This window comes from Nocardia pseudobrasiliensis NBRC 108224, from assembly GCF_001613105.1.
GTDB lineage: Bacteria > Actinomycetota > Actinomycetes > Mycobacteriales > Mycobacteriaceae > Nocardia > Nocardia pseudobrasiliensis.
On the sequence record NZ_BDBS01000003.1, the window covers coordinates 1 to 111,674 of the forward strand.

The window sequence follows — 111,674 nt, forward strand, 5'->3', positions numbered from 1 at the left end:
GGCGGGTCTGCCCGCGCTGCGCCGGGGTTGGCGGCCGTGGGTCGCGGGCCTGGATCCGGCGGCCGTCCTGGCCGCGGCCGGTGTGGCGGCGATCCTGGCGGCGGATCTGAGCGGACTCAGCAAGGCCGAAACCGAACGGATCTGGTTACCGTTCGATGTATGGGTGCTCGCGGGCACGGCCCTGCTGCCCGGCCGAGGGGCCAGGTTCTGGCTCACGGTTCAGGCCGCGACCGCCCTACTGCTCAACCATATTGTCCTGACGAACTGGTGACACGATGCGCATTCTGGTAGCCGACGACGATCCCGTGGTCCGGGAGGTGGTCCGGCGCTATCTCGAACGCGACGGGCTCACGGTGATCGAGACCGCCGACGGTCCCGCCACGGCGGCGGTGTTGGCGCGCAACGATATCGACCTCGCGATACTGGATGTGATGATGCCCGCCCCCGACGGTGTCGAGCTGTGCCGCCGGGTCCGCTCGGGCCCGCGCCCCGACACCCCGATCATCCTGCTCACCGCGCTCGGCGAGGAGGACGACCGGATCATCGGCCTGCAGGCGGGCGCGGACGACTACGTCACCAAACCGTTCAGCCCCCGCGAACTGACGCTGCGCGTCGCCTCGGTGCTGCGCCGCGCCCATCCCGCCGCCACCGGCGACGAGGTATTGCGCAGCGGCGCAATCGAATTGCGCCGCTCGGCGCGCACAGTCCAGATCGACGGCGCGCCCGTCGATCTCACCGCCCGCGAATTCGACCTGCTGGCCTTCCTGCTCGGCCATCAGCAGCGCGTCTACAGCCGCGAGGAACTGCTCGCCCAGGTGTGGGGCTGGACCTTCGGCGATCTGTCCACGGTGACCGTGCACATCAAACGCCTGCGCGCCAAACTCGGCGACGCCCACCGCATAGATACCGTCTGGGGACGCGGATATGCCTGGGGCAGAATCGATTCCGACGATGCCCGCTGACACCCTCGGCCTGATCGGCTACGCACTCGCCGGATCGCTGCCCGTGGTCGGCCTCGGCGCACTGCTGCTGCGCTGGCTGCGCAATCGCTCGGTCACCACGAGTATGGCCGCGCTGGTGCTGATTCCGGCGCTGGCCACCCTCACCGGCGTGATCGCCGTCAGCGGACTGATGTTCACCGACGAACTCGAGCGCACCGCCGTGGTACTCGGCGTGGTCACCGCGGTGACGGTTCCGGCCGCCGTACTGCTCGGCCGCGCCCAGGCCCGCACCATGGTGTGGGAGAAGCAGATGCTCGAACGGGAGCGCGCGGCCGAACGCTCCCGCCGCGAGTTGATCGCCTGGGTCAGCCACGATCTGCGCACCCCGCTCGCGGGTATCCGGGCCATGGGCGAGGCGCTGGCCGACGGCGTGGTCGATCAGCCCGGCGATGTGGCCCGCTACGGCCACACCATCGTTCGCGAGACCCATCGGCTCACCGCCATGGTCGACGATCTGTTCGAGATGTCGAAGATCAATGCCGGGGCGCTGAACCTGTCACTGGAGACCCTGGATCTGCGCGAACTCGTCGACGAGGTGGTCACCGCCAATACCCCCACCGCCGCACGCGCCGAAATCGCCCTCACCGCAAGCCAACCCGGCCGCAAGATCCCGGTGGCCGCCAGCGATCGGGCGCTGAGCCGGGTGTTCACCAATCTGATCGCCAATGCCATCGCCCACACCCCGGCGGGCGGGCGCATCGACGTATCGGTCGGCAGCGAGGGCCGTCACGCCTGGGTTCGGGTCGAGGACACCGGGCCCGGCATCGCCGCGGTCGATCTGCCCCGCATTTTCGAGGCCGGATATCGCGGCAGCACCGCGCGCACCCCGACCGCCGACGATCTGGGCAGCAGCAGCGGGATGGGCCTGGCGATCGCGGCCGGACTGGTACAGGCCCACGGCGGCACGATCAGCGCCGAATCCCCGGGCACGGGTGCGCGTTTCGAGGTGCGCCTGCCGCTGCTGGCCTAGCGCCATCGCGGCGCACCGGCCCCGGATACCGAACGCAGTGGGGCCCGGGCGAATTCGACCAGGCCGTACTCGGGCCGGACGGCCGCGCGAAATCCCAGTTCCCGACGCGCTCGCTCGGGCGAGGCGACGATATGGCGCACATCGCCCGCCCGGAACTCCCCCGTCACCACCGGCTGCTTCCCCTCGCTCGCCGCCGCCAGCACGGCCGCGACCTCGGCGATCGTAATGGGTTGTCCCGAGGCGATATTGAGCGCGGTGAACGACGACAGCGGGCCCTCGAGCGCCGCCACATTCGCCGCCGCGATATCGCGCACGTGCACGAAGTCGCGCGCCTGACAACCGTCCTCGAACACCCGCGGCGCCTCGCCGCGTTCGAGCGCCGAGCGGAAGATGGCCGCCACCCCGGAATACGGTGTATCCCTGGGCATTCCGTCACCGTAGACATTGTGGTAGCGCAGCGCCGTCACCGTCGATCCGGTGATCGTGGCCCACGCGGCGGCGAAATGCTCCTGCGCGAGTTTGCTCGCCGCGTACAGGCTGCGCGGGCGCAGCGGAGCCGATTCGTCCACCGGCGCCCAGTCCAGGAGTCCGCCGTCATCGCCGCGATGGTCGAAGACCCCGCGCTCCAGGTCTTCTCGCCGTCGCGGCGCGGGCTCGACCTCAGCGCCCAGCGCGTCGACGTACCGTCCCTCGCCGTACACCACCATCGAAGAGGCCAGCACCAGATGTTTACACCGCGCCCGATCCATGGCCGCCAGCAATACCGCGGTGCCCAGATCGTTGTGGCTGGCGTAGGCGGGCGCGTCCTGCGCGTTGACCCCCGCACCCACCACCGCGGCCTGATGGCACACCGCGTCCACCCCGCGCAGACAGTCGTCGAGGGCGTCGGGATCGCGCACGTCGACCCGCTCGATATCCGGCGGCGGCGCGGCCTTCGCACCGTGGGCCGCCGCGAGCATGAGGTCGATCGCGACCACCTCGTGCCCGGCCGCGCGCAACGCGGTACGGATATGGGATCCGATGAATCCGGCCGCGCCGGTGAGCAGTACCCGCATCATCGGACCATTCTCACCGCCGCGCGGCCGTGCGCGAGCCCCGGACACGGTGTGTCCCGGCAAATGTCAGCGTTCGGTCACATCGTTTGTCCGCAATGCACTCGGGTAGCCGCCCACTGTGCCGCAATTCCGACGACACCCGGCCACCGCCGGAGAAAGTGAGCACCACCCATGAGCACCGTAACCGCCTCGACCGAGGTGAACGTCCCGATTCACACCGCCTACAACCAGTGGACCCAATTCGAATCGTTCCCGAAGTTCATGGAGGGTGTGGAGCGTATCGATCAGATCGACGACACCCACACCCACTGGAAGGTCAAATTCGGCCCGGTGGAACGCGAATTCGACGCCACCATCACCGAACAGCATCCCGACGAGCGCGTGGCCTGGCGCTCCGATGCCGGTCCCGAGCACGCGGGCGTGGTCACCTTCCACCGCATCGATGACACCACCACCCGCGTGATCACCCAGATGGACGTCGACCCCGAGGGTTTCGTCGAGAATGTCGGCGACAAACTGGGCCTGCTGGATCGCCGAGTCAAGGGCGATCTGAAGCGCTTCAAGGAATTCGTCGAGGAGCACGGCCGGGAAACCGGCGCGTGGCGCGGGGAGGTCCCGCGTCCCGGCGTCTGATCCCCCGGCCGATCCCCTACTTGGGAACCAGAATTCCGGTCAGATCCGCATTGCGGATCTGGGTATCGGGATTGGCCTGGGCCTTGCACATGAGCTGAATCGCGGTGACCGACCGGTCGACGGTCTGGTCATCGGGATTCTTGCTCTTGTTGTCCTGTTCCAGATATTTGCGCACGGTCACATGCTGTTTGTCGTTGTCCTGCGCAACGAATTCACTGCACGGCGTATCGCCGCCCTTGTTCACCGCCTCCTTGGCCTGTTCGCAGCCGGCGGTGGACAGGGCGACCAGCGCGGCAGCGGCCGCGCAGCACCACAGGGGTAGTCGAGTGATCATGACGCCGACATACCCGCCGGATCGGCGGCCAATCGCGGACGATTACGGCGTCTGCCTCGGGGTAGAGCCAGGGTACCGGCGGCTACCGGCCGCGTTGTCGACCATCGACGAAGTAGGAGAGAGCCGAGATGGCGGATCGGAAGAATCCTGGGCAATTCGGCAACCGTGCGGACACCAAGGAACAGGCCCGCAAGGGCGGCTTGGCCAGCAGTGGAAGTTTCGGCGGCGCCAATTCCGCCGACCCGCGGGCGGCGGGCCGCAAGGGCGCCAAGGCCCAGCCGACCGAGGCGAAGGCCAAGGGCGGCAGGCACAGTCACCGCGTGAGCCGTCACGCGACGTCCGGCGAGGAGGTGGCCGCGGAACAGCCCGCTCCGCGGGAGTGAGAGCGGCAGGGCCGGTCGAAGGGACTTAGGTCCATATCCAGGCACATCCGGGTCACCTATCGTGATCTCGAACCCCTGCTACGGATTGGACGTCAGCCATGATCACCGTGTTCCTGGTCGACGACCACGAGATCGTCCGGCGTGGTCTGATCGATCTGCTGGAGGCCGATCCGGAGTTGTCCGTGATCGGCGAGGCCGGCGATGTCGCCCAGGCGCTGGCCCGAATCCCGGCCCTGCACCCGAATGTGGCGGTGCTGGATGTGCGGCTACCCGACGGCAACGGCATCGAGCTGTGCCGCGAATTGCTCTCGCGCCTGGACGATCTGCGCTCTCTGATCCTCACCTCGTTCACCGACGAGCAGGCCATGCTCGACGCGATCCTGGCCGGGGCCAGCGGCTATGTGGTCAAGGACATCAAGGGGATGGAGCTGGCCGAGGCGATCAAGGCCGTCGGCTCGGGCCGTTCGCTGCTGGACAATCGGGCCGCGGCGGCGCTGATGGACCGGCTGCGTCGCAGCACCCGGCCCGACGGTCCGCTGGCCGCCCTCACCGATCAGGAACGCACCCTGCTCGATCTGCTCGGTGAGGGGCTCACCAATCGGCAGATCGCCGAGCGCATGTTCCTCGCGGAGAAGACAGTCAAGAACTACGTCTCCCGGCTGCTGGCCAAACTCGGTATGGAGCGGCGCACCCAGGCCGCGGTCTACGCCTCGAAACTGCGCGGCGGGCAACACTATTCGGACTGATTCAGTCGGTGTAGATCCCGTCGACCAGCCGCGGCACGGCGGTGCTGACATCGACCTCGGACGCGAGCGCGACATCGGCGGCCATACCCATGCCGATGAGCTCGCGCCCGGACACCGCCTCGGTCAGCAGCGCCGGGATGTGGTCGGCGGCGGCTCGAAATGCCATGGCCGCCAACCGCGTTTCCGATGACGCGTCATCGCGGCGATCCAGTAGCGCGGCGGCGATCGCCCCCGCGCCGAGATAGTCCTCGATACCGGGGCGCATCGGTCCCTCGACCACGCCCCACCGCTCCCCCGCCGCGATCACTCCGATCGGACGGTCTCCCGCGGCCTCCGCCGCCGCCCGCGCCACCGCATCGGCATTGCGCAGCGATCCGGCGAACACCGCCGGACCCAGATCGGCGGCCAGGGCCGACAGGGTCGCGCCATTGGGCGAGGGCAGCGCGAGCAGCGTCCCCGCGGGCAGGTCCAGCAGCGAGGCCGGACTCAGCGACCACCCCGGCTCGCCCTTGGCCGCGGCCGCGACCGCACCCGCCCGCTCGGCCGCCTCCTCGACGCGCGAATCGGCGCGCCGCCAGGGCAGCGGAAGCACCCGGGCACCGCGTCCGATCGCGATGTCCACCGACGTCGAGAACGACAACACATCGATGATGATCACGGCCCCGCAGTGCGGTGCCAGCGCGGCCAGCCCTTCGCGGCCCCATTCCAGACGGATCGAAAACCCGTGCTGATCCGTTGGCGGAATTGTCACAGCGCTCAACGCTATCAATCGATCTACTGTTGAGGTAACTGGCGAGTAATGAGGTGGTAATCGCAGCATTCGAGGAGCCGCGCAATGGACATCCCCACTGCTTTCACCGTGCAGGATCTGACCACCACCGGGCATGCCTCGGAGTTGCTGGCCAGATATCTGACCATGCTCACCGACGATGCCGTGATCGAACTGCACGGCCTGCCCGCCGACCTGCCGACCCGACTGACCGGACGCGCGGAGATCGAGACCGCCGTCGCGCGCCTGGCCGATCTGGATCTGCGCGTCACCGAACTCGCCGCCGCCGAACCACTGCTGGATCCGGCCACCTGGCTGGTATTCGCCCGCGGCGAGCTGATCTCCCGGTCCACGGGTGCGCATCACCGCCAGGGCTATGTCTTCGCACTGCGCCTGCGCGGCAATCTCATCAGCCACTGCGCCTGCTATCGCGATCCGCTCGCCGACGCCCCGGCCGATGCCACCCGCCGCCGCGGCCTGCTCGCGCCGCTGGGCGGTATCGGCCTGCGCCGACGTCGCCGCGGCCAGGCGCCCACCGATCGGCTGTGACGACTGTCTCGCCGCGCCGACTCCACTACCACGACCGCCGCGCCGATGCCGATAGATTCGTAGGGATCGTTATATCGATGAGTCGAAGAAAGCGGGTGCGATGCACTGGGACCAGATGACCGCCACGCCCGATGACCTACGCAAACGCGCCACCCGGCTGCGTCGCGGGGTCGGGCAGCTCGGAGTGCTGGAGGCGATCATCGATGGGGCCTACGGGCCGTGGCTGGGCGCGATGGACGCCGACGGGCGCGGCACCGCCGAGCTGCGGATGCATCTGGCCGGGCAGTATCGGATCACCGCGGTGGTCACCAGCGCGGGCAAGCTCAACCTGGTCCAACTCGCCGATCCGAACATCGAGAAGGTGCTGTCGAACAAACCCGCGCTGCGCCGCGGCTGGTCCGACGACGAGCCGATGCCCAAACAGCCCGACTGGATCGAATACGTCGTCAGCTGGGTCGAGAACGCCAGCAGCCATGTCGACCGCCGCGCGGTCATCGCCTGGCGTCTCGACGGCGCCGACCGCCGCCTGGCCGCGATGGACGACACCATCGAGAGCTTGCGCGCGAGCCTGCACGAACGCGAGCAGCTGCGCGCGGTCCTGGCCGCCGAAATCACCGAACTGCGCGGCGAACTCGACGCCCTCCCCGCCAACGAACCACCCGCCGAGGATCCGGTGACCTTGATCACCGTCCCCACCGACAGCGCCCCCACGACGCCCGAACCCGTCGTCGAGCTCCCACCGGATCCGCAACCGGCGAATCCGTTGCCCGACAACGCCTCCACCGATGCGGTGAATCAGACCGCATTCCTGGAAACGACGCAGGTCATCCTCTAGGCCCACGCCGCTGGTCGCGTGACCGCTCGGCGGATTCCCGACGCCTCTCACCCAAGATTGGCATCGAATCCCGCTCCGGCACTAGCATTTTCATGTCCGGTACCGAGCAGCTTCACGACAGCGAAAGAGCCCCATCATGATTCTCGCGGCCCTGCACGACACCGTTCTCGCCCAGCTCGGCAACCCGACTCCGGAGACGCCGCCCGTCGCCGACAAGCTCATGAAGCTGGTCCGCTACTTCACCTGGTTCGTCCTGCTGTCGGGCGTACTCGGGATCGTCTATGCCGGTGGCCGATTCGCCTGGGACAAGTGGACCGGCGGCGGCTCCCAGGCGCCGCGCATGGTCGCGGGCGCCATGATCGGCGGTATCGTCGCCACCAGTGCGGGCACAATCATGAACGCCGTGATCGGCTGAACATCCGATGATCCGCTCCCACGGTTGCCCGCCCCGGGCCACAATCGAGATGTGCCGATAGACGGATCCGCCGCCGACTATTCCTGGGAGTTGCGCCACGACGACCGCGTCGTGGAATCCGGCGCCCTGTCCTGGGAAGACGCCCATCCCTGGACGGGCAAGGCCGCCACCGATGTCTACGAGATGAGCAGCGAGCTGTTCGACCTGGCCTGCTCGACCGCGCTGGAGGATTGCCGCGACGCGGTGGTGGACGCGCGAATGGAGGGTCGCCCCGATCCGGTCCCCATCGATCGGCTCGCGGTGATCCTGCGCGACGCCGACGGCGGGGAGCTGATCGCCATGACCGCCAAGCTGATCCACCTGCCGATCACCGACGCATATGTCGAGGAGCAGATCGCCCTGCTGCGCGCGACCGAGGAGGAGGACCGCCGACTGGCCCTGGCGCGTCAGCAGAACCTCGAACAGCCGCATCTGTCGGCGCTGCTGAATTACCCACTGGAGCCGCCCCTTCCGCCGCTCGAGCCGCCCGAACCGCCGCCCGCGCCCGATCCGCAGAGCCAGCGCGTCGACGATCTCGAACGCGCCGCCGAGGATCTGCGCGAAAGTGCCGTCGATCCGGATCACTGCCGCCGCAAGCTGTTCGAGGCCGAACATCGCCTCGCAGACGCCGAACAGCAGCAGCGCCAACTCATCCACCTGGGCGACGAGATCGCCCTCGAGGCCGCCGCGGGCCATGTCACCCGCTGCGCCGAACAGGTGAGCTTCTGGCACGACCGCTCATCCGAGGTCACCGAAATCTATTTGCGCGCCGCCGCACTCGACGCCGAGGCCAATCGGCTGCGCCGATCGAACTGACCGGTCAGTGCACGGTCATCAGGATGTGGTCGAAGGCCGCGATGGTCGCCGGCGAGGGCGGCGGCACCAGCGGTAGTTCGGCGATCAGCCGCTCCGACAGGTCGCGCAGCGACAGATTCGTTGCCTGCGAACGCCAGACGAGTACCTTGCACGCCTGTTCGGCGCTGATGCCGTACATGCGCATGAGTATGCCCTTGGCCTGCTCGACCACCGCTCGCGCCGCGAACGGCCGCGGCAGCTCCGCGTCCAGGGCCGCCCGCTCGTCGTCTCCGAGCACACCGCCCAGATCGATATAGAAGCCGGAAGTGCCCACCGCCGCGCCGTTCTCGTCGCGGATCCGATCGGCGACGACCATGACATCGTGTTCGACGCCCGCGGTGTCGAGGAACCGATGCCTGCTGGAAAACGGCTCGCCCAGATCGACCGAGCGATCGATGGCCTCGGCCACACCCCGGCGATCGTCGGGATGTTTGTGCGCCAGAATCAGTTCGGTGCTCGGCTCCACCTCACCCGGCCGATAGCCGTGCATGCGATAGACCTCCGCCGACCACTCCCACCGGCGGGTGGCGAACCAGAACCGGAAACTACCGACCGCAACGGATTCCGACACGACTCCAGTATCCCCGCAAACGCGCGCCTAGGAGGTCCGGTCGATTCCCCGTGCCCGATCGCGGGCCAGCGACCGGTCGCGCTGTTCCTCGAAACGCGGAATGTCCACGGTGCGCAACCGATCCAGAAAGGCGGCCAGCCGCTCCCGCGCCCGATCGCCACGCGGACCGAAGTCGGTGCGGGAGAAGATGTTCCACTGCCGCAGCACCGGATCGAGCACCTCCTCGCAGTGCTGGCGCAGATCGTAGACGCCGTATTTGGCCATCAGCACGCCATTGCGGCGAAAGTCGGGCATCCCCGCGCCGGGCATGCGGAAGTTCTCGACGATGGTGTCGATCGCGGCCATCGCCTGATCGGGCACCAGCTCCAGCGCGGCCTCGCACATGGATCGATAGAAGATCATGTGCAGGTTCTCGTCGAGCGCGACGCGCTGCAGCATCCGATCGGCCACCGGATCCCCGCACACCCGCGCGGTATTGCGATGGCTGATACGAGTGGCCAGTTCCTGAAAGCTCACGTACGCAACCGAATACAGGAAACCCGCCTCCTCCCCCGGCAGCTGGTCCAGCGGCGCGGCGAAGCCGTTGGTCATATGGGTCATGCGAGCCCGCTCGAGGGCGACCGGATCCACCCCGCGGGTCACCACCAGATAGTCGCGCAGCACCGTGCTGTGGCGCATCTCCTCGGCCGTCCACCGGCCCACCCAGCTGCCCCACGCGCCGTCGCGGGAGAAGTTCTCGGCGATCTCGCGGTGATACGAGGGCAGATTGTCCTCGGTGAGCAGGTTGGTGACCAGCGCCGCCTTGGCGACCTCGCTGAGCGAGGACTGCCCCGGCTCGAAGTCCACGCCGCCCAGCATCGCGAAATCACGCCCCCGGTCCCACGGTACGTAATCGTGGGGATGCCAGTCCCTGGCCATCGATAGATGGCGGTTGAGGGCGTCCTCGGCCACAGATTCGAGCTCGGTCAGGATTTCGCGCTGGGTCAGTTCGCGTACCAACGTCGTTGTCCGCCTTTCGGTCCGGGAGTTCATACCGCGCTGTCTCGACCATCCGACCACCGCGTCGATCCCCCTCGACAGAGGCGAAAGTCCTCTCCGCCGAGACCGGTGGACCCGGCGGTTTGTTATAAAGGACTTCAGCGGGCTCGCGACTCGGTGACGAGGAGGCAATCCGGTGGGTGACGGCGGTTCGGCCAGATTGTCCAGCCGGATCGTCTTCGGCTCGTCGAACAGCACGCCCAGCACGCCGCGACCCTGCGGCAGATCGCCGATCCGCGCGCGCAGGTGTCGTCGAGTTCCGATCACCCCGCCTCGGTCGGCTTCCCGCCGAATCATCCGCCCATGCGCACCTTTCTCGGCGCGCCGATCCGCATTCGCGACGAGGTGTTCGGGAATCTGTATCCGACCGAGAAATTCGGTAGCCGGGGCTTCACCCAGGACGACGAGGCGATCGTGCAGGCGCTCGCCGCCGCGGCCGGGGTCGCGATCGATAACGCGCTGGACCGTCCCGCTGCCCTGACCGATTCGCCCCACCCGGAGGTTGCCGTCATGTCCGACGAGATTGCCGTGAATCCGATCTTCACTCGGGAACCGATGTCGATTCCGCGCAATCGGCTGCCCGACGGGGATCTGGATCCCGATACCGCCTATCAGATCGTCCACGACGAATTACTGCTCGACGGCAATGCCCGGCTCAATCTCGCGACGTTCGTGACCACCTGGATGGAACCGCGGGCGCGGGTGCTCATGGCCGAATGCTCCGACAAGAACATGATCGACAAGGACGAATATCCGCGCACCGCCGAACTCGAACAGCGCTGCGTGCGCATCCTCGCCGATCTGTGGCATGCCGCCGATCCCGATCACACCATCGGCTGTTCGACCACCGGCTCGAGCGAGGCGTGCATGCTGGCGGGCCTGGCGTTGAAACGACGCTGGCAGCATCGACGCCGCGCCGCCGGAGAGCCGACCGATCGGCCGAATCTGGTGATGGGCATCAATGTTCAGGTGTGCTGGGAGAAATTCGCCAACTACTGGGACGTCGAGGCGCGGCTGGTGCCCATGTCCGGCGACCGCTTCCACCTCACCGCCGAGGAGGCGGTGAAATACTGCGACGAGAACACCATCGGCGTGGTCGCGATCCTCGGCTCCACCTTCGACGGCAGCTACGAACCGGTCGCCGAGATCTGCGCCGCGCTCGACGAGCTGCGGGAGCGGCGGGGCTGGGATATCCCGGTCCATGTCGACGGCGCGTCCGGGGCGATGATCGCGCCGTTCTGCGATCCGGAACTGGTGTGGGATTTCCGATTACCGCGCGTGGCCTCGATCAACACCTCGGGGCACAAGTACGGGCTGGTGTATCCCGGTGTGGGCTGGGTGGTCTGGCGCGATGCCGAGGCGTTGCCGGAGGATCTGGTGTTCCGGGTGAACTATCTCGGCGGCCAGATGCCGACCTTCGCGCTCAACTTCTCCCGCCCGGGAGCCCAAGTCATCGCCCAGTACTTCACCTTTCTCCGCCTGGGCCGCAGGGGATTCGAACGGACCCAGCGCTACTGCCGCGAGGTCGCCTCCGATCTGGCCGACCGCATCGCGAAACTGGGCCCGTTCCGGCTGCTCACCGACGGACGGCAACTGCCGGTGTTCGCGTTCACCCTCGCCGAGACCGAAACGGGCTATTCGGTATTCGACGTCTCGGCCGCGCTGCGCGAACAGGGTTGGCTGGTGCCCGCCTACACCTTCCCCGCCGACCGCGAGGATCTGGCGGTGCTGCGCGTCGTGGTCCGCAACGGCTTCACCCACGATCTGGCCGATCTGCTGATCGAGGCGTTCGAGCGCGCGATCCCGCGACTGCGCGCCCAGGACCGGCCGCTGCGCGGACCGGAATCCGGCGGGTTCGCCCACGGCACCGAATCGCACTGAGCCCGAGGCGGTTTCAGCCGCGGCCGTGGCGCAGTTCGTAGGCCTCGCGTTCGGCCGCGGCGCGGCGACGCTCGGTGACATCGGCCAGCGCGGGATCCAGCTCGTGCTTGACCAGGCGGTGGCGGCGGTAGACGTACATCAGCGCGATCGTGAAGTAGATCAGCGGAATGTAGAGCAGCGCCGCCATCGACAGCCCGATCCACAGCGGACCGGGCACCAGCAGGAACAGGCACAGCACCGGAATCATCGGCAGCAGGAACCGCAGCAGATAGCGTCGGCCCGCGCCCGGTCCGGTCAGATCCTCGAGCACCCACTCGCGCAGTTCCGGCGGCAGGGTGGCCCCGCAGATGTAGCGCAGGCGCTGAACGGGATTGGGCGTCTGTCGCGTCATCGGTTCTCCCTACTTACCGGCGCCCGCCGGGCCGCCTCGTTCACGCGGGTGAGCACCTCGCGCAACTCCTCGAGATCCGCCAGACCCACCCCGAGCGCCCGCACCACCGCCGGCGGAATCTTCTCCGCCTCCCGGCGCAACGCCCAACCGGCCGCGGTGAGGTCGATCAGCAGGGTGCGCTCATCGTGCTCGTCGCGCCGGCGGGTGATGAGCCCCGCGGCCTCGAGCCGTTTGAGCAGCGGCGACAGCGTCGGCGAATCCAGCTGAATCGCCTCGGCGATCGCCTTCACCGACATCGGCGCCTCACCCCACAGCGCGAGCATCACCAGATACTGCGGATGGGTCAACCCGAGCGGTTCCAACAGCGGCCGATAGACCGCGAGCACCGATCGGTTGGCGACCGCGAGCGCGAAACACACCTGTCGGTCCAGCCGCAACGGATCTTCGATCTCCACGCCCCAGAGCTTAACGCGCCAACAGTTAACGCACAAACTATTCGTGCGTGGGATGCGTCAACCGATGATCGGCAGGTCGGCCTCGTCGGCCAGCCGCGACAGCGTGCGCTGCATGAGGCCGGTGATGTACTCGTAGGCCCGTGACAGATCCAGTTCGGGGCCGAGTTCGGCGCGCAGATCGATCGGTTCGAGGAATTCGATGGTCACCTTGGTCGGCAGCGGCAGATGTCCGGCGAGATCGCTGATATTGAGCCCCCACGGCGCGGCCAGCGAGATCGGGAACACCTTCAGCCGCAGCATTCGATCCAGCCGCAGCAGGCGGGCCAGCCGATCCCCGCGGGTGAGGATCAGATGATTCTGGTGCGCACCGTAATTGACCATCGGCACGATCGGTACCCGCTCCTGCCACGCGAGCCGCAGGAATCCGGTGCGGCCCGCGAAGTCGATCCGATCGCCCTCCCACGCGGGCCGATGCACCTCCCAGTCGCCGCCGGGATAGACGAGAACCACCGCGCCGCTGCGCAATGCGGCCCGGGCCGAATCCGGGGTGGCCGCGATCGTGCCCCATTTGCCCAGCACCGGCCCGAGGACCGGCACGAGCATCACCAGATTGTGGGCCAATTGGTAGAACGGCCGCCGCGGCCCGAAATGCCGCGCGAATGCCAGCGCGGTCACCAGCACCTCGGGTGAGGTGTTGCCGCCGGAATGGTTACCCACCAGCAGAACCGGGCCCGAGGCCGGGATCCGGTCCAGCCCGCGCACCTCCGGGCGGAAGTACAGCCGCGCCAGCTGCCACGACGGGCCGAGCACGCGGGCGATGAACTCCGGATCGCGGTTGTCCATATCCGCCTCGGGCACCAGCTGTTTCACCTGTCCGGCGATCCAATCGACAACGGATTCGACCGGCGCGGAGGCGAACAGGGGAAGTTTCATCGGACGGCCCTCGGATTCGGCGAACTGTGCCGGAGGTCATACCCGATGCGGCACGGGCTACACGTCCGCGCGGCCCCGATACCCCGGCGTCGTGACGCCACGGCAGGTGCGCACGGTGATCACCGTGTGCTGCAACGGATTCGATACCCTCAGCCCCGCCGGAAGCGAGGCGGGCGATCGGCGCCGACGGCGCCGCCCGAACAATCCGATGAAAACTTTCTTCATCGCCTACATCCTGATGTGACTCGATAACAACGGCGAAGACGGTTGACGCGTGAACATTCCGCTACCACGCATTTCGGCTTTGCCGGTCGATAACGTTACATACGGAAGCTTTTCCGATCTACTCGAGCGCAAACGGTCGCGAGTTCCGGCTCGCGGTCCAGGATTGCGCTATGAAGATCGCCCTCGTCGGAATTCTCGCGGGACTGGGTCTGCTCACCGCGGCCCCCGCCCACGCCGCGGCCCTCACACCCGATTACGCCCAGCCGCCCAACGGCGCCGGAGTCGACCCGGGCCACAATCTCACCCCGGTCTGGTCACCGATCCAGGTCCCGGCCCTCGACGATGTCGACACCGCCTCGACCACGACGATCACCGCACATCCCTACCTCGCGCCCTGGGCGCACGAGCGGGTGCCGATCCCCGCGGGCACCGCGGTCGAACTGCGCGGCGCGGCGCGGGTGCGCATTCCCGAGGCGAACGGAAAGACCCTGGTGGTCAATCCGAACGGGCACTGCTATTTCGACGGCCCGAATGCGGTGTCGGGTGATCTCACTCCGACCGCGCTGACCCCTGTGCGAATCGACACATCGGCATTCCAGTTGACCATCGAGCCGACGCTGTATCGGCACTGACAACTAACGCAGATGAGTTCGCAGGAACGCCAGGGCGTTCGGGAGCGAGGCGACGAACGCGCCGCTGTGATCCTTACCGGGATACTGATCGACCGTGACGCGGATCCCCGGATTCATATCCTGTAGGGCGCTGGCATAGGCGTCGGTCTCGTCCGGTGGCACGTCGATATCGGCGGTGCCGTAGCCGAGGGCGATATCGGTGGTGAAACCGTTCTCGCGATATCCGGTGAGGGCGGCGATATCGGATTCGAAGGTCGGCGTCGGATCGGCCGGATCGGCGACCAGGGCCTCCGGGCGGCGGCCGCCCGCGCGGGCCACCAGATCCGAAAGGCATTGGGTGGCAGCGCTTTCCACATAGTCGCGACCGAAATCGGACAGATAGGGTGTGACCCGCTCGGGATGCAGTTCGGCCAGGGCCGCCAGGTAGTACCCGGCGTAGCCGACCTGATTGGCGGATCCGGTGGAATCGACGCGGAACATCTCCCGCAGACTGCGCGGCGGATCGGTGCGCAGCCCGGTCGCGATCACACCGCGCAGCCCCTCGGCCGCCCCGTGCCCGGCGGACAGCGCCGCCGCGCTCATCGCCGCGTGCGCGCCCTCGGACTGACCGATGACCACCCAGTCGTGCGACAGCGGAACCGGCGTCGCGCGAACCGCGGCGACCGCGTCGAGAATCGAGGCCCCCTCGACCGCGGTGTTGTAATAACTGAACTGCCCCGGCGTACCCAAACCCTGATAGTCCGGCGCGAGCACGGCATAGCCGCTGTCGAGGATGCGATTGAAATACACACTGTTGCGCTCGGACTGCGGCCGCCGCGACGGCGCACACGAATCCCCGATCCCCACGGTCCCGTGCGCCCACACCACCAGCGGCCACCCGCCCACCGGCGGCAACCCCTTCGGCAGATACAGTCCCCCCGACGCCGACGCGGGCGCACCACGCTGATCCGTTGTGGTGTAACCGATTTCGATCGCCATAGCGGCGGAAGCGAATGAATTGGCAGGATCGATCAACTCCACGCCGTTCAACGCACCCCCGGCATTCGCCGAGGGCGCCACGACCCCCACAGACAAACCGGCAGCGACCAGCACCGCCACCATACGACGACGCGACAAAACGGGCATGCCGCTCAAGGTACCGCCAACCGCCGACATCAGCGGGGAGGCAGACCGTCGAGCGTCCGCCGCACCGGGATGATCAGCTCGTCGGCCACCCAGTGGGCGACGTCGCGCGGGTAGGGGCTCGGCAGGCTCAGGACCAGGTGGGTGAAGCCTGCGGTTGCCAACTGTCGGAGGGTGTTTCGGGTGCTGTCCGGGTTGTCGTAGGTGATGACGATCTGGGCCGAGCGGGTGATCTCGCGGGGATCGCGGCCGCGGGCGATACATAGTTCGTCCAGGGTCGTGCTGTGGCGGCGCAGGGCCTCGATCGGATTGACCGGCGGGCCGATGACATTCCAGATGTCGGCGTGGTCGGCGACCAGTCCGAGGGTCGCCTGCCCGGCTCCCGCCACGAGGAACGGGGGATGCGGGCGCTGGACCGGTTTGGGGTTGCAGCGGGCGGCGCGGAGGCGGTGGTGGCGGCCGGTGTAGTCGAATACCTCCTCGGTCCAGAGGCGGCGGATGATCTCGCAGGATTCGGCGAAGTCCGCGACGGCCTCGGTCCAGGGGCGCGGTTCGATCCCATAGGCCTTGTACTCGGGTGCGACCATCGTTTCGAATCGCGGGTCACGGCGCGGGAAGCCGCCGATACCGAGGCCGAATTCCAAGCGTCCGCCGGAGATGACGTCCACGGTGGCGGCCATCTTGGCCAGCACCGCGGGGCGTCGAATCCTGTTGTTGGTCACCATCAATCCGAGTCGCAGTCGCCGCGTCTGCGCCGCGAGCGCGGCCAGCAGCGTCCAGCCCTCGTAGACCGGCCCGGCCAGCTCCGATTCCTGAATCGGCCCCGGTCCGACACGCGGCAACAGATGGTCGTAGAGCCAGGCGTGCTCGATCTCCTCGATCTCGTCGGCCTCCTGCCACACTCGGACGATATCCGCGTAATCGACATGGGCGGGAGTGGTTTTGATGCCGAAGCTCAGCCGCATGACGTCGAGATTAGAACCTGGAGCGCACTCCAGGGCAAGCATTCCTGTCGGTCCTCGCCGCTACAGTCGGCGCTCATGGGACCCGCCACCCTCGCAGTCTCCGATATCGTGCGCGGCATCGTGCCGCTGGACGGGCTGGAGCGTCATCACATCGATCAGGCGCTGGCCTGGCTCGCCGATACCGATGACATCTTCCGCCGCGTCGAACCCGCAACGCCTTCACCGCATCTGGCCGTCTACGCGGTCCTCGTCGATCCGGATCGGCGCGGGGTGTATCTGGGCAGACATCTCGAGTCCGGACTGCATCTGCCGACCGGCGGTCATGTCGAACCGGATGAGCGTCCCGGCGCGGCCGCCCGCCGCGAAACCGTCGAGGAGCTCGGCATATCCGCCGAGTTCACCGTGGTCGGCGAGCGGCCGCTGTTTCTCACCATGATCGACGTGACCGACAGCGTCGCGCATATCGACATCTCGCTGTGGTACGTCATCCGCGGCGACCGGACCCGCGACTATCCACTGGCTCCGAACGAATTCGACGGCGGCGCGTGGTGGGATATCGATCCCTACGGCCTGCCCGACACCGATCCGCATCTGGGCCGGTTTCTACTCAAACTGAGCTCTGCCCTGGAGCGGAACACATCCGCACACAACATCGAATGAATTCGCGCACCACCGCATTCGGCTCCGAGGAGCCCGGCCAGGCGATCGCGACCCGGCTGGGTCCGATCCCGCGCACCGGGCGATAGGCGATGCCCGGGCGCGGGTAGTAGCGGGCCGAGGATTCGGGGGTGAAACTCATGCCGAATCCATTGGCGATCGCGGTCAGCCATTCGTCGGTGTTGTGGGCGATGGCCCCGATCACGGCCGTCTGCGCGGGCCGTTCGTCCGCGCCGATCCAGAAATCGCGCCACGGCCCGTTCTCCGGCGGCGACGCGACGAACGGTTCGTCCCACAGCTCCTCGAATTCGAGGACCTCCCGCCCCGCGAGGCGATGCGCGGCGGGCAGTGCGAGCCAGCGCGATTCGGTGAACAGTTCGCGCACCCGATAGTCGTCCTGTCCCGGAAACGGCAGTCGCACCAGGGCCAGATCGACCTCCCCGGCCGCGAGGCCCGCGCTCGGATCGGTCCAGCCGAACTGGCGCATATCCACCCGCCACATCGGCTCCCGCTCGCGAAACGCCGCAACGATCTCGGGTGTGAATTCATTGGCGGCACTGGCCAGAAAGCCGATCCGCAACACCCGCGCGGCCCGGCTCGCACTGCCCTTGGCAGCGCGCAGCATCCGATCCCAGTCCGCCAGCAGCTCGGGCGCCTGCTCGGCCAGCACCGCACCGGGTTCGGTCAACGTCATCCCGGCCCGCGACCGCACGAACAACTCGACCTCGAGCAGCCGCTCCAACTGCCGGATCTGCTTGGTCAGCGCGGGCTGCGACAGATACAGCCGCGCCGCCGCGCGCGTCAGATGCCCCTCCTCGGCGACGGCGACGAACGCGCGCAGCAACCGCGTGTCGATATCCATTCCACAAGGTTATGAACGCAGGTATTGGACGCGACGCCCACCCCGCGGCGAGGCTCGAAGGGTGACCGACGAATACCCCGCTCCCCCACGAATCGCCATCGCCCACCACTCCGGATACGGCCACACGGCCGTCCTCGCCGAGGCCGTCGCCGCGGGCGCTCGCGACATCGACGCGGCCGCCGACGTCATCGCGGTGGACCGGATCACCGACGACGATTGGGACACACTCGATTCCGCCGACGCCATCATCTTCGGCAGCCCGACCTATATGGGCGACGTCTCGGCGGCGTTCAAGATCTTCGCCGAGGCCACCTCGTCGCGCTGTGTGCTGGGCACGTGGCGGGACAAGGTGGCCGCCGGATTCAGCAACTCCGGTGGTATGGCCGGGGACAAACTGCACACGCTGATGTCACTGGCCGTACTGGCCTCCCAGCATCACATGCACTGGGTGAACCTGGGCCTGGTCGCGGGCTGGAACAGCACCACCTCGAGTAAGGACGATCTCAACCGGCTGGCGTTCTTCCTCGGCGCGGGCGCGCAGACCGATACCGATCTACCGCCCGAGGGTGTGCACGGCTCCGATATCGCGACCTGCCGTCACCTGGGACGGCGGGTCGCGACCGTCACCACCCAGCTGGCCGCCGGGCGGCTCAGTTGTACACCGCTCCGAACGACGGAACGCTGATCGTGCCCAACTGATATTGGTAACCATCGGGATTGGCGTCGCTGACCGGCACCGGCCAGCGATGCCACAGGCTGCCGTACACCGCGGCCACGATCATGCCCGGCCCGGTATCGAGCACCCGGGTGCGGATCGTCGTATCCACCGGCACGTCATTGTGTTCCACCAGATCATCGGTGGCGCTGCGCCCATTGGACAGATTGATCCACACCACCTGCAACCGCGCCCCACCCTGATTCGGCGCGATGGTGCCCGGCCCGCCGAAGAATCCGAACCGGAATCCGTCCAGCCCGAGCGCGATTCCGGACCCGTACACCCCCGGCCCGTCGCCGCGGCCGATATCGGACTGCGCCGGAATCTGGAACGGCTGCGCGGGCAGGGCGATCGGAGCGGTCAGCGCGGTGCGACCCGCGGCGATCAACCGATCGACGGCCTGCACGGCGGCCGGATTCCCCGCCGCCGCGACGCGTAGCCGCTGCATCGCCTGCTGCCAATCCATTTGCACCGCGCCCGTTCCCGGCACATCGGCACTCGCGAAACCGGCCGGGCCGACGGTCAGAGCGGCCGCGGTCATCAGGCCCGCGGCGACACGGGCCGAACGAACACCCCACTGGTACATGACAGATCTCCTCCCGTAGAAACAACTGCTCAGCGTGCGGGACCTCGTCACGGGAGACCATAACCCACACTCCCGCCCCGGCCTTGCACCTCACGCGGCGTGAGGCTCTACGGTCACAGGTGTGACGAACTCCGACGATCCCGCGCAATCGGTGAACCGGCGGCCGCGACCGGGCTGACCGTGCGCACCCCGCATCGCTACGAGCAGCCCGGGGCCGGGGCGTCCTCGGCCAGCGGGCTGCCGGTGGGCAGGACGTAGAGCACATCCAGGATCAGTGGATCGGCGGCCTCGTTGCGGCCGATGTGAATGTAGTTGGGGCGCTCGGTGAACAGATCGCCGGTGGGGTGTTCGCCGTCGGAGCCGCAGGTCGAATCGTAGTGCGACAGATGTCCGGAGCGGACGGCCGCGTAGAGGGTGCCGTCGTGGTAGTGCCAGCCGGTGGATCCGCCCGGGGCGATGGTGATCTCGCGCAGGATGTAGTCGATGCCGCCGAAGGTGTACTGCGCGAGGATGACCCCGCTCACACCGGTCGCCGGGGTCGCCGACGCGGCCGTCGCCGATCCGGCCACCGCGATCGCCGCCAAAACGCCCACTGCCCCGAATCGCCACGTCATGAGCGTCAGCGTAATGCGCGACGATGCCCCCAATAAGCCGTGTTGACGGATTCGTCGGCCCCCGGACGATTGTCGAGCCGATCGGTCGGGTAATCCCCGAGCAAGCTGGTTCGGTATAAGCGGAAAGGGGTGGTCATTGTGGCCCGGGCCGCAGACAACGCCGCGGACTTACTCGAGCGACAGCATCGGCGAATCGAGGGTCTGCTCGCGGAGGTACGCGCGAGCGGTGATCCGGAGACGTCGTTCGCCGAATTGGTCCGGCTGATCGCCGCGCACGAGAGTGTCGAGGAATCGCTGGTGCATTCGGCCGCCGACCGCTCCGGCGTCGAATGCACCGACGCGCGCCTGTGTGAGGAGAAGCAGGTGCTCGACACCCTCGCCGAACTCTACGAGCTCGGTGTGAGGCATCCGGAATTCGGCCGCCGATTCGAGGCGTTCGCGGATATGGTGTCGATGCATCTGGCCTCCGAGGAGGTGCAGGAACTGCCGACGCTGCGCGAAGACGCTACCGCCGACGACGCCAAACGCATCGCGGCGGCGATCGAACTGGTCGAAACCTTCATCCCCCCACGCGGATCCGCCGAGGGCGCGCGCCCGACCGTCGCCCCACCGCTGCCGCTGTTCTCCCGATTGTGCGACGCGGTCGACGCCGGGCTGGGCACCGCCTGAGGCCCGCTCGAATCCGCGTGCGCCCCAACACGACACGAACGCGCCCCGCCGGAAATCGACTCCGGGCGGGGCGCGGGGCGGCGTGCGGACTAGGCGCTGGCCTTCTCGTAGGCGGCGACCACATCGGCCTGGATGCGGCCGCGATCGGAGACGTCGTAACCGTTCTTGCGCGCCCAGGCGCGAATGGCGGCGGTCTGCTCGCGGGCGGCGGCCGGGCGGGCCGGGGCGGCCACGCGGCTGCGGCCGACCTTACGACCCTGCTGGGCCCACGGTTCGAAGATCTCGCGCAGCCGCCCCGCGTTCAGCATCGACAGATCGATCTCGTATTCGACGCCGTCGAGCGCGAACGACACCGTCTCCTCGGCGGGTGATTTGCCGTCGAAATCATCGACGAGTTCGACAACGACCTTGCGGGCCATGATGATTCCCTTCGTAGTCGATAGTGCCGAGGCCGAAACGCGTGGTACCCAGGGCTATCGTCCGCTATTTCCGGCCTGAACCGTAGCATCCCGACATCGGGGACTACCAAGGCATACGCCCCACCCTATGCGGCGGTGAATATCTCGGCGGTTTCGTGGTGTTCGGTCCGCTGGTTCACGCGGCTTTCATCGGCCCTTCACAGCCGAGGTGCGATACTGATCTCGTTCGTTATCGGGCTATTCCGAGGTGGAGTGCCATGCGTGATCGGGTCACTCCCGCCGCGACCGTTCTGTCGGCCGATACCTGGGGTATCGCCGGACCGGATTTCCTGCTGATCTATGTGCTGCTCGCGGTGTTCGCCCTGTGTACGGGTTTCGTACTGCGGGCGCGGGCGACCAGGACGTCGAGCGAGCGGGTCGAGATCTGGCTCAATCCGGTGGAGACGGCGATGCTGTTCGACGATCGCCGCGCGGTCCTGGCCGGGCTGGCGGAACTACGCAGCGGACAAATGATCGACTCGGCCGGAAATCCGTGCCGCCCACCGGGTCCGGCCGCGGATCCGCTGGTCAAGGCGCTCTACGATCGGTTGAACACGCCCGGCCGCCGCGATGTCGCGAGCCTGGGCGTCGCCGTCGCCCCGGCGCTGGCGCGGCTGCGGCAGCGGCTGGTGGAACGCGGCCTGCTGTCCGGGCCCGAGCAGCAGTTGACGCTGCTGCTGGCCGCGCTTCCGGCGGTGGTGGTTTTCGCGATCGGCCTCGCGCGGATCGTCGCGGGACTGGCCAACGGCCGATCGGTGGGATTTCTGATCTTTCTGGTGATCGCGCTGCTGGTCCTCACCATTCCGGTGATCCGACCGGCCCGGCTCACCCCGGCGGGTAAGGCCGCGCTGCGGGAGGCGAACCTGCGCAACAGCCATCTACGGCCGTCGAACGCCCCGGCCTTCGCGACCTACGGCCCCGCGAGCGCGGCCATGGCGGCCGCGCTGTTCGGAGCCGCGGCGATCTGGTCGCTGGATCCCGCCCTGGCCTCCGCGACGGGCGCCATGGCCCCGGTCTCCGGCGGTTCGGACATCTCCTCGGGCGACAGCTGTTCCAGCGGCGACAGCGGAAGCAGTTGCAGCGGGAGCAGTTGCGGTGGTGGCGGTTGCGGCGGCGGCTGTGGCGGGGGTTGCGGTGGTTGAGTCACCGCTGCCGCGAGCGGCGCTCGGCATCGGCTGGCGGCGCGAGATCTGCGGATTCGTCGCCGATCTGGACGGGCTCGGATTCTGCGAGGTGATCGCCGAGACACTGCCCTCGCGTCGACGCCGGGGCACGACCGAGGTGACGCCGCCGCCTGAGCTGACGGCGCTGCGCGAGCGCGGCATACCCGTGGTGCCGCACGGTGTTTCACTGTCGCTCGGCGGCGCGGAGCCGGTGCAGCCGCAGCGCGTCGCCCATCTCGCCGCGGCCGCGCGCGCCGTGCGGGCCCCGCTGGTGAGCGAGCACATCGCGTTCGTGCGCGCGGGCGGAGTCGAGGCCGGACATCTGTTGCCGGTGCCCCGCACCCACGAGGCGCTCGAGGCCCTGGCGCACAACATCTCCCGCACCCGGGCCGAACTGGACGTGCCGCTGGCGGTGGAGAATATCGCGGCGCTGTTCGACTGGCCCACCGCCGAATTCACCGAGGCGGAGTTCCTGAGCGAACTGGTGGACCGCACGGGGGTGTATCTGCTGATCGATATCGCCAATGTCTACGCCAACGCGCGCAATCGCGACCGCGATCCGCTCGCCGAGCTCAGCCGCCTGCCCGCCGAACGCATCGCCTACTGCCATGTGGCGGGCGGCCGCGAATCCGGCGGCCGCTATCACGACACCCACGCCGATCCGGTGCCCGCCGAGGTGCTCGCGCTGGTCTCCGATTTCGTTGCGCGCCATCCCGTTCCGCTCATGCTCGAACGCGACGACAACTATCCGTCCGCGGCCGAACTGCTCGCCGAACTCGACGCGCTGGCCGCCGCCGCGGGCCGCCCCGCGCCCACTTCCCTGGCGACGCGATGAGCGAACCCACCCTCGCCGAACAGCAGCGGGCCCTGGTACGCGCACTCGTGGCGGGCGGTCCGCCGCCGCCGGGTTTCGATCCCGGCGACCTCACCGCCACCGCCCATGCCCTGCTGCACAAGCGCGCCGGAGAGGTCGCGCGCCGTTATCCGCTGCTGGCGCACGCCCGCGGCGCGACGTTCACCGCCGATTTCATCGCCTGGGCCCGCGACCACCCGAAGACGACAACGGCCGCCGATGCCGCCGCCTTCGCCGCGCACACCGGAGCGCCTCCGCCGAAACCCCGGCGGCGCAACCCGTTTCGCCGCTGATCAGGGCAGCACGAGACAGGCCGAACCGGCATTGATCCCGGTCCCGACCTGCAATGTGATCTCCGGCCCACCGGCGGAGGTCTGATACGCCACGATCCGATGCGCCCCCGGCCGCGTCGGCGTCCAACGCACGGTCGCGACTCCGTTGACCGAATCGACGTAATTGCTCGGCGCGAAGGTCGCCGCCTCGGTGAAGTCGTAGAACGACACCTTCGCGCCGGTATTGGTGGCCGCGGTCAGCTGATAGGAGCACGACGTCCCATACCTGCTCGACGGCCCCCAACTGAGCCCGGGATCGGCCGTCAGACTCGTAACATCCGCGGCGGCCGCGGGAGCCAATGCGATGAGCAGCCCCGCGGCGGCGGCGAGAAGGATGGGTGCGGACACGCGAATCATGATCGAATCCCTTGTGCGAACGAACAACAGATCCCCGGCCCGGTTCTACGATACGGGTTCGTTTGCCACCGGCGGAAGTTCGATCTCATTTCGACCGGAATTCAGACCCGCCCGACCCGAATCCGCGCGCGCAGCAGTGCGACCAGGGTGTAGAGCCACGCGGCCACGGCCACGAACAACAGAATCCGGCCCAGCGCCGACAGGCCGGGTACATCGATGACTCCCGCGGTGGTGTAGACCGCCACCGCGGTCATTCCGAGCGGGAAGACCGTCGCCCAGCGCCGGATGTCGTAATCGGGCCGGGGCCGGGCGAATTCGGCCAGCAGCAGGATCACATAGCCGATCAGGTTGAGCGCCAACAGGATCAGCGTGAGAACGCGCAGTACGTGATGTGCGGTCCCGGTCCAGTGCGCCCCGAGCAGTTCCGCACCCGCCAGCGCCGAAATCGCCAGCGCGCCCGCCGCGACCCACTGATCACCGCGACCGGTCCACACCTGCCGCAGATCGAAATGGCCGAACGCCAACCCGCACAGCACCAGCCCGCCGCACCAGAACACCAGCCCCACCCAGTCCAGCCAGGACGCGTGATCGCGCGCGGCCAGCGTCGCCGACAGCACCGCGATGCCCTGAGTCGAGACGCACACAAGAAACGCCGCGCCGGGCATGCGCGCACCCCAGCGCCGAATCACGAAGGCCAGCAGCAGCGGCCACACCGCAACCGCGATCACCAGCGCGAATACCGCGAGCACCGACCAGCCGAGTAGCGCGAGGCGAGTGCCCAGCACGGTGGTCGCGGCGACGGCCGTCAGCGCGGGCGGGGTGTCCGCCTCGCTGCGCCAGCGATCCTGATCACTCAGCAAACGCACGGTGAAGTCCGCGGCGAGCACCAGCCAGGCCCCGGCCGCGAGCACCAGCCACAGCACCGACAACACCTCGAAATCGGTGAGATGCAATCCGATCGAAATGATTCCGGTGGCCATGACGAACGATCCGGCCGCCGGGGCCAGGTCCCGCCACCATCGCTGTGCCACCGGCCCAGTGTAGGAGCAACCGCCCCGCGATCCCGGGCGTGTTCTCCAGCGGGTCGCGCGGGCCCCGTGCCTACATGGGTGGCCGACGGCACGCTCATGCTCGACGTGCCGACCTCGTATCAGATCCACGCCGTGATCGGCATGCCGCTCATCGCGCTGGTGCCGTCCACGCGGCTGGTGCACATCTTCTCCCGCCGCATCGCCGAACGCGCGCCGCGCCGGGGCTGGGAGCCGATCGATCACCGAGGTTGTCACCCCTCGGTGCGAGACTCTGCCCATGAGATGGGCGGTGGCGCGGACGAGCGACGGTGGCGCATGCCTGTGTCCCCTCGACCCCGACGGCCGCCCCGCGGGCCCGGTGCTGCACGAGCCCTCGCTCACCGCGGCCGTCGCGGCGCGGCCCGAGGTCGAGCGCTGGGTCTGGCGATCCACCGCAGAGATCTACCGGCATCTGCTGGCGGCCGGAGTGCGGGTCGAACGCTGCTACGACGTGGAGGCCGCCGAGGCGCTGCTCATCGGGCACGAGGAAGGGCAAGCGGGCCAAGCCCGTTCGCTGGCGGCCGCGTGGGCGCGGCTGCGCGGGCTGCCCGTTCCACCCGACGCGCCGATTCGTTCCGCAGAGACCCAGCCGTCGCTGTTCGAATCCGGTCCGGTGCCGCTGCCGTCGGGTATCGATGAGTTCACCGCCCTGCTCGAGGTCTACGCCGGACAGTTGACCCGCACCGCGAGGGCCGAGCATCCCGATCGGATGCGGTTGCTGCTGGCCGCCGAATCGGCGGGCATGCTGGTGGCCGCGGAGCTGTCGCGCACGGGCATCCCCTGGCACGCCGACGTGCACCGCGCGGTGCTGGACGAGCTGCTGGGCGAGCGCTTCCCCGGCGGCGGGGAACCGCGCCGGATGGCCGAACTGGCCGACGAGGTGTCGCGGGCCTTCGGCGCACGGGTGCGTCCCGATCTGCCCAACGAGATCATCCGGGCTTTCAATCGCGCCGGAATCCAGTTGTCCTCCACCCGCAAATGGGAATTGCAGCGCATCGATCACCCCGCGGTCGCGCCGCTGCTGGCCTACAAGTCGCTGTATCGGCTCTACACCGCCAATGGTTGGTCCTGGCTCGAGCAGTGGGTGCACGAGGGGCGGTTTCGGCCCGAATATCTGCCCGGCGGAACGGTTTCCGGCCGCTGGACAACCAATGGCGGTGGGGCGCTGCAGATTCCCAAGGTGATCCGGCGCGCGGTGCGCGCGGACCCCGGCTGGCGGCTGGTGGTCGCCGATGCCGCGCAGATGGAACCGCGCGTGCTGGCGGCGATTTCGCGCGATCCGGGCCTGATGCAGGTCGCCGGGCGCAGCGACGATTTATACGCGGATCTGGCGGCCCAGGTGTTCGGCGGCGATCGCGCCCAGGCCAAACTCGGCATGCTGGGCGCGATCTACGGGCAGACCTCCGGCGACGCGCTCACCCATATGGCCGAACTGCGCCGCCGATTCCCCGCCGCGATCGCCTACGTCGACGAGGCGGCGCGCGCGGGCGAGGAGGGCCGGTTGGTGCGCACCTGGCTGGGCCGGACCTGTCCGCCGGTGTCGGCGGGTGCGCCCGAGGAGGATTCCGAAGCGCCCACCGGTTATGGCAGCACCTCCGCGGCCCGGGCCCGGGGGCGCTTCACCCGCAATTTCGTGGTGCAGGGCAGCGCCGCGGACTGGGCGCTGCTGGTCCTGGCCGCACTGCGCAGCACCATGGCGCAGCGGGGACTTCGCGCCGAGATGGTGTTCTTCCAGCACGACGAGGTGATCGTGCACTGCCCCGAGGAGGAGGCGGACACGATCGCCGCGGCGATCGTGTCCGCCTCCGAAACCGCGGCCCGGCTGGCCTTCGGGCCCACCCCCGTGCGCTTCCCGTTCACCACGGCGATCGTGGAATGCTATTGGGACGCAAAATAATCAGGCGTACGGATCGGTGATCTCCCGCAGCCGGTTCAAGATCGTGCGCAGCTGACCCATCTGCCGCGCGCCCAGATGTTCGCCCCATTCGGCCTGCACCCGCGCGGCCTCGGCATTGGCGATCTCGACCCCGCGCCGACCGCGCTCGGACAGCCGGATCAGCCGGGCGCGACCGTCGGTCGGATCGGGCGCCCGCTCGACGTATCGCGTGCGTTCGAGCTGATCGACGAGAAAACCCGCGGTCTGCTTGGTCACCTGCGACTGTTCGGCCAGATCGGTGAGCCGGGTGCCCCGCGGCCCGATCCGGGCCAGCAGCCTGGCCTGCGCGAGCGTGATATCACCGAACCCGCCCGCGGCCAGCGCGGCGAAGACCCGGTTCTCCATCGCGCGATACGGAATGAACATCAGCACTCCGACATTCAGCTCGTTCTCGGTCACGGGCACTCCTTGTGGCTAGTCAGAGAAGCTGATTAAATTAGTCAGAGAGGCTGACTTAAATCGTAGCGGAGGCGACCGATGGACTTCGACGAGGAACGCGCGTGGCGAGTCATCGAGGCACAGCGCCGCGCGCTCGCGGATGTGCTGTCCGGCCTGAGCGTCGAGGAGTGGGAGACCCCGTCACTGTGCGTGGGCTGGCGCGTGCGCGAGGTGGTCGCGCATATCGTTCTCGCGACCCACCCGCTGGCGCTGTGGCCGACGGTGCGCGCCCTCGCGCGTGCAGGCGGCCGCTACAACGCGATGATCGACGCCCTCACCCGCGACTACGCCCGCCGCCCCGAGGCGGATCTGCTGACCGAACTGCGCGAGAGCGCACCGACCCGCACCCTGCCCGCGGCGACGAATGTGCGAAACATCCTCTTCGACACCATCGTTCACGCTCAGGACATCGCCCTCCCCCTCACCCGTCCGATACCGGTACCCCCACCGGACGCCGCCGTCGCCGCGACCCGCGTATGGGCCATGGGCTGGCCGTTCCGCGCCCGCCGACGCCTGGGCGAATTCCGTTTGTCCGCAACCGACACCGAGTGGACCGTGGGCTCCGGCCCCGAAATCCGCGGACCGATCGTGGCCCTGCTCCTGCTGCTCACCGGCCGCCCGATCGCCCTGGAACAGCTGTCGGGCGAGGGCCGCGACGATCTCGATCGCCGCCTCCGGGCGCGGTGAGCGGATCAGGCCGACGCCGGAATCGTCAGGCAGAACGGATGTCCCGAGGGGTCCAGCAGCACTCGCCATCGGTCGGGCGCGGGCTGCGTCTCGGGCTTTCGCGCTCCGATCGCGAGCGCTTCCGCCTCCGCTCGATCCAGATCCTCGACGAACAGATCCAGATGCAGTTGCTTGGGAATCTCGTTGTCCGGCCAGTCCGGCGGGCGGAACTCCTCGACGCGCTCGATGGTGAGGAAGACCCCGCGCGCTTTCAGCGCCACCAATTCCTCGGATTCGTAGGTCACGGTCAGGTCGAGCAGTTCGCGATAGAACCGCCCGAGCCCGATCGGATCGTCGCTGTCGAGTGAGATCGCGCCCAGTCGCGCAATTGCCATGAAAGCGTTGTATCAGTTGCCGATCGGGTACTGGAAGATGCCCTGGACGACGGTGACGACCTTGCGGAGCCATTCGGGCCAGGTGGATTGGTCCAGGGCCATGGAGCCCTCGTCGTGGAAGACGCAGCCGTCGGGGACCGGGACGCCGTCGAAGCGGTCCTTCAGCCAGGTGATCTCCTTGGCCCAGGCGATGAGCAGCAGGGAGAAGTGTTCGCTGAAGTTGTCGCGGACGTATTCGACGTGAGCCCGTGGGTCCTTGCAGTAGGTGGCGTAGAGGTCGTTGACGGGGCCGACCGGGACGATCCAGTCCGGATTGGACTGGAACATGAATACCGGCATGTCCGGGGTCGAATGCCCCAGCCGCAGTTGTTCGAAGACCGCGGCGGGCACGGGATCGCTGAATGCGTCGGGCCGATCGAACAGCCCGCGCAGGTTTACGAACGGCAGTACGGCCGCACCCCACAGGCAGAACGGTTGTTTGACCACGGCCATGGCCTTGCCGAAGCCGTTCATGTGCTGGTCGTAATAGGTCTGCAAATCCGGATATTCGCGCGCGGCGGCCAGCATGCCCGAGAGCAGCAGCCCAGATGCCACATTGTTGCTAGCCATATCGATCATGCGCACCAGATCCACCGGGATACCGCCCTCGACCACACCGACGACATTCAACTCCGGTGCGTAGGAAGCCTTCAGCTCGGCGCTGTGCCCGGTGGCGATGGCGCCGCCGGAATAGCCGACCAGACCGACCTTGGTCCGCACGCCGTCGAGTCCGAGCAGGTCGAAATTCTCCGCGGCGCGAATGCTGTCGAGGGTGATGCGGGCATTGAGCGGGCCCGCGCCGAAGGCCATGTAGGTGGCGTCGTAGTCGGGCATGTTCAGCGCCCAGCCCAGTCCGAGCCCGGTGATGGCATTGATGAACTCGACCGGAATGTTCAGTGCGCCCGTGATATTCGGCGGCACCGACGCCAATTGCAGTTCATAGGACGGTGAGCAGTATCGGGCGCTCGAGTCGATCGCGAACTGATAGGACAGCAGATTCCGCGGCAGCCCGTTGTTCCCGCCGCGCGGTTTGGCCACGGTCGTGACCGCGGCGATCGGTTCGCCGCGAGTATTGGTGGAGCGGAACGACAGCTGCCAGGCGTCGATGTTGTAGGGCAGCACCGAGTACAGCGACAGATGCACCTCGCGGGCGGCGATGATCTCACCGGGCTGTTTCGCCGCCACGACGGCCGGATCGGGTTGGTAGAACCCGGGATCCAGTTCCGGCGGCAGCGGGGGTATCGGGAACGGCAGCACCGGCTGCACGGGAACCTGCGAATTCGGTTCGGCCCACACCGTTCCCGCCGAGGCCGCGAGAGTCGCCGCGACGACTGCCACCACCGCCACACGCCCGAGCGACTTCGATATTCCGATCACACGCATGTTGTGCTCCTCGATGAGACATCACACGAATTGACGCAATCTATCACTCAGGAATAGCTATGAATTCGCTCGAAGGCGCGACGCGCGTCGGTCGGACATACGCGCGGCCGAATTTTTCAACGGGCAGCCGACCAGAGTGTCGCCGATTCGATTGATCCGCCGCACAAGTTCGAGCTTCACGTCCCCGCAGCCGCCGGCCGGATCCGACCGGATCTCGCGGCATGCGACACGCAAGGATCGGCGGTGAGCTCGCCTCGCTCTGTGACGGGTATCACTCCCAATCCGGCGTCGCCCGCAGTACGAGACAGACGAAGCCGAACGATTCCCGATACCCGCGCACCCACTGGTGCCGATGCGTCGCCGCGGCCGCGAAGGCCTCGCGACCGTCGGAATCCCCGAAATGATCGAGCGCCCATTCGGCCAGCGACCCCGTCCAGGACCATTCGTATTCATCGAGCTCGGCCCGCGTGCTGATATACCCGTACACGGGCGTCCATCCGTCGGCCACCACCCGGTCCACCGTGGCGGCCAGATCATCGAGCTCGCCGAGCAACTCGACCGCCTCGGCCGACGGTTCGCGCTCCCAGAAACCATGACCGACCAGAACCCGCCCGCCCGGGGCGAGATGCGCTCGCGCGGCCGCGAGGGTCTGGGTCAGACCGCCGAAAACGTGGACCGCCCCGACACTGAGCACGAGATCGAAGGTCCGCTCGGCCGCGAATCCCGCGGCGTCGCAACGATATAGCGTCAGCCGATCCTCGACCCCGAGCCGCCGCGCATTCGCGCGCGCCGTCGCCAACGCCGAGTCGGCGATATCGACGCCCTCGGCCCGCAGCGCCGGATACGCCGCCAGCGCCCGCAGCAACCATTCCCCGCCGCCGCAGCCGAGGTCCAGCACCTGTTCGTCGCCGCGCACGATCGCGCGCCGCAGCAGCCGCCGCACCGATTCGTCCCCGATCGGGCCCGCGATCGGATGGTCCGTATGCGCCAGCGCGGAGATCTGTTCACGATTCATCGCGCGGATCCTGGCATCCCCGGCCAGCTCATGCATCCGAATATTCATTAGCGGCCGGTTAACCAGTGTGACGAATATTGTAGTACCACTCGGTTGACTAACCGATCGGTCCAGCCAATAGTGGAACTATCGGAATGACGAGAGAGGTGGTACCGGTGGATCAGGCACGGTTCGACGACTACATCGCCCTCTACAACTCCGGCGACTATCGCCGGGTGGCCGAGGAGTACTGGACCGACGATATCGGCATCGTCCAGTTCGGCTGGACCCTCGCCCGCAATGCCGAGGAATTGCTGGATTGGTGTCACCGGACCCGGGAAGGCATCTCGCACACCGTGATCGTCGAGGAAGCCGAATTCGACGAGTTCGGCCTGCGGATGTGGTCACGCCAGCTGAGCATATTCGTCTGCCACAACGACAACGACCTGGTCGGCCTGCACCCCTTGACCGCCGGTCAGGTCTACGTGGCCCCGGTCACCGTCCAACACCTGTTCCGCGACAATCGCATCGCACGCATTCTCCTCGAGGAGAATCACGGTCAGCTCCGGATCCTGCGCCCGGACAACCGCATCGCGCCGACCGGGTACCGGCGCGGCCAGAGCGTATCGCTGTCCCGCGCCGAATACCTCGACCTCGGCCGATCGCTGGAATCCGATCCGGTGCGCTGACCGGATTATCCGCGAAATACGCTGTGGGTCAGGAGAATTAAAAACGATACGCCCATCGGAGCGGTCGGCACCGTGGCGGGTAGTCTCGGAGAGAACGGACACGGTAGCGCTTCTCCGAGGACGTGGGATATGACTTCGAACGGGCCGACCGAGTTCACCACGACGTCGGATCTGGCCGCACGACTGGGTGATCTGGCACGTCATCTGCAGGAACAGGTGAACGTCGAGGATACGCTGCAGAGCATTGTCGAGTCCGCGGTGCATACGGTGCCGGGGGCCGCATACGCGGGTTTGTCGGTCGTCCAGGCCCGCCGGGCCATGAGCACGCCGTTCGCCTCGGCCGAACTGGTCCGCGAGGTGGACCGGGCGCAGATCGAATTCGGTCAGGGCCCCTGCGTGGACGCGCTCTACGAGAAACACACCGTCTCGATGCCGAATACCGCCTGCGAGCAGCGCTGGCCGCGGTTCGCCGCCCGCGCCGCCCAATTGGGCATCGGCAGCATGCTGTCGTTCCAGCTATGGGTCGCGGACAACGATCTCGGCGCACTGAATCTCTATTCCCACGCCGCAGAGGCATTCACCCCTGATTCCGAGCGTGTGGGACTGCTGTTCGCCACCCACGCCGCCGTCGCCATGGCCGACGCTCAGCAACTGGCACAGCTGTCCCAGGCGATCGACACGCGCGACATGATCGGTCAGGCCAAGGGCATTCTCATGGAACGCCACCGGCTCACCTCCGATCAGGCATTCACTCTGCTCGTCCGTGCCAGTCAGCACACCAATATCAAATTGGCCGATATCGCCGAATATCTCACCAAGACCGGCGAATTCCCCGCCTCGCTCTAGCGGGCCCCGGCCAGAAACGCGTCCAGCGCGGCCCACATCGCCGGATTGAACTGCACATGTCGCCCCGCGCCGGGAACCACCCGGAAATCGACGCCGTTGGCCGCGAACTGGGTCACCAGCGCACCGTGCAGCGGCGCGGGCACGTCGGTGTCGGTGGCATTGAGGAACAGTAGGATCGGCGCATTGTATCCACTGGTCGGCACGGTCATATACGACCGCAGCGCGTCCCGGATGACGCTGTCGGACAATGGTTTCGACAACACCTCCCCGACCCCGACCCCGCGCACGGCGGCATCGATCGCGGGCTGGCACAGCGTGGACGCCTGATCCAGCAGCGCACGCCCGCGCGGACTCAGATATCCGTTCACGTCGACATCGGGACGCGCGGCGCGCAGTCCGCCCAGAATATCGGCGAAATATCCGGTGAGCCCTTCCATACCGGGCACCGCGGGAAAGCCGGGTCCCGCCAAAGGCAGCGCCTTCTCGATATCGGATTCCGGATCCACCGCGACGGTCCCGCGGAAATCGAGTTCGGGAGCCACGCGCGACTGCGTCCACCCGGTGCCCAGTGCGGCCTGCCCGCCCTGCGACAGCCCCAGCACCGACCAGGTCCGCGACAACTCCGGCCGCGCCGAGCGCACGGCCCGGACCATATCGATGGTCGCCGCCGCCTCGGTCTTCAGCTCGAGATACGGATGCGGCCCGGTATCGAACAGACCCAGCCCGAGATAGTCGGGCGCGACCACCGCGAATCCGAGCGACACCAGATGCCGCATCAGGATGTCCTCCTCGGCGATATAGACCGTGCGCGGATAGGTCGACGGATCGGATTTACCGCCGCAGCCCTGCCCGAGCCCGGTCGTGCCGTGATCGAAGGCCACGATCGGCCAGCCGCCCACCGGCGCGTCGCCCGCGGGGACGAACAGCGCACCGCTGGCCGGGCGCGGCGCCCCGCTCGAGTCGGTGGTCCAGTAGCTGACCGCCGAACCGCCGGGTATGTCGTGGAAGCTGTCCGGCTGCGCCGATTCCGAGATCAGCATCCCCGGAGTTTCCGCACCGGCGGTTCCGGCCTCCACGACCGGAAACATGGCCGCCAGCGCGGCGACCATTGCCAAAGAGCCGATACCACCACGTAGATTCCGCATCCGAGGCGTCTCCTCTGCCGGGCGAGTCGGTCAATTCGACCTAGATTAGCGAATAGACAGCTATCAACAGATTCGGGTGGTCGATCGCGAGTCGCCCGCCACGGCCGCGAGCGACCCGAATATCCGGCTGTCCCACCCGCCGCGCGCCCGATAGCATCCCGGTGTGCAGACCGCGGTCACCATCGTCACCGAACTCCCGCGCGGCGGCGCGCCGATCATCGCGGTCATCGGAACCCTGGACTCCACCAACGCATTTCGGCTGCACGACGCGCTCACCATGGCCGTCACCCTGCGCCCGGCCGATACCGTGCTGCTGGATCTGACCGCGCTGCGCGGTATCGACGACGCCGCCCTGCGCGTACTGCTGGCCCACGGCGATCGCCTGCGGCAGTTGGCATCTCGCGCGCTGTAGCGGCCGAGGGACGAACCCCGCGCCCGTGCCGATACGATTCGCGGTCGGAATCGGTTGGCACAAGGAAAGGTTGTGGAGTGATCGGCTGGTGGCATGCCCTGGTACTGGGGCTGGTGCAGGGATTGACGGAATTCCTGCCGATCTCGTCGAGCGCGCACCTGCGGTTGACCTCCGCGGCCCTGGGCTGGCCCGATCCCGGCGCGGCCTTCACCGCGGTCACCCAGCTGGGCACCGAGACCGCGGTGCTGATCTACTTCCGCAACGACATCGCGGCCATCATCAAAACCTGGACGCTCTCGCTGTTCCGGCCCGAACTGCGCAAGGATCCGCAGGCCCGCCTGGGCTGGTTCGTCATCGCGGGCACCCTGCCGATCGCCCTGCTCGGCGTGGCGTTGCAGGACACCATCGAGACCGCGTTCCGGGATCTGCGCATCATCGGCGTCACCCTGATCGTCTTCGGCCTGATCCTGGGACTCGCCGATCGCACCGCGCGCAACAGCAAACCCCTCAACGAGCTGAACCTGCGCGATGCGCTCTGCTACGGCTTCGCCCAGGCGCTCGCGCTCATCCCGGGTGTGTCCCGGTCCGGCGGAACCATCAGCGCGGGCCTCGCCCTGGGCTACACCCGCGAGGCCGCGGCCCGCTACTCGTTCCTGCTCGCCATCCCGGCCGTCCTCGCGTCCGGACTGCTGGAACTCACCAAGATCGGCGAGGAGGGTCACTCCCCCGACTGGGGTCCGACGATTCTGGCGACCGTGGTCGCCTTCGCCGTCGGCTACGGGGTCATCGCCTGGTTCCTGCGCTATGTGTCCACGCGCGGCTTCGCACCCTTCGTCTACTACCGAATCATCGTCGGCATCATCCTGATCGGCTTGGTCGCCACGGGTGTGGTCGCCGCCAACTCCGGCGCGATCGGCTGATGTGACCTAGCTCATACCCTTGGCGAGCGCTTTACTCCTCCTTTACTCTCGAAGTCGTAGGTTCGCTTCGATCGGAGGATGCTCCATGAACGACGTGATCAAGATTCTCGCCCAGGATTCGAATTGGGACAGGTGGGTGGCGGCGAATTCCTCGTCATCGTCCAAGGACGGCTGCATCTCCAAGTCGGGATGCATCTCCAAGGCCGGTTGCATCTCCTAGTGCGTTCGGGCCGGATCGCCGCGGCGGTCCGGCCCGCTTCGCCGGCGCCATGATGAATACGCCTCCCACCACCCGCCCGCTTCCGGACGCCTTCGTCGACGCGACCCGCGACATCCCCTTCTACCGCGATCGGGCGGCGATCAACGCCTTCCCGGTCATCACCAAAGCCGATCTGGCGCAGTCGTTTCCCGACTCGTTCCTCACCGACCGCGTCCGTGCCGCCCTGGACTCCGGTGCGGCGCAATACGTCTGGTCCACCGGCACCAATCACGCCCGGATGCAGCTGATCCGGCCGCCGCTGTTCCTGCTGAAGACCTACTACGACGTCTGGCGCGACCATCCCGAAATCGGCGCGACCTTCGCCGCGGGTGTACCGCGCGTATCGGTCACCACCCGACTGGCCACCGATCATGTGGCCCGGATCAGCGAATCCCGCGGCGGCGCACCGGAGGACGCCGTGCGGCGCTGGCTCGACGAGCGCACCTTCTACGTCAACCGGGATCTCGATCCGGCGCTGTGGCCCGCCGCGTCGGTGCGGCGCATGCTCGCCGAGATCGATGACGTGCGCCACGAAAAGGGCGCTGGCCGATACCATCTGGACTGTTCGTCCTATCACGCGGTGTATCTGCTGCGCGCGGCCGGTCAGCGTTTCGTCCACCCGGTCAGCGCGATTCACGGCTACGAGTTCACCCCGCGCAATGTCCGACGCTATCTGGTCGAACGGCTCGGCTGCCCGGTGATCGAATTGTTCGGCAGCACGGAACTGGGTTATCTGTACTACGGCGACAGCCGGGGCGACTACCACCCGCATCTGCACGGCATGGAGGTGGAGTTGCAGCCGATTCCCGGCAGCCGCGGCATTCACAGCCTGGTCGTGTCGAGTATCCGCAATCCGTATATGCCGCTGCTGCGCTACAACACCGGCGATTGCGTGCACACCCACGACGGATCCTCCGAACCCGCCCGCATCGCGCGCTTCTGCGGGCGCGAGAAGGAACTGCTCGTCACCGACGGTGCGATCACCTCGCAGGCCGAACTCGACGATGTGGTGGCCGAGACCGATCCGCGCGTCTTCGTCTATCAGCTGCGCGTGCACGGTTCCGAGGCCGTCCTCGGCTACACCACCTTCGACGGGCAGCCGCTGGACCGCGCCGCGACCAAGGCGCTGGCCACGGCCGCATCGGATCTCACGAGGCTGCACGTCACCGCCGCCCATCGGGTCCACATCCCGATCGGGCCGTCCGGAAAGTACGCCTGGCTGGTTCGCTGAAGGAGCACACCCATGTTCGAACACGACGTCCTCGGCGAGCTCTACGCGGAGACGGTTCGATACACCCAGCGCCACAACGATATCGACGAGCCGACCGCCCGGACGCAGGTCCGCGAGGCGGTCCGCTACCTGACCCTGGTCTCGGCGCATCCGCAGGCCCTGGGCGGGCTGTTCCTGCCGGTCGAACAGCAGATCGACGAGGTGTGGCACTACTTGATCCTGCAGACCCGCGAATACACCGATCTCTGCGAAAACCGTTTACCCGGCGGGCATTTCATCCACCACCGGTCGATCTCCTACGGCGACTACGGCGACCGGCAGTCGCGCGAGACCATGCTCGAACAGTCGCTGCGCTGGATTCCGCTGTACTGCGGCCGATTCGGCGATTTCGACGCCGAGGGCGCACGATGGTGGACGATGGTCCGCTTCCTGCACGAGGAGATGGGCTACGGGCTCGCCGAGATCTCGGCGCTAGCGCCCGCTGACGCGACCGAGAGCCGCTGAGCGCAGGCTTGCGGCGATCACGATCGCCGCGAGCCCGATCTGCACGCACACCACCGTTGCCATGGCGGCCCGATGTCCCGCCGACTGCACGACGATTCCGAACACCCCGCCGAGCACGGCCGCGCCGGTGGCGATCGAAACCTGTTGCGCGGTCAGCAGTACCCCGCCGCCCATACCGGCGAGTTCGGCGGGGACCAGCGACAACATATGCGCGTTCATCGCGCCCAACGTGATGCCCTGACCCGTGCCGATCAGCAACAGTCCCAGACACAGCAGCGGAGTCGTGGTGGTGAGCACCGCGACGGCCGTCCCCGCCAGACCGCTGCCCTGGATCGCCGCGCCCAGCGCGATGGTCCGCACGCCCAGCCGTTGCCGCAGTCGCGGCACGGTGAACGAGGAGATCAAAAATCCCAACGCCATCGGCGCGGTGAGCACACCGGCGATCAGCGGCGTGCGTCCGAGCCCCTCCTGCAGCGTCTGCGGCAGCGCGTACAGGAACCCGCCCGCCCCGGCGAAGAACGGCAGCATGAGCGCCAAAGACCAACGCAGGGAAGGATTGTCGAATATGCCGTCCGGCACCACCGCCGTGATCGCCGCCCGCGCGCAGCGGCGCTGATGCGCCAGCCACGCCCGGCCCACCACCACGGTGAGCACCGCGAGCCCGAGAGTGGCCGGGCCCAGGATCGTGGGCATCGACGCGGTCAGCAGGAAGGCCAGCACGGTCAGCGACAGCAGCGCCCCGCCGCGCCCGTCGATGTACCGGTCCGCGTTCGGCCGGGTGTCGGGAACCCAGCGCGGCAGCAGCGCCAACGCCACGAGGCACAGGGGCACATTCACCAGAAACAGCCAGCGCCACGCGTCCGGGCCGCCGACCAGATCCAGTAGCGCGCTGCCACCGATCAATCCGACCAGTGCGGACACCCCGCTCAGCGAGGAGTACCAGCTGATCGCGCGGTCGCGCCGCGGTCCCGCCTGGGTGGTGAGCAGTCCCAGGATCTGCGGCATCACGAAGCCCGCGGTCGCGCCCTGCGCCACTCGCGCGAGGACCAGGGCCCATAGTCCGGGGGCCAGCCCGCAGGCCGCCGAGGCGAGCAGGAATCCGGAGGCGGCCAGCCACAGCGTCTTTCGCCGCCCGAGCCGATCCCCCACCCGGCCACCGACGATCAGCAGCGAGCCGAATCCGGCCAGATATCCGACCAGCACCAGGCTCAGCAGCGCCGAACCCTCCGCGATCGCGAAGTCGCGCCGGATTCCGGGCAGAGCCACCCCCGCGAGGAATGTGTCCATCATCGGCACGAACGCACAGCCGAGAATCAGCAGAATTCCGCGCAGAGACATCAGCGCGCGACGATACCGTAATCCTCGCCGAACCACACCCAATCCGAATTCTGGGTGTAGGAGCCGATGGTCTGGGTGACGCTGCGCCGCGAACTCGGCCAGGGATCGCCGTAGGTGATGGTCCCGGCGTCGACGTCGAATCCATAGACCACCTGGGCGTGTCCGCCGCCCGCGGTCCACGCGATTCCCGTGAGCACGGGCCGGTTCGCCGAAATCTCGTCGACCACTTTGGTCATCGACAGGGGCGCGCCGACCGCGGCGTCGAATCCGAGGGTGTGGAAGGCCGCGGCGATCTGTTCCAGCGAGGCCGAATCATTGGGGCAGCTGCCGTCCGCGCCCGCGCCGTGCACGATTTTGCAATAGTCGTTCTGCGTGATCGGGCGGTGCAGATAGGTGGCGATCGACGAGCCGTCCGCGGCCCAGCACCACTGATCGGCGGTCTGCACCTGCTGCAGATACGGCAGCGTCTGCGCGCCGAATACCGCGGACCGCGGTTCGGGCACCCACGGCAGATTCGGGGTGACGACCAATCCGTTCGAGCGTCCCGGCGCCGCGGAATCGGGATCGGCCGCAGCGACCCCGCTCGGCGCACCGGCCACGCACAGCACCGCGAGGCAGCAGACGAGTTTCCGTTTCAACCCCACGTGGCGATCCTTCCGACCGAAATGTTCTCGGACGCTATACACGTGTTCGATACCCCCGCAACTCGAACGGCGAATATCACAGATACGCGCGGCGAATTGCACAAGATCACCCGGCCGACATTGTGGCCGAGGATGATTCGAAAAATCCCGCTCGAGTTTTTCATTGACCCGACATCGGTGATGTGTCACACTCTCGAATCATTCCATTCGGAAGCTCCCACCGGGCGGCGCTGCCCTGCAATGCTTTTCGGCCCGCCCAATTCCCATTGCCAGGAGGAACCGTGCACTATCCGCGTTTGTCCGCCGCCGTCGCCTTGGCCGTCGGACTCGGTCTCGTCACATCCGCCACCGCGCAGGCCGATCCGGCGCCGGAGACGCCGCACCACGCGTTCGGTCTCGACCGCGGCGCCGCCCGCGACAGCCTCGGCCGCGACACCAGCGTCGGCACGACGCTGCCGGTGCAGGTCGGCGCGGTCGGCGCACCCCCCGCGTCCTATTCGCTGCAGCAGTACGCGCTGCCCGCGGGCGATCAGGGCCCGGTCGGCTCGTGTGTCACCTGGGCCACCGGGTACACCGGCTACGGCGTGCTGATGAACGAGCAGCAGATCGGCGGCGGCCCGCAGGCGCCGATGTTCATCTACTCCCAGATCGCCCAGGGCAACGACGAGGGCACCTACGCCGGTGTCGCCCTGCCGCTGGAACAGCAACAGGGCATCGACACCAAATCCGATTACTGGCAGGGCGATTTCGACTACACCACCCAGCCCGACGCCGCCGAACGCGCCAATGCCGCGCATTTCAAACTCTCCGGGGCGAAGGATCTCACCAAGGGCGGCGATCTGGTCACCAATATAAAGAAGGCGATCGCCTCGGGCCTGCCGGTGCCGATCGGATTCGACGTCCGGGAGAGCTTCCAGCGACTCGACGCGAACAATTCCAATTACGACCCGTCCCCGAACGAGAGGATCATCGGCGGCCACGAGGTCACCATCATCGCCTACGACGCCAAGGGCGTCACCATCGAGAACTCCTGGGGTCCGAACTGGGGCAAGAACGGATTCTTCACCGCCCCTTGGTCGTTCATCACCAGCCAGGATGTCAACGAGGTCCACTCGATGGGCCGACTACTACCCGCGTGAGCGCTACGGTAGCGCGAAGCGCCGACCGTAGCGTTGGGTGAGCTCGGCGGCCCGGGCGGCGAAAGCCGCTGGGCCGCCGGGGTATCCGCTGACGTACTGGCGGACGCCGCCGGTCCAGGCGGGAAAGCCGATGCCGAAGATCGAGCCGATATTGGCGTCGGCGTCCGAGCAGATGACGCCCTCGTCGAAGCATTTGCGGGTCTCGATCGCCTGAATGAAGGTGAAGCGGTCGCGCAGATCCTCGAAGGGCATCCGCAATTCGGTGCGGGTCTCGAAGCGGGCGCGCAGACCCGGCCACAGGCCGGTCCGCTTACCGTCGGCGTAGTCGTAGAAGCCCGCGCCCCCGGCCTTTCCGGTACGACCGCAGGCATCGATGAGCGTGGCGACCACCTCGGCGGAGGTGCTCACCGAATCGGCCAGCGGCAACCGCTCCACCCGGGCGGCCTCGCGGGTCTCGTCCATGATCTTGCGGATGGTGCCGAAACTGAGCTCATCGGCCAATTGCAGTGGCGCGGCGGGATATCCGGCCTGCAGACCCGCCTGTTCGATGATCGCGGGATCGATGCCCTCCGACAGCATGTGCATGGCCTCGAGCAGATACATGCTGAACACCCGGGTGGTGAAGAAGCCGCGACCGTCGTTGACCACGATCGGATACTTCTTTATCGCCAGCGTGTAATCGATGACCCGGGCGAGGGTTTCGTCGGAGGTCTTCGCACCGCGAATGATCTCGATCGGCTGCATGGACTCCACCGGCGAGAAGAAGTGGATGCCGATGAAATCCTCCGGCCGTCCCACCGCCGTGGCCAATCCGGTGATGGGCAGCGAGGAGGTGTTGGAACCCAGTACCGCGTCCGCGTCGACCACCGCTTCGATCTCCTGGAAGACCCTGTGTTCGAGTTCGGTGTTCTCGAAGACCGCCTCGATCACGAAGTCCACGCCCGCAAGGTCTTTCGCGTCCGCGGTTGGTTGAATGCGAGCAAGCAGCGCCGCGGACTTCTCCTCGGTGGTGCGGCCCTTGCGCAACGCCTTGGCCTCGAGATTCTCCGCGTGGGCCTTACCCTTCTCGGCGGCCCCGAGCGAAACATCCTTCAGCACAACGTCCATACCGGCCTTGGCGGTCACATACGCGATGCCCGCGCCCATCATGCCCGCGCCGAGGATCCCCACCTTCTTCGGCGTGCGCACCGGAATGTCCCGCGGCCGTGAGCCGCCGCCCTGCACCTGCTGCAGATCGAAGAAGAACGCCTGGATCATGTTCTTGGCGACCGGCCCGGTGACCAGGCTGACGAAGTAGCGGGCCTCGATCCGCTGCGCGGTCTCGAAATCCACCTGCGCGCCCTCGAGCGCGGCGGCCAGAATGGCCCGTGGCGCGGGCATATCGTGCTGGCCCTTCAGCTGCTTGTGCAGATTCGCCGGGAAGGCGGGCAGATTCGCGGCCAGCGCCGGGGTGCTCGGCGACCCGCCCGGAATCCGGTACCCCTCGGCGTCCCACGGCTGTACGTGCCGGTCCGGATTGGCCTTGATCCACGCCTTGGCGGCGGGCGTCAATTCCTCGACCGTGCCGACCAATTCGTCGATCAGCCCGACTTCCTCGGCCTTACCCGGCTTCATCCGCGCGCCGGTGAGCAGCACCTGCATGAGCGCGCTCTGAATACCCAGCAGCCGCACGGTGCGCACCACGCCACCCGCGCCCGGCAGCACGCCGAGCATCACCTCGGGCAGTCCGATAACGCTGCCGGGCACATCGGCGGCGATGCGATGATGGGTGGCCAGCGCCAGCTCCAGACCGCCGCCGAGGGCCGCGCCGTTGATCGCGGCGACCACCGGCTTGCCGATCCGCTCGAGCCGCCGCAGATCCCGCTTGATCCGCATGGACCCGTCGAACAACTCCTGCGCGTGTTCCGGTCCGGCCGCGATGATCTGCGTGAGGTCCGCACCGGCGAAGAAGGTGCTCTTACCGGAGGTGAGGACCACGCCCGTGATGGAGTCGATCTCCGCCTCGAGCCGATCAATGGTCCGGCCCATCTCCTCGACGTAGGCGTCGGTCAGGGTATTGGCCCCGCCCGCCGGATCGTCGATGGTGAGCACGACGATGCCGTCGGCATCCCGCTCCCAGCGAATAATGCTGTCGGTCATGGTCTTTCACACCCTCTCGATCACGGCCGCGACACCCATGCCACCGGCGACGCACAGTGTGATCAGCCCGTAGCGCCCGCCGGTGCGTTCCAGTTCGTCGAGCACCGTGCCGAGTAGGATCGCCCCGGTCGCGCCCAGCGGATGCCCCATGGCGATGGCTCCACCGTTGACGTTGTACTTCTCGTCGGGAATCTTGAAGTGCCGCTGCACCTTCAGCGCGACCGCGGCGAAGGCCTCGTTCATCTCGAACACGTCGATCTCGTCGGCGAACAGGCCCGCCAGCGACAGCGCCTTGTCCACCGCCGGAATCGGCCCCTCGAACATGAGCACCGGATCCGCGCCGCTGGTGGCATAGGACACCAGCCGGGCGCGCGGGGTCAGCCCGGAGGCCTCACCGGCCTCCCGATTGCCGATCAGCACCAGCGCCGCCCCGTCCACGATGCCGGAGCTGTTGCCGCCGGTGTGTACGTGATCCACCTTCTCCACGAAGGGATAGCGCTGCGTGGCGACGGCGTCGAAACCACCGAACTCACCGATTCCGGCGAAGGCCGGGGCGAGTTTGCCCAGATCGGCCACGCTCGTACCGCGACGAACGTGCTCGTCGTGGTCGAGAATGGTCAATCCGTTGATATCGCGAACGGGCACAACGGATTTGTCGAATCGCCCGGCATCCCACGCCGTGGCGGCGCGCTCCTGGGAGCGCACCGCGTAGGCGTCCACCTCCTCGCGGGTGTACCCCTCGATCGTGGCGAGCAGGTCGCACGCGACACCCTGCGGGATGAAGTAGTTGTCGTAGGCGGTGGCCGCGTCGTAGGCCATCGCGCCGCGATCGCTGCCCATCTCGACCCGCGACATGGATTCCACGCCGCCCGCGATGACCAGATCCTCGAAACCGGATCGCACGCTCGAGGCGGCCATACCGACCGCCGACAGGCCCGAACCGCAGAACCGGTTGATCTGCACACCGCCCACGGTGTCGGGCAGACCCGCCAGATTCACCGCGGTGCGCGCGATATCCATGCCCTGATCCCCGACCGGGGTCACACAGCCCAGCACGACATCGGCGATGCGGTCCTCGTCCAGTTCCGGGAAGCGGGCGCGCAATTCCTGAATGAGCCCGACCACCAACGAGATCGGCTTCACCTCGTGCAGCGCCCCGGTGTTCCTACCCTTACCGCGCGGCGTGCGGATCGCCTCGAAGATATATGCCTCGGTACCCATGTCGACGTTCCTTCGCACCGCTACAGCGAGCGGGAGATGATTTCCTTCATGATTTCGCTGGTGCCGCCGTAGATCCGGTTCACGCGCGAGCCGGTGTACATATGGGCGATCGGATACTCCATCATGTAGCCGTATCCGCCGAACAGCTGCAGGCTGCGGTCGACCACCTTGTCGGCGGTCTCGGCGGCGAACAGTTTGGCCATCGACGCGGTCGCCGGATCGTTCTTACCGTCGATGTACTGCGAAATGGCGTAGTCGACAAGGGTTTTGATGGCCAGCGCCTCGGTCTTGAGCTCGGCCAGGGTGAAGGCGTTGTGCTGGAATTTGCCGATCGGCCGCCCGAACGCCTCGCGCTCGCGCGAGTAGTTCAGCGCCTCGAGCACCGCGGCCTCGGCCAGCGCCGAGCACAGGCTCGCGATGATCAGCCGCTCCCGGGCCAGCTGTTCCATCAGCTGATAGAAGCCCAGCCCCTCCTGCTCGCCGAGCAGATTCGCCACTGGAACCCGCATATCGGAGAAGAACAGCTCCCGGGTGTCCTGCGCGTGCTGGCCCATCTTCGCCAGCACCCGGCCGCGCTCGAAGCCCGGCAGATCCTTGGTCTCGGCCACGATCAGCGAGACACCGGCCGCGCCCTGGCTCGGATCGGTCTTGGCGACGATCACCAGCAGATCACAGTGGGTTCCATTGGAGATGAACGTCTTCGAGCCGTTGACGACGTAGTGGTCGCCTTCGCGGATCGCTGTGGTGCGCACCGCCTGCAGATCCGATCCGGTACCCGGTTCGGTCATGGCGATGGCCAGCACCAGATCGCCGCTGATGATGCCCGGCAGCCATTTGGCGCGCTGTTCGTCGTTGCCGTACTTGTAGATGTAGTGCGACACGATCGGCGAGTGCACCGAGAAGCCGAACCCGTTGTCGTGGGCGTAGACCAGCTCCTCCTGCACGACCGCCTGCAGGCCGAAATCGCCTCCGGCGCCGCCGAATTCCTCGGGCAGGTCCAGACCGAGCAGGCCCGCGTCACCGGCCTTGTTCCAGAATTCGCGGTCGACCATGTGCTGTTCGGTCCAGCGCTCGCGGTTCGGCACGATCTCCTTGCGGAAGAATTCGGCGGCGTGCTTGCGCAATTCGCGATGCTGTTCGGTCTCCCAGGCGGGACGGTAATCGGGGAACAGTGCGGACATCGGCGTCTCTACTTTCCGGAGGTGGTGCGGATACCGTTGAGGGGCAGATCATTGCGGGCCGCGATGGCCTCGAGTTCGGCGATGGTCTTGTCCGCGAAGGCTTTCGCGAAGCCCTCGTGGCTGCCGTCGGCCCCGAACGCGGCCAGCGCGCCGGTGAAGAAATGCGGTTCGATCGCGCCCAGGGCCACATGGCCGTCGGCGCATTCGTAGATGCCGTAGCCGGGGAATACGCCGCCGAGCACCCTGCCCTCCCCGGTCAGGCCGTAGCGCACGGCCCCGCCCGCCCACGCGGCGGCTTCTTCGAGCGCCACCCGATACGACTGTCCCGCACCGGATTTCCCGCGCGCGACCAGTGCGGCCAGGGCCGCCGACACCGCGCGTTCCGCGCCGAGGACATCGGCGATCGGGACAGTCGGCAGCTTCGGCGGGGTGAGCGTGCCGTGTACGGCCTGATAGTTCAGATCGTGGCCGGGCACCTCGGGATCCTCGGCGTGTCCGATGATCTCGATCAGCGACAGCCTCGGGAACCGCTGCTGCGGCTGGGCCAATCCGAGCCGGGCCAGGGCCGTGGGGCGCATGGAGGTCAGCAGCACATCCGCGGTCTCGAGCAGCTCGTCCAGTTTCGCCCGGTCACCGCCCTGTTTCACATCCAGGGTGATCACGCGCTGGGGCGCGACCAGCCGCGCGTACCAGTCCGGCGCCGCCGCGGCGAGCGGATCACCGGCGGGCGGCTCGACCTTGGTGACCTCGGCCCCGAGTTCGGCCAGCCGGGCCGCGGCCAGCGGGCCGGGCAGATTCACGGCCAGGGAGACAACCTCGATACCCGCGAGCGGGCGCGGCGTCACTACGTCCATGCCGCGAACGATACGTTTGTATAGTCATTAGGTCAACAGTAGCGATTGCTGAGCGTGCGACCAGCTATTACTACACCGCGTAAACTGACCCGACCACATACGACGAGTCGAGGGGCGATGCTGAATCCACGGGCGACCAATGACGACCTGACCGCCAAGGCGCGCATCCGCAACGCGGCTATGGACCTGTTCGCCCAGTTCGGCGAGTCCCGGGTATCGCTGCGCGCGGTCGCGGCCGAGGCCGGGGTCACCCTCGGCCTGGTACAGCACCACTTCAAGACCAAGGCGGGCCTGATCGAGGCCGTCGATCAATTGGTCGTCGACTACTTCGACGCCGCGGTCTCCTCGGTGCCCCCGACCGGAACCCCCGGCGAGGTCGCCGCGGCCCGCGACGAGACCGTGCGCCGCATGCTGGCCGACAATCCGGCCGTGGTGAACTACGTCCGGCGCTCGGTGCTCGAACCCGCCGAAACCCGCATGCGCCTGCTCGAATCGCTGGTCGACCTGACCCGCCGCGAGGTCAGCACCCTGCGTGAGACCGGCCTGGCCTCGACCGCGCGACACGAATCCACCCAGATCGTGGAGGTGCTGATCCGCCAATTCGGCGAACTGCTACTCGCTCCGATGATCGACGCGGTGTGGGATCGCGTCGCCGGCCCCGGCGAGCGGACCAAACCACGTTTGTCGATCACCGTGAAAGAGATCCAGTGACACACTGATTCGATGAATCTCGCGGGCGGGCCGATCACCCAGATCGCCTGGGTGGTCTCGGATGTGGCGGCGGCCGAGGGCTTTCTCGGCGCCTGCCTGGGCGTGCGGAGCTGGAATCGCATGCCCGATATCCGATTCGGCCCGGACAGGTGCACCTATCGCGGCACGCCCGCGGATTTCACCGCGCACATCTCGCTGTCCTACAGCGGCGCCACCCAGCTGGAGCTGATCGAACCCGTTCGCGGCGAGTCCATCTACTCCGAATTCCTGCGCGAGCGCGGACCCGGCCTGCACCACATCTGCGTCGAACCGGAGGATTTCGACGCCGCCCTGCGCGCGGCGGCCGCGGCGGGGATTTCGGTGGTCCAGCAGGGCGATATGGCCGGGCAGATGCGCTTCGCCTATCTCGACGGCAGCGCGGCCGGGGTTCCGTATGTGGAGCTGGCCGAGATCGGGCCGCATATGCGCGCCCTGTTCGACCGCATCAGACAGTCGGCGTGAATTCGATCGGAATCATCGCGATCGCCGCGACCCCGGCCACGATACCGAGCAGGCTCGCCGCGATCGAGGCTCGGCGGATCCGCGGTTCCGGTCTGCTCACGCGCACCGCGTGGGCGACCACGCAGGCCGCGGTTCCGAAGAAGATGCCCCCGAACACGGTCCAGCACAGCAGCATCGCCACCACCCCCAGCCCGACGGCCACGCACGCCCGGCGTCGCGCATCATCACCCGCACGCCGACCGTCCATGGCCGTCAGCGCGGGAGCGCGCACTCATACGGCCTCACCGCGGCTCCCGATCGGCGTCCGAACACCTCGAACGCGCGACGAGTACCGATAATCCGGCCGACCGTGAGCGAATCCGCGGCATTCGCCGCCGCGGCCGCCGATTCGGCGTCAGAACACCGATCAGCAGGAATCCGCAGAACCCGAGACTGAGCAATGCGTGCATTAGCTAATAGTCAGCAATCAAAGCGCGGCGGTCAACCGCGGATTATCCGCAGCGCGGATCGATGTGACCCGCGTCTCCCGAGGCGGCTCGTCACGAAGCGTGGAGCCGAACTTCTTGTAGGCGCCGGCTTTGATCTTCTGCGGCCGGCCGCGCGTGGCGGACATGGGACCAACGCTATGGCCGCCACCGAACCGCCCGGTATCCCTAAACTTGGGGATCGGCGGTGTGAGGAGGCGGTGTGACGGAATTCGATCGGGACCGGATCCAGGTGATCGCCTGTGACATCTTCGGAACCACGGTGGACTGGTACAGCGGCGTGGCCGCCCAGGCCGCGGAGATCTTCGATGCCGCCGGGGTGGATCTGGACGCCGGGGAGTTCGCCGACGATTGGCGGGAGATGTACGCGCCCTCGATGCAGCGGGTCCGCGACGGGGAACGGGCGTGGGCGTATCTGGATACGCTGCACCGGGAATCGCTGGACACGCTGCTCGACGGGCACGGTGTGGCGGGGGCGTTCGACGAGGCGGCGCGGCGACGGTTGGTGCGGGCGTGGCATGTGCTGCCCGCGTGGCCGGATTCGGTGGCGGGCCTCGAACGATTGCGGCGGCGATACACCGTTGCGGCACTGTCCAATGGCGGCTTCGCCCTGCTCACGCGATTGATCAAGGCCGCGGCGCTGCCGATGGACTGCGTCGTCTCCGCGGAACTGGCCCACTCCTACAAACCCGCGCCCGAGGTCTACCGCACCGCCGCGGGTCTGCTGGACGTCGAACCCGATCGGGTGCTCATGGTCGCCTGTCACACCTGGGATCTCGATGGCGCCCGCGCGGCCGGACTGCGCACGGCCTTCGTCGAGCGGCCGCTCGAGAAGGGTCCGCACCGCGGCGCCGATCGCGCCGCGGATACCGTCAGCGACCTCGTCGCCGCGGATTTCGGCGCACTGGCCGACCTGCTCGGCTGCTGAGCGCACCGGTCGATTCAAGTCCCCGGTTCTCGGGGCTGCCTACCCCCGGGACCGGGCAATACGCTGTAGGAACAACTACACAGGCCCGAAACATTATGGGGCCCATAGGATTACGACGTGATTGCTGCAACGTTTCGATCCAGGTCAAAAGGATGGCCGCCACGGTGACCGGGTGTCCATAATCGTCAGGTACAGAAATATTCTCGACAACCCCGTTTCGAGAACCGACGAGAAATGAGATGCGACCGCCATGCGTTACCGGCGCTCCCGCACATTGGTGTTCTACTGGCACGACAACGAATTGACCGCCGAGAATTATCTGTCCCGGAAATCACCACGGCTGGAACCGGACCGGGCGGTCACCCTGGCCCCGCTCGACGTCGAGGTGCTCGATCGCTTCGACGATTGGTCCGAGGCGAAACAGGTCGCGACCTCGTTTCCCGACCACACCCCGGAATCGGTGTTCTCGGCCATCGAGGAACTGGCCGCCGCGGGCCTGCTGCGTGGCGAGCACGAGGGCGACCAGCGGCGACAGGTCCACGGCAGCGTGGGCGCACCGCCGCTGTTCAAGGTCTATCCCCGCGCCCCGCGCGTCTATCTGCCGCGTAATCTCGCGCCGATCACCGCCTCCTACGATCGAGTGCTGTTCTCCCGCCGCACCATTCGGCGTTTCGAATCACGTCCGGTCGACGATCGCGTGCTGTCGTCACTGCTGCATCGGACCTTCGCGCCGATGATGGTCCGCGACGGCGGCCCGCTGGGCACCCGGCTGATGAAGACCAGTCCCTCCGACGGAGCCCATCACCGATTGGAGGCCTATATCGCGGTATTCGACGTCCTCGGCATCGATCCGGGCCTCTACCACTACAACAGCGAGGCGCACGCCCTGGAATTGCTGTCCGATTCCTTCGATCGCGACACGATGGACAGTGTGACGCTGGGCGATTCGGATTGGTCGGCCTCGGCGTTCGCCTGCTTCGTGACCGCGATCGTCCCGCGCACCGTCGAGGAGGATCACCACTCCCGTTCCTATCGCGCGGTACTCTTGAATACCGGACATATTGGACAAACCTTCGCATTGACCGCGACCGCGCTGGGGCTGGGCCCCTGGCAGAGCGCGCGCTTCCACGACGAGCGCCTGGAGGCCCTGCTCGAAATCGACGGATTCACCGAGAGCGTGGTCTATCTGCTCGGCGCGGGCCATCCGGTGCCGACACCGGACGGCCTGCCCAGCGACTACTGCCCCTCGGGCCCGGTCGATCCGGCCACCACGCTCGAGGAGCATTGGTACGACTGATCACCGTCGAGCCACGGAACTCCCGCGCGCAGCAGCACATTCGCGAACGGGCTGGCCTCCCCGGTGCGCACCACGAAGCGGCAGTCGCCGACGCGCCGCTTGAATTCCTCGTGCTCGAGCGGTTCGGCGTCGAGGGCGCGTAGCAGCGCCGCCACCTCGGGATTGCGCTGTTCGACATCGCGGCTGGCCCAAGCCTTTTCGATGGTCACCTCGCGCAGCACGAGCTCCAGTACGGGTTGAAACCGGGGGAGGCCGTAGGCGACCCCGAGATCGATGACGGCCACACCGCGCGGCACCGGCAGCCCGGAGTCGCTCACCGCGAACAGGTCGGTATGCCGCAGGGCGGTCAGCGCCGAGAGCAATTCGGCGTGGATCAGTCCGCCGGTACGCATCAGCGCTCATCCGTTGCCGCGGGGACGGTCTCGAGGTTGCCCGGCGCCGCGCCGGTGACGAGGGCCACCAGCCGATCGCCGTCGACCTCCGAGACCCGATGCGCGGCAACCGATCTGCCCCGGCGCAGCACCACCACGTTGTCGCACATGCGCATGACCTGCGCCAGATCGTGGCTGATGACGAGCACGGTGATCCCACGCTCGCGCAGCCCACGCACCAGCTGCTCCACCGCGGCGGTCTCGCGCACGCCCAGCGCCGCGGTCGGCTCGTCCATGATGACCATCGACTTCCCCCACGCCACCGCGCGGGCGATCGCGATGCTCTGGCGCTGGCCACCGCTCATGCGTCGCACCGTGGTGCGCACCGACGGCACGTCCACGTCCAGATCGCGCAGGATCTCCCCCGCGCGGTCGATCATGGCGCGGCGGTTCACGATGCCGAACGGATACACCAGTTCCCGATTGAGAAACAGGTTCTGCCAGACGGCCAGATCGTCGATCAGCGCGAGGTCCTGGTAGACGGTCTCGATGCCCAATTTGCGGGCGTCCTCGGGCGATCGCAGCCGAACCTCCTCGCCGCGGAACAGGATTCGGCCCGCATCCGGCGGCTGCACCCCGGTCAGGCAGCGCACCAGCGTGGATTTGCCCGCGCCGTTGTCGCCGACCAGGGCCGTGACCTCACCCTCGGGGATCGTCATGCTCACCCCGCCCAGCGCCCGCACCGAATCGAAGGATTTGGTCAGCTCGCGAGCCTCGAGCAGTGGAATCGTCATATCGTGGGCCTACTTTCGGAAGCGGGCGATCCCGGCGGCCAGCAACAGCACCGCACCGACGGCGACCGGCTGGTAGTACTGCGAGATGCCGAGGATGGTGAATCCGTTGATCAGTGAGGTGAACAGCACGGCCCCGCAGACGGTTCCGAGCACCGAGGCCTTCCCGCCCGACAGCGACGAACCGCCCAGCACCACCGCCGCGATGGAGGACAGCAGATAGGTGGTCTGCAACGACGGATCCGCACCGCCGTTGCGTGCGACCAGCATGACTCCGGCGATACCGCACAGCAGTCCGGACATGGCGTAGGCGAACAGCCGGATCCGGTTCACCGCGATACCGGTGTCGCGCGCGGCCTCGAGCCGACCGCCGGTGGCCAGCAGATGCGTGCCGACCCGGGTGCGAAACACGATGCCCGCCACCACGAGCGCCGCGATCAGCGCCAGCAGCCAGAACCAGCGCACCGGCCCGATGCCGTCGAGCGCGAGGGTGCGCAGGAATGTCGAATTCACTGCCTGGGTATTGCCGTGGGTGAGCAGCAGCGTCGCACCGTTGAGCACGCTGAGCATGCCGAGGGTGACCACGAAATCGGTCATGTGCAGCCGCCCGACCAGCAGGCCGTTGATCATGCCGACCGCGAGCCCGCCCAGGATCGCCCCGGCGATCGCGACCGCGGTGGGATAGCCGTGCGTGGCCAGATATCCCAGAATCGCCGCGGCCCAGGGCAGATTCGCGCCGACCGACAGATCGATGCCGCCGACGGTGATGGCGAACTGCTGCCCGAGCGCCAGCACCGTGAGGATGGTCGAGGCGACCAGCAGATCGCCGATATTGTCCAGGGTCAGAAAGTGCGGGGTGGCGATGAAGAACGCCACCCACAGCACGATCAGGGCGAGGGGCGCGGCGAATTCGGCCGCCCTGGCGGCGATTTCCGGACGCGCGGCGACGACGGTCACTTGGTCAGCAGTCCTTCCAGCGGATTGTCGAAGCCGACGATCGGGCGCGGAAAGGCCGCGATCTGCTGGTCGACATTGTCGTGACCGATGAACGCGATCGGCGAGACCACCCGCTCGGGCAGCTTCTTACCCTGATGCAGCGCAAGGCAGCCCTGTACCGCGAGTCCGCCCTCGGCATAGGGATATTGGGTGACCGTGCCGTAGAGCGTCCCGGCCTTCACCGCGTCGAGCGCGGCCTGGATCCCGTCGACGGAGATGACCTTGATCTGCCCGGTGCGCCCGGCGTTACGGATCGCCTGCGCCGCGCCCAGGCCCATGGTGTCGTTGGCGGCGAAGACGCCGGTGATATCCGGATGCGCCTTGAGGATCGCCTCGGTGACCTGCAGGCCCTTGTCCTGCTCGTAGTCGGCGGGCGCCCTCTGCACGATATCGAGTTTGCCCGCGACGGTTTCGCTGAAGCCCTGATCGCGATTGATGCCGTTCTGCTCACCGGCGATGCCCTGCAGCACCACGACCTTGCCGGTGCCGCCCAGCGCCTCGAGCAGTGTGCGACCGGCCGTGCGACCGGCCTCGAGATTGTCCGAGCCGATGAAACTCGCGTAGGAGACCCCGGCCTGCCGGGAGGCCGCGGCGTCGATCTGAGTGTCCAGATTCAGGATCGGAATGTTCTTGCGCGCCACCGCCGCCAGCGGGGTGATGACATTCGTACCGTTGACCGGGACCACGCCGAAACAGTCATAGCCCTGGGCGGCCATCGTGGAGATCTGCGCGTTCTCCCCGTCGGCATCGGTCTCGGACTGACCGGCCTGCACCACCACCTTCACCCCGCGCGCCGCGCCCTCGGCCAGCGCGCCGTCGCGCAGCGCGGCCCAGTACGGATTGGTGAAGTTGCGGGTGACGATCGCGATGCGGAACTCCCCCGAGCCGCTGTCGCCGCCGCGACCGCACGCGGCCGCAGCGAGCGCGCCGACCAGGACCAGCGGCAGTAGGGCGCGCCTGATTCGAACATCCATGGTGTAACAGACCTTTCGGAATCAACTCGTGTTGATCAACACGAGTTGATTGGTAGTGTGTGACCCGGGTCACCGGCTGTCAAGGGGCTCATCCGATACGGACGGGAGATTTCGATGGTGGTGACACGCGCCGACGTGGCCCGATTGGCGGGCACCTCACCGGCTCTGGTGAGCTATGTCCTCAACGGCGGACCGCGCTCGGTCGCACCGGCCACCCGCGCCCGAATCGAGGCCGCCATCGCCGAATTGGGCTATCGGCCCAATATGTCGGCCCGCAGCCTGCGGATGAATCGCGGGCACGCGCTGGGCATGGTGATTCCCGACGGGGCCAATCCGTTCTTCGCCGAACTGTCCGCCGCGATCGAGACCGCGGCCTTCGCGCGGGGGTATCCGCTGTTCGTGGGCAATGCCGCCGGGGACGAATCGCGCGAGCAGGCCTATGTGCGATCGTTCATCGATCGCAGAGTCGAGGGCCTGCTCGCGATCTCGTCGTCCTGGGGCGCGGGTATCGCCGAGGCCTGCGAACAGGCGAATATGGTCCTTGTCGCGCTCGATCGCGTCATCGATCCGGCGCGCTGCGCGCATGTGCTGTGCGATTCGGTGGCCGGTGCGCGCACCGCGGTCGAACACCTCATCGGCCACGGCCACCACCGCATCGCCTGTCTCAGCGGCCCGCACGTCTCCACCGCCGAGGACCGGGTGCGCGGCTATCGCGAGGCGCTGACCACGGCCGGACTGCCCGAGGGACCGGTCGTGCGAACCGATTTCGGCGGCGCCGCCGGATATCGGGCGCTGTCGGAACTTCTGCGCGATCCGGTGCCGCCGACGGCGGTCTTCGTCACCAGCGATCTGCAGGCCATGGGCATGTTGCGCGCCGCATACGACGCCGGACTACACGTACCGGACGATTTGGCAGTTGTGGCCTTCGACGGTATCGAATACGGGCGCTACACCCGTCCGGGTCTGACCACGATGGCGCAACCCACCCAGCGCATGGGCCAGACCGCCGTGGAGCTGCTGCTCGAGCAAATCGACGGCGGCACAACACAACCCGGCGTCGTCCGCCTCGACGCCCGGCTGGCCGCCCGCGGCTCCTGCGGATGTCCCGACGAGTTCTGATGGACAATCGTCCGACCCCGCTCGGGCGCGTCTGGCATGCTGGTCGAGAGGTAACCGAACCGAAACCGGCAGAGGGGCAATATTCGTCGGGACGGATGATTTCGTTGGAGGTGGGCGGTGACGGCGTATCGGAAGGCACCCGAGGGAGTCGATCCGTCCAAACCGAACGCGGCCCGCATCTACGACTACCTACTGGGTGGTAAAGACAACTACGAAGCCGACCGCTTCGTCGCCCAGCGCATGCTCGAAATCGCCCCGGACACCCGCATGCTGGCGTGGTTCAGCCGCCAATTCCTCATCCACGCCGTCACCGCGGCGGCCGAGGCGGGCGTCACGCAGTTCATCGATCTCGGCTCCGGCATTCCCACCTCCCCCGCCGCGCACGAGGTCGCCCACAAGATCAATGCCTCGGCGCGGGTTGTCTCGGTGGATTACGACCCCGTGGTCTACGCCCACGCCAACGCGATGCTGGGCGATATGCCGCTGGTCACCCCGATCGTCGCCGATGTCCGCGATCCCGACGATCTCATCGCCCGGCTGCGCATGGACGAATTGATCGACTTCGACCGCCCGATCGCGGTGCTGTGCGTCGGCGTCCTGCACTACATCATGGATTACGAACATCCCGACCGGATCATGTCCCGATTCCGCGAGGTGATGGCGCCGGGCAGCACGCTGGCCTTCACGCACGGATCCACCGACAGCAACGACCAATTCATCAACCAGTCCTCCAACGACACCATCGGCAGCACCGCCCAGGTGCAGTACCGAACCCGCGCCGAGGTGGCCGAACTGTTCGACGGCTTCGAATTCGACGAGCCCGGCATCGTGCCGATTCAGCGGTGGCTCGGCGACAAATTACCGAATACCGGACTGATCCTGCTCGGCGGGATCTGCCGCGTTCGGTGAGGGTCGGGCCCGCGCCCCGTCCAGCAGCAACCGCGTACACATTTCGGCGTACTGCTGTTTGCGCTCGGCGCTGAGCGGTCCGCGCTGCGTGGCCACCAGAGCGGGCAGGCCGAGCGCGACCGTCGCCTCCGCGAGGATGACCGGATCCAGATCCGCGCGCAGAAACCCCTGCGCCACACCGTGTTCGACATAGGCCGAGACGAACGAGACCATTACCGCCGATACGCTCAGCGCGCGTTCGCGGGTCTCGTTGTCGATCGCCGCGATCTCGAACAGGATCAGCCGCGCCAGCGCGGGTTCGGCCTCCAGAATCTCGAACAGCCGCACATGGATTCGCCGCAGTTGGTCGGCCAACTCCTCGCCGCTGCGCGCGGCGCTCGGCGGCGACTCACCGGTCAGGAACGACACCGCGCGCTGCACGCCGTAATCGAGGACGTCATCGACAATGGCGCGCTTGTTCTCGAAATACCGGTAGAAGGTTCCGGAGGCGACACTGGCGCGCCGGGTGATATCGGCGACAGTCGTTGCGCGATAACCCCGTTCGGCGAATTCCGCGTAGGCGGCCTCGATCAGCTCCCGCCGCCGCCGTTGCACGCTGTCGGCGCTGGCCGCGGGGCGGCCCGGCGACCGACGCGGCTTGATCTTGCTCGATGCGCTCGGTCGGGCCACGGGCCCACTGTACTTCAGACGACTGTGACCCTGGACACTCAATCCCGCCCTTTGCTATGGTTCTGTCCATTTAGTGAATGACGTCTCATTCAGTAAATCGCCCTCGACCGGAGCATCGCCATGGTTGTTCACCGATGGGCCCGAAAACCGGTGCCGTACACCCGTTTTGCCACCGACCTGACGCTGTCCGCGCTGTGCACCTTCGGCCGCACCCTGCAGCTCGGCACCGCCGCATTCGCCCATCTGCTGCGCGATCTGATCGCCCTGCGCCATCCCTGGCGCGACACCGTGGCGCAGGGGTGGTTCATCGTCAGCGTGACCGCGATACCCGCGGTGCTGGTGGCGATTCCGTTCGGCGTCATCGTCTCGGTCCAGGTCGGCAGCCTCACCCAGCAGGTGGGGGCGACCTCGGTCTCCGGCGCGGCGGGCGGACTCGGGGTCATCCGCCAGGGCGCGCCGATGGTCACCGCGCTGCTGCTGGGCGGCGCGGCGGGTTCGGCCATCGCCGCGGATCTGGGCGCGCGCACCATCCGCGACGAGGTGGATGCCCTGCGCACCATGGGAATCGATCCGGTGCAGCGGCTGGTCACCCCGCGCCTGGCCGCCATGCTCGCGCTGACTCCGCTGCTGTGCCTGCTGATCGTGTTCATGGGTGTATTCACCGGATATGTTGTGGCCGTTGCGTTTCAGGGCGTCACGCCCGGCAGCTACCTGACCTCGTTCGCCTCCTTCGCCTCGATGGGCGATCTGGTTGTCGCCCTGGTGAAGTCGGTGATCTTCGGCGTGATCGTCCTCGTGATCGCCTGTCAGCGCGGGCTGGAGGCGACCGCCGGACCCAAGGGCGTGGCCAATGCGGTGAATGCCGCGGTGGTGCTGGGCGTGATCGTCACCTTCGGGGTCAATCTGGTGATCACCCAGCTGGTCAGCATGTTCCTTCCGACCAAGGTGGGCTGATGACGCAGGTTCCGGCTCGCTATCACCCTTTCGGCGCGCTCGGGCGCACCGCGACCGCGAGCGCGCGCGTTCCGCTGACCGTCTTCGAATCCCTCGGCCACCAGGCCACATTCGTCGCACACACCCTCGGTGCGATCCCGCACACCCTGCGGGCCTATCGACGCCAGACCATGGTGATCCTGACCGATATCACCTGGGGCAGTGGGCGACTCATCGTCGGCGGCGGCACGGTCGCGGTGCTGATCTTCCTCGGCGCGGCGGTCGGCGGATCGATCGGCGTCGAGGGTTTCACCGCGCTGAACATGGTCGGAATGGGCCCGCTCACCGGATTCGTCTCCGCCTACGCCAACACCCGCGAGATGGCGCCCATGGTCGCGGCGATCGGCTTCGCCGCCCAGGCCGGCTGCCGAATGACCGCCGAGATCGGCGCGATGCGCATCTCGGAGGAGATCGATGCGCTGGAGGCCATCGGTATTCGATCGATCCCGTTCGTGGTGACCACGCGGGTGATCGCCGGATTGATCACCATCGTGCCGCTGTATCTGCTGACGCTGATCCTGAGCTATCTGTCCTGCGCGGTGGTGGTGAACGTGCTGCACGGGCAGTCCTCGGGAACCTACTACCACTACTTCGGGGCCTTCCTGCAACCCGGCGATGTACTCGCCTCGCTGTTCAAGGCAACGGTTTTCGTGGTGATGATCATCGTGATCCACGGCTATCAGGGCTTCTACGCCGTCGGCGGCCCCGAGGGCGTGGGGCGCGCGTCGGGCCGCGCGATCCGGGCCAGCCTGGTGCTGGTCGTGGTCGCGGATATGGTCATAACCATCGTCTTCTGGGGTCTGGACGTCGGCATCAGGATCTCGGGGTAGGCCATGGGCGTGTTCATCGATCTCTCCGGCCGCACGGCGGGGCGCTGGTCACTTCGATTGCGCGGGTTGATCATCGCGATCGTGCTGGTGGTGACCGCGCTCGTGGTGAGCGAATACGCGCGCGGCGCATTCGCCGACCGATTCACCCTGACCATCGATGCCGCCACCCTGGGCGAGGGCCTGTCACCCGGCGCGGAGGTGAAGTTCCGCGGCTACGCCATCGGCACGGTCCGCCACGTCGACACCGTCGGCTACGGCCATCAGCGCATCGTCCTCGAACTCGACCGCGGCCAGGCCGGTCGGCTCACCGACGCGCTGGCGGCCCGGTTCGCCTCCTCCAATGTCTTCGGCTCCGCGGCCATCGAACTGGTGCCGACCGGTCAGGGCGCGCCGCTGCGCGAGAACACCGTGCTGCGGATCGGCGAGAACGCCCAGAACGCCACCGTCGCTGGCGTTTTCCGACGCGCGGCCCGGCTGACGACCGTCCTGGACTCCGAGACCGTGCGACGGCTGTTCGATCTGCTCATCGAGCACAGCGCCGATCTCGGGCCGACCGCGCGATCGTTGTTCGAGACCGCCCGTATGCTCGCCGTCGAACAGCGCGCCCCGGTGGCGCACTACCTCGACATCGGCGCCGACCTCACCGACGGCGTCGCAGCCTTCACTCCCCCGGCCGTCGACGCGGTTCTCGGAATCCTCGATCAGAGCGCGTATTTCGGCGATGCCACGAACCGGGCCCGGACCAAGAAGGCGCTCGAGGGGGTCGACACGACCGTCCTGCAGGACATCGCGGCGCTGTTGCGGCGCAACAACCCCGACCTCGCCCGGATTCTCGACACGCTGCTCGATGTGGTGGTGCCGATCGCGGCCTCGGTGGGCACCGTCGCACCGGCCTACGACCGGATCCCGGCACTGCTCGAACATATGGGCCAGGCGTTCCCGGTGATCGACGGCCGCGTTCGACTACAGCTCGAGGTGATCGTGAAAACCATGCCCTACCTGGCGGATTCGATCATCATCGGGAGGCCGCGGTGAACGCGGTCGCCGCGCCCGCGGCCAAACTCGTGGTCTTCGTCGCCGTGGTCGCCGCCTGCGCCGCGTTCGTGGTCTCGGCGCTGCACACCCCGGTCCCGCCGCACCGGGTCGGATATCAGGCCCTGTTCACCGATGTGTCGGGTCTGTCGACGGGCGATACCGTACGCATGTCGGGAGTCGCCGTGGGAACGGTGGATTCGGTCCGCCTCGACGGAACCCTGGCCCGGGTGGGGTTCACCGTCGACCGCACCCGCCCGCTGTACGACAACACCCGGGCCGCGGTGCGCTATCAGGATCTGGTCGGACAGCGCTACATCGAACTGGTTCCGGCCCCGACACCGGGCCGCCCGCTCGCCTCGGACGCCACCATACCCGTCGAGCGCACCATCGCGAGTTTCGATGTGTCGAGACTGTTCAACGGCTTCAAACCGCTGTTCGACACCCTCGATACGGCACAGCTGAATCGCTTGGGCCAGAACCTGTTACGGGTACTGCGCGGCGACGGCAGCGGTATCGGGCCGGTGCTGGCCGATGTCGATCGGCTCACCCGGCACGCCCGCGACAGCGAGGCGGTGATCGTGGTGCTCATCAGCAATCTCGGCGAGGTCGCGCAGTCGATCGGCGGCAAGTCCGCGGCGGTGGGTGATCTGGTGAATCAGCTCGGCGCGATCCTGCGCCAGTTCAGCACCCGCACCACCGAGATCCTGACCTCGGTCGAGAAAGCCAATCGCACCATGGGACCGCTGATTCCACTGCTCGAACAGCTGCGCTCGACCTACGACGACAGCTACGCGCCACTGGACGCGCTGCTGCGTCGCATGCTGCCGCAGACCGATCAAATCGTAGAGATCCTGTCGCTCATGCCGTCGCTGCTGACCGGGCTCGACCGCGCGATACCCGATGTGGGCCAGGCCCCGGCGCTGACCTGCACGGCCGGTCCGGTCGCGATCCCCGATATCGGGCAGGCCGTACTCGCCAATCAACACCTGGTGGTGTGCCGATGATCGGGCGACTGCGCACGGAGGTGGCCGAGTTCCTGGCCGATCGCGGCGTCGCGATCCGCGAATTGCGCTGGGGCATAGCGGGTGTGGTGATCACGGTGCTCGGTCTGGCGGCCGCCGCGGTGATCTACGCGGTGCCCTTCGGCGAGCACACCTACACGGCCGACTTCCGCATCTCCGGCGACGCCCGCCCCGGCGACGAGGTGCGCGTCGCGGGAATCGAGGTGGGACAGGTGCGTTCGGTGCGGCTGGCCCGCGACCACGTCGAGATCCGATTCGGCGTCGACCGCTCGGTCCGGGTCGGCGACCAGACCACCGCGGAGGTCAAACTGCTCACCCCGATCGGTGGACACTACCTGTCACTGCAACCCAGGGGCGGTAAACCCCTGGGCGGCAAGCATATTCCGCCCGAGCACACGACCACGCCGTTCGAACTGAACGATATCGTCGACGCCACCACCCCGAAGCTCGCCGATATCGACGGGGCCACCCTGCGCGCCACCGTCGCCGAGGTGCGCAGCGCGCTCGACGGACAACCGGCCGCGATCCGGAATCTGCTCGACAATGTCGGCGAGCTGTCCGGCGTCCTCGCCGACCGCTCCCGGCAGCTGAACCAGGCGCTGCGGGTCTCGGACGAATACGTCGGGGCGATCGCCGCCGACCGGGCGGTACTGGCCGACTTCGTACGCCAATTGGGCGTCGTGGCGGTCACTCTCGGACAGCGTAAGGCCGATATGGTGCGCACCTTCAACCTGCTGCGCCGACTGTTCGACGTCCTGCACCGGCCGCTGCTGGCCTACGGCGACAGCATCGAACCCGCGGTCACCGAGTTCGAGCAGATCGTGCGGAAGGTATTCGCCGATCCCGCCCGGATCGACACCGTTGTGACCGGTATCCGCGAATTCGTCGACAAGATCTCGCAGATGCTCGGACCGGGCGGCGCGACCGTGGCGGCCCCGACCGCGCCGGGCGGCGGACCGGTGATCTGTATTCCCTACCAGGGCAAGGTGTGCTGATGGGCCGGGCCGCACTGACTTTCACCGCGCTCGCGGTCGTCGCGACCGTCGCGGCGGGCGCGACCGCGGCCTACACCGAGATCGCGCGACCGTGGCTGGACCGGGTCCATCCCGCCCAGCGCACGATTTGCGCCGAATTCACCGATACCGTCGGCCTGTACGAGGGCAACAGCGTCACCATGCTCGGCGTCGAGATCGGCCGCGTCACCCATATCGAGGCGCGGGGCGACCGGATGCGGCTCACGCTGAGCGTGGATCGGTCGGTCGAGATACCCGCCGACGCCGAGGCGGTGACCATGTCCAGCTCGATCGTCACCGATCGGCGCGTGGAATTGACCAAACCCTATACCGGCGGGCCGACACTGCCCGGCGCGCAGTGCATTCCACTCGAACGCACCCGCACGCCGATCGGGATCAGCGACGCGCTCGACGCGCTGGGCAAACTCGCCGGTGATCTGCTCGGGCAGGACAGCGGCGGGCCCTCCGACAACGCGATCGGCGGCACCCTGGCCGCGGCCGACCGCGCGATCGACGGCACCGGCGAACAGTTCAACGCCCTGCTGCGGCAGCTGTCCCAACTCGTCGGCGATCCGGCCGACCGCGCCGACACCTTCCGCCGGCTCGTCGACAATCTCGACACCCTCACCACCATGTTCGTCACCAACTGGCCGGATATGCGGGCGCTACTGGACAATCTGCACAACGGCCTGACCATGATCGACGGCGTCGCCGTGGAACTGGGCCGCGCGGTCGAGCTCGCGGTGCAGTTCCTGCCCGTAATCGCCCGCAATGTCGGCAAATACGACGCGCAGGTCTACGGCTTCCTCGATCAGGCCATCCCCCGGATTCGCGCCTACACGCCCCTGGCCGGTGATATCGCCGACCTCCTCGCGCATCTGCCGCCGGTGACCGCTCAACTGCCCCGGGCCGGTGCGCGATGAGCCGACGCCTGCTGCCCCTGCTCGCCCTCGCCGCGGCGCTGCTGCTGTCGGCGTGCGGCATTCGCGCCACCGACATCCCGATTCCCGGCACCTATCCGTCGGGCCCGCACTACCGCTTGCGCATCGAATTCGGCTCGGTGCTCAATCTCCCCGACCGGGCCAAGGTGATCGCCGACGGCGTCGATGTGGGCATGCTCGACCACATCGATCTGCTCGGCGAAATCGCCGTCGCCACCGTGGATCTGCGCCCGGATGTGCAACTGCCCGTCGGCACCACCGCGGAACTGCGGCAGAGCACCATCCTCGGCGATATCCACATCGCGCTCGACGCGCCGCGCGACGCCGGGGCGGTGTTCCTGCGCGACGGGGACACGATTCCCCTGGCCCACACCCTGCCCGCCGCCAATGTCGAGGACATCCTGCGCGCGCTGTCGAATATCGTCACCGGCGGCCAGGTCGGCAAGCTGCAGGACGTGATCCGCAGCCTGGACTCGGCCTTCCCCACCGATCCGGCCGATCTGGATCGCATCGTGGCCACCGGGCGCGCGGCGCTGCGCGATATGGCTTCGCGCACAGGCGATCTCGATCGGATCCTGGCGGGGGCCGCGGCGGTGGCCACAACGCTGGACCAGCATCGCGACGGTGTGGACCGCACCCTGGCGCTGGGGCCCGATCGCGCCGCGGGACTGGCCGATGTGTTGTTCGGCGTCGTGCAGTTGATCGTCGACTCGCGCGATCTCGCCGACCTGGTCGGAGAGCTGGCCCTGCCGCTGGTGGGTGATCTGCACACGATCCTCGATGTGCTCGCGCCCGCGCTGCGCACCATCGCCACCGCCGACATCACTGTCGCGCGCAATACCGCGGCGCTGGATCAGCTGTTGCGCGACAGGCTGATTCCGTTCTTCGCCACCGGCGCGGGAGTCGACGCGACCACCCGCTCCGATGAGCTGATCCAGGTCCTGCACGCGATGGGTATGGTGCGATGAAGCTGTCCGGACCCGTATCCCTGGCCCTGCTGCTGGTCATGACGCTCGTCTGCGCCGCCTATCTGACCGTCGGTGTGCTGCATGTGGATCCGCGCCGGGAACTGACCAGGGTGACGGTTCTGGTCGGCTCCTCCGGCGGTCTGATGCGGACTTCCCAGGTGGATCTGCGGGGCCTGCGCATCGGGGAGGTCGAGTCCATCGCGACCACCGCCGACGGATTGGCGATCCGGCTCGGTTGGGATGCGCGCTACCGGATTCCGGCCGACAGCGAGGTGCGCATCGCCAATCTGTCGGCGGCCGGGGAGCAGTTCCTCGACTTCCGTCCGCATTCGGCCGCGGGACCGTATCTGCGCGACGGCAGCGTGATTCCGGCCGCCCAGGTGCGCGTGGCCACCACCGTGAGCGAGGCGCTGGCCCGCATCGACGCGCTGAACAGCCGGATCGATCCGAATCAGGTCGCCGATCTGGCGGCGACGGTCTCGACGGGCGTCGCCGGCCGCGATGCCGAAATCCGCAATCTGACAGCGGCTCTGACGATGACCGGTCGGCTGCTGCGCGACCGGCGCGAACAGCTCACCCGGCTGTATCGCAACGCGCAGACCCTCGGGGACAACCTGAACGGTTACGGCCCGACCGTCGCGAGCGGCGGCGGCGATATCGGCCGGGGCCTGCCGGAAGTCCTGCGGCTGATCGACGCCTTCCAGGGCTATTCCTATGCGGGCGAACGGATCTGGGACGACCCGCTGGATCCGCTGGTGCACCGGATCGATCAATACCTGTCCGAGCTCGGACCCGATCTGGCCCATATCGCCACCGTGCTGAAACCGGCGACCACCGTGCTCGAACCCGTTCGGGTGGACGCCGGTTCGATCGTCGATCTCCTCTCGGCGGCCTTCCCGGGCGGTCCGGCCCGGATCACGATCCAACCGCCTCGATAGATCAGGAGTCGAGATGTCCACCACCGAGATCACCGCCGAAGCCGAGACCACACCGCCGCCCACGCCGCGACGACGACCCTCGCGCGGCACGGCCCTGCTCGCCCTCGCCGTCGTCCTGCTCGCGCTCGCGGGCTTGTTCGCCTACCAATGGCACCGCAGCGCGGCCGATCTCAGCGCGCTGCGGGCACAGAACGGCGATCGCGAGCACGTCGCCGCGCTCGCCAAGGACTACACGCTGCGCTCGCTGACCTACGACTACCGCAATCTGCCCGGCTTCTTCGACGGCGTTCAGCGCGATACCTCCGATACGTTGCACAAGCGCTATTCCGATGTGCGCGAAACCCTTTCGACGATCATGACCCAGGCACAAGTGGTGGCGACCGGTCAGGTACTCGGCACCGCCGTCGAGCCGACCGGCCCGGATCAGTACGTGGTCACGGTTTTCGCCACCCAGCGCACCCAGAACGTGCAGCAGCCCGATCCGGCGACCGTACCGAATCTGCTGTCGGTCACCATCGCCCGCCACGACGGCGCCTGGCAGGTCACCGATTACGGGCCGAAGTCCTGAGGGCCGACCCGCTCGTCGAGGCGCAACGCGACCCCGCGCGCCGCGGCGACCGCCGAGAACGCACCCCAGACGAAGGTGGTCAGCTCGGTGACCAGCGCCTCCTGATCGATCGTGGGCGAGTTCAGCCAGCGCAGTACCGCGAGCCCGACCGCGCCGAGCGTGCCGTCGACGACGTATTCGATATTGTCCCCGTCGCCGCCGCGCGAGCGCAGCAGCATCGAGAGCAGCGCCGCCCCCGAATCCGACAGTCCCCGACCGCCTTCCAGCAGCGTCATGGCGGAATGGCCCTCGCCGAACTGGGATCCGACCAGGAATCGGAACAGATTCGGATGTTCGGCGACCAGAGTCACATACGCCGTCAGCGCGGCGCGAATGGACTCCTCCACGGTGCCCGACATCGGGAACAACGGCACCATCCGCTCGATGAGCAGATCCTGCACCCGCTGCCGCACGGCCTCGAACAGCTGATCCTTATCGGCGAAGAACCGGTACAGCTTGGGGCGGGTGACCCCGGCGGCCTTGACGATATCGTCGATCGACAGATCCGGACCCAGCTCATCGATCGCGCGCAGGGTCGATTCGACCACCTCCGCGCGCACCGCCGCGCGATGCTCGCGCCACCGATCGGCGCGGGCGTCTCCGGTCGGTTCCGGCATGAGCCTGTGCGCACCTGTCACCTTGGACGCCATTCGCCCGATGATACTTGCGGGTTGAATTGCGGCTCCAGCATTCCGCCAGTTCCTTCACTGTTGCATGATAATGCTACGTTGGTGAAGGAACTGGCCCGGCGCAGTGCCCGGCCTTCGATTCGAGGAGTTGTCGGTGACCGGCCTGTTCAACCCGAAGACCTGCGAGTTCGCCGAATTCGACGCCGAGACCCGGAGGCTGCTGCGCGCCACGGTCGACTTCTTCGAAGCCCACGGCAAGGCCTGGCTCAAGCAGCAGGACCGGGATCGGGTCTGGTACGCGGAGTTCCTCGACTTCGTCAAGCGCGAGCGCGTCTTCGCCACCTTCCTGACCCCCGCGGCCGAGGCCGCGGGCGATCCGGACAAACGCTGGGATACCGCGCGCATCGCCATGATGAGCAAGATCCTCGGCTTCTACGGGATGTCCTACTGGTACGTATGGCAGGTCACCATCCTCGGCCTCGGCCCGATCTGGCAGAGCTCCAATACCGCGGCGCGCAAACGCGCTGCGGCACTGCTGGATTCGGGCGAGATATTCGCCTTCGGACTGTCCGAACAGGCCCACGGGGCCGATATCTACTCCACCGATATGGTGCTCACCCCCGGCGCGGACGACACCTTCACCGCCACCGGCGGCAAGTACTACATCGGCAATGGCAATGCGGCCGCCATGGTTTCGGTCTTCGGTCGCCGCGCCGACCGGCCGGTCATCGACAGCGCCGATTTCGATCGCCGCATGGACGACAGTGAATTCGACGGCTACCTGTTCTTCGCCGCCGACAGCCGCCACCGCGACTACCGGCTGCGCAAGAATGTCGTCGACTCCCAGATGTACGTCGCCGCCTTCGATCTCGAGGATTATCCGGTCGCCCCCGAGGACATCCTGCACACCGGCCGCGCCGCCTTCGACGCGGCGATGAACACCGTCAATGTCGGCAAGTTCAATCTCGGCTTCGGCGCGATCGGCGCGTGCGAGCACATCTTCCACGAGGCGGTCGGCCACGCCGAGAACCGAATCCTGTTCGGCCACAATGTCACCGAATTCCCACAGGTGCGCGCGCTGCTCGCCGACTCCTACGCGCGACTGGTCGCCATGCGGCTCTACAGCGAGCGCGCGATCGACTACATGCGTTCGGCGCACGAGAACGACCGGCGGTACCTGCTTTTCAACGCCATCGAGAAGATGACCGTCACCCGGCAGGGCCAGCGAATCGTGGAGGCCCTCGCGGATGTGGTCGCCGCGCGCGGCTTCGAGAACGACATGTACTTTCCGATGGCGATGATCGGCCTGTTCGGGTTGCCGCGCCTGGAGGGCACGGTGCATGTGAACATGGCGCTGTCGCTGAAATTCATGGCGGGCTACCTGTTTCATCCGGCCGACTCGGGCCTGGCGGCGCTGCGCTATCTGCCCGGCGCGGCCCCACAGCGCGCGGTACGCGCGGCCGCGGCGGGCCTCGGCAGCCGACGCCTGCGTCCGGCGCTGCGCGCGATTCCGCAGCTGCGCGCCGAATTCGACCGTGCCGCCTACGATTTCGTGCCGACCCGGCGCGACGCGGCCGACGACGAATTCCTGTTCCGCCAGGGCCCGACCAGCGGCCTGGGCCGAATCCGATTCGCCGACTGGCGGCCGATCTTCGACCGGTTCGCCCACATTCCGAATGTGGCCGTCTTCGCCGATCAGGTCCGGGCGCTGCAAACGCTGCTGGTGACCGGTCCGCCGACCGAGGCGCAGCAGCGGGATGTGGATTTCCTGTTCGCCCTGGGCGAGCTGTTCACCCTGGTGCCCTATGCCCAGCTCATCCTCGAACAGGCCGAGCTCGAGGATGCCGAGACCTTCCTGCTGGATCAGATCTTCGATCTGTTCGTCCGCGAATTCTCCGGGCACGCAACGACATTGCACGCCAAACCCGCGGCCACCCCGACCCAGCGGCGACGCGCGCTGGATCTGGTGCGCCGCCCGGTGGCCGATGCGACGCGGTTCGAACAGGTCGTGCGCCAGGTGCGCGATCAGGCGGGCCGTTACGCCATGAACCCCTGAACAGACTGTCTGGTACGCACCGTCACAGAAATGCTACGCTGGTGAAGGAACACCGGTGGCAACCGTCGTGCAAAGGAGCACCGCGATGACATCAGCAGCCTCGCGCCCGCAATTCCAGGCGCCGGCCCGCAGAATCCGCGAGGTGGACTACGGGTTCTTCGGACCCGATTCCCCGACCTGGCAGATCTGGACCGCGCCCACGGCCCTGCTGGGTTTCCAGCGGTCGGTGGTGCTGGAACACTTCGATCCCGATCTCACCGCGGCGGTCGCCGATGTCGGGGGCATCTACTCCGATCCGCGCGGGCGACTCGACCACACCTTCGCCTACTTCCTCATCGCCGCGGTGGCCGACAGCCGCATGGCGATCGAGGCCTCGGAGCATCTGATGAAGGTGCACGCCAAGGCGACCGGCATCGAGCCCATCACCGGAAAGCGTTACAGCGCCAACAATCCCGACTCCCAACTGTGGATCCACGTGACCGGCTGGCACAGCGTGCTCAAGTGCTACGAGATGTACGGACCCGGACCGCTGAGCCCGGCCGAGGAGCAGCGGTACTGGGAGGAGTGCGTGATCGCCGCCGAACTGCAGACCTGTAAGCAGTCCGACGTGCCGCGCTCGCGGGCCGAGGTGCGCGAATACTTCGCCGAGGTGAAGCCCCGGCTGTGCAACTCCCCCCGCGCGCATCAGGGCATGCACTATCTGCTGCGCACGCCGTGGGACAAGGGTCTGAAGCTCTGGACCGGCAGCCGCCTGATCGCCCCCGCGGTCATCGCGACGCTGCCGAAGTGGATGCGGGAGGTCGGCGGCTTCGATCAGCCCGCGATCGTCGACGCCGCGATGCGTCCGGCCGTGCGCGCGGCCGTCGCGACATTGAGCGGGGATCGGCTGAAGCAGGCCGTGCTGCGCTCGGCCATCGGCCCGATGACCGCCCGGCTCTACGCCGAACACGTCGAGGCGGGCGTGCCGGAGAATCCGGCGACGGTGACCCCGGCGCAGGCGCGCGAGCGCTATGGCGCGGCCGCGCGCCGCGGTTCCTCGCTCACCGCCTGATCGGTACGAGATCCCCGGCCACCACCACGGCATTGCCGCCGCCGCGTTTGGCGGCGTACATCGCGGTGTCGGACAGATGCAGCAGTTCGCAGCACGCGGGTTCGCATCCGTCCGACACCGCGATACCGACGCTCGCGGTCACGGTGACCGGCAGATCCGGCATGGTCTCGATCGCACCGCGCAACCGCTCCCCCACATTGTCGCCGCGGTCGCGCAGATGCCCGACGATCACGAACTCCTCACCGCCCGCGCGCACGACGAGGGCGTTCGGATCGGCCACCGAGCGCAGCCGCCGCGCGGTGCGGATCAGCACCTCGTCGCCGAAGGCGTGGCCGTAGGTGTCGTTGACGGCCTTGAAGCGGTCCAGGTCGACGGTCGCGATGTACATGCCGCCCCGGCGATTTCGCGGGAAGCGGGGTAGGTAGTAGTCCAGCCCACGCCGATTCATCAGCCCGGTCAGCGGATCGGACAGCGCGTCGCGGCGCAGGATCCAGTGACAGAATTGCACCAGCGGCAGGACGAAGCCGTCGACCACGAACGAGACCAGCACCACCACGATGCCCAGGCCGATATCCCCCGCGCCGTGGCCGTTCCCGCGCACCAGCATGATCGACAGCAGCACGATCGACAGCAGCGACCAGCCGACATGCAGTAGCAGATAGCGCGGTCCGTGGAAGATCGTCACGTAGCCGCCGGTGGTCACCAGCAGCGCGCTACCCATCGCACCGAGCAGACGGTCCTGCACCAGAATATTGTTGGCGGTGATGGCGACATCGGCGAGCGCCACCCAGATCAGTGACTCGATCTCACTCGGCCAGGGCAGCAGCCACCACCGCAGCGTCCACAGCACGGCGACCGAGGCCACGATGCCCGCCTGTGTCAGGCCGATCGCGCCGGTCTGCCCCGATGGCGACAATGCGGCAACCACGGTGATCACCAGCATCACCAGGCCCGCACCCGCGAGCACTCTTTTCAGCGTGCCGAGCGCTTCGTGCGACCGCAGCGTGTCGACCAGCCAGTCGTAGTCGATCCGGTCGCGCCACCAGGTTCGGGCGATCGGGTGGCCGTCTTTCATCGAGTCACCACCTCACGCGACGGATGCCCGAGCGTAAGCCACGTCACTTCCATTTGGCAATACATCCGCTACCGAATGCCCACTCGAGCGGCGCTTTTAGCACGCGCGACCATCGCGCTGGTTTGCCATATCCAAGTCTTTACGGAATCATTACGGGCGCAAGGTGAGTCGAACCGGAAGGAGGCGCCCGTGGCATACATGCGTTTCGCACATTCGTCGATGCCATACCTCTCTCCCTGGTCCCGCCGGGTATAGATCGAGTTCCGTTCCGCCGCACCGCATTCGGTCGGCGGCGTCAGCCATTGCGGCATTCCCGAGGCGACGGGACAGATTCCGCTGCCCATCGAGATGCGCACGCGCACACGAACATTGGTTGTTGTTGGTACGGCGGAGGGCCTCGATGCCGCCGCCACGATGTGACGGATGGCTGAGAACGAATGGTTGCACACGAAACCGCGCTCGCGCTGATTCAGCTGGGCGCGGTATTTTTCGGTCTGGGTTTACTGGGTCGACTGGCCGAGCGGGTGGGCATGTCGCCGATTCCGCTGTATCTCATCGGCGGGCTGGTGTTCGGACAGGGCGGGCTGATCCAGCTCGGCTATGTCGACGACTTCATCCACCTGGCCAGTGAGATCGGCGTGGTCCTGCTTCTGCTGCTGCTCGGATTGGAGTACAGCGCAAGCGAATTGGTGAACGGCATGCGTAAGTCCTGGGCCGCCGGGGTGGTGGATCTCGTACTCAACGCGACGCCGGGCATCGTGGTGGCGCTGTGGCTGGGCTGGGGTATGACCGGCGCGGTGGCGATGGCCGGGGTCACCTATATCTCCTCCTCGGGCATTGTCGCGAAGGTGCTCGGCGATCTCGGGCGCCTCGGCAACCGGGAGACGCCGACGATCCTGTCGATCCTGGTGTTCGAGGATCTGGTGATGGCCGCGTATCTGCCCGTACTCACCGCGGTCCTGGCCGGGGTCGGCTTCCTCGCCGGGCTGAAGACCCTCGGCATCGCCCTGGCCGCGGTGACGATCGTGCTGGTGGTGGCGCTGCGCTACGGGCGGTATGTCTCGATGATCGTCGACAGCGAGGTGCGGGAGATCTTCCTGCTGAAGCTGCTCGGTGCGGCGCTGCTGGTCGCGGGAGTGGCCTCCTCCCTACAGGTTTCGGCCGCGGTCGGCGCGTTCCTGCTGGGTATCGCGATCTCCGACACCACCGCGCACAATGCCACCAAACTGCTCGAACCGCTGCGCGATCTGTTCGCCGCGTTGTTTTTCGTGCTGTTCGGACTGAGCACCGATCCGCGCAGTATTCCGCCCGTGCTGGGCTGGGCTATCGCCCTGGCGGTGGTGACCACGCTCGCCAAGCTGGCCACCGGTTGGTGGGCCGCCAAACGCGCCGGGGCCTCCCGCTACGGGCGCGCTCGCACGGGCGCGGCGCTGGTCGCGCACGGCGAATTCTCCATCGTCATCGCGGGACTGGCCGTCGCCGCCGGAGCGGTCCCGGCCGAATTCGCGGCCCTGGCCACCACCTACGTGCTGCTGATGGCCGTACTCGGACCGATCGCCGCGCGCATTGTGGAACCGGTGCTGGGACTGCTCGGCCGACGCCGCCTCACGGCCGCGCGGTCATGACAACCGGGCGACGTGGTCGAGTATCGCGCTCTCGGCCGCGGCCCACGCCGAGGAATCCGGATCGACGAACTCGGCGTGTCCGACGCCCGGCAGGATCCGCAGTTCGGCGGTATTGCGGGCCTGCGCGGCCGCGATGTAGCGGCGGCTCTGCTCGGCGGCGACCACATGGTCGCGATCGCCGTGCACCGCGGTGATCGCGAGTCCGGACGGGAGATTGTCCATCGGCGAGGCGAACCGATAGCGATCGGGCACCTCCGCGGGCGGGCCGCCCAGCAGGCGCTGCACGAACAGATCGCGGCCGGCGGTCGCCGCGAGCGCGGGATCGAGCACCGCGGCCAGCACGGTGAGACTCCGGATCCGGATGCCGTCGACCGGACGTCCGGCCACCCAGGCCGCGAGCTGTCCGCCCGCGGAATGTCCGGCCAGATGAACTCGGCTCAGGTCCAGGCGATTTCCCGAACGCCACTGCACCACGCCGCCCAGAGCGTGCACCGCGTCGCCGACATCGGTCAGCGTGGTCGGCCACCCGCCCGCGCCGTTCACCCGCCGATACTCCACATTCCAGACCGCGATACCGTGTCCGACAAGCAGTTTCGCCTGCCGATCGAATTGGGACAGATCGCGGTTCTGTGACCAGCCGCCCCCGTGGACCAGCACGACCACCGGATACGGACCCGTTCCGCTCGACGGCAGATACAGATCGCCGAAGGTGTCCGCGGCCTCGCGGTACTGGATGCGCACCGGCCGGCCCGCGGCGGATCCGGTATCCACGGCCACGACCGCGGGCGATACGGGCTGCACCGCAATCGAACCTGCCGCGGCGATGGCAGCACCCAGCGCCAGGGCTACGGCGGCGCCGCGTAATCGGCCTCGGGTTCTACCGAACACCCGCGGGCACCTCCATCGTCAGTGGTCACGTCGCCGACACGCTACTACTGATCCGGCCGCCTCGGGTCACCGCAGTCCGTCCGAGCGATGAACACGTGACGAAACGCTCACCACCAGTGCAGCAGCGGCTGCAATTGCCGACCGAGCGCACCGGCCAGCGAATGCGAATAGCTGGCGGTGAAATGGTGTTCGTCGTGGTAGATGAGGATATTGCCCTCGACCACCGGGCAGACCGTCGGCTCGCACACCGCGTCGGAGAGATCGATCGGGAACACATTCGGATACCGCGCGGCCGGATCGAGTTCGGGATTCACCGGGTCGAGGGCATCACCGCGGGCCATCCCGCAGCTGATCCGGTTGCCGCCCGCGGCCAGGCAGTCGGTCGCCTTGTAGCGCACCCCGTCGCGCCGCAGCCACGGGGTGTCGCGGATGACGATCGTGTTCAGGCCGTGTTCGGCCAGCGCCGACCACACGTCGAGATATTCGGCGGGCGTCTCGTCGCCGATATCGTCGCGCGGGCGGGTGCCGGTGGTGAACACCCAGTCCGGCCGATCCGCGCCGAGCAGATCGATCACCTCCCGCGACCAGTCGCGGCAGTCGGGATTGGCCTGGCCCTTGTAGGACACATCGTCGGACAGCGTGAGCGGGCAGCCCATCTTCAGATAGACGCGGATCTTGAACGAATGCCGCGCCGCGAGCGCCTGCAGCGCCGGAACCCAGTGCTCGGCATGGGAATTGCCGACCACGGCGAGTGTGCGCGCGGCATGCTGATCGCCGTAGGTGCAGGTCACCACGTCGCGGGTGTCCCAGTCGGCGATACAGCCGTCGACGGTCGGCGGCGGCAGTTCGGCCGGGGCCTCGAGGACGGTCGGCCGCATCCGCACATGCGGGGTGGGCGCTCCGGCAACGAGCGCCTCCGCGCCCGGATACAGCGTCGGATCGAGCACCCCGGCCGCCTGGGCCGAATTCAAATGCACCACGACCAACTGCCACGCCCCGGTGGTGAGGACCACGGCCACCGCGACACCGGAGACCGCGAAGCCCGCCGCGCGCGTATACCGCCGGGGCATACCGGGATCCACCCGCGGGCGGACCCGCCCGCGCAGCGGCTCCTCGATCCAGCGATGGGTCGCCCACGCCAGGAGGACCGAGACCGCGACGATGGCCAGCCCACCGGCGAGTCCGGCATGCGGCCGCCCGCGCTCGGCGAGATAGAAGATCAGGATCGGCCAGTGCCACAGATACAGCGGATAGGCGATATCGCCGAGCCATCGCACGGATCGGCTCGAAAGCAGTCGATTGGGCCAGGGCCGTCGATCCGCGGCGAGCCGATTGCCCGACACGATCATCGCCGATGCCGCGCACACCGGCAGCAGGGCCCACGGACCAGGGAAGTGGTTGACGCCGTCGACGATCAGCCAGCCGCACAGCACCACGCCCGCGAGCCCGACCCACGCCAGCGCGATGCGCACCGGCCGTGGCGGCGCGACCACCGCCACGGCCGCCGCGAGCGCCGCGCCCGCGAGCAGCTCCCAGCCGCGCGCGAAGGTGTCGTAGTAGTTCCAGCCCTGATGATCGGCCGTGCCGTGCGCGGCGTACAGAAACGACGCGACCGCCGCGACCGCCACGATCACACCGACCGCGACTCGGACTCGGTCCGGCCGCCCGATCCGGCGGCACACCCACGCGACCGCGGTCACCGCCAGCAGCGCGCACAGATAGAACTGCCCCTGCACCGACATCGACCACAGGTGCTGCAGTGGACTGACCGACGGATCGGCGGCCAGATAGTCCGACCACGTCATCGCCAGATGCCAGTTCTGGTAGTAGAACAGCGAGGCCAGCGTCTGCCCCGCGAGCTCGGCCCACTGGGTATACGGCCGCAGGATCAGCGCGGCCGCGACCACCGCCGCCAGCACCACGACCAGCGCGGGCAGCAACCGCCGCGCGGTGCGCCGCAGGGTCGCGCCCACCCCGACCGCACCGGTATCGGCCCGGCGCAGCACCAGTCCGGTGAAGAAGAAACCGGACAGTACGAGAAAGACGTCGACACCGCCGGAGACCCGGCCCATCCACACGTGGAACACCACGACCAGCGCGATGGCCAGGCCCCGCAAACCGTCGAGATCCTCGCGATAGGCGTCGCGCCGGCCCGGGGCGACCGTCTCGTCGGCGGCCCGGACGGCCGGAGCAGCGGGCCCCGCGATTCCGCGCGTCACCGGCCGATGACCATGTTCGCGGTCTTCCGGCTCGTCGTCGGGTGAACGGTGGTTGGCCATGACATGACAATTCTCTTACCACGGCTAAAAACAGGAAGCCACTTGCACCGAGTTCCCAGACGAGTCACCGCTTATTCACAGCAAACCCCTATCACCCGAACGATCTCCGCCGCGACCAGGTCCGGTTCGGTGACCGGAACCGCGTGTCCGGAGTTCAGCGCGAGCACATGGCGACCACGCGGGTAGGTCGCGGACCGGGCCGTATTGGTCGCATTGGCGGCCGCGCGGATCTCGGTTCCCATTCCCGCCGACGTGCGCGCGCCGGAGACGATCGTCACCGGGATATCGGGTACCGGCCGCTCGACCCCGCGCAGCGCGTACAGATCATCGATCAGGGTTTCGATCTCCGCGCCGCGGGTGCGCATGGCGGCCGGGGTGAAGCCCTCGGCCCGCATATCGGCGCGGGCGTCGGCGGGCATGGCCGCGAGCAGATCGCGAAATGCCAGGTGCAGCACGCCGATCCGCGCCAGCAGGCTGCTGCCGAACTGTCCGATTCGCTCCGCGCGGCGCATGGCCGGGGTGAACAGTGCGTCGCACGCCTCATCGGTCGGTTCGATCAGGACCGCACCCGAAATACGCTGTGCCGCAGGACCCGTGGTGGCCGCACGCACGATCGCCCCGCCCCAGCTGTGCCCGACCAGCAGGAAGCCGGGCGGGTCGAATCGCCGCGTGAGATGTTCGAGCAGCTCCCCCTGATCCGCCACGACCCGGCTCAGGGCGCGCGAAACCGGATCGGGCGCACTGCGTCCCAGCCCACAGCGGTCGTACACCACCGACGCCGCCCGAGCACCCAGCGCGACCTGCACCGGAGCCCAATAGGACCTGCTACAGGCCATACCGCCCTCGAACACCACCATGGGCGCCCCGGGCGCACCGCCGACGCGATGCATATAGAACAGCTCGCGACCGTCGCGCGTCGAGAACGTCCCCGGCTCGCCCTGGCTGTGCATCGAATTCATCACTCCCCACCCTTCCGACAATCGGTAAGGCTAGCCCGACCGGGGCGGCCGCGGGGAGCTCAGATCAGCGCCCACGCGGTGGTGAGGGCATGGCGCAGCGCCTGTTCCATCTCGTCGAACTGGGTCTGGTCGCAGATCAGCGGCGGCGCGAGCTGGATCACCGGCTCGGCTCGATCGTCGGCGCGGCAGTGCAGCCCGGCCTCGAAAAGCGCCTGGGAGACATGGCCTTTCAGAATGCGGGTGGCCTCGGCGTCGGTGAACCGCTCCTTGGTCGCCTTGTCCTTGACCAGTTCCACCGCGTAAAAGTAGCCGGTTCCGCGCACATCCCCGACGATCGGCAGATCGTAGAGCTTCTCGAGCGTCGCGCGGAACGCCTGTTCGTTGGCGCGCACGTGATCGTAGAGTCCCTCCCGCTCGACGATGTCCAGATTCGCCAGCGCCACCGCGCACGACACCGGATGCCCGCCGTAGGTCGACCCGTGCAGGAAGGTCTGCCCGTCGCGGAACGGTTCCATGACGCGATCGCTGATCAGCACCGCTCCCAGCGGCGCGTAGCCGGAGGTCAGCCCCTTGGCGGTGGTGATGATATCGGGCTGGTAGCCGAAACGCTTTGCGCCGAAGTCGTATCCGAGCCGACCGAACGCGCAGATCACCTCGTCGGACACCAGCAGCACATCGTGTCGATCACAGATCTCGCGCACCCGCTGGAAGTAGCCGGGCGGCGGGACGAAACAGCCGCCGGTGTTCTGCACCGGTTCCAGGAATACCGCCGCAACGGTTTCCGCACCCTCGAACAGGATCGCCTCCTCGATCCGGTCCGCGGCCCAGCGCCCGTAGGCGTCGTAATCGTCGGCGTGTTCGGTGGCGCGGTAGAAGTTGGTATGCGGCACGCGCAGCGCGCTGGGCACCAGTGGCTCGAAATCGGCCTTGGCGGCGGGAATTCCGGTGATGGACAGCGCGCCCATCGAGGTGCCGTGATAGGCCATCGAGCGGCTGATCACCTTGTGTTTGGTCGGTTTTCCGGTGGCCTTGAAGTACTGCCGCACGAGTTTCCATGCGGTCTCGACGGATTCACCGCCACTGACGGTGAAGAACACCCGGTTCAGATCCCCCGGCGCGGCGATGGCGAGTCGCTCGGCCAGATCGATCGCGGTCGGATGCGCGTAACCCCACAGCGGGAAGTAGGCGAGCTCCCGGGTCTGACGCGCCGCGGCCTGGGCCAGCTCCTCGCGGCCGTGGCCGACCTGCACCGCGAACAGTCCCGCCAGGCCGTCGAGATAGCGGCGGCCGTGCGAATCCCAGATGTAGGCGCCCTCGCCCCGCACGATCACCGGGACGTCGTCACCGGTCATGCCGGTATGCGAGGTGAAGTGCAGGAACAGATTGTCGCGGACCACCCGGGCGGCATCCGGGCTGGTCGGGGTATGGCTGTCGGCGATCGCGGTCATGCGGGGCTCCTCGAGACGGACGGACGCCTCGGTTATGCCACACGAACTTCCCGGCATGCAACAGAATCCGTGGCCCGTTCGGACCTTCGGCCGCGAAAAACACGGCCGCTCACCGCACTTGCTACGGATTTCGTAGCCGCCTATCGCGCACCCCACTGATAGGTCTGCTTGCGCAATTCGAGGTACATCATGATCTCGGCCCGCGCCACCCCCGGCAGCGTGCGCAGCCGGTTGGACACCAGATCCAGCAGCGCGTGATCGTCACCGCACACCGCCTCGCACAGCACGTCGTAGCGGCCCGCGCACTCCACGACATAGGTGATCTCGTCCATCGCCGCGAGCGCGTCGGATACCGGCCGCAGCGGTCCGTCCACGGTGATCGCGACCATGGCCTGGCGAAACAGCCCCACCTGCAGGGGATCCGAAACCGCCACGATCTGGATGACCCCCGCATCCGACAGTCGCTGCACCCGCTGGCGGACCGCGGCCTCGGACAGTCCGACGGCCTTGCCGATGGTCGCGTAGGGGCGGCGGCCATCCTCCTGCAACTGGGCGATGATCTGGCGGGCGATGTCGTCGAGCACGGGTGCGGAACGTGGCGCTGCGGGGTCACTCATGCGACGACCGTACAACGAAATCCGCGTATTTTCGCCTCGATACCTATGGATTTCGTAGTCTACCGGCTGCCCTTCTTTCGAATCCCATACTCTACGAAAGGCCGCGCCGACCCCTACAGAATGTCGACAAATCGGTCGTTCACAAGACATTTCGCCACCGAGCACCGTCGTGCCGACCATCGGAGACTGACAGAACACCAACGGCAGGAAACGTTCCGGGAGAGAGATGGTGAAGTCGGTGCCGAATTCCACACTGCAGAACTACATCGACGGCGAATTCGTGGCGTCCTCGGCCTCCGCCACGATCGACCTGGTGAACCCGGTGGACGAGACCGTGGTGGGTCGCGCCCCGATCTCCACCGCCGACGATGTCGACGCCGCGATGCGCGCGGCCGCCCGCGCCTTCGAGACCTGGGGCCTGACCACCCCCGGCATGCGCCAGGCGGCGCTGTTGAAGCTGGCCGACGCGATCGAGGCGCACACCGGCGAACTGGTTGCGGCCCAGTGCCGCAACACCGGTCAGCCCAAGGCGATCATCGCCGCCGAGGAGATCGCGGTCAGCGCCGACGAGATGCGCTTCTTCGCGGGCGCGGCCCGCATGCTCGAGGGACGCCCGGCCGGGGAGTACATGGACGGCTTCACCTCCTATGTGCGCCGCGAACCGATCGGCGTGGTCGGCCAGGTGACCCCGTGGAACTACCCGTTCATGATGGCCATCTGGAAGATCGGTCCGGCGCTGGCGGCCGGTAACACGGTCGTGCTCAAGCCCAGCGACACCACCCCGGAGAGCACGCTGGCGCTGGCGCGGTTGACGAAAGGCATTCTCCCGGACGGAGTTTTCAATGTCGTCCTCGGCGACGCGAGCACCGGCGCGGCCATTGTGAACCATGCGACACCGGGCCTGGTCTCGGTCACCGGTTCGGTGCGGGCCGGTATCGCCGTGGCCGGGGCCGCGGCCCAGCAGCTCAAGCGCACCCACCTCGAACTCGGCGGCAAGGCGCCCGCGGTGGTCTTCCCGGATGTCGACATCGCCTCGGCCGCAAGCGGTATCGCGGAGGCGGCCTACTTCAATGCCGGACAGGACTGCACCGCCGCGACCCGGGTGCTGGTGCACGAGTCGATCCACGACGATCTCGTGGACGCGTTGGTACGCAAGGCCGAAACGGTGAAGACGGGATCACCCGACGATCCCGACACCTTCTACGGACCGCTCAACAACATCAACCATTTCACCGCGGTCATGGACAAACTCGCCGCCCTCGCCCCGCACGCCAAGATCCGCACCGGCGGGCGACGGCTCGGCGATACCGGTTTCTTCGTCGCGCCGACCGTCATCACCGATGTGCGCCAGGACGATCCGATCGTCCAGGAGGAGACCTTCGGCCCCGTGCTGACCGTGCAGCCGTTCCGCGACGAGGCCGAGGCGATCGCCCTGGCCAACGGCGTGCGCTACGGCCTGGCCGCCAGCATCTGGACCCGCGATCACGCCCGCGCCGAACGATTCACCCGCGCACTGGATTTCGGCGCGGTCTGGATCAACTGCCACATCCCGTTCGTGGCCGAGATGCCGCACGGCGGCTTCAAGTACTCCGGTTACGGCAAGGATCTGTCGGCCTACAGCGTGGAGGAGTACACGCGGATCAAGCATGTGATGAGCAGCCACGGCTGAGGCGATAGATGAGCACCACCTTCGTCGACAAAGGTCTCGCGACGGGCAAGGTCGGCACCCTCGCGGGCGCTGTACTCGGAATCTCCTGCGTCGCACCCGGTTACACGCTCACCACGAGCATCGGTCTGATCGTGGCCGCCGTGGGGCTGAAGATGCCCGCGATCTTCCTCGCGGGCTTCGTGCCCATGTTCCTCACCGCCTACGCCTATCGGGAGCTCAACTCCCGCATTCCCGATTGTGGCGCGTCGTTCACCTGGTCCACCCGGGCCTTCGGGCCCTACGCGGGCTGGATGTGCGGCTGGGGGATGGTGATGGCCAGCATTCTGGTGCTGTCCAATATCGCCTCGATCGCGGTCGGTTTCTTCTATCTGTTCCTGGCCCGGGTCCTGGACCAACCCGGGCTGATCGACTTCGCGCACAACAAGGCCGTCGATATCGTGTCGACCCTGGCATTCCTGGCGGTCGCCATGGCGATCGCCGGTCGCGGGATCACCACCAGCCAACGAGTGCAGTACGCGCTGGTCGGATTTCAGATGATCGTGCTGGTGGTCTTCGCGATCACCGCGCTGGTCCGGGCGAGCACCGGGGACGCGCCCGCGGGACTGCGTGTCGAGGCCGACTGGTTCAATCCGTTCAGTGGACTCACCCTGGGCGCGTTCACCGTCGGCGTCACCGGATCCATCTTCGCGTTCTGGGGCTGGGACACCTGCCTCACCCTCGGCGAGGAGTCCAAGGATCCGCATCGGGTGCCGGGCCGGGCGGGCCTGCTGTGTGTGCTGTCGATCCTGCTGACCTATGTGCTGCTGTCGGTCGCGGTCATGGCCTATGCCGGAATCGGTGACAGCGGAGTGGGTTTGGGCAACGCGGCCAATGCCGACAATGTCTTCGGCGCACTCGCCGAACCGGTGCTCGGCGGCTGGGGCGGATCGCTACTGCTGCTGGCCATCCTGGCCTCGTCGGTCGCGAGCCTGCAGACGACCTTCCTGCCCGCCGCGCGCACCATGCTCGCGATGGGGGTCTACGGGGCCTTCCCCCAGCGGTTCGCGCAGGTGCATCCGCGCTATCGGGTGCCCTCGTTCAGCACCGTGATCGCGGGCGTGGTCACCGGCGCGTTCTATACGATCGTGACCCTGCTGTCCGAGCACGCTCTGATGGATACCGTTGCGGCACTGGGGATCATGATCTGCTGGTACTACGGCATCACCGCCTTCGCGTGCGTGTGGCTGTTTCGGAGGCGACTGTTCGCGAGCCCGCGTGACGTCGCGTTAACCCTGATCTGTCCGCTGTTGGGCGGGCTCATGCTGATGGCGGTATTCGTGATCTCGGTGCGCGAGAGCATGAATCCGGCCAATGGGTCGGGCGCGTCGATCGGCGGTATCGGGCTGGTGTTCTTCATGGGCTTCGGAATGCTCGCGGTAGGGGCGGTGCTGATGCTGGTCGCGCGCCGGTACGCACCCGGCTTCTTTCGCGGGGAAACCTTGGCCCGCAACGGGTTAGAGTGATGAGGGGATTGTCATGGCACGCACACCCATGTTCCGGCGGGTCCGCCGCACCGTAGCCGACCACGCCGGGGCCGAGCGGCTGGGCGTACCGGCCGTGGAATTCCGGCAGGCGCGCGCGGCCGATGCGCTGACCGCGCTGCGCAGGCGCGATCTGTTCCGATGGGGCGCGGTCCTCGGCGGCGCGGCACTGCTCGCGGGGGTCTCGGGTACGCGCCGTGTGGTCGCGCGGGCCGCCGACGGACCGCGCGTGGCGGTGGTCGGGGCCGGAATCGCGGGCCTCGCGGCGACTTCGACACTCGCCGACGCCGGAATCGCCGCCACGATCTATGAGGCGAGCGATCGGGTGGGCGGGCGGATGTACTCCGAGCGCGGCTACTGGGACGCCGGTCAGATCAGCGAATATGGTGGCGAGGCAATCGATTCCGGTCACACCGCGATCCGCGACCTGTGCGCGCGCTTCGGCCTGGCGCTGACCGACACCAAATCCGCCGCGCCGCCGAACAGTTCCGATGTGCTCTACTTCGAGGGCCGCTATCTGTCCGAGGACGCCTTCGTCGCCGATTTTCAGCCGGTCTATCGCGCGCTGCGCGCGGATCTGGCCCAGGCCGGACCGGACGCCCCGAGCTGGGACAGCGCCACACCGGGCGGTATCGCGCTGAGCAATATGACACTGGCCGAATGGATTTCGACCCGCGTACCCGGCGGCTACTCCTCCTGGATCGCCCGCTACCTCGACGACGCCTACGTCGTCGAATACGGCCTGCCGACCGCCGCCCAGACCGCCCTGAACCTGGTCTACCTCATGGGCCCGCAGTCCGATCCCGACGATCCGAAGGTGTGGAGCGCCTCCGACGAACGCTACGAGATCACCGGCGGCAATCAGCGCCTGCCCGAGGCCATCGCCGCCGGGCTCCCCGAGGGAACCATCCGGCACGGCTGGCGGCTGGAGGCCATCGCCCGCAACTCCGACGGCTCCCAAACCCTCACCTTCGACGACCGCGGCACCCGGCGCACCGTCAGCGCCGACCACACGATCCTGACCGTGCCCCTGGCGGTACTGAAGGGCGTCGATTACCGCGCGGCGGGCTTCGATCCGCTGATGACACAGTCGATTTCGACCCTCGCCATGGGCAGCTGCACCAAGCTGAACATGCAGTTCACCGCCCGCCCCTGGGTCGGGCCCGGCCCCTGGCCCGGCCTGTCCAACGGCATGAGCTTCACCGACGTCGGCTATCAGCAGATCTGGGACGCCACCGCCGCCCAACCGGGCCCGCACGGCATAGCCATCCAATACGGCGGCGGCCCGGACACTCTCAAATACCTCGCCGCCGCCCCCTTCACCACGGCCCCCGACCCCGCCACCCTGCTCGCGGTGAATACGGTTCTGCCCCAATTCGAACGAGTGGTCCCCGGTATCACCCCGCTGTGGACCGGCAAGGCCACCCTGTCCGCCTGGCACCTGAATCCGAACTCCCTGGGCGCGTACAGCTGCTACCCGCCCGGCTACTGCCACCGCTTCGCCGGATACGAGGGCGCCCGCCAGGGCAATATCCACCTGGCGGGTGAACACACCTCCACCGAATCCCAGGGCTATATGAACGGCGGCGCGGAGACGGGAATCCGTGCGGCCCAGGAGATCCTGGACGATCTGGGCTGAGCGGACATCACGCCGGTCGGGCCGCCGGGACGTGCGGCGGCTCGGCCGCGGCCGGTTTCACCAGCAGCATCAGCAGCGGCCCGGTCATCGCCGTGGTCACCACGGTCATCAGGACGAACATGGTGAACAGCGGGCCGTTGAGGATTCCGAGTTGATAGCCGATATTGAGGACCACCAGTTCGGTGAGGCCGCGACAGTTCATCATCGAACCCACCGCGAGGGAATCGGAGCGGCCGAAGCCGACCGCGCGCGCCGCCAGCCCGGCCCCGAGGAATTTGGTCGCCACCGCGACGGCGACCAGGCCCACGCAGATGAGCAGTCCGCCGCCGGTGACCGCGCCGACATCGGTCTTCAGACCGATCGTCACGAAGAACAGCGGCAGCAGCAGAATCAGCGTCAGCGACTCCAGTTTCGCGCTGAGTTCGGACAGCAGCGCCTCCCGCCGCGGCATCACCGCACCGGCGAGGAACGCGCCGAACAGGGCGTGCAGGCCCATCAGGTCGGTGGCCACGGCCGAGCTCAGCAGCACGCATACCGGCACGCCGAACGACACTATGAGCGGTGGAGTCGTCCCGTCGGCACGGACCAGCAGTCGCGCCAGCAGCGGGCGAACCACCGCGAGCATCAACACCGTGAACGCGAGGATCGCCGCCAGCGACAGCACCGCGGGCACGGTACTGGCCTGCTGTACGAGCGCCACGATCACCGCCAGCAGACACCACGCGGTCACGTCGCCGATACCCGCCGCGGCGAGGGCCGTCGTCCCGATGCGGGAGTTGATCAGCTTGCGCTCCTGCAGAATTCGCGCCAGCACCGGGAAGGCGGTGATGGCGAAGGACAGTCCGATGAACAGCGCGAAGGCGAGCTCATCGGCGCGCGGCGGGGAGTAGCGGTCGTAGAGCGACCACGCCACCAGAATGCCGCCGAGGAAGGGGACGGCGATCGAGGCGTGCCCGATCACCACGCCGCGCGCCCCGTTCTCGCGCAGCCGCTCGTGTCCGGTCTGCATGCCGACCAGGAACATGAAGAAGATGACGCCCAGCTGAGCCAGCATATCCAGATGCGGCAGCACCACTTTCGGGAACAGCGCCGATTCGAGGCCCGGTGCGAGCGCGCCCAGCGCCGATGGTCCCAGCAGCAGACCCGCCACGAGCTCACCGACCACCTTGGGTTGTCCGACCCGCTGGGCCGCCCAACCGCAGACAGCGGCGGCGATCACCACGATCACCGCGGCGATCAGAAATCTGGCGACCGGACTCTGCGCGACGGCCCCGCTCGCGCCGGATGTTCTTCCCGCCCATCCCGAATACGCGAAAATCAGTACCGCGCAGGCGACGGGAACGATGACCAGGGCCGTATAGGCGAATGCGTATCGTCGCACGATCCCCCACTTTCCGCCTCGCGTCTACAGCGCGCTCGATGCGAGACATGCGTCAGGCCAGCGGTTTCGCGCACGCGAGCGAAGTCGTCAATTCCTGGGGCTGGCGCTGTGCATATGCGCCGCGAGGAATTCCTCGATCACGGCGGTGACCTCCCGCGGGCGCTCGAGCATCGGCGCGTGTCCGCAGCCGGACAGGCGCACCCGCCGCTGTGGCCGCAGCAGCGTGTCCAACCGCTCACCCTCGGCCGCCGACAGAATCGGATTGGCCTCGCCCCACACCGTGCACACCGGCGGTCGCATCGGCGCCGAGGACCACTGCTCGATGATTCGGAACGACGGCAGATCCCGTCCCATCGCGGCCAGCGCGATCAGCGGGAAGCCCGCGGCCACCGAATCGCTTGGCGCACAAGCCCGATACGCCGCGCGATCGGCGAACCAGGTCCGCACCATCGCGCGCACCAGCCACGGCGGGGTGTGCCAGCGTCCCAGCGAATTCACTACGGCTGCGGGCAGAATCCCGGCCAGTCGCGCCAAAGGTCCGATACCGCCACCGAATGCGGTCCGCTGGGTGAGCGGGTTGATCGCGACGACCGCGCCGATGCCCGGCACCTGCCGGGCCAAATTCAACGCGATCGCCGCGCCGAGGCAATTGCCCACCAGCGCAGCGCCTTCCAGCCCCTGACCACGCAGGAACGCGCGCACCATCCGGGTGTAGCGACCCAATGTGTAGTTGCCGGGATCGTCGGGAGCCTCGGACGCACCGTATCCGGTGAGATCCAGCGCGCAGACGGTGTAATGGGGAGCCAACGCGGTCAGCTGCGCTTCCCAAAGCCCATGAGCCGCACCGGCATTGTGCAGAAATACCACCGGCGGCCCGCTCCCCCGCCGCGTGAAGGCGATCGACACGCCCTCGAAATCGAAGTGCTGCAGCGAGTCCATAGTCGGCCCCCGAATAGCGTCGTCATTGACAACCCTTATCGTACGGCCCGGTCCCGGGCTTGACCCCGCTTCGGCCCATACCGCGCGGGCCGCGGGTCTGCGCATCACCGGTCTGCGCAGCGAACGAACCCGGATGCAGATCACCTTGCGCGGTGGTGTACTTCCCGCGCAAGGTGATCTGGATGGTCCCTGGCTTCACGGTCGAGGCGCATCGCGACCGCCTGCGTGAACTGGACGAGCAGATCCGCGCCGACGGCCCGTTCGTCGCCCATTCCGCGCGCACGCTCATCGAGGCGACCAAGCCCTGACACAACGGACCTTGCCCGAGATATACGTATACATATAATAGCCCTATGTTCGATCCGATCAGCCTCGCCGTCGGTGGCGGCCTCGTCGGCGCGGGATGGGTCATCGGCCGCCTCGGCCGACGTCCGGCGCGTCAGGCTCTGCCCGAGCTGCAGCCCCCGATCTGCGGCTGCGGCCACGATCTGGCACTGCACGACCGCGCCGACGGCCGCTGCCATGCCGAGATCAACCGCAAGGGCCCGGTCGGACTGCGCGAGTGGGTGCGCTGCAATTGCCGCCGCTACACCGGGCCCACACCGCTCGAGGATCTCCTGACTCCGCCCACGCTGCCGCCGACCTGATTCACCGCAGCGCCGAATCCACCAGGCGCTGTGCGTATTCCGGAGTCAGCCCGCCGGGGCGGAACTGGATCCGATACATCATCGGCGCGACCACCCGATCCAGGACCGTCTCGGCATCCGGGGCGACCTCACCGCGCTCGAGCGCGCGCGCGAGGATGATCTCCACCTGATCGGCCGCATACGCCGAACACGCACCCGCGCTGTCACCTTCCGGATCGCCGAGCAGGGCGTCCCGAATATAGGCCCGCCCGGCCGGTGCGGACATCTCCTCCAGAAATTGCCGAGCCCATGCGGTCAGATCGGCCCGCAGGCTGCCGTATTCCTCCGGCGCCGCCTCGGGCCGCAGCCGTTCGACCGCGACATCGGCCAGCAGTTCGCGCAGATCGCCCCAGCGGCGATAGATCGTCGACGGCGTCACGCCCGCACGCGCGGCGATCGCGGGCACGGTCAGTCCCGCACGCCCCAGCTCGGCTTCGAGTTCGCGCACCGCGGCATGCACCGACTGCTGGACACGAGCACTGCGCCCACCCGGGCGAACCATTGGCTTGGGACTCACACGCCCATGCTAATGCAATGGAATTGCCTTAAGCCCTCGGGCGGCCTATCGTGACTTAACGCGAATATTTTGCTTTAGAGAGCGGGAGTGCCGTGCAGATCTCAGCATCCGACGCGATGATCGCGCCGTCGTGGACCGTCGGTGATATCACCGTCCAGCGCATCGACGAGGCGCCGCTGCCGCCCGCCACCGGCGCGTGGCTGTTGCCGTCGGCGACCCCGGCGCTCGTCGTCGGCCACGATTGGCTGCGCCCGGATTTCGCGAATTCCGAAGGTGTGCTTCATCTTTCCAGCCACACCTTCGCGGTCACCGCGGGCGGGCGACGCATTCTGATCGATACCGGCATCGGTAACGGCAAGACCCGGGCGAATCCGGCCTGGCACGATCTGCGCACCGACTATCTCGATCGGCTCACCGCGGCGGGCTTCGCGCCCGATACGGTGGATCTGGTCGTCACGACCCATCTGCACACCGACCACGTCGGCTGGAATACCCATGTGGCCAAGGGCGATTGGGTGCCCACCTTCCCCAATGCCCGCTATCTGACCTCGCGCGCCGAATGGGATTTCTGGGCCGGATACGATATGGAGGAACCGCGGCGGCAGATGTTCCGCGATTCGGTGTATCCGATCGCCGAGGCGGGCCTGCTCGACATCCTCGACGTCCCGGCCCACGGCCTCGAGCTACTGCCCGGCCTGCGGCTGATCCCCACCCCCGGGCACACTCCCGGCCAGGTGGCGGTCGAGCTGACCAGTGGCGATTACGCCGCGGTGATCACCGGCGACTGCATCCACCACCCGGTCCAACTCCCACATCCCGGCATCGGCAGCTGCGTCGACATCGATCCGGAACAGGCCGAAAAGACCCGCCGCGCACTACTTTCCACCCTCGCCGACACCGGTACGCTGCTGTTCGGCAGCCACTTCCCGCCGCCCACCGCCGGGCACGTGCGCAGCCACGCGGGGGCCTACCTCCTGGCACCGGCGTCCCAGTCCGTATCGAAATAGCCGAATTGCCTACCCACTGCGGCCTTTCGGTGCACAATCGACAGCGGTGTACGGCTCGTCGCATTGCTGTCGGTACAGATCCGAACCGCATGCGACGACGCCGTCGCGCCGAATCCCGAGTTGCGCCCGAATTACCTGCGCCGCAGCATTATTGAGCGGGTTCCGGAAATCGTGGCGAGGGGTTGACGCCGCGGCCGCGCGAGCCGTACCGTTCGCCCATTCCAAAGACCTTGGAGTGATCAAGGGGGACCAGTGGCCGTTCTGCTGACCGGCGAAGACCTGCCGGACGCCGAATCCATTGCGACCGTGCCGGGTAAGGCCCCCGTGGGCCGCTCCCCCAGACAACTCGCGTGGCTGCGCTTCAAACGCGACAAGACCGGTCTGGTCGCCGGAGTCGTCGTACTGTTCTTCTTCGTCGTCGGACTCGGCGCGCCACTGATCTCGCTGGCCTACGGCAAGGATCCTTACACCCCCTACGCGACGCCGAGCAACGGATTGCTCACCGACACCGGCTTTCCCGTCAAACCCAACGGCGGCATGGACGGCCAGTTCTGGTTCGGCATCGAACCGCATACCGGCCGTGACGTATTCATGGTGCTGGTCTACGGAATCCGCACCTCCCTGCTGATCTCGCTGGCCGTGGTGCTCCTCACCGGCATCATCGGCAGTGCGCTCGGCGTGACCGCCGGATATGTCGGCGGCAGAACCGATTACGTCATCAGCAGAATCGTCGACACGCTGCTGTCGGTGCCGTCCACGCTGTTCATGCTCGCCTTCATGCCGGTCGCCTGGGCCGGTTACATGGCATCCGGTCAGGAGATTCCGGTCTGGGTCCGGGCGGTCAGCATCATCGGTATGCTCACCCTGTTCGGCTGGACCCGCAATGCCAGATTGCTACGCGGACAAGTCTTCTCGCTGCGCGAGCGCGAGTTCATCGACGCGGCGCGGGTGACCGGGGCCGGTCCCGGGCGCATCATCTTCCGGGAACTGCTGCCGAATCTGTGGACCCCCATCCTGGTGCTCGCGACGCTGGATCTGCCCACCTATGTCACCGCCGAGGCAGCCCTGTCGTTCCTCGGCGTCGGCATCGCCCAGCCGACCCCCGATTGGGGCGTCATGGTGCAAAACGGTTCGGGCCTGATCTCCTCGGACATCACCTATCTGGTCTTCCCCGGTCTCGGGATGATCCTCTTCGTACTCGCCTTCAATCTGCTCGGGGACTCGGTGCGCGATGCCCTCGACCCGAAGGGGAGCCGATAGCTTCGCCGGTCGTCGGCGGTAGGAGAAGGCAGGAACCATATGAAGAGAAGGTACTTCGCGCAGGCCGCGGCGGTGGCGATCGCCGCCGTATTGACCGCGGCCGGTTGTTCGGCGGGCGGCACCAATGTCGGCGGCGGCGATCAACCGAAGGCCACGCAGAACAAGCTCACCCTGGACCCGGACGGCAAACAGTCCAGCGGACCCGCCGCGGAGGTGCCCGGGGCGCAGCCGGGCGGCACGCTCAATCTGACCTGGCGCACCGACTTTCCGGACTACGACCCCGCCCGGATCTATACCGCCCCGGACGAGGAGGCGTTCCGGGTCATGAACCGCCGCCTCACCATCCTGAAGCAGAACGACGACGGCACCATGGCCCTGGTCGGCGATCTGGCCACCAACACCGGCGTGCCCTCCGATGGCGGCAAGACCTGGAAGTACACGCTCAAAGACGGCCTGAAGTACGCCGACGGCACGCCGATCAAGTCGCAGGACATCAAATACGCCGTCGAGCGCACCTTCGACACACGGTTCGCCACCGGGCCGCAATGGGTTCAGCTCTGGCTCGCCGGTAAGGACGACTTCCAATCGGTCTACCCCGGCCCGTACGGCGGTCGGGAACTCGGCTCCGACAAGATCGAGACACCGGACGAGAAGACGATCATCTTCCACCTGCCGGCGGCGCAGTCGGATTTCCCCTTCGCCGTCTCGATGGGCCAAACCGTCCCGATCCGAAGGGATTTGGACGCCAAACCCGACGATCTCAACGTCAACGGGCTCGGTGATATGGCGACGGGGCCGTACAAGATCGGCACGCACGAGGTCGACCGGACCCTGACCCTGGTGAAGAATCCGAACTGGGATCCGAAGTCCGACCCGATCCGGCATCAGTACGTCGATCAGATCCACTTCCAGTTCGGCGTGAAGGCCAAACAGGAGACCGATCAGCTGAAGGCGGACACCGATCCGAACAGCGCGGCCTACTACAGCGGCATCGATACCGATCAGGTGCAGGCCATCATGGCCGATCCGAATCTGAAAAAGCGCACCATCGATAACGAGACCGGCGCGGTGCAGATGTTCGACATCAATGTCGCGCGGGTCAAGGACCTCGAGGTCCGCAAGGCGCTGGCCATGGCGTTCCCCAAACAGGACGCCATCACCACCCAGGGCGGCCCGTTCTTCGGCAATGTCGCCACTACGCTGAGTCCTCGCACCTCGGTGGGCTACTCGCCCCAGCCCAACCCGTACGGCGTCGGTGACAACGGCGACCCGGAGAAGGCCAAGCAGGTTCTCACCGCCGCGGGCAAACTCGGCTACGAGGTCAATGTGGCCTGGGAGTCCACCCCCACGGCCGACCGGTGGGGCACGCCGATCAAGCGCGCTCTGGAAGCCGCTGGATTCAAGGTCAATCTCAACGCGTTGCAGGACAAGGGCTATTACAACGCGATCCGGCATCTGTCGAATCCGTACGATCTGATCTGGTACCAGTGGGCTCCGGACTGGCCGACCAACCGAACCGTGTACAGCGCACTGTGGTACGGCGGCGCGGCCATCGAGGGCGGCAACAACATCAGCCAGCTCAAAGAGCCGAAGGTCGACGACGCTATCAACCAGGTGCAGTCGATCCAGGACATCACCGAACAGGGTAAGCAGTACATCCCACTGGATCAGATGATCCAGAAGGATTACGCGGCGGCGATTCCCATGGTGTACACGCGCAAGCAGATCATGTACGGCTCCAAGGTGGGCGGCGCGCGCATGGACTACCTCGGCGTCTGCCTCGATCTGTTCAACGTCTACCTGAAGAAGTAGCACGGCCGCGCCGGGTGCCGGATCCGCCGATCCGCACCCGGCGCCCCTGCGGAGAGACGCGTGGCGAATGTTGGCTTTCCTCACCCGCCGAATACTCGGCGGCCTCGTAATCCTGCTGATCATCAGCGCGGCCACCTTCATGCTGTTCTACATCGCCCCGGGCAACAATGTCGCCCGACTGGCCTGCGGGAAGGTGTGCTCGCCCGAACTCCAGGCCGCGGTCGCACACCAGTTGGGCGTCGACAAGCCCTGGTGGCAGCAGTACCTCGAATATCTCGGCGGAATCTTCACCGGCCGGTCCATCGGCGACAACCACTGTCCCGCACCGTGTCTGGGTTACTCGTTTCACAACCACCGGCCGGTGCTCGACACCATCCTGGACCGGCTGCCGGTCACGTTGTCGCTGACCATCGGCGCGGTGGTGATCTTCCTGGTGGTCGGTGTGGGCCTGGGCATGCTGGCCGCGCTGCGCAAGGGCAGTGCGGCGGACCGGTCGGCCATGGGTTTCGCGGTGGTGGGCGGGGCACAGCAGGTCTTCGTGCTGGGTCCGTTCCTGTTGTTCCTGTTCGTGTATTCGAGCCGAATCATGAAGGTGCCCACCTACACCTCGTTCTTCGACAACCCGCTGCGATGGGCGGGCGGCCTACTACTACCGTGGGTGTGCCTTGCGGTCATCTCCGCCGCCTACTACGCGCGACTGACCCGTTCATCCATGGTCGAGGTATTGAGTGAGGACTACATCCGAACCGTGCGTGCCAAGGGTATGGGTAGCGCGAATGTCTATGTGAAGCACGCTTTTCGAGGCGCGATGACGCCGATCGCCACATTGCTCGGACTGGACATCGCCGTGCTGATAGGCGGCGCGATCATCACCGAGACGGTATTCAACCTGCCCGGCGTCGGCCAGCTGGCCGCCAATTCGGTGCAGGATTCCGATCTTCCGGTGATGATGGCCGTGGTGCTACTGGCCTCGGCGGCGGTGGTGGTGGCCAATATCGTGGTCGACATCGTCTACGCGTTCATCGATCCGAGAGTGAGGCTGGGATGAGCGAGCGCGAGACGATTCTGTCGATGCGGGATCTGCTGGTGCACTTCCGCACCGAGGACGGCGTGGTCAAGGCGGTGGACGGATTGTCGTTCGATCTGGCCCGGGGCCGGACGCTGGGCATCGTGGGCGAATCCGGGTCGGGTAAGAGCGTCGCGACCATGGCGATCCTCGGCCTGCACAATCGCGCGCGAGCCCAGATCGGTGGCGAAATCCTGTTCGAGGGAACGGATCTGGCCGCCGCGAACGAGTCGACGCTGCAGCAGTTCCGGGGCAAGCGGATCTCGATGATCTTCCAGGATCCGCTGACCGCGCTGTCGCCGTACTACACCGTCGGCGATCAGATCATGGAGACCTATCGACGCCACACCGGCGCGAATCGCAAACGCGCGCGGGCGCGGGCGATCGAGATGCTCACCAAAGTCGGTATCCCCCAACCGGAACGGCGGGTCGACGACTATCCGCACCAGTTCTCCGGCGGCATGCGACAGCGGGCGATGATCGCGATCGCGCTGTGCTGCGATCCGGATCTGCTGATCGCCGACGAGCCGACCACGGCACTGGATGTGACGGTGCAGGCGCAGATTCTGGATCTGCTGCGCGATCTACAGGCCGAATTCGATACGGCGATCATTCTGATCACCCACGATATGGGCGTGGTCGCGCAGATGGCCGACGATGTGCTGGTGATGTACGCCGGGCGGGGTGTGGAACGGGGTTCGGTGCGCGAGGTGCTGAAATCCCCACGCCATCCCTACAGTTGGGGTCTGCTGTCGTCGATTCCGCAATTGGGCGGGGATGTGGATGTGCCGTTGACGCCGGTGCGTGGCGCGCCGCCGAGTCTGATCGATGTGCCGTCCGGGTGTCCGTTCCATCCGCGCTGCGATTTCGTGGATCGAGTGGGGGCCGGGCGGTGCGTCAGCGAGCGGCCGCTGCTGGGTCCGGCGACCGAGCACGGGGCGGCGTGTCATCTGAGCGACGCGGAGGCCGACCGTATTTTCATCGATGAGGTCCGGATGCGGACGGGAGCGGCATCGTGACCGAACAGACTCTGTTGTCGGCGACCGGGTTGCAGATGCATTTCCCGATCCGCTCCGGATTCGTCTTCAAGCGCAGGACCGGCGTGGTGCGCGCGGTGGACGGTATCGATCTGACCGTGACCGCGGGACAGGCGTTCGGTCTCGTGGGCGAATCCGGTTGCGGGAAGTCGACTACCGGGCGGATGCTGGCCCGGCTGCTCGAGCCCACGGCCGGGACCGTCACCTATCGCGGTCAGGACATCACCCACCGCGGCCGCCGCGAACTCGCGCCGATCCGGTCGGAGATCCAGATGATCTTCCAGGATCCGTACTCCTCGCTGAATCCGCGCCAGACCGTCGGCACGATCATCGCCGGGCCGATGGAGATCAACGGCATCAATCCGTCCGGCGGACGCCGCAACCGAGTGCGCGAACTGCTCGAGACGGTCGGGCTGAATCCCGAACACTACAACCGCTATCCGCACGAATTCTCCGGCGGCCAGCGCCAGCGCATCGGCATCGCGCGCGCCCTGGCCCTGGAACCCAAACTCATCGTGGCCGACGAACCGGTCTCCGCCCTCGACGTCTCCATCCAGGCCCAGGTGGTCAACCTCCTGCAGCGCCTCCAGCGCGAACTCGGCATCGCCTTCGTCTTCATCGCCCACGACCTGGCCGTGGTCCGCCACTTCAGCGACCGCATAGCCGTGATGTACCTCGGCAAAATAGTCGAAACAGCCGACCGCGCAGACCTGTACGACCGCCCTCACCACCCCTACACCCAGGCCCTGCTCTCCTCGGTCCCCGAACCCGACCCCGACAGCGCCACCCAGCGCGACCGCATCCGCCTCACCGGCGACGTCCCCTCCCCCATCAACCCCCCATCCGGCTGCCGCTTCCGCACCCGCTGCTGGAAAGCCCAACCCATCTGCACCGAAACAGAACCCCCACTTCTGCAACTCCCTGACACCACCCCCGGCCACCAAACCGCCTGCCACTTCCCCGAACCCCGCCATGTCGTCGCCTGAGACCGCCCGCCTCATCGCCGGGCTGCCCCGCAAGCGCATCGGGGCCGGGGTGTTGTTCGTCGACGAGTCCGACCGAGCGCTGCTGGTCGAGCCGACCTACAAACCGTATTGGGAGATCCCCGGCGGCGTCGTGGAGGACCGCGAATCGCCCCACGCGGCGGCCGCCCGGGAGGTCCGAGAAGAACTCGGGCTCACCGTATTCCCCGGCGGACTGCTCGTGGTCGATTGGGTTCCGCCCGGCCTGTATCCCGACGACGGCGTGATGTTCATCTATGACGGCGGCATATTGACCACCGATCGCACCGACGCCATCGTGCTGCAGACCGAGGAGCTTCGAGGCTGGTCCTGGTGCGACGACGCCGAGGCCGCCGAACGCCTGCCCGCCGTGCTCGCTCGCCGGGTGGCGGCCGCGCGCACTGCCCGAAAAGTCGGCATACCAATGTATTTGGAAGATGGGGTGCGGATATCGGTCAGCGGGCGGTGAGGTGGATGCGGAGGTGATGAGGGGTCAGGCCGATGCTGCGAGCCGGGCGGGGTGGGTCGGGCTGGTATAGGCGCAGGTGCCAGCGGGCGGTGATTGTGGCCAGGGCCAAGGTCGTTTCGAGGGTGGCGAAGTGGTCGCCTATGCAGCGGCGGGGGCCGTCGCCGAAGGGAAGATAGGGGGCGGGCGAGGGGGTGAGCCAGCGGTCGGGGTCGAAGGTTTCCGGGTTGGGGTAGTAGGCGGGGTGATGGTGGAGTAGGTAGGGGCTGAAGGCAACTGTGGTCCCCGCGGGCAGCGCGCGGGAGCCGAGGTGGGAGTCTTCGGTTGTTCGCCGGGTCAGCAGCCAGGTGGGTGGGTAGCGGCGCAGGGTTTCGGTAATGGTGCGGGCGGTCAGGTCCAGACCCGCTACGTGAACGGGGCTGGCTGTGCCGCCTCGCCCGACAACAGCATCCACCTCAGTTCGAAGTCGCTGTTGCAATTCAGGTTTCGTCGCCAGCTCGGCCAGCGCCCAGGACAACGTATCCGCAGCGGTGATAGCCCCCGCGATGAGAAAGGTGACGATCTGGTCGACGGTTTCCCCGGGAGTGATTCGATTGCGCAGTGGGGCGCTCGGATCGCCGAGGCGGTTCCTCGAACCCGCACGCAGAGGGGGATCGATCGGGTCGCTACGGCGCTCCTCGGGAGTGATGCGTTCGCGCAGTTCGCCGACCGGATCAGCCGGACAATTGCCCGAACCTCCGTGCAGAGGACCGTCGGTCGGATCGTGGCGACCGTCCTCGGGGGTGATGTGGTCGCGCACTTGGTCAGTCCGGTTGGGCGAGCTTGCGCGGAGGAGGCCGGCTATCAGGTCGTGGTGGTTGGATTCGGGGGCGGTTCGGCGGGTTGCGACTATGGATTCGACGAGGTGGTAGAGCCGGTTGTTGGCGTCGGTGTAGTGGCGGGCGGGTGGGAGGGGGAGGCGGGTCAGCCAGGGCGGGAGCATGACCCGCCAGGTGATTCCGGTGACCAGGGTGTGGACGTCGGTGATGAAGGGTGGGATTTGGTGGGCGGGGATCGAATCGGTGAACAAGGTGTCGACGAGGGTGGCCGCGGCGAGATACTCCATCTGCGGAGGTATGTTCAGGATCTGGCCGTCGTGCCATCCGCCGATCACCTCGGCCTGACGCGCGGCCATCAGTTCTCCGTAGCGCGGCAGTCTGCTGCGGTGGAAGGCGGGCTGTACCAGTGGGCGCAGTCGGCGATGGGTGTCGTGCGCGCACGCCGACAATCCCTCGCCGACCAGATCGCGCACCCGATCGAAGATCGGACCGCCCTTGTCGAATACTCGATCATCGGCCAGCACCGCCCGCGTGAGCTCGCCATCGCACACCAGCACGACCTCGGCGGGCCCCAATCGCAGCCGCACCGCATCTGCCCGACCGGCCAGCGACCGCAGGAATGCGAGCGGATCACGCAACAGCGTCACCGCATGGCCGAGCAGCGGCAGCGCGCCGGGCGCGAGTGGTATGTCCCGCAACGGCTTTCGGCTAGTGTGTGCGCGGTACTTCGACATTGCCGGGCAATCGGATCTCCGCGCCGAGCGCCACATAATCGGCCTGCACCTTGTAGTACCGCCCGCCGGGCCCGTAGGCGATGTAGAGCGTGAACCCGTGCGGCCCCGGCTCCACGAGCGGGGCCCCGGCAACGAACTTCGCCAGCAACGGGTCCAGCCGCACCGGGAAGTTCTCCCGGGTGAACCGGCGCGGGAAGCACACCCGCCGCACACCGGCCCGCTCCCAGTCGAAGGTCCAGTAGATCGTGTACGACGCCGACTCCAGCGCCGCCAGATCCGCCGCCCCGGCCGGTACCGCGCCCACCTCGGACAGCACCGTGGCGATATCCGCCGCCTCCAGACGCCCGGGCTGGAACACCTGGCCGTAGATATTCATCGTGCCGTTCTCGAAATCCAATGCGATCATGCAGATCCGGTCATCGGTCCAGCGCCGCAGATGCTCGGCGTACTCGTGAACCGCCGCCGGAAGCCCCCGCAGCGAGAGCAGACGCTCCACACTCATGAGTTCCGGAATCACCAGCCAGATCTTCTGCACCCCGGTGCCCACCGCGACGTCGACGCCGTACATCACCGGCCCGGCCGCGAGCACCGACTCGAGCAGCCGCTCGCGCGGATGTCCGTCGAACCGCAGTAATCCGGCCCGCCGCAAGCGCCCGACCGGATCGGCATCGGCGGCCAGATTCATGAACCGGATGCTCACCTCCCGCTCGGCCTTGGTGGTGGTGCGCACCGCGAGCCAGGACGACGGCCACACCCCGGCGAGCGCGTCCAGCACCCCGCTCACGACCGACGGGTCGTACGGGGCGTTCACCAGGCTCGCATAACTACTCAGGTCGTCCTGGAGTCGCGCGGGTGTGACAACAGCTGTGGTCATAGGTCACCTCGAAACGTTCGGGTACGAGTACGCCTTTGGATGCCTCGGCCCAGAATAGTCCGTTCTGTGGTTCCGGTCGGCAACTCCGAGCTACTGCCCTGCCGACCGGTCCGAACGGCGATCTCCCAGCCCCGGGGATATCAATTCTGAAGCGATCGCAATCCGGATTCCGGAAGACGCGGAATTACCGAAAATCGATGTTGTTGCCAGACAGCGCAATTCGCGATCGATAAACAAGTGATCAATACATCCAGCGGCGTAACATGTTTTCTCTCACCACTTTTCGAATTCCGCCCCCTCCGGAGTACAGCCATGCCCTTACACCGTATTCGACGTCTGCCCTACTTCTCCCTGGCCCTGCTGACCGGCGCCGCGGCAACGGTCGCACTTGCCGCACCGGCCCAGGCCGCCGATCCGACCTATGCGGCCCTTGGTGATTCGTACACCTCGGGCCCAGGAATCAACCCGGTCGACAGCTCGGCCCCGAGCGGCTGCGGCCGATCCGCCGCCAATTACCCGCACCTGGCCGCCACCCGGCTCGGCCTGCGCCTCGACGACCGCAGCTGCGCCGGAGCCAAGACCGAAAATGTCACCACCACATCACAATTCGCTGGACAGTCACCCCAGATATCGGCACTCACCGGCGCGACCAAGGTGGTGACCCTGAGCATCGGCGGCAATGACAACAACACCTTCCGCGACGTGGTCACCGCCTGCATCGCCGCCGACAGCCTCACCCCGATCGGTACCCCCTGCAAGGATCGCTACGGCTCGACCTTCGTCGAAACGATCCGCGCCGATGCGCCCGTGATCGGCGCGGCCATTGCCAAGGTTCGCCAGAAGGCCCAGGCCGCAAAGGTTTTCGTCATCGGCTATCCGGACATCCTGCCGCACGGCAGCGGCTGCTATCCACGGGTTCCGATCACCACCGGTGACGTCGCCTACGTCGACGGCATCGAACGCGAGCTGAACTCCGTCCTGCTCACCCAGGCCCAGGCCAACGGCGTCGCCTTCGTCGACACCTACACCCCCAGCGTCGGCCACGACTCCTGTAAGCCCGAGAGCACCCGCTGGGTGGAACCGATGATCTCCGGTTCGAGCGCCTCGTCCTTCCACCCCAATGCCGCGGGCATGCGCGCCACCGCCGACGTGGTGGCCGCCGCCATTCGCGGTTCCGGCACCGAATAACCCTCTCGCACAACCGGTTCGGCGGGCGAGTTCCGGCCCGCCGAATCGTTGATCACGCTCGCCTCAGCAGGTCTTCCAGGCGAAGTGGTAGGTGGTGAGAATACTGCCGTCCGTGGAGTCCATCGTGATGAAGCTCGTGGTCTTCTTCGGATCGGAGGTGCCGGCGCTCACGCGCAATTCGGTATTGATATTGAAATTGCGCATCTCACCGCACGGCTCATAGACGATCGAGCCCACCTCGGTGGAATCGGTGGCCTGCCAATCGTCGTCCATCGCGCCGGTGTACTTGTGCTCGACGTACTGGGTCGGCGAATTACCCTGGAAGTAATAATTCGCCCGCTCCAGCGCCGTGGAGCCGGGTTCCAGATGCGCGAAACCGCGATAATCCGCCGAAGCGATGCCATAGGTGAAGCCCTGCGGGACATGCACTTTCAGCCCCAGCTGGCAGTTCTTGCGGAAGTCGGTCGGTTTGGAGCCCACCCCGACCTGCGCGGTGTATTGACTGTAGGTCACCGTGAACGCCGTATTGTCGGGCGATACCGCGACCGTGGCGGTTCCCTGCGGACAGCCGGTGCCGTTGACCGTCACCACGTCGATGACGATTTTATCGGGCGGCGGAGTGCTACCCCAATCCAGCTTCGGCGCCGCGGAGGCGGGGGAACTCGACAGCGGAACGACCAACGCGAACAGTGCTGCGCCGACGGCGGCGAACTTCTTGTACATGATTTCCTCACGATGCTCTGGTAGCAGATCTACCGGCTGAGACAAGTTCACTGTAAGCACGGGCTGACAAGCGCGAAACCCCTACTCGCCCAACGCATTTCGTGCACACTGTGAATTTCCGGTAGCCCCTCGGGCATCGATGAGCGGCCGCCGGGAATCCCCGCTCCCGGCGGCCGGTTCAGCATTGGCGTACCCTCAGCACCTCTTCCAGGCGAAGTGGTAGGTGGTGCGGACGCTGCCGTCCGTGGAATCCATGGTGATGAAGCTGACCGGCGCATTCGGATCCGAACTACCGGACCTCACCCGCAGCGAGGTATTGATGTTGAAATCGCGCGTCTGGCCGCAGGGTTGATACACGATCGCCGCGACATCGGTGGTATCGGTGCGCTGCCAGTCGTCGTTGTAATAACCGCTGAAGGTGTGATCGACATAGTCGGTGTCCGAGTTGCCCTGGAAGTAGTACCGCGCCCTTTCCAGCGCGGTCGCGCCGCGCTCCAGATGCGCGAAACCGCGATAGTCCGCCGAGGCGATGCCATAGGTGAAGCCCTGCGGGACATGCACTCTCAGGACGAGTTGACAGTTCTTACGGAAGTCGGTCGGCCCGGAACCGGAGCCGGTTTCCGCGGTGTATTGACTGTAGGTCACCGTGAAAGCCGTATTGTCGTCCGCGACCGCCACGGCCGCCGTGCCCTGCGGGCATCCGGAGCCGTTCACGGTAACGACGTCGACGGTGATCTTTTCCGAGGGAGGTGCGTCCCGATCGGTTGCGGGAGCACCGGATGCCGGAGAACCCGACATCGGCAGGGCGAAGGCGAACAAGGCAGCGCCGATGGCAGCCATCTTTTTGTACATGATTTCCTCACGGTGTTCCGTCCGCAGACATATCTCACTTTAGGCAGTCACCCCGAGAAGTCGAACCCCTACTCGCACAAGGGATTTCGCACCCATCATCCGGTGATGGTATGTGTAGCCGAGAAATCGGCGGCCTGTAGTGAAAAACGCCCGGAAAACACCGTTATTCACGGCAGGCTGCATGCCACGGCGGCCCGATCGGTCACCGGCGGCATTGTGTCCAATCCGTGTGCCGCGCAGCCGGTCTCATTCTTGCGGCAACACCGTGGGATCCACGCTCACCCCGCGCAGCAAACCCAGTACCGCGGCCCGCCCGGCGGCCAGCACCGGCTCCGGATCCAGCAGTCGCAGCCGCGATACCACGCCCTCGCCCAGCGCATCGATCTCGTACGCGAGGACATACGCGTCGACCTCGGGTCGCACCTGTCCCGCGGCCACCGCCTCCTCGATCGTGGACACGAGAAATCCGTGCCACCGTCGCATATCCGCGATCAACCGATCGCGAATCGTCCCCGGCCGATCGTCGAACTCCCGGAACACGATCGAAAAGAAGCACCGCCCGGGCAGACGCTCGTCCCGATAGAAAGCCAGCCGATTCTCGTGCACCGCCCACAACCGTCGCAGCGGCGTGGGCGATTCCAGCGCCGGGGCGACGATCTCCCGGTTCCACTGCGCACCGGCGTATTCGATCGCCGCCAGCTGCAGGCTCTCCTTTCCCGGCCAGTGGGTGAACAATCCCGATTTGGTGATCTCCAACCGCGCCGCCAGGCGGCTCAATGTCAACCCCTCGAGCCCCTCCACCGAGGCCAGCTTCACCGCCGCGTCCAATACCGAGGCCCGCGTCCGATTCCCCCGCAACCGCCGCCCATCGGTCTCGACCATTTCAACCACCCATCTCCCGAACCCGGCTCGACAAATCTTACCGACTGTTCGTATTTCGCCGCCGCGGCCGGTCGCGTCGGGTGTCGTTTCGCCACCATTCGAGATGACGCAGATTGGGTATCGGCGCGGGCGCGCAGTGGGCCGGGAGGAACCTCCTATCAGCGTGGGAGCGGCCGCCCGTGGTCCGGGACATCGCGCGGTGACCCTCCCCACCCACAGGCGCACGGCCGGTTGGGATGGCCGCACCCGGGTATTCGCCCGCCGAGAACAAGCACCGTCGACGCGGACAGGAGTGAATATGGCCGACCAGGTTGCCGACTACGTTCTGCAGCGACTACGCGAATGGGGAGTGAAACAGGTCTTCGGCTATCCCGGCGACGGCATCAACGGCCTGGTCGCCGCGTTCGGCCGGGCCGACAATCAGCCCCAGTTCATCCAGGCCCGGCACGAGGAGATGGCCGCGTTCGAGGCGGTCGGCTACGCCAAGTTCAGCGGGGAGGTCGCGGTGTGCACGGCCACCTCGGGGCCCGGGGCGATCCATCTGCTCAACGGCCTCTACGACGCGAAACTCGATCATGTCCCGGTGGTGGCGATCGTCGGACAGACCGCGCGCAGCGCGATGGGCGGCAACTATCAGCAGGAGGTCGATCTACAGGCCCTCTACAAGGATGTGGCCAGCGAGTACCTCGTCGAGGTCAATGTCGCCAGTCAATTGCCCAATGCCCTCGACCGCGCGATCCGCATCGCCCGCGCCCGCCGCGCGCCGACCGCGCTGATCATTCCGGCCGACCTGCAGGAGGAGCCGTATCAGGCGCCCGAGCACGAATTCAAGCAGGTGCCCTCCAGCCCGCCCGACGATCTGAGCGCCGTCACCGTGGCGAGCCATCGCGATATCGAACGCGCGGCGGAGATCCTCGACGCCGGGAACAAGGTCGCCATCCTCGTCGGCCAGGGCGCGCGCGGCGCGGCCGAGCAGGTCCGGGAACTCGCCGATATCACCGGCGCGGGCGTGGCCAAGGCCCTGCTCGGCAAGGATGTGCTGTCCGACGAGTTGCCGTATGTCACGGGTTCGATCGGCCTGCTGGGCACCCGGCCCAGCTACGAGCTCATGCGCGACTGCGACACCCTGATCATTATCGGCTCCAATTTCCCCTACGCACAGTTCCTGCCCGAGTTCGGCCAGGCCCGCGCGATCCAGATCGATATCGACGGGGCGATGATCGGCATGCGTTATCCGACCGAGGTGAACCTGGTCGGTGATGCGAAAGCCACACTGGCGCAGCTGAATCCGCTGTTGAAGCGCAAGTCCGAGCGCGGTTGGCGCGAAACCGTCGAATCGAATGTCGCCCGCTGGTGGGAGACCGTCGAGCGGCAGTCCATGCTGAAGGCGAGGCCGGTGAATCCCATGCGCGTGGTGTGGGAACTGTCGCAACGCATCCCCGACAACGCCATCGTGAGCGCCGATTCCGGCTCGTCCACCAACTGGTACGCCCGCTGCCTGCGCTTCCGCGGCACCATGCGCGGTTCGCTGTCGGGCACCCTGGCCACCATGGGTCCCGGTGTGCCGTATGCGATCGGCGCGAAATTCGCTCATCCGGACCGGCCCGCGATCGCGCTGGTCGGCGACGGCGCCATCCAGATGAACGGCCTGGCCGAATTGTTGACCGTGGCCCGCTATCACCGGCAGTGGTCCGATCCGCGATTGATCGTCTGCGTCTTCCACAACAACGATCTCAACCAGGTCACCTGGGAGCTGCGCTCGATGGGCGGCGCGCCGAAATTCGAAGAGTCGCAGAGCCTTCCGGATACCTCCTATGCCGAGGTGGCCCGGGTCTTCGGACTGAACGCCATCGCCGTCGACGATCCCGAACAGCTCGGCGACGCCTGGGATCAGGCCCTGCGCGCCGATCGACCCACCGTGCTGGATGTGCGCTGCGATCCGGAGGTCCCCCCGATTCCGCCGCACGCCACCTGGGAGCAGATGAAGGCCACCGCCGAGGCGGTCCTGCGCGGCGATCCGAACGCCTGGCATCTGGTGACCCAGGGAGCGAAAACCAAAGCGCAGGAATTCGTTCCGCATCGCAACGGGTGAGCGAGGAGATCGCCATGCCGGTGCGCACCGACCAGGACGTCGTCGACGTCCTGGTCGCCCAGCACGAACGGCGGCGAGAAGCCGGACCTGTTCGCCGAACTCACCGAGAGTGCGCTGTTTCCGATGGCGGGAATGTTGTTGTCGCGGTAGCGATGTCTCGACCAACATCGGCTGTTCGGGCGGGCGCGCACACCGCATCGCACAGGAGGATTCGCCGATGACCACCGCCCGAGAACTGATGTCCACCGATGTACAGACCGCCCGCTCCAGCGATTCCATACTGGAGGTCGCCCGCAAGATGGCCGAGGCCGATATCGGCGCGCTGCCTATCTGCGGCGAGGACGGCAAGCTGAAGGGCATGCTGACCGATCGCGATATCGTCGTGAAAGTCGTTGCGCAGCGCAAAGATCCGCTCAGCGTACACGCCGGGGAACTGGCCGAGGGTGTGCCGGTGGTGGTGCAGGCCGACGACGATGTCACCGCCGCGCTCACCGCGATGGCCCAGCACCGGGTGCGGCGCATCCCCGTCCTCGAGCACGAGAGGCTGGTCGGCATCATCGCCCAGGCCGATCTGGCCCGCGAACTGGACCACAAGCAGTCCGCCGGAGTCGTCGAAGCGGTTTCCGAGGACTGAGCCGTGGGCGGCCGGCCACTGTCGGGAGCTCGCCTTTGATGCCGCATTCGCCGCCCTCGCGCTGCTACGGCAGGACGGTCGTATCCGACCCTCGGAAACCACCGTGGTGATCGCGACCTCACATGGTTTCACGGGCTTGTGAGGTCTTCCTCGCGCGAAAGCCTCAGCGCCGAGCGGAATGTCGCGGCGTTCTGCGGTACCAGGGTCGCGGCGAGGATCGCGATGAGTGGGCCGGCGAGCAGCATGGAGAACGCGGCGGTGTAGGAGGCTTGATCGACGATGACGCCGAACAGCAGCGGGAAGACGATACCTGCCGATTGGGTGCCGAAGACGATCAGGCCCGCCAGCGTTCCGACCAACGCCGCGGGCAAGGCGCGCAACGGAACCGCGAACGGCGGCATGGCGCACAGGCCGCTCGCCGCGAACAGGACGGTCAGGACCGTCACGAAGATCGCGACCGACGGGAGATGCGGCAGCAGCAGCACCGCCGCCCCGCACAGGATCATGGCCGGTACCACGATCACGCGCGGGCGGCCGCGCAGCCGATCGGAAAGCCGCCCGCCCACAACGATTCCGATCGCGGTCGCCAGGGTCGGCGCGATCGCCAGGAACGCGGTCGTCCCGGCGGCCACGCCGTAATGCTCCTCCAGATAGGTCGGCACCCAGGTGGTCAGCCCCCAGGTCAACCCGCCATTGCCGAAGGCCATTGCGGCACAACCGAGTACGGCCGGCGACCGCAGCAGCCCCCATGCCGGACTCCGCGCCGCGCCCTTGTCGGCCACCTCGGCGACCCCGACCAACGGCCGCGGCATCCACCGCGCCCAGACCACCACGACCACCACACCGAGCATCGCGATCGCCAGAAACATCCAGCGCCAGTTCAGAAGTGACAGGAACACCCCCGCGATCACGGCCGCGAGCAGGGTGCCGCAGGCATTGGCCGTATTGACCCAACCGTTGGCGGTCGTACGCATCTCGGGCTCGACCCGCTCGGCGAGAATCTTCACCGACGCCGCCGGAAAGACGCCCTGGGTGAGGCCGAAGGCCAGCCGAATTCCCAACAGCGCGACCAGCGACCACGCCAGCGCGGTCAATCCGGTGCACACCGACCAGGCCAGCATCCCCACGATGCCCATTCGCACCGCCCCGAACCGATCCGCCAGCAGCCCACTGGGCACCTGCACCGCGGCATAGGCGAGGAAGAACACCGACACCACCAGCCCGCGCTGCCCGTGATCGAGCCCGAGCGAGTCCCCGATCGGCGTCAACGCGAAACCGATCACGGAGCGATCGATGAAATCCACCGTCCACGCGATGAACAGCATGACGACCGTGACCCGCGCGGTCCGAGACATCACCGCAACCCTTCCGCTCACCCCCGAGCCCATCCCAGCGCCCCGAAAGCCCCACGGCAAGACCGTATTTCCCTCGTATCGCATTCGATGTGTGCCGCGACGACGGCCGGGTAGCCGCCGCACACACTTGTGCCTGCTGTGAAGTACTCGAAAGGAGTTCCGATATGCGAAATCTCCGACGCGTCTGCGGTACCGGACTGGCGGCGACGGCCCTCCTCGTCGCGACGGTGGGTACGGCCACCGCCGAACCGACCGCCAACACCCCGCTGTCCGAACAGGATCGGTCGTACCTGCTGACCTCGCATCAAACGAATATGGCGGAGATAGCGCTCGGGGCGCGCGCGGCGGTGTCCTCCTGCGCGGCCGTACGCGATCTCGGGGCCATGCTGGTGGCCGACCACACCCGGCTCGAGGCGATGAGCGCACCGGTCGCATTCGGCAACGGCATCGCGCTGTCGCCGCTGCCCGACGCGGATCATATGGCCACGCTGCAACGGGTATCGACGCTGACCGGCCCCGACTTCGACCAGCAATGGCTGCGGACACAGCAGCTGGGCCATCTCGACGCGCTCGCCGCGGGCCAGAACGAATCCCTCTACGGAACGTCCGCGCAGGTGCGGCAGCTGGCCGACGCCGCGAGCCCGGTCATGGCTCATCATCTCGTCCTGGCTCGCCAGGCCGTGACGCGATGCTGACACCGCGTCACGGCCTCGATCCTCCACGACTCGCCTGACCCGCACGGGCGGCAGGTCGCTCTGCTCAATCTCGATATCGGCCCGCCGGTTTCGGAGTTGCGCGCGGGACCGCTCGGGCAGCCCGAGCGGGGCGATTCTGGTGATGGAACTGCTGGAACCGGCCGTCGAGGCCGCGCCGAGCTAACGCCCGGTCCCGGTCGGCAGGGTCGCCCACACGACCTTGCCGACCGGCCACTGTGGCGAACAACCCCACGCCCGCGCCATCCGCGCGACCATATGCAATCCGGAGGGCACCGAACGCCCGGGCACGGCCTCGGGCAGCACCGCCTCGCGCGGATCCTGATCGGCGACCGCGACCGTCAGCAATTGCTGCCGCAATTCGAGGCGAAAACTGATATCGGCGTCGAAACGGGTGTGCAGGAACGCGTTTTCGATGAATTCCGTGGCGACCAACTGCGCGTCGTCACAGACCTCGGGTACCTCCCAGCGCTCGCAGATCTGTTCGGTGAACCGACGGGCGCGCCGACCGCAATCCGCCGCGAGCGGCATATCCAGGCAAATTCGTCGGCGCTGCGGCGCTTTTCCCACCGCTTGTTGCGCTTCGGCCACCGTCGCCGTCACGGGCAGGAAACGGTCGACGGCATTGGCGTGTAAACGCCGCCGCAGCGCCTCGCTTCCGGCAACCAGGGCGATCGGCACGGCGGGCCAGTCGCCCACCCGCATCCACGCCAGGGTGAACGCCGAGAACAACGCCTCGCTCGCAATCCCCAACCCGTCGATGATCACGATGACCGCACGGGGTTCATTCAGCGCGAATTTGACCAGATCGCCACTGACGATCCCGGCGGTGGCGACGCTCAGCTCACCGCTGGGCCGCAGTACGGTGCAGCCGCTCGCGTCTTGTTCATACCATCGAATCTGGTTCGCGTTCACCCCGAGCATGCGTCGGCCTCCTGCACAACCGCTTGCCTTGTTTCCTCCTGTTGAGGCACTACCCGCTGGCACGGATCGAAACGTGGAAAGAGCCGTCTCCGTCACCGGCATGCGGTGGCGGAGACGGCTCTCGTAGCGGTAAATCAGCCGATCAGCCGGGTCTCGATCGCCTCGATAATGCGCGGACGCAATTCGTCGGTGCGCACGATCGCATCGACCGAACCGACCTCGACGGCACGCTGGATGCTGTGCACGCGGTCGAATTCGGCGGCCACCTCACCGAGTTTCTCGGCGCGAACCGACGAGCGGGTCTCGTCGAGTTCCGCGATCACGGTGGCGCGGGCTGGTCCGGTCGTATACGCGACGCGGGCCTCGAGTTCGCGGACCCGCGGATCGTTGGCGGTACGGGTGTCGACATCGCCGGAGAACACCACCGCGGCGGCGGGTGCGCCACCGAGCACCGAGGCGAACGAACCCTCCAGCGCGAGGACGGTCATATTCGGGTTCAACGCCTTCGAGAACACCACGAACGCGCCGCCGTGATACCGCGAGATCACGCAGAACACGATCGGTCCCTGGAAATTCACGATGGCGCGGCCGATTTCGGCGCCGTATTCGAGCTGCAGTTTGCGCAACGATTCCGGCGAGCCGTCGAAGCCCGACAGATTCGCCAGCACCACCAGCGGCCGGTTGCCGCTGGCCGCGTTGATCGCCCGCGCGGCCTTCTTCGACGACTGCGGGAACAGTGTGCCCGCGGTATAGGTGTCGGGGCCGTCGGTGGGGGTGAAACCGCGCCGCGGCACCCCGCGCGACTCGATACCCAACAGGCACACCGGAATTCCGCCCAGATGCGCGTCCTGCACCACCGCGGTTTCGGCGTCGGCCATGCCCGCCCAGCGCTCCAGCACCGGATGGTCCTGATCCGACAGCGCGCGCATGACCGTGCGAATGTCGAAGGGCTTCTTGCGATCCGGATTCTTGGCCGCGGAGAAGATCTCGCCGACAGTGGCGAAATCGCTGCCGTCCATCACATGCGGGAAATCGGAGACGTCGCGATCGGACGGGTCGCTGGTCTGCGCCCGCCGCGGCGACTGCTCGCCCGGTGCGATGTAGGTGTGGTCGTAGTGCGACATCAGAATCGCCCGCGCCGCGGTCAGATTCGGCGCCCAGTACTGCCCTTGGCCGTTGGGACCCATCACTCGGTCGTAACCGCCGATACCGAAGTTGTCCTCGGCCGATACGCCGCCGGAGAAGTCCAGCGCCTGCTTACCGGTGAGCACCATCGCCGAATCCGGCGTCATCACCAGAATGCCCTTGGTGTGCATCAACATGGTGGCCTCGGCATTCCAGTACGGCTGCGCGCCGACATTGATGCCGGAGACGACGATATTGATTTCGCCGCCGTCCTGGGTGAATTCGACGATCCGCTTGAGCGCGGCCGCCACCCAGTCCATATTCTCGGTACCGGATTTCATCGAGATCCGGGCGCCCGAGGACAGCGCGTACCACTCCAGCGGAAGTCGCATCCGCTCGGCCAGATCCAGTGCGGCGATCACCCGGCGGCACTCCGGCTCCGACAGCGCGCCGAGCGATTTCGTCGGATCGCCGAGCAGCACGACGCGGGACACGCCCTGCGGATGCCGCTCGGTCGGCGTGGTGACCACGCCCGCGACCATCGCCGCGGTGTTGTGGCCCTTGGGCCGGTCGACCGGAACCAGCGTATGCGAGGCGTCGAGATCGTATTCGGCGAATTCGCCCAGCAGACCGGTCAATTCGTACGGGTAGACGGTATTGCGGCTGCTGGCGCGCAGCACCTTCTGCCGGTACTCGTCCAGCGGCTCGACGGCCTCGTCGGTCCGCTCGTTGACCACCATCTGGCTGCGGCCATCGGCATCGAAGGTGATGTGCAGGGCGACCTTGACCAGTTCACCGGACTTCTGATCGCGCTGACGCGCGATGATCAGGATCTCCTCGAGCCCCGCGCCCGCCGTCGTCGGCTCCACGCGCCCGACGATGGTCTCGAATTCGGCGGGGGTCAGATCGATCGGCGGCCAGATGTACATCACGATGCGATTGGTGTTGAACCGCTTGGCCGATCGCCGCTGCGACTGCGCCCGCCGGATCGAGTCCAGGCAGGTGGCGATGGTGGCCTCCGCGGTCGGCAGCGCCAGCAGTCGCCCGTCGTGTTCGCGCAGCGCGGCCAGGTCACGAACCTGGGCGAACGCCACCAGGCGCTCGTCGGCCGGATTCTCCTTGGCGACGCAGCGGAACAGGTACACCTCGTCGTCGTCGGAGGACGGCAACCGGGTGAGGTCGAATTTCCGCAGCCGCTTCATCTGCATCCGCTCCGCAATGTACGGGTGCAGGCCGCGGATCAACCGCTCCTCGGCCATACCGGTCGCGGACGGACGGAAGGTGAAGTGGTGGTGCATCACCGCGCCGCCGCTGCCGGCGACGGTGGTGGTGATCCGGTGGATCTGGTTCGGCAGCGGCTGACCGCTGAGCACATCCTGCAGCGCGGCGGCCATCGCGTCGAAGTCCTCGGGCTGGCCCTCCCAGCCGAGGTAGATATCGGCCTCGATCGACATTGCGCCCGTTGCCAATTCGCGCAGGCCCCGCAGTACGGTGTCGAGTTCGTCGAAGCTCACCGCGGCCGAGACCAGGGTCAGGCCGCGACGTTCGGCGATCACGAAGGTGGCCCCGCCCACCTCCTGGGTGCGCACATCGGTGAGGCCCTTGTTGCCGTAGTAGCGCCGGGTCAACACCTCGAGCATGACCGTGTTGTCCGGATTGCCGCGTACCAGTCGCTGGCCGAGCAGGCGCACCAGCGGTTCGGTGCTGCGCACCATATCGCCGATGCGCTCGGCGCGATCGGCGGTGTCCGGATGCGCGTCGAGGTAGCTCATGTGCTTGCGGACATTGGTGTAGACCCGGGCGCGGTTGCGCCGCAGCAGCGGCTGACCGAACCAGGCGAACACCAGTCCGCGGGTGAGGTCGGCGATCACGGGGAAACGCACCTGCGTCGCCGCGACCAGCCGTTCCAACGCGAGCCCGACCGGTTCGCGCAGCGCCCGATCCGGGGTCGGCTCGCGCAGCCATTCGCGCAGCAGGGTCGTGATGACCGTGCCGGTATCGGACGGACGCTGCTGGGCCAGGAAGATGCGGAAGACCGCGGCCTCCAGGTCGGGGGTGCGTTCCAGGTCGTCGACGCCGTAGTGGCCCAGGGCCTTGGCGAGTTTGTCCTGGTAGGACGCCGGCAGGCCGGCCCGCTCCACATCCAGGCTCTGCAGGTAGGTGTGGAAGTACTCGCGGGCGCTGTGCACGTGACCGTGCCAACCGTCCTCGTCCCAGGACCGGTTGTGGCTCAGCTCGGCCAGATCGGCGAAGACCTGGATCAGCTCGAGTTCCTCGGCGAGCGGACGATGGTTGGCCTCGATGGTCGCCCGGCGCGCGGTGAGGTAGTCCTCGATCATGCGGCGGTCGTCGTGCGGATCGACGTCGAATCCGAGCAGCAGGCTGCGCAGATCCTGCAGGCTTCGGATCAGCTGCTCGTGCGGCTGGACCGCGGCGGGCGCGGCGGGCAGATCCAACTCGACCGCACCTGCGGATTCGTCCTGGGCCTCCTCGCCGTCCTCGGCCAGCGGCTCGAGACGCAGCATCGGCGCGCCCGTCTCGACCTGGGTGCCGACCGAGACACTGCACTCCTTCAGGCGGGCCCGGAACGGCGCGCGCAGCACCGTTTCCATCTTCATGCTCTCCAACACCAGCACCGGCGCGCCCGCCTCGACCTCGGCGCCGACCTCGAGCGGCGTCGCGACGACCAGCGCGGGGGCCGGGGCGCGCACCACGCCGCCCTCGTCGCGGCTGATCCGGTGCGTCACGCCCTCGACATCGACCAGGTGGATGGGCCCGTGTGTGCCGGTGATCAGGCGATAGCGGGTGCCGTTGACCACGATCTGCCCGGTGTGGCGATCGAAGCGTTCGAGATCGACGTCCGCGGTACGGATTTCGCCACCGGCCTCGATGCCGATCCGGAACCGATGCGCGCCGATGCGGGCCACGCGTACGCGGCAGCTCGCGCCGCGCAGCTTCAGATCCAGTGGCCGACCGCTGTCGTGCTGCACCTGCGGACGTCCGCCCGAGGCCGTGGACAGCAGCCGGTAGCGCTCGGACTGCTCCTCTTCCTCGTAGGCGTCGATGGCCGCGGCGGCCAGCGCGACGGCGGAGTGGCGATGCGAGACCAGCCGGCCCTCGCCGCGCACGCGGTCGATCCAGCCGGTGTCGGCGCTGGCATCGATCACCTCGGGCTGATCGAGCAGATCGAGGACGAAGCTCTTGTTGGTCGCGCCGCCCTCGATGACCACGCGGGTCTCGGTCATGGCCCGGCGCAACCGGCCCAGGGCCTCGTTGCGGTCCCGGCCGTAGGCGATGATCTTGGCGATCATGGAGTCGAAGTCGGCGGGGATCGTATCGCCCTCGCTGACACCGGTATCCACGCGCGTACCCGGTCCGGCGGGCAGATCCAGCCGCGCGATACGACCCGGGGCGGGCGCGAAATCGCGATCGGGATCCTCGGCGTTGAGCCGCGCCTCGATGGCGTGGCCGCGCTCGATCGGACGCTCACCCTCGAGCCGGCCGCCCGAGGCCACGTGCAGCTGCGCGCGGACCAGATCGAATCCGGTGGTGATCTCGGTGATCGGGTGTTCGACCTGCAGGCGGGTATTGACCTCGAGGAAGGCGAACAGCTTCTCGCCGGGGTGATAGAGGAATTCGACCGTCGCCGCGCCGCGATAACCGACCGCGACCGCGAGCCGCTCGGCCGACGCCTTCAGCTCGCCCGCCTGTTCGGGGCTGAGCACCGGCGAGGCCGACTCCTCGATGACCTTCTGGTTGCGCCGCTGCACCGAGCAGTCGCGCACGCCGATGGCCCACGCGGTGCCCTGACCGTCGGCGATCACCTGGACCTCGACGTGGCGAGCGCCGGTGACCAGCCGTTCCAGGAACACCACGCCGCTGCCGAAGGCGCGCGCGGCCTCCTGACTGGTGCGCTCGTAGGCGTCGACCAGCTCGGCCTCGCTCGAGACCTTGCGGATACCGCGGCCACCGCCACCGGCGGTCGCCTTCAGCATCAACGGGTATCCGATCTCGGCGGCGGCCGCGATCGCGGCCTCGACGGTTTCCACCGCGCCGCGGCTCCACGGGGCGACGGGCACGCCGACCTCCTCGGCGATCAGCTTCGCGCCGATCTTGTCGCCGAGTTTGCGCATGGCGTCCGGGCTCGGGCCGATGAAGGTGACGCCGATCTGCTCACAGAGTTCGGCGAAGGCCGGATCCTCGGCGACGAAACCCCAGCCCACCCAGGCCGCCTCGGCCTTGGTGGCGATCAGAGCGCGCTCGAGCGCCTTCAGATCCAGGTACGGACGTGCGGACGCGGGACCGAGATCGTAGGCGATGTCGGCTTCGCGCACGAAGGTCGCGTTCCGATCGACATCGGTGTGCAGAGCAACGGTTTCGATCGGTAGCCCGGTCTCCGCGGCCAAATCTCGTACGGCGTGAATGAGGCGCATAGCGGCCTCACCGCGGTTTACGATGGCGATGCGGCTGAACAACTCGCCGACTCCTTCCACTCCTCAGTCTGGCCCGGTCGGGCGAGGGGCTTACAATTCCGGACTCCGCGTAGTCTGCCCCTTCACTACCCGAACGCGCACAGCGCGTGGGGGTTACTGGCACGTATCGTGTGGAATGCCTCATATGTGAAGGTGTCAGTTTCCGTACCCGTGCTCGGATCGTAGCCGAGCCGCGCAGCCGGATGCGTTGATCCGCAACACTTCTCTCGACCGCCGAAACCGGATGGAATGCTGACAGCCGTGGCCGACATCCTCGACGTCCTACACGCGCGCTGCGCCGAGGCCATCCTCTCCGTCGGGGACCACCCCACCCTCACCCGCATCCCCACGGTCCTCGACCAACGCACCGCTCCGAGGCCCGCACCGGCCAGGCCAGCAGCATCGCCCGCTACGCCACCGACAACCTCGCGGCCGCCGACCGAGAGAATTCACTGGCCACGAGCTCGATTCGCTCCTAGCGTCGTGGCAATGAACGAGCGCTACCTCAACGTCGTCGACGTCGAGGCCACCTGTTGGGAGGGGCCGAATCCGCCCGGGCAGCCGAGTGAGATCATCGAGATCGGGCTGTGCGTGGTCGATTCGGCGACCTGGGAACGGGTGGAGCGGCACAGCATTCTGGTGCGGCCCGCTCGGTCCTCGGTGAGTGAGTTCTGCACTCGACTGACCACGCTCACCCAGGAGCAGGTCGATACCGGACTGGAATTCGCCGAGGCGTGCGAGCTGCTGCGGAGCGAGTACCGGTCCGATTCGCGGCCCTGGGCGAGCTGGGGCGACTACGACCGCAAACAGTTCGAAACCCAGTGCGCCACAACCCGCGTGCCGTACCCGTTCGGCGCGCGCCACACGAATGCGAAACGCGCCTTCTCCGAATCATTCGGCACCACACGGCGTTACGGGATGGCGGGCGCGCTGCGGATGCGCGAGATCCCCCTGGAGGGCACCCATCACCGCGGCGGCGACGACGCCTGGAATATCGCCAATCTGATCATCGACATGGCCCGTCGCGATACCTGGCCCGGACGCACCGGCTAGCGGTCCATGCCCTACACCGCCGCACCCGGCCCGGGGAGCAGGTCGATATCACCGGCGTGCATCGGCTCGCCGCAATCGGCGCAGCGCAGATCGACGCCGCTGATCTGGCCGCAGGCGTGATGACGGTAGAGGACCGGCGGGCCGGAGGTTCCCGCGAGCCATTTGTCACCCCAGCCGACCATCACCATCAAAACGTCGACCAGTTCGGCGCCCTTGTCGGTGAGGACGTATTCGTATCGCGGTCGGCGGTCATAGGGTCGGCGGTCGATCACCCCGCGCTCGAGCAGGTGACCGAGCCGTTCGGTCAACACCTTGCGAGAGATGCCGAGATCGGCCTGGATCTGCTCGAAGCGCGAGATCCCGACCCAGATATCGCGCAGGATCAAGGGCGACCACGGCTCGCCGATCACATCCAGGGTCCGGGCGATCGAGCAGGCCATCTCACTGAAGTCGGTGCGCTGCATGGCAACCAGTCTACCCAATGGGGTTCCCTTAGAGAACTTAAGGGGATAGAGTACTGAAGTCTCTTCAAGAAACTCCAGAAGGAGAGTTCGATGCTCACCCCCGACGTACGCCGCGTTCTCGATAGCACCGCCCTGGCCCACCTCGCGACCGTCCTACCCGACGGATCGCCGCACTCGGTCCCGCTGTGGGTCGGCACGCGCGGCGATCGCATCGTCTTCCTCACCGGCCCGAATTCCCGCAAGGCCCGAAACCTCCGCCGCGATCCCCGCGTCGCGCTGTCGCTGACCGCCACCGGCAACGCCTTCGAGCCGATCATCGTGCGCGGGCGCGTGGTCGAATGGCTCGAGGGCGACGAGGCGTGGGCGATCATCGATGAGCTGGCGATCAAATACATCGGCCAGCCGTATTCACGCGATCTGGAGCGGGTCGTGGGAATCATCGAACCGGAGCGACTGACGGTCGGCGTCAACTGAATTCGGCCACGGGTTGTGGAAGCGCAGTTCCGGAAAGGCGGGGTCCGGGCCGTCGAGCAGCGGGTG

General features: G+C 67.3%; 118 protein-coding genes and 2 pseudogenes (1 of these 120 running past the window's edge). 66 read left to right on the forward strand and 54 right to left on the reverse strand.

Features of this window, described 5'->3' with window-relative positions:
* The 3 genes and pseudogenes from NP4_RS41465 to NP4_RS04160 form a co-directional block, all read left to right on the forward strand.
* Positions 1-271, forward strand: a pseudogene (locus tag NP4_RS41465) (hypothetical protein); the annotation flags it as partial.
* A 4-nt stretch (positions 272-275) separates the two neighbouring features.
* Positions 276-962, forward strand: a complete 687-nt coding sequence (locus tag NP4_RS04155) for a response regulator transcription factor (protein ID WP_067992139.1) — start codon at positions 276-278, stop codon at positions 960-962.
* Positions 952-1,971: a sensor histidine kinase gene (locus tag NP4_RS04160; RefSeq protein ID WP_067992142.1), complete on the forward strand. Its 1,020-nt coding sequence runs from the start codon at positions 952-954 to the stop codon at positions 1,969-1,971. The genes NP4_RS04155 and NP4_RS04160 overlap by 11 nt, the downstream gene beginning before the upstream one ends.
* Here the strand turns inward: NP4_RS04160 and NP4_RS04165 are convergent.
* Complete coding sequence (locus NP4_RS04165; RefSeq protein ID WP_067992145.1) at positions 1,968-3,026, reverse strand: NAD-dependent epimerase/dehydratase family protein; 1,059 nt, start codon at positions 3,024-3,026, stop codon at positions 1,968-1,970. The genes NP4_RS04160 and NP4_RS04165 overlap by 4 nt on opposite strands.
* A gap of 171 nt (positions 3,027-3,197) precedes the next feature.
* Between NP4_RS04165 and NP4_RS04170 the strand changes: the two genes are divergently transcribed.
* Positions 3,198-3,659 carry an SRPBCC family protein gene (locus NP4_RS04170; protein WP_067992148.1) on the forward strand — a complete coding sequence of 154 codons (462 nt, stop codon included), beginning with the start codon at positions 3,198-3,200 and terminating at the stop codon, positions 3,657-3,659.
* A gap of 16 nt (positions 3,660-3,675) precedes the next feature.
* Here NP4_RS04170 and NP4_RS04175 read toward each other — a convergent pair whose 3' ends face one another.
* On the reverse strand, positions 3,676-3,993 hold the full coding sequence (locus tag NP4_RS04175) for a hypothetical protein (RefSeq protein ID WP_062504463.1): 318 nt from the start codon (positions 3,991-3,993) through the stop codon (positions 3,676-3,678).
* A gap of 128 nt (positions 3,994-4,121) precedes the next feature.
* Here NP4_RS04175 and NP4_RS04180 point away from each other — a divergent pair, with 128 nt between their 5' ends.
* Positions 4,122-4,376, forward strand: a complete 255-nt coding sequence (locus tag NP4_RS04180; RefSeq protein WP_067992150.1) for a hypothetical protein — start codon at positions 4,122-4,124, stop codon at positions 4,374-4,376.
* Positions 4,377-4,474: 98 nt separating this feature from the next.
* Complete coding sequence (locus NP4_RS04185) at positions 4,475-5,122, forward strand: response regulator (RefSeq protein WP_067992153.1); 648 nt, start codon at positions 4,475-4,477, stop codon at positions 5,120-5,122.
* A gap of 1 nt (position 5,123) precedes the next feature.
* Here the strand turns inward: NP4_RS04185 and NP4_RS04190 are convergent, their stop codons facing one another.
* Positions 5,124-5,873 carry a 2-phosphosulfolactate phosphatase gene (locus NP4_RS04190; RefSeq protein WP_067992155.1) on the reverse strand — a complete coding sequence of 250 codons (750 nt, stop codon included), beginning with the start codon at positions 5,871-5,873 and terminating at the stop codon, positions 5,124-5,126.
* An 84-nt stretch (positions 5,874-5,957) separates the two neighbouring features.
* Here NP4_RS04190 and NP4_RS04195 point away from each other — a divergent pair, with 84 nt between their 5' ends.
* The 4 genes from NP4_RS04195 (at position 5,958) to NP4_RS04210 (ending at position 8,545) form a co-directional block, all read left to right on the forward strand.
* Complete coding sequence (locus tag NP4_RS04195; protein ID WP_067992158.1) at positions 5,958-6,440, forward strand: nuclear transport factor 2 family protein; 483 nt, start codon at positions 5,958-5,960, stop codon at positions 6,438-6,440.
* A gap of 115 nt (positions 6,441-6,555) precedes the next feature.
* Positions 6,556-7,275 carry a hypothetical protein gene (locus NP4_RS04200; RefSeq protein ID WP_147287848.1) on the forward strand — a complete coding sequence of 240 codons (720 nt, stop codon included), beginning with the start codon at positions 6,556-6,558 and terminating at the stop codon, positions 7,273-7,275.
* 136 nt (positions 7,276-7,411) lie between these two features.
* Positions 7,412-7,690, forward strand: coding sequence for a hypothetical protein (locus NP4_RS04205; RefSeq protein ID WP_062504455.1), 279 nt, complete (start codon positions 7,412-7,414; stop codon positions 7,688-7,690).
* Positions 7,691-7,741: 51 nt separating this feature from the next.
* Positions 7,742-8,545 (forward strand): hypothetical protein, encoded by an 804-nt coding sequence (locus NP4_RS04210; RefSeq protein ID WP_067992166.1) that lies wholly within the window; start codon positions 7,742-7,744, stop codon positions 8,543-8,545.
* A 4-nt stretch (positions 8,546-8,549) separates the two neighbouring features.
* Here NP4_RS04210 and NP4_RS04215 read toward each other — a convergent pair whose 3' ends face one another.
* Complete coding sequence (locus tag NP4_RS04215; RefSeq protein ID WP_067992170.1) at positions 8,550-9,155, reverse strand: PAS and ANTAR domain-containing protein; 606 nt, start codon at positions 9,153-9,155, stop codon at positions 8,550-8,552.
* Between the two features lie 27 nt (positions 9,156-9,182).
* Positions 9,183-10,154, reverse strand: coding sequence for an acyl-ACP desaturase (locus NP4_RS04220; protein WP_114755501.1), 972 nt, complete (start codon positions 10,152-10,154; stop codon positions 9,183-9,185).
* A 342-nt stretch (positions 10,155-10,496) separates the two neighbouring features.
* Between NP4_RS04220 and gad the strand changes: the two genes are divergently transcribed.
* Entirely contained in the window at positions 10,497-12,074 is a 1,578-nt protein-coding gene (gene gad / locus NP4_RS04225) for a glutamate decarboxylase (protein ID WP_147287849.1), read from the forward strand.
* Positions 12,075-12,087: 13 nt separating this feature from the next.
* Here the strand turns inward: gad and NP4_RS04230 are convergent, their stop codons facing one another.
* From NP4_RS04230 to NP4_RS04240, 3 genes are read right to left on the reverse strand one after another with little or no spacing between them, the layout of a single operon-like run.
* Positions 12,088-12,465, reverse strand: a complete 378-nt coding sequence (locus tag NP4_RS04230) for a DUF5313 family protein (protein WP_067992175.1) — start codon at positions 12,463-12,465, stop codon at positions 12,088-12,090.
* Positions 12,462-12,920, reverse strand: coding sequence for a MarR family winged helix-turn-helix transcriptional regulator (locus tag NP4_RS04235; protein ID WP_067992178.1), 459 nt, complete (start codon positions 12,918-12,920; stop codon positions 12,462-12,464). Before NP4_RS04235 ends, NP4_RS04230 begins: the two co-directional genes overlap by 4 nt.
* Positions 12,921-12,977: 57 nt before the next feature.
* Complete coding sequence (locus tag NP4_RS04240) at positions 12,978-13,853, reverse strand: 1-acyl-sn-glycerol-3-phosphate acyltransferase (RefSeq protein ID WP_067992180.1); 876 nt, start codon at positions 13,851-13,853, stop codon at positions 12,978-12,980.
* Positions 13,854-13,944: 91 nt separating this feature from the next.
* On the opposite strand from NP4_RS04240, the gene NP4_RS40625 reads away from it, so the two are divergent.
* Positions 13,945-14,097: a hypothetical protein gene (locus NP4_RS40625; protein ID WP_156524879.1), complete on the forward strand. Its 153-nt coding sequence runs from the start codon at positions 13,945-13,947 to the stop codon at positions 14,095-14,097.
* A 151-nt stretch (positions 14,098-14,248) separates the two neighbouring features.
* Positions 14,249-14,710: a hypothetical protein gene (locus NP4_RS04245; protein ID WP_067992183.1), complete on the forward strand. Its 462-nt coding sequence runs from the start codon at positions 14,249-14,251 to the stop codon at positions 14,708-14,710.
* Between the two features lie 3 nt (positions 14,711-14,713).
* Here NP4_RS04245 and NP4_RS04250 read toward each other — a convergent pair whose 3' ends face one another.
* Positions 14,714-15,835, reverse strand: a complete 1,122-nt coding sequence (locus NP4_RS04250; protein WP_169813649.1) for an alpha/beta hydrolase family protein — start codon at positions 15,833-15,835, stop codon at positions 14,714-14,716.
* Between the two features lie 29 nt (positions 15,836-15,864).
* On the reverse strand, positions 15,865-16,797 hold the full coding sequence (locus NP4_RS04255; RefSeq protein WP_067992189.1) for an LLM class flavin-dependent oxidoreductase: 933 nt from the start codon (positions 16,795-16,797) through the stop codon (positions 15,865-15,867).
* 75 nt (positions 16,798-16,872) lie between these two features.
* Between NP4_RS04255 and NP4_RS04260 the strand changes: the two genes are divergently transcribed.
* Positions 16,873-17,457, forward strand: coding sequence for an NUDIX domain-containing protein (locus tag NP4_RS04260; protein WP_067992192.1), 585 nt, complete (start codon positions 16,873-16,875; stop codon positions 17,455-17,457).
* Here the strand turns inward: NP4_RS04260 and NP4_RS04265 are convergent.
* A complete protein-coding gene (locus tag NP4_RS04265) occupies positions 17,405-18,316 on the reverse strand; it encodes a LysR family transcriptional regulator (protein WP_067992195.1) in 912 nt (303 codons plus the stop codon). The two genes, NP4_RS04260 and NP4_RS04265, sit on opposite strands and share 53 nt — an antisense overlap.
* Before the next feature lie 61 nt (positions 18,317-18,377).
* Between NP4_RS04265 and NP4_RS04270 the strand changes: the two genes are divergently transcribed.
* A complete protein-coding gene (locus tag NP4_RS04270; RefSeq protein ID WP_245997121.1) occupies positions 18,378-19,001 on the forward strand; it encodes a flavodoxin family protein in 624 nt (207 codons plus the stop codon).
* Here the strand turns inward: NP4_RS04270 and NP4_RS04275 are convergent.
* Complete coding sequence (locus tag NP4_RS04275; RefSeq protein ID WP_067992198.1) at positions 18,967-19,617, reverse strand: hypothetical protein; 651 nt, start codon at positions 19,615-19,617, stop codon at positions 18,967-18,969. The genes NP4_RS04270 and NP4_RS04275 overlap by 35 nt on opposite strands.
* A 197-nt stretch (positions 19,618-19,814) precedes the next feature.
* Positions 19,815-20,231 (reverse strand): cupin domain-containing protein, encoded by a 417-nt coding sequence (locus NP4_RS04280; protein WP_067992200.1) that lies wholly within the window; start codon positions 20,229-20,231, stop codon positions 19,815-19,817.
* 138 nt (positions 20,232-20,369) lie between these two features.
* On the opposite strand from NP4_RS04280, the gene NP4_RS04285 reads away from it, so the two are divergent.
* Positions 20,370-20,900 carry a hemerythrin domain-containing protein gene (locus NP4_RS04285; protein ID WP_169813650.1) on the forward strand — a complete coding sequence of 177 codons (531 nt, stop codon included), beginning with the start codon at positions 20,370-20,372 and terminating at the stop codon, positions 20,898-20,900.
* 89 nt (positions 20,901-20,989) lie between these two features.
* Here NP4_RS04285 and NP4_RS04290 read toward each other — a convergent pair whose 3' ends face one another.
* Positions 20,990-21,319: a histone-like nucleoid-structuring protein Lsr2 gene (locus NP4_RS04290; protein ID WP_062504429.1), complete on the reverse strand. Its 330-nt coding sequence runs from the start codon at positions 21,317-21,319 to the stop codon at positions 20,990-20,992.
* Positions 21,320-21,576: 257 nt separating this feature from the next.
* Between NP4_RS04290 and NP4_RS04295 the strand changes: the two genes are divergently transcribed.
* Genes NP4_RS04295 through NP4_RS04305 form a run of 3 tightly spaced genes read left to right on the forward strand, consistent with a single transcriptional unit; the run spans position 21,577 to position 23,667 of the window.
* Positions 21,577-22,500, forward strand: a complete 924-nt coding sequence (locus NP4_RS04295) for a TIGR04222 domain-containing membrane protein (RefSeq protein ID WP_067992203.1) — start codon at positions 21,577-21,579, stop codon at positions 22,498-22,500.
* Positions 22,501-22,507: 7 nt separating this feature from the next.
* Entirely contained in the window at positions 22,508-23,356 is an 849-nt protein-coding gene (locus tag NP4_RS04300) for an MbnB/TglH/ChrH family RiPP precursor modification enzyme (RefSeq protein ID WP_067992528.1), read from the forward strand.
* Entirely contained in the window at positions 23,353-23,667 is a 315-nt protein-coding gene (locus NP4_RS04305) for an SCO6045 C-terminal-like domain-containing protein (RefSeq protein ID WP_067992206.1), read from the forward strand. Before NP4_RS04300 ends, NP4_RS04305 begins: the two co-directional genes overlap by 4 nt.
* Here the strand turns inward: NP4_RS04305 and NP4_RS04310 are convergent, their stop codons facing one another.
* Positions 23,668-24,054 (reverse strand): hypothetical protein, encoded by a 387-nt coding sequence (locus NP4_RS04310; protein ID WP_147287850.1) that lies wholly within the window; start codon positions 24,052-24,054, stop codon positions 23,668-23,670.
* Between the two features lie 110 nt (positions 24,055-24,164).
* The gene (locus tag NP4_RS04315; protein WP_067992212.1) at positions 24,165-25,094 is read right to left on the reverse strand and encodes a tellurite resistance/C4-dicarboxylate transporter family protein; all 930 of its coding nucleotides are present in this window, start codon (positions 25,092-25,094) and stop codon (positions 24,165-24,167) included.
* 96 nt (positions 25,095-25,190) lie between these two features.
* On the opposite strand from NP4_RS04315, the pseudogene NP4_RS42375 reads away from it, so the two are divergent.
* Positions 25,191-25,274 (forward strand): annotated as a pseudogene (locus tag NP4_RS42375) (respiratory nitrate reductase subunit gamma); the annotation flags it as partial.
* A gap of 97 nt (positions 25,275-25,371) precedes the next feature.
* A complete protein-coding gene (locus NP4_RS04320) occupies positions 25,372-27,030 on the forward strand; it encodes a bifunctional 3'-5' exonuclease/DNA polymerase (RefSeq protein WP_067992215.1) in 1,659 nt (552 codons plus the stop codon).
* Here the strand turns inward: NP4_RS04320 and NP4_RS04325 are convergent, their stop codons facing one another.
* Positions 27,031-27,435 carry a MarR family winged helix-turn-helix transcriptional regulator gene (locus NP4_RS04325; protein ID WP_067992530.1) on the reverse strand — a complete coding sequence of 135 codons (405 nt, stop codon included), beginning with the start codon at positions 27,433-27,435 and terminating at the stop codon, positions 27,031-27,033. It abuts the gene before it with no gap.
* A gap of 111 nt (positions 27,436-27,546) precedes the next feature.
* Here NP4_RS04325 and NP4_RS04330 point away from each other — a divergent pair, with 111 nt between their 5' ends.
* Positions 27,547-28,194 carry a maleylpyruvate isomerase family mycothiol-dependent enzyme gene (locus NP4_RS04330; protein ID WP_067992218.1) on the forward strand — a complete coding sequence of 216 codons (648 nt, stop codon included), beginning with the start codon at positions 27,547-27,549 and terminating at the stop codon, positions 28,192-28,194.
* Between the two features lie 5 nt (positions 28,195-28,199).
* Here the strand turns inward: NP4_RS04330 and NP4_RS04335 are convergent, their stop codons facing one another.
* The 3 genes from NP4_RS04335 to NP4_RS04345 all read right to left on the reverse strand — a co-directional run bounded on the left by NP4_RS04335 (position 28,200) and on the right by NP4_RS04345 (position 31,005).
* Entirely contained in the window at positions 28,200-28,568 is a 369-nt protein-coding gene (locus tag NP4_RS04335; RefSeq protein WP_067992221.1) for a VOC family protein, read from the reverse strand.
* A gap of 12 nt (positions 28,569-28,580) precedes the next feature.
* On the reverse strand, positions 28,581-29,990 hold the full coding sequence (locus tag NP4_RS04340; RefSeq protein WP_067992224.1) for a lipase family protein: 1,410 nt from the start codon (positions 29,988-29,990) through the stop codon (positions 28,581-28,583).
* Positions 29,991-30,261: 271 nt separating this feature from the next.
* Entirely contained in the window at positions 30,262-31,005 is a 744-nt protein-coding gene (locus NP4_RS04345; protein WP_067992532.1) for an SAM-dependent methyltransferase, read from the reverse strand.
* Positions 31,006-31,160: 155 nt separating this feature from the next.
* Between NP4_RS04345 and NP4_RS04350 the strand changes: the two genes are divergently transcribed.
* Both NP4_RS04350 and NP4_RS04355 read left to right on the forward strand, forming a co-directional pair.
* Positions 31,161-31,673: a hypothetical protein gene (locus NP4_RS04350; protein WP_147287851.1), complete on the forward strand. Its 513-nt coding sequence runs from the start codon at positions 31,161-31,163 to the stop codon at positions 31,671-31,673.
* Positions 31,674-31,802: 129 nt separating this feature from the next.
* The gene (locus NP4_RS04355) at positions 31,803-32,519 is read left to right on the forward strand and encodes a GAF and ANTAR domain-containing protein (RefSeq protein WP_067992230.1); all 717 of its coding nucleotides are present in this window, start codon (positions 31,803-31,805) and stop codon (positions 32,517-32,519) included.
* Here NP4_RS04355 and NP4_RS04360 read toward each other — a convergent pair.
* Positions 32,516-33,664 carry a lipase family protein gene (locus NP4_RS04360; RefSeq protein WP_067992233.1) on the reverse strand — a complete coding sequence of 383 codons (1,149 nt, stop codon included), beginning with the start codon at positions 33,662-33,664 and terminating at the stop codon, positions 32,516-32,518. The genes NP4_RS04355 and NP4_RS04360 overlap by 4 nt on opposite strands.
* A 163-nt stretch (positions 33,665-33,827) precedes the next feature.
* Here NP4_RS04360 and NP4_RS04365 point away from each other — a divergent pair, with 163 nt between their 5' ends.
* The 5 genes from NP4_RS04365 (at position 33,828) to NP4_RS04380 (ending at position 36,990) form a co-directional block, all read left to right on the forward strand.
* Positions 33,828-34,076 carry an STAS domain-containing protein gene (locus NP4_RS04365; protein ID WP_062504402.1) on the forward strand — a complete coding sequence of 83 codons (249 nt, stop codon included), beginning with the start codon at positions 33,828-33,830 and terminating at the stop codon, positions 34,074-34,076.
* Positions 34,077-34,156: 80 nt separating this feature from the next.
* Positions 34,157-34,996: an undecaprenyl-diphosphate phosphatase gene (locus NP4_RS04370; protein WP_067992535.1), complete on the forward strand. Its 840-nt coding sequence runs from the start codon at positions 34,157-34,159 to the stop codon at positions 34,994-34,996.
* A gap of 85 nt (positions 34,997-35,081) precedes the next feature.
* Positions 35,082-35,216, forward strand: a complete 135-nt coding sequence (locus NP4_RS42380; RefSeq protein ID WP_255285389.1) for a hypothetical protein — start codon at positions 35,082-35,084, stop codon at positions 35,214-35,216.
* 49 nt (positions 35,217-35,265) lie between these two features.
* Entirely contained in the window at positions 35,266-36,486 is a 1,221-nt protein-coding gene (locus NP4_RS04375) for a phenylacetate--CoA ligase family protein (protein WP_211335777.1), read from the forward strand.
* 12 nt (positions 36,487-36,498) lie between these two features.
* Entirely contained in the window at positions 36,499-36,990 is a 492-nt protein-coding gene (locus NP4_RS04380; RefSeq protein ID WP_067992235.1) for a glycine-rich domain-containing protein, read from the forward strand.
* Here the strand turns inward: NP4_RS04380 and NP4_RS04385 are convergent.
* Positions 36,958-38,328 carry an MFS transporter gene (locus tag NP4_RS04385; RefSeq protein WP_067992238.1) on the reverse strand — a complete coding sequence of 457 codons (1,371 nt, stop codon included), beginning with the start codon at positions 38,326-38,328 and terminating at the stop codon, positions 36,958-36,960. The genes NP4_RS04380 and NP4_RS04385 overlap by 33 nt on opposite strands.
* Entirely contained in the window at positions 38,328-38,972 is a 645-nt protein-coding gene (locus NP4_RS04390) for a papain-like cysteine protease family protein (RefSeq protein WP_169813651.1), read from the reverse strand. Before NP4_RS04390 ends, NP4_RS04385 begins: the two co-directional genes overlap by 1 nt.
* Positions 38,973-39,253: 281 nt before the next feature.
* Between NP4_RS04390 and NP4_RS04395 the strand changes: the two genes are divergently transcribed.
* On the forward strand, positions 39,254-40,111 hold the full coding sequence (locus NP4_RS04395; protein ID WP_082875520.1) for a C1 family peptidase: 858 nt from the start codon (positions 39,254-39,256) through the stop codon (positions 40,109-40,111).
* A 3-nt stretch (positions 40,112-40,114) separates the two neighbouring features.
* On the opposite strand, the gene NP4_RS04400 is transcribed toward NP4_RS04395, so the two are convergent.
* Genes NP4_RS04400 through NP4_RS04415 form a run of 4 tightly spaced genes read right to left on the reverse strand, consistent with a single transcriptional unit; the run spans position 40,115 to position 45,506 of the window.
* Positions 40,115-42,250 (reverse strand): 3-hydroxyacyl-CoA dehydrogenase NAD-binding domain-containing protein, encoded by a 2,136-nt coding sequence (locus tag NP4_RS04400; protein ID WP_067992244.1) that lies wholly within the window; start codon positions 42,248-42,250, stop codon positions 40,115-40,117.
* A gap of 6 nt (positions 42,251-42,256) precedes the next feature.
* Positions 42,257-43,471, reverse strand: coding sequence for an acetyl-CoA C-acetyltransferase (locus NP4_RS04405; protein WP_067992246.1), 1,215 nt, complete (start codon positions 43,469-43,471; stop codon positions 42,257-42,259).
* 20 nt (positions 43,472-43,491) lie between these two features.
* Positions 43,492-44,652, reverse strand: coding sequence for an acyl-CoA dehydrogenase family protein (locus NP4_RS04410; RefSeq protein WP_067992248.1), 1,161 nt, complete (start codon positions 44,650-44,652; stop codon positions 43,492-43,494).
* A gap of 8 nt (positions 44,653-44,660) precedes the next feature.
* Positions 44,661-45,506 carry a CoA transferase gene (locus tag NP4_RS04415; protein ID WP_067992250.1) on the reverse strand — a complete coding sequence of 282 codons (846 nt, stop codon included), beginning with the start codon at positions 45,504-45,506 and terminating at the stop codon, positions 44,661-44,663.
* 117 nt (positions 45,507-45,623) lie between these two features.
* On the opposite strand from NP4_RS04415, the gene NP4_RS04420 reads away from it, so the two are divergent.
* Both NP4_RS04420 and NP4_RS04425 read left to right on the forward strand, forming a co-directional pair.
* Complete coding sequence (locus NP4_RS04420; protein WP_067992253.1) at positions 45,624-46,217, forward strand: TetR/AcrR family transcriptional regulator; 594 nt, start codon at positions 45,624-45,626, stop codon at positions 46,215-46,217.
* 12 nt (positions 46,218-46,229) lie between these two features.
* On the forward strand, positions 46,230-46,718 hold the full coding sequence (locus tag NP4_RS04425) for a VOC family protein (RefSeq protein ID WP_067992256.1): 489 nt from the start codon (positions 46,230-46,232) through the stop codon (positions 46,716-46,718).
* Here the strand turns inward: NP4_RS04425 and NP4_RS04430 are convergent.
* Both NP4_RS04430 and NP4_RS40635 read right to left on the reverse strand, forming a co-directional pair.
* Positions 46,702-46,989 (reverse strand): hypothetical protein, encoded by a 288-nt coding sequence (locus tag NP4_RS04430; RefSeq protein WP_067992258.1) that lies wholly within the window; start codon positions 46,987-46,989, stop codon positions 46,702-46,704. The two genes, NP4_RS04425 and NP4_RS04430, sit on opposite strands and share 17 nt — an antisense overlap.
* 195 nt (positions 46,990-47,184) lie before the next feature.
* On the reverse strand, positions 47,185-47,331 hold the full coding sequence (locus NP4_RS40635) for a hypothetical protein (RefSeq protein ID WP_156524880.1): 147 nt from the start codon (positions 47,329-47,331) through the stop codon (positions 47,185-47,187).
* Between the two features lie 74 nt (positions 47,332-47,405).
* Between NP4_RS40635 and NP4_RS04435 the strand changes: the two genes are divergently transcribed.
* On the forward strand, positions 47,406-48,131 hold the full coding sequence (locus NP4_RS04435) for a haloacid dehalogenase type II (RefSeq protein ID WP_067992260.1): 726 nt from the start codon (positions 47,406-47,408) through the stop codon (positions 48,129-48,131).
* A 250-nt stretch (positions 48,132-48,381) separates the two neighbouring features.
* Positions 48,382-49,428 (forward strand): SagB/ThcOx family dehydrogenase, encoded by a 1,047-nt coding sequence (locus NP4_RS04440; RefSeq protein ID WP_067992263.1) that lies wholly within the window; start codon positions 48,382-48,384, stop codon positions 49,426-49,428.
* Here the strand turns inward: NP4_RS04440 and rbsD are convergent.
* The 4 genes from rbsD to NP4_RS04460 are packed head-to-tail and all read right to left on the reverse strand — an operon-like array spanning position 49,368 to position 52,560.
* Positions 49,368-49,820, reverse strand: coding sequence for a D-ribose pyranase (gene rbsD, locus NP4_RS04445; RefSeq protein ID WP_082875521.1), 453 nt, complete (start codon positions 49,818-49,820; stop codon positions 49,368-49,370). The two genes, NP4_RS04440 and rbsD, sit on opposite strands and share 61 nt — an antisense overlap.
* Entirely contained in the window at positions 49,820-50,593 is a 774-nt protein-coding gene (locus NP4_RS04450) for an ATP-binding cassette domain-containing protein (protein ID WP_067992265.1), read from the reverse strand. The genes rbsD and NP4_RS04450 overlap by 1 nt, the downstream gene beginning before the upstream one ends.
* Before the next feature lie 9 nt (positions 50,594-50,602).
* Positions 50,603-51,547 (reverse strand): ABC transporter permease, encoded by a 945-nt coding sequence (locus NP4_RS04455; RefSeq protein WP_067992268.1) that lies wholly within the window; start codon positions 51,545-51,547, stop codon positions 50,603-50,605.
* Positions 51,544-52,560 (reverse strand): sugar ABC transporter substrate-binding protein, encoded by a 1,017-nt coding sequence (locus tag NP4_RS04460; protein WP_067992271.1) that lies wholly within the window; start codon positions 52,558-52,560, stop codon positions 51,544-51,546. Before NP4_RS04460 ends, NP4_RS04455 begins: the two co-directional genes overlap by 4 nt.
* A 114-nt stretch (positions 52,561-52,674) precedes the next feature.
* Here NP4_RS04460 and NP4_RS04465 point away from each other — a divergent pair, with 114 nt between their 5' ends.
* Both NP4_RS04465 and NP4_RS04470 read left to right on the forward strand, forming a co-directional pair.
* Positions 52,675-53,679, forward strand: a complete 1,005-nt coding sequence (locus tag NP4_RS04465) for a LacI family DNA-binding transcriptional regulator (protein ID WP_067992274.1) — start codon at positions 52,675-52,677, stop codon at positions 53,677-53,679.
* Positions 53,680-53,796: 117 nt separating this feature from the next.
* Complete coding sequence (locus tag NP4_RS04470; RefSeq protein WP_067992276.1) at positions 53,797-54,588, forward strand: SAM-dependent methyltransferase; 792 nt, start codon at positions 53,797-53,799, stop codon at positions 54,586-54,588.
* Here the strand turns inward: NP4_RS04470 and NP4_RS04475 are convergent.
* Positions 54,538-55,257, reverse strand: coding sequence for a TetR/AcrR family transcriptional regulator (locus NP4_RS04475; RefSeq protein ID WP_067992279.1), 720 nt, complete (start codon positions 55,255-55,257; stop codon positions 54,538-54,540). The genes NP4_RS04470 and NP4_RS04475 overlap by 51 nt on opposite strands.
* Before the next feature lie 120 nt (positions 55,258-55,377).
* Here NP4_RS04475 and NP4_RS04480 point away from each other — a divergent pair, with 120 nt between their 5' ends.
* From NP4_RS04480 to NP4_RS04520, 9 genes are read left to right on the forward strand one after another with little or no spacing between them, the layout of a single operon-like run.
* Positions 55,378-56,211, forward strand: a complete 834-nt coding sequence (locus NP4_RS04480; protein WP_114755504.1) for an ABC transporter permease — start codon at positions 55,378-55,380, stop codon at positions 56,209-56,211.
* The gene (locus NP4_RS04485) at positions 56,211-57,080 is read left to right on the forward strand and encodes an MlaE family ABC transporter permease (RefSeq protein WP_067992282.1); all 870 of its coding nucleotides are present in this window, start codon (positions 56,211-56,213) and stop codon (positions 57,078-57,080) included. The genes NP4_RS04480 and NP4_RS04485 overlap by 1 nt, the downstream gene beginning before the upstream one ends.
* A 3-nt stretch (positions 57,081-57,083) precedes the next feature.
* Entirely contained in the window at positions 57,084-58,115 is a 1,032-nt protein-coding gene (locus NP4_RS04490; RefSeq protein WP_067992285.1) for an MlaD family protein, read from the forward strand.
* On the forward strand, positions 58,112-59,119 hold the full coding sequence (locus tag NP4_RS04495; RefSeq protein WP_067992288.1) for an MCE family protein: 1,008 nt from the start codon (positions 58,112-58,114) through the stop codon (positions 59,117-59,119). Before NP4_RS04490 ends, NP4_RS04495 begins: the two co-directional genes overlap by 4 nt.
* Entirely contained in the window at positions 59,116-60,132 is a 1,017-nt protein-coding gene (locus NP4_RS04500; RefSeq protein ID WP_082875546.1) for an MCE family protein, read from the forward strand. The genes NP4_RS04495 and NP4_RS04500 overlap by 4 nt, the downstream gene beginning before the upstream one ends.
* Positions 60,132-61,073, forward strand: a complete 942-nt coding sequence (locus NP4_RS04505; RefSeq protein WP_147287852.1) for an MCE family protein — start codon at positions 60,132-60,134, stop codon at positions 61,071-61,073. Before NP4_RS04500 ends, NP4_RS04505 begins: the two co-directional genes overlap by 1 nt.
* Positions 61,070-62,059 carry an MlaD family protein gene (locus NP4_RS04510; RefSeq protein ID WP_067992298.1) on the forward strand — a complete coding sequence of 330 codons (990 nt, stop codon included), beginning with the start codon at positions 61,070-61,072 and terminating at the stop codon, positions 62,057-62,059. Before NP4_RS04505 ends, NP4_RS04510 begins: the two co-directional genes overlap by 4 nt.
* Positions 62,056-62,997 carry an MlaD family protein gene (locus NP4_RS04515; protein WP_067992301.1) on the forward strand — a complete coding sequence of 314 codons (942 nt, stop codon included), beginning with the start codon at positions 62,056-62,058 and terminating at the stop codon, positions 62,995-62,997. The genes NP4_RS04510 and NP4_RS04515 overlap by 4 nt, the downstream gene beginning before the upstream one ends.
* A 13-nt stretch (positions 62,998-63,010) precedes the next feature.
* A complete protein-coding gene (locus NP4_RS04520; protein WP_082875523.1) occupies positions 63,011-63,565 on the forward strand; it encodes a hypothetical protein in 555 nt (184 codons plus the stop codon).
* On the opposite strand, the gene NP4_RS04525 is transcribed toward NP4_RS04520, so the two are convergent.
* Positions 63,547-64,254, reverse strand: coding sequence for a TetR/AcrR family transcriptional regulator (locus NP4_RS04525; RefSeq protein WP_067992306.1), 708 nt, complete (start codon positions 64,252-64,254; stop codon positions 63,547-63,549). The two genes, NP4_RS04520 and NP4_RS04525, sit on opposite strands and share 19 nt — an antisense overlap.
* 133 nt (positions 64,255-64,387) lie before the next feature.
* Here NP4_RS04525 and NP4_RS04530 point away from each other — a divergent pair, with 133 nt between their 5' ends.
* Both NP4_RS04530 and NP4_RS04535 read left to right on the forward strand, forming a co-directional pair.
* Positions 64,388-66,289 carry an acyl-CoA dehydrogenase family protein gene (locus NP4_RS04530; protein WP_067992545.1) on the forward strand — a complete coding sequence of 634 codons (1,902 nt, stop codon included), beginning with the start codon at positions 64,388-64,390 and terminating at the stop codon, positions 66,287-66,289.
* 85 nt (positions 66,290-66,374) lie between these two features.
* A complete protein-coding gene (locus tag NP4_RS04535) occupies positions 66,375-67,340 on the forward strand; it encodes an oxygenase MpaB family protein (protein WP_067992309.1) in 966 nt (321 codons plus the stop codon).
* Here the strand turns inward: NP4_RS04535 and NP4_RS04540 are convergent.
* Positions 67,330-68,415 carry a GGDEF domain-containing protein gene (locus NP4_RS04540; protein ID WP_067992312.1) on the reverse strand — a complete coding sequence of 362 codons (1,086 nt, stop codon included), beginning with the start codon at positions 68,413-68,415 and terminating at the stop codon, positions 67,330-67,332. The two genes, NP4_RS04535 and NP4_RS04540, sit on opposite strands and share 11 nt — an antisense overlap.
* Positions 68,416-68,852: 437 nt before the next feature.
* Between NP4_RS04540 and NP4_RS04545 the strand changes: the two genes are divergently transcribed.
* Positions 68,853-70,040, forward strand: a complete 1,188-nt coding sequence (locus NP4_RS04545) for a cation:proton antiporter (protein WP_067992314.1) — start codon at positions 68,853-68,855, stop codon at positions 70,038-70,040.
* Here the strand turns inward: NP4_RS04545 and NP4_RS04550 are convergent.
* From NP4_RS04550 to NP4_RS04570, 5 genes are all read right to left on the reverse strand, one after another.
* On the reverse strand, positions 70,035-70,928 hold the full coding sequence (locus tag NP4_RS04550; protein WP_245997129.1) for an alpha/beta hydrolase family protein: 894 nt from the start codon (positions 70,926-70,928) through the stop codon (positions 70,035-70,037). The genes NP4_RS04545 and NP4_RS04550 overlap by 6 nt on opposite strands.
* A 107-nt stretch (positions 70,929-71,035) precedes the next feature.
* Positions 71,036-73,207: an acyltransferase family protein gene (locus NP4_RS04555; RefSeq protein ID WP_082875525.1), complete on the reverse strand. Its 2,172-nt coding sequence runs from the start codon at positions 73,205-73,207 to the stop codon at positions 71,036-71,038.
* 71 nt (positions 73,208-73,278) lie between these two features.
* Positions 73,279-74,166, reverse strand: coding sequence for an alpha/beta fold hydrolase (locus NP4_RS04560; RefSeq protein WP_067992320.1), 888 nt, complete (start codon positions 74,164-74,166; stop codon positions 73,279-73,281).
* Between the two features lie 59 nt (positions 74,167-74,225).
* Positions 74,226-75,614: an aspartate aminotransferase family protein gene (locus tag NP4_RS04565; protein WP_067992322.1), complete on the reverse strand. Its 1,389-nt coding sequence runs from the start codon at positions 75,612-75,614 to the stop codon at positions 74,226-74,228.
* A gap of 140 nt (positions 75,615-75,754) precedes the next feature.
* A complete protein-coding gene (locus NP4_RS04570) occupies positions 75,755-76,231 on the reverse strand; it encodes an Lrp/AsnC family transcriptional regulator (RefSeq protein WP_067992325.1) in 477 nt (158 codons plus the stop codon).
* 238 nt (positions 76,232-76,469) lie between these two features.
* Here NP4_RS04570 and NP4_RS04575 point away from each other — a divergent pair, with 238 nt between their 5' ends.
* The 3 genes from NP4_RS04575 to NP4_RS04585 are packed head-to-tail and all read left to right on the forward strand — an operon-like array spanning position 76,470 to position 81,059.
* Entirely contained in the window at positions 76,470-77,900 is a 1,431-nt protein-coding gene (locus tag NP4_RS04575; protein ID WP_114755543.1) for an aminobutyraldehyde dehydrogenase, read from the forward strand.
* Positions 77,901-77,908: 8 nt separating this feature from the next.
* Positions 77,909-79,402: an APC family permease gene (locus tag NP4_RS04580; protein ID WP_067992332.1), complete on the forward strand. Its 1,494-nt coding sequence runs from the start codon at positions 77,909-77,911 to the stop codon at positions 79,400-79,402.
* Between the two features lie 13 nt (positions 79,403-79,415).
* On the forward strand, positions 79,416-81,059 hold the full coding sequence (locus NP4_RS04585) for a flavin monoamine oxidase family protein (protein WP_067992336.1): 1,644 nt from the start codon (positions 79,416-79,418) through the stop codon (positions 81,057-81,059).
* 7 nt (positions 81,060-81,066) lie between these two features.
* On the opposite strand, the gene NP4_RS04590 is transcribed toward NP4_RS04585, so the two are convergent.
* Positions 81,067-82,440, reverse strand: a complete 1,374-nt coding sequence (locus NP4_RS04590) for a cation:proton antiporter (protein WP_067992339.1) — start codon at positions 82,438-82,440, stop codon at positions 81,067-81,069.
* Positions 82,441-82,527: 87 nt separating this feature from the next.
* Entirely contained in the window at positions 82,528-83,379 is an 852-nt protein-coding gene (locus tag NP4_RS04595) for an alpha/beta fold hydrolase (RefSeq protein ID WP_067992342.1), read from the reverse strand.
* Positions 83,380-83,561: 182 nt separating this feature from the next.
* Between NP4_RS04595 and NP4_RS43280 the strand changes: the two genes are divergently transcribed.
* Together NP4_RS43280 and NP4_RS04600 are read left to right on the forward strand one after the other, a co-directional pair.
* Positions 83,562-83,687, forward strand: a complete 126-nt coding sequence (locus tag NP4_RS43280; RefSeq protein WP_373863807.1) for a hypothetical protein — start codon at positions 83,562-83,564, stop codon at positions 83,685-83,687.
* A gap of 45 nt (positions 83,688-83,732) precedes the next feature.
* Positions 83,733-84,026, forward strand: a complete 294-nt coding sequence (locus NP4_RS04600; protein WP_067992345.1) for a hypothetical protein — start codon at positions 83,733-83,735, stop codon at positions 84,024-84,026.
* A gap of 1 nt (position 84,027) precedes the next feature.
* On the opposite strand, the gene NP4_RS04605 is transcribed toward NP4_RS04600, so the two are convergent.
* Positions 84,028-84,582 (reverse strand): TetR/AcrR family transcriptional regulator, encoded by a 555-nt coding sequence (locus tag NP4_RS04605; protein WP_082875528.1) that lies wholly within the window; start codon positions 84,580-84,582, stop codon positions 84,028-84,030.
* Positions 84,583-84,674: 92 nt separating this feature from the next.
* Here NP4_RS04605 and NP4_RS04610 point away from each other — a divergent pair, with 92 nt between their 5' ends.
* From NP4_RS04610 to NP4_RS04640, 7 genes are all read left to right on the forward strand, one after another.
* Positions 84,675-85,589, forward strand: a complete 915-nt coding sequence (locus NP4_RS04610; protein WP_245997132.1) for an MBL fold metallo-hydrolase — start codon at positions 84,675-84,677, stop codon at positions 85,587-85,589.
* 252 nt (positions 85,590-85,841) lie between these two features.
* The gene (locus NP4_RS04615) at positions 85,842-86,849 is read left to right on the forward strand and encodes an ABC transporter permease (protein WP_211335779.1); all 1,008 of its coding nucleotides are present in this window, start codon (positions 85,842-85,844) and stop codon (positions 86,847-86,849) included.
* 39 nt (positions 86,850-86,888) lie between these two features.
* Entirely contained in the window at positions 86,889-88,661 is a 1,773-nt protein-coding gene (locus NP4_RS04620; RefSeq protein WP_067992354.1) for an ABC transporter substrate-binding protein, read from the forward strand.
* Positions 88,662-88,728: 67 nt separating this feature from the next.
* Positions 88,729-89,709, forward strand: a complete 981-nt coding sequence (locus NP4_RS04625) for an ABC transporter permease (protein WP_067992357.1) — start codon at positions 88,729-88,731, stop codon at positions 89,707-89,709.
* Positions 89,706-90,746: an ABC transporter ATP-binding protein gene (locus tag NP4_RS04630; RefSeq protein WP_067992359.1), complete on the forward strand. Its 1,041-nt coding sequence runs from the start codon at positions 89,706-89,708 to the stop codon at positions 90,744-90,746. Before NP4_RS04625 ends, NP4_RS04630 begins: the two co-directional genes overlap by 4 nt.
* Before the next feature lie 35 nt (positions 90,747-90,781).
* Entirely contained in the window at positions 90,782-91,750 is a 969-nt protein-coding gene (locus NP4_RS04635) for an ABC transporter ATP-binding protein (RefSeq protein WP_082875548.1), read from the forward strand.
* Positions 91,737-92,234, forward strand: a complete 498-nt coding sequence (locus tag NP4_RS04640) for an NUDIX domain-containing protein (protein WP_211335781.1) — start codon at positions 91,737-91,739, stop codon at positions 92,232-92,234. Before NP4_RS04635 ends, NP4_RS04640 begins: the two co-directional genes overlap by 14 nt.
* On the opposite strand, the gene NP4_RS04645 is transcribed toward NP4_RS04640, so the two are convergent.
* Both NP4_RS04645 and NP4_RS04650 read right to left on the reverse strand, forming a co-directional pair.
* On the reverse strand, positions 92,221-93,747 hold the full coding sequence (locus tag NP4_RS04645) for a cytochrome P450 (RefSeq protein WP_067992366.1): 1,527 nt from the start codon (positions 93,745-93,747) through the stop codon (positions 92,221-92,223). The genes NP4_RS04640 and NP4_RS04645 overlap by 14 nt on opposite strands.
* A 10-nt stretch (positions 93,748-93,757) precedes the next feature.
* Positions 93,758-94,657, reverse strand: coding sequence for an aromatic prenyltransferase (locus tag NP4_RS04650; protein ID WP_067992369.1), 900 nt, complete (start codon positions 94,655-94,657; stop codon positions 93,758-93,760).
* Between the two features lie 312 nt (positions 94,658-94,969).
* Here NP4_RS04650 and NP4_RS04655 point away from each other — a divergent pair, with 312 nt between their 5' ends.
* A complete protein-coding gene (locus NP4_RS04655) occupies positions 94,970-95,845 on the forward strand; it encodes an SGNH/GDSL hydrolase family protein (protein WP_067992371.1) in 876 nt (291 codons plus the stop codon).
* Positions 95,846-95,908: 63 nt separating this feature from the next.
* Here NP4_RS04655 and NP4_RS04660 read toward each other — a convergent pair whose 3' ends face one another.
* The 3 genes from NP4_RS04660 to NP4_RS04670 form a co-directional block, all read right to left on the reverse strand.
* Positions 95,909-96,568 carry a DUF4360 domain-containing protein gene (locus NP4_RS04660; RefSeq protein ID WP_082875529.1) on the reverse strand — a complete coding sequence of 220 codons (660 nt, stop codon included), beginning with the start codon at positions 96,566-96,568 and terminating at the stop codon, positions 95,909-95,911.
* A 195-nt stretch (positions 96,569-96,763) separates the two neighbouring features.
* A complete protein-coding gene (locus tag NP4_RS04665) occupies positions 96,764-97,420 on the reverse strand; it encodes a DUF4360 domain-containing protein (protein ID WP_082875530.1) in 657 nt (218 codons plus the stop codon).
* Between the two features lie 246 nt (positions 97,421-97,666).
* On the reverse strand, positions 97,667-98,302 hold the full coding sequence (locus NP4_RS04670) for a TetR/AcrR family transcriptional regulator (protein ID WP_067992374.1): 636 nt from the start codon (positions 98,300-98,302) through the stop codon (positions 97,667-97,669).
* 298 nt (positions 98,303-98,600) lie between these two features.
* Here NP4_RS04670 and NP4_RS04675 point away from each other — a divergent pair, with 298 nt between their 5' ends.
* Together NP4_RS04675 and NP4_RS04680 are read left to right on the forward strand one after the other, a co-directional pair.
* A complete protein-coding gene (locus NP4_RS04675; RefSeq protein WP_067992562.1) occupies positions 98,601-100,394 on the forward strand; it encodes a thiamine pyrophosphate-requiring protein in 1,794 nt (597 codons plus the stop codon).
* 217 nt (positions 100,395-100,611) lie between these two features.
* Entirely contained in the window at positions 100,612-101,028 is a 417-nt protein-coding gene (locus tag NP4_RS04680) for a CBS domain-containing protein (RefSeq protein ID WP_067992376.1), read from the forward strand.
* 128 nt (positions 101,029-101,156) lie between these two features.
* Here the strand turns inward: NP4_RS04680 and NP4_RS04685 are convergent, their stop codons facing one another.
* Positions 101,157-102,383, reverse strand: coding sequence for an MFS transporter (locus NP4_RS04685; RefSeq protein WP_067992379.1), 1,227 nt, complete (start codon positions 102,381-102,383; stop codon positions 101,157-101,159).
* 164 nt (positions 102,384-102,547) lie between these two features.
* On the opposite strand from NP4_RS04685, the gene NP4_RS04690 reads away from it, so the two are divergent.
* Entirely contained in the window at positions 102,548-103,078 is a 531-nt protein-coding gene (locus NP4_RS04690) for a DUF4142 domain-containing protein (RefSeq protein ID WP_067992381.1), read from the forward strand.
* 180 nt (positions 103,079-103,258) lie between these two features.
* Here the strand turns inward: NP4_RS04690 and NP4_RS04695 are convergent, their stop codons facing one another.
* Together NP4_RS04695 and NP4_RS04700 are read right to left on the reverse strand one after the other, a co-directional pair.
* Positions 103,259-104,020 carry a hypothetical protein gene (locus NP4_RS04695; RefSeq protein WP_067992383.1) on the reverse strand — a complete coding sequence of 254 codons (762 nt, stop codon included), beginning with the start codon at positions 104,018-104,020 and terminating at the stop codon, positions 103,259-103,261.
* Between the two features lie 134 nt (positions 104,021-104,154).
* Positions 104,155-109,620, reverse strand: a complete 5,466-nt coding sequence (locus NP4_RS04700; protein ID WP_067992565.1) for an ATP-binding protein — start codon at positions 109,618-109,620, stop codon at positions 104,155-104,157.
* A gap of 486 nt (positions 109,621-110,106) precedes the next feature.
* On the opposite strand from NP4_RS04700, the gene NP4_RS04705 reads away from it, so the two are divergent.
* Entirely contained in the window at positions 110,107-110,670 is a 564-nt protein-coding gene (locus NP4_RS04705; RefSeq protein WP_067992386.1) for a 3'-5' exonuclease, read from the forward strand.
* Between the two features lie 11 nt (positions 110,671-110,681).
* Here NP4_RS04705 and NP4_RS04710 read toward each other — a convergent pair whose 3' ends face one another.
* Positions 110,682-111,134 carry a winged helix-turn-helix transcriptional regulator gene (locus tag NP4_RS04710; protein ID WP_067992389.1) on the reverse strand — a complete coding sequence of 151 codons (453 nt, stop codon included), beginning with the start codon at positions 111,132-111,134 and terminating at the stop codon, positions 110,682-110,684.
* A 90-nt stretch (positions 111,135-111,224) separates the two neighbouring features.
* Here NP4_RS04710 and NP4_RS04715 point away from each other — a divergent pair, with 90 nt between their 5' ends.
* Positions 111,225-111,608 (forward strand): TIGR03618 family F420-dependent PPOX class oxidoreductase, encoded by a 384-nt coding sequence (locus NP4_RS04715; RefSeq protein ID WP_067992391.1) that lies wholly within the window; start codon positions 111,225-111,227, stop codon positions 111,606-111,608.
* Here NP4_RS04715 and NP4_RS40640 read toward each other — a convergent pair.
* Positions 111,543-111,674: the end of a hypothetical protein gene (locus NP4_RS40640; RefSeq protein WP_114755507.1), read on the reverse strand. The gene runs 162 nt beyond the window's last position; the window shows 132 of its 294 coding nt (coding positions 163-294); its start codon lies off the right edge, out of view; it ends in the stop codon at positions 111,543-111,545. The genes NP4_RS04715 and NP4_RS40640 overlap by 66 nt on opposite strands.

What these genes read in the sequence shown, in the direction of transcription:
- NP4_RS04265 (WP_067992195.1), bottom strand. Translation starts at nt 18,316, where the DNA reads ATGGATATCGACACGCGGTTGCTGCGCGCGTTCGTCGCCGTCGCCGAG.
- NP4_RS43280 (WP_373863807.1), top strand. Translation starts at nt 83,562, where the DNA reads ATGGTCCCTGGCTTCACGGTCGAGGCGCATCGCGACCGCCTGCGTGAA.
- NP4_RS40635 (WP_156524880.1), bottom strand. Translation starts at nt 47,331, where the DNA reads ATGTCCGCCACGCGCGGCCGGCCGCAGAAGATCAAAGCCGGCGCCTAC.
- NP4_RS04440 (WP_067992263.1), top strand. Translation starts at nt 48,382, where the DNA reads ATGCGTTACCGGCGCTCCCGCACATTGGTGTTCTACTGGCACGACAAC.
- NP4_RS04670 (WP_067992374.1), bottom strand. Translation starts at nt 98,302, where the DNA reads ATGGTCGAGACCGATGGGCGGCGGTTGCGGGGGAATCGGACGCGGGCC.
- NP4_RS04490 (WP_067992285.1), top strand. Translation starts at nt 57,084, where the DNA reads ATGGGCGTGTTCATCGATCTCTCCGGCCGCACGGCGGGGCGCTGGTCA.
- NP4_RS04565 (WP_067992322.1), bottom strand. Translation starts at nt 75,614, where the DNA reads ATGACCGCGATCGCCGACAGCCATACCCCGACCAGCCCGGATGCCGCC.
- NP4_RS04355 (WP_067992230.1), top strand. Translation starts at nt 31,803, where the DNA reads ATGACTTCGAACGGGCCGACCGAGTTCACCACGACGTCGGATCTGGCC.
- NP4_RS04305 (WP_067992206.1), top strand. Translation starts at nt 23,353, where the DNA reads ATGAGCGAACCCACCCTCGCCGAACAGCAGCGGGCCCTGGTACGCGCA.
- NP4_RS04195 (WP_067992158.1), top strand. Translation starts at nt 5,958, where the DNA reads ATGGACATCCCCACTGCTTTCACCGTGCAGGATCTGACCACCACCGGG.
- NP4_RS04525 (WP_067992306.1), bottom strand. Translation starts at nt 64,254, where the DNA reads ATGGCGTCCAAGGTGACAGGTGCGCACAGGCTCATGCCGGAACCGACC.
- NP4_RS04715 (WP_067992391.1), top strand. Translation starts at nt 111,225, where the DNA reads ATGCTCACCCCCGACGTACGCCGCGTTCTCGATAGCACCGCCCTGGCC.
- NP4_RS04690 (WP_067992381.1), top strand. Translation starts at nt 102,548, where the DNA reads ATGCGAAATCTCCGACGCGTCTGCGGTACCGGACTGGCGGCGACGGCC.
- NP4_RS04275 (WP_067992198.1), bottom strand. Translation starts at nt 19,617, where the DNA reads ATGTACCAGTGGGGTGTTCGTTCGGCCCGTGTCGCCGCGGGCCTGATG.
- NP4_RS04510 (WP_067992298.1), top strand. Translation starts at nt 61,070, where the DNA reads ATGAGCCGACGCCTGCTGCCCCTGCTCGCCCTCGCCGCGGCGCTGCTG.
- NP4_RS04180 (WP_067992150.1), top strand. Translation starts at nt 4,122, where the DNA reads ATGGCGGATCGGAAGAATCCTGGGCAATTCGGCAACCGTGCGGACACC.
- NP4_RS04625 (WP_067992357.1), top strand. Translation starts at nt 88,729, where the DNA reads ATGTTGGCTTTCCTCACCCGCCGAATACTCGGCGGCCTCGTAATCCTG.
- NP4_RS04705 (WP_067992386.1), top strand. Translation starts at nt 110,107, where the DNA reads ATGAACGAGCGCTACCTCAACGTCGTCGACGTCGAGGCCACCTGTTGG.
- NP4_RS04540 (WP_067992312.1), bottom strand. Translation starts at nt 68,415, where the DNA reads ATGAAAGACGGCCACCCGATCGCCCGAACCTGGTGGCGCGACCGGATC.
- NP4_RS04585 (WP_067992336.1), top strand. Translation starts at nt 79,416, where the DNA reads ATGGCACGCACACCCATGTTCCGGCGGGTCCGCCGCACCGTAGCCGAC.
- NP4_RS04515 (WP_067992301.1), top strand. Translation starts at nt 62,056, where the DNA reads ATGAAGCTGTCCGGACCCGTATCCCTGGCCCTGCTGCTGGTCATGACG.
- NP4_RS04450 (WP_067992265.1), bottom strand. Translation starts at nt 50,593, where the DNA reads ATGACGATTCCACTGCTCGAGGCTCGCGAGCTGACCAAATCCTTCGAT.
- NP4_RS04535 (WP_067992309.1), top strand. Translation starts at nt 66,375, where the DNA reads ATGACATCAGCAGCCTCGCGCCCGCAATTCCAGGCGCCGGCCCGCAGA.
- NP4_RS04205 (WP_062504455.1), top strand. Translation starts at nt 7,412, where the DNA reads ATGATTCTCGCGGCCCTGCACGACACCGTTCTCGCCCAGCTCGGCAAC.
- NP4_RS04380 (WP_067992235.1), top strand. Translation starts at nt 36,499, where the DNA reads ATGTTCGAACACGACGTCCTCGGCGAGCTCTACGCGGAGACGGTTCGA.
- NP4_RS04295 (WP_067992203.1), top strand. Translation starts at nt 21,577, where the DNA reads ATGCGTGATCGGGTCACTCCCGCCGCGACCGTTCTGTCGGCCGATACC.
- NP4_RS04500 (WP_082875546.1), top strand. Translation starts at nt 59,116, where the DNA reads ATGATCGGGCGACTGCGCACGGAGGTGGCCGAGTTCCTGGCCGATCGC.
- gad (WP_147287849.1), top strand. Translation starts at nt 10,497, where the DNA reads ATGCGCACCTTTCTCGGCGCGCCGATCCGCATTCGCGACGAGGTGTTC.
- NP4_RS04230 (WP_067992175.1), bottom strand. Translation starts at nt 12,465, where the DNA reads ATGACGCGACAGACGCCCAATCCCGTTCAGCGCCTGCGCTACATCTGC.
- NP4_RS04345 (WP_067992532.1), bottom strand. Translation starts at nt 31,005, where the DNA reads ATGAATCGTGAACAGATCTCCGCGCTGGCGCATACGGACCATCCGATC.
- NP4_RS04245 (WP_067992183.1), top strand. Translation starts at nt 14,249, where the DNA reads ATGAAGATCGCCCTCGTCGGAATTCTCGCGGGACTGGGTCTGCTCACC.
- NP4_RS04175 (WP_062504463.1), bottom strand. Translation starts at nt 3,993, where the DNA reads ATGATCACTCGACTACCCCTGTGGTGCTGCGCGGCCGCTGCCGCGCTG.
- NP4_RS04630 (WP_067992359.1), top strand. Translation starts at nt 89,706, where the DNA reads ATGAGCGAGCGCGAGACGATTCTGTCGATGCGGGATCTGCTGGTGCAC.
- NP4_RS04330 (WP_067992218.1), top strand. Translation starts at nt 27,547, where the DNA reads ATGGACTTCGACGAGGAACGCGCGTGGCGAGTCATCGAGGCACAGCGC.
- NP4_RS04650 (WP_067992369.1), bottom strand. Translation starts at nt 94,657, where the DNA reads ATGACCACAGCTGTTGTCACACCCGCGCGACTCCAGGACGACCTGAGT.
- NP4_RS04360 (WP_067992233.1), bottom strand. Translation starts at nt 33,664, where the DNA reads ATGCGGAATCTACGTGGTGGTATCGGCTCTTTGGCAATGGTCGCCGCG.
- NP4_RS04255 (WP_067992189.1), bottom strand. Translation starts at nt 16,797, where the DNA reads ATGCGGCTGAGCTTCGGCATCAAAACCACTCCCGCCCATGTCGATTAC.
- NP4_RS04170 (WP_067992148.1), top strand. Translation starts at nt 3,198, where the DNA reads ATGAGCACCGTAACCGCCTCGACCGAGGTGAACGTCCCGATTCACACC.
- NP4_RS04200 (WP_147287848.1), top strand. Translation starts at nt 6,556, where the DNA reads ATGACCGCCACGCCCGATGACCTACGCAAACGCGCCACCCGGCTGCGT.
- rbsD (WP_082875521.1), bottom strand. Translation starts at nt 49,820, where the DNA reads ATGCGTACCGGCGGACTGATCCACGCCGAATTGCTCTCGGCGCTGACC.
- NP4_RS04420 (WP_067992253.1), top strand. Translation starts at nt 45,624, where the DNA reads ATGCTGAATCCACGGGCGACCAATGACGACCTGACCGCCAAGGCGCGC.
- NP4_RS04250 (WP_169813649.1), bottom strand. Translation starts at nt 15,835, where the DNA reads ATGCCCGTTTTGTCGCGTCGTCGTATGGTGGCGGTGCTGGTCGCTGCC.
- NP4_RS04595 (WP_067992342.1), bottom strand. Translation starts at nt 83,379, where the DNA reads ATGGACTCGCTGCAGCACTTCGATTTCGAGGGCGTGTCGATCGCCTTC.
- NP4_RS04415 (WP_067992250.1), bottom strand. Translation starts at nt 45,506, where the DNA reads ATGGACGTAGTGACGCCGCGCCCGCTCGCGGGTATCGAGGTTGTCTCC.
- NP4_RS04160 (WP_067992142.1), top strand. Translation starts at nt 952, where the DNA reads ATGCCCGCTGACACCCTCGGCCTGATCGGCTACGCACTCGCCGGATCG.
- NP4_RS04335 (WP_067992221.1), bottom strand. Translation starts at nt 28,568, where the DNA reads ATGGCAATTGCGCGACTGGGCGCGATCTCACTCGACAGCGACGATCCG.
- NP4_RS04480 (WP_114755504.1), top strand. Translation starts at nt 55,378, where the DNA reads ATGGTTGTTCACCGATGGGCCCGAAAACCGGTGCCGTACACCCGTTTT.
- NP4_RS04545 (WP_067992314.1), top strand. Translation starts at nt 68,853, where the DNA reads ATGGTTGCACACGAAACCGCGCTCGCGCTGATTCAGCTGGGCGCGGTA.
- NP4_RS04655 (WP_067992371.1), top strand. Translation starts at nt 94,970, where the DNA reads ATGCCCTTACACCGTATTCGACGTCTGCCCTACTTCTCCCTGGCCCTG.
- NP4_RS04660 (WP_082875529.1), bottom strand. Translation starts at nt 96,568, where the DNA reads ATGTACAAGAAGTTCGCCGCCGTCGGCGCAGCACTGTTCGCGTTGGTC.
- NP4_RS04675 (WP_067992562.1), top strand. Translation starts at nt 98,601, where the DNA reads ATGGCCGACCAGGTTGCCGACTACGTTCTGCAGCGACTACGCGAATGG.
- NP4_RS04465 (WP_067992274.1), top strand. Translation starts at nt 52,675, where the DNA reads ATGGTGGTGACACGCGCCGACGTGGCCCGATTGGCGGGCACCTCACCG.
- NP4_RS04600 (WP_067992345.1), top strand. Translation starts at nt 83,733, where the DNA reads ATGTTCGATCCGATCAGCCTCGCCGTCGGTGGCGGCCTCGTCGGCGCG.
- NP4_RS04290 (WP_062504429.1), bottom strand. Translation starts at nt 21,319, where the DNA reads ATGGCCCGCAAGGTCGTTGTCGAACTCGTCGATGATTTCGACGGCAAA.
- NP4_RS04340 (WP_067992224.1), bottom strand. Translation starts at nt 29,990, where the DNA reads ATGCGTGTGATCGGAATATCGAAGTCGCTCGGGCGTGTGGCGGTGGTG.
- NP4_RS04680 (WP_067992376.1), top strand. Translation starts at nt 100,612, where the DNA reads ATGACCACCGCCCGAGAACTGATGTCCACCGATGTACAGACCGCCCGC.
- NP4_RS04685 (WP_067992379.1), bottom strand. Translation starts at nt 102,383, where the DNA reads ATGTCTCGGACCGCGCGGGTCACGGTCGTCATGCTGTTCATCGCGTGG.
- NP4_RS04405 (WP_067992246.1), bottom strand. Translation starts at nt 43,471, where the DNA reads ATGGGTACCGAGGCATATATCTTCGAGGCGATCCGCACGCCGCGCGGT.
- NP4_RS04695 (WP_067992383.1), bottom strand. Translation starts at nt 104,020, where the DNA reads ATGCTCGGGGTGAACGCGAACCAGATTCGATGGTATGAACAAGACGCG.
- NP4_RS04165 (WP_067992145.1), bottom strand. Translation starts at nt 3,026, where the DNA reads ATGCGGGTACTGCTCACCGGCGCGGCCGGATTCATCGGATCCCATATC.
- NP4_RS04385 (WP_067992238.1), bottom strand. Translation starts at nt 38,328, where the DNA reads ATGTCTCTGCGCGGAATTCTGCTGATTCTCGGCTGTGCGTTCGTGCCG.
- NP4_RS04665 (WP_082875530.1), bottom strand. Translation starts at nt 97,420, where the DNA reads ATGTACAAAAAGATGGCTGCCATCGGCGCTGCCTTGTTCGCCTTCGCC.
- NP4_RS04425 (WP_067992256.1), top strand. Translation starts at nt 46,230, where the DNA reads ATGAATCTCGCGGGCGGGCCGATCACCCAGATCGCCTGGGTGGTCTCG.
- NP4_RS04485 (WP_067992282.1), top strand. Translation starts at nt 56,211, where the DNA reads ATGACGCAGGTTCCGGCTCGCTATCACCCTTTCGGCGCGCTCGGGCGC.
- NP4_RS04320 (WP_067992215.1), top strand. Translation starts at nt 25,372, where the DNA reads ATGAGATGGGCGGTGGCGCGGACGAGCGACGGTGGCGCATGCCTGTGT.
- NP4_RS04560 (WP_067992320.1), bottom strand. Translation starts at nt 74,166, where the DNA reads ATGAATTCGATGCACAGCCAGGGCGAGCCGGGGACGTTCTCGACGCGC.
- NP4_RS04325 (WP_067992530.1), bottom strand. Translation starts at nt 27,435, where the DNA reads ATGTTCATTCCGTATCGCGCGATGGAGAACCGGGTCTTCGCCGCGCTG.
- NP4_RS04505 (WP_147287852.1), top strand. Translation starts at nt 60,132, where the DNA reads ATGGGCCGGGCCGCACTGACTTTCACCGCGCTCGCGGTCGTCGCGACC.
- NP4_RS04240 (WP_067992180.1), bottom strand. Translation starts at nt 13,853, where the DNA reads ATGAAACTTCCCCTGTTCGCCTCCGCGCCGGTCGAATCCGTTGTCGAT.
- NP4_RS04710 (WP_067992389.1), bottom strand. Translation starts at nt 111,134, where the DNA reads ATGCAGCGCACCGACTTCAGTGAGATGGCCTGCTCGATCGCCCGGACC.
- NP4_RS04185 (WP_067992153.1), top strand. Translation starts at nt 4,475, where the DNA reads ATGATCACCGTGTTCCTGGTCGACGACCACGAGATCGTCCGGCGTGGT.
- NP4_RS42380 (WP_255285389.1), top strand. Translation starts at nt 35,082, where the DNA reads ATGAACGACGTGATCAAGATTCTCGCCCAGGATTCGAATTGGGACAGG.
- NP4_RS04460 (WP_067992271.1), bottom strand. Translation starts at nt 52,560, where the DNA reads ATGGATGTTCGAATCAGGCGCGCCCTACTGCCGCTGGTCCTGGTCGGC.
- NP4_RS04520 (WP_082875523.1), top strand. Translation starts at nt 63,011, where the DNA reads ATGTCCACCACCGAGATCACCGCCGAAGCCGAGACCACACCGCCGCCC.
- NP4_RS04635 (WP_082875548.1), top strand. Translation starts at nt 90,782, where the DNA reads ATGCATTTCCCGATCCGCTCCGGATTCGTCTTCAAGCGCAGGACCGGC.
- NP4_RS04260 (WP_067992192.1), top strand. Translation starts at nt 16,873, where the DNA reads ATGGGACCCGCCACCCTCGCAGTCTCCGATATCGTGCGCGGCATCGTG.
- NP4_RS04580 (WP_067992332.1), top strand. Translation starts at nt 77,909, where the DNA reads ATGAGCACCACCTTCGTCGACAAAGGTCTCGCGACGGGCAAGGTCGGC.
- NP4_RS04555 (WP_082875525.1), bottom strand. Translation starts at nt 73,207, where the DNA reads ATGGCCAACCACCGTTCACCCGACGACGAGCCGGAAGACCGCGAACAT.
- NP4_RS04155 (WP_067992139.1), top strand. Translation starts at nt 276, where the DNA reads ATGCGCATTCTGGTAGCCGACGACGATCCCGTGGTCCGGGAGGTGGTC.
- NP4_RS04640 (WP_211335781.1), top strand. Translation starts at nt 91,737, where the DNA reads ATGTCGTCGCCTGAGACCGCCCGCCTCATCGCCGGGCTGCCCCGCAAG.
- NP4_RS04375 (WP_211335777.1), top strand. Translation starts at nt 35,266, where the DNA reads ATGATGAATACGCCTCCCACCACCCGCCCGCTTCCGGACGCCTTCGTC.
- NP4_RS04410 (WP_067992248.1), bottom strand. Translation starts at nt 44,652, where the DNA reads ATGTCCGCACTGTTCCCCGATTACCGTCCCGCCTGGGAGACCGAACAG.
- NP4_RS04280 (WP_067992200.1), bottom strand. Translation starts at nt 20,231, where the DNA reads ATGACGTGGCGATTCGGGGCAGTGGGCGTTTTGGCGGCGATCGCGGTG.
- NP4_RS04400 (WP_067992244.1), bottom strand. Translation starts at nt 42,250, where the DNA reads ATGACCGACAGCATTATTCGCTGGGAGCGGGATGCCGACGGCATCGTC.
- NP4_RS04570 (WP_067992325.1), bottom strand. Translation starts at nt 76,231, where the DNA reads ATGAGTGACCCCGCAGCGCCACGTTCCGCACCCGTGCTCGACGACATC.
- NP4_RS04620 (WP_067992354.1), top strand. Translation starts at nt 86,889, where the DNA reads ATGAAGAGAAGGTACTTCGCGCAGGCCGCGGCGGTGGCGATCGCCGCC.